93 protein-coding genes, 1 tRNA gene and 1 rRNA gene are annotated in these 93,438 nt (G+C 62.3%); 68 read left to right on the plus strand and 27 right to left on the minus strand.

Annotated elements, in window-relative coordinates; genetic code table 11:
• From HMPREF1022_RS15790 to HMPREF1022_RS15795, 3 genes are all read right to left on the minus strand, one after another.
• Positions 1 to 156 (minus strand): 16S ribosomal RNA (locus tag HMPREF1022_RS15790); the annotation flags it as partial.
• A 116-nt stretch (positions 157 to 272) separates the two neighbouring features.
• On the minus strand, positions 273 to 410 hold the full coding sequence (locus HMPREF1022_RS19000; RefSeq protein ID WP_156803007.1) for a hypothetical protein: 138 nt from the start codon (positions 408 to 410) through the stop codon (positions 273 to 275).
• Between the two features lie 100 nt (positions 411 to 510).
• Positions 511 to 2,172: a lytic transglycosylase domain-containing protein gene (locus tag HMPREF1022_RS15795; RefSeq protein ID WP_009303928.1), complete on the minus strand. Its 1,662-nt coding sequence runs from the start codon at positions 2,170 to 2,172 to the stop codon at positions 511 to 513.
• Positions 2,173 to 2,315: 143 nt separating this feature from the next.
• Here HMPREF1022_RS15795 and HMPREF1022_RS15800 point away from each other — a divergent pair, with 143 nt between their 5' ends.
• Together HMPREF1022_RS15800 and HMPREF1022_RS15805 are read left to right on the plus strand one after the other, a co-directional pair.
• Positions 2,316 to 3,110 carry a TrmH family RNA methyltransferase gene (locus HMPREF1022_RS15800; protein WP_009303929.1) on the plus strand — a complete coding sequence of 265 codons (795 nt, stop codon included), beginning with the start codon at positions 2,316 to 2,318 and terminating at the stop codon, positions 3,108 to 3,110.
• A 289-nt stretch (positions 3,111 to 3,399) separates the two neighbouring features.
• A complete protein-coding gene (locus HMPREF1022_RS15805) occupies positions 3,400 to 3,969 on the plus strand; it encodes a GNAT family N-acetyltransferase (protein ID WP_009303930.1) in 570 nt (189 codons plus the stop codon).
• A gap of 37 nt (positions 3,970 to 4,006) precedes the next feature.
• Here the strand turns inward: HMPREF1022_RS15805 and fliQ are convergent, their stop codons facing one another.
• The 8 genes from fliQ to HMPREF1022_RS15845 all read right to left on the minus strand — a co-directional run bounded on the left by fliQ (position 4,007) and on the right by HMPREF1022_RS15845 (position 10,754).
• A complete protein-coding gene (gene fliQ / locus HMPREF1022_RS15810) occupies positions 4,007 to 4,276 on the minus strand; it encodes a flagellar biosynthesis protein FliQ (RefSeq protein ID WP_008683600.1) in 270 nt (89 codons plus the stop codon).
• A 151-nt stretch (positions 4,277 to 4,427) separates the two neighbouring features.
• Positions 4,428 to 5,225 carry a flagellar type III secretion system pore protein FliP gene (gene fliP / locus HMPREF1022_RS15815; protein ID WP_009303931.1) on the minus strand — a complete coding sequence of 266 codons (798 nt, stop codon included), beginning with the start codon at positions 5,223 to 5,225 and terminating at the stop codon, positions 4,428 to 4,430.
• A complete protein-coding gene (gene fliO, locus HMPREF1022_RS16780) occupies positions 5,134 to 5,757 on the minus strand; it encodes a flagellar biosynthetic protein FliO (protein WP_008683596.1) in 624 nt (207 codons plus the stop codon). The genes fliP and fliO overlap by 92 nt, the downstream gene beginning before the upstream one ends.
• A complete protein-coding gene (gene fliN, locus HMPREF1022_RS15825; protein WP_008683593.1) occupies positions 5,750 to 6,334 on the minus strand; it encodes a flagellar motor switch protein FliN in 585 nt (194 codons plus the stop codon). The genes fliO and fliN overlap by 8 nt, the downstream gene beginning before the upstream one ends.
• A gap of 213 nt (positions 6,335 to 6,547) precedes the next feature.
• Positions 6,548 to 7,201, minus strand: a complete 654-nt coding sequence (locus HMPREF1022_RS15830; RefSeq protein WP_009303933.1) for a flagellar basal body-associated FliL family protein — start codon at positions 7,199 to 7,201, stop codon at positions 6,548 to 6,550.
• Between the two features lie 84 nt (positions 7,202 to 7,285).
• Positions 7,286 to 8,005 (minus strand): YggS family pyridoxal phosphate-dependent enzyme, encoded by a 720-nt coding sequence (locus HMPREF1022_RS15835; RefSeq protein ID WP_009303934.1) that lies wholly within the window; start codon positions 8,003 to 8,005, stop codon positions 7,286 to 7,288.
• 5 nt (positions 8,006 to 8,010) lie between these two features.
• On the minus strand, positions 8,011 to 8,934 hold the full coding sequence (era, locus tag HMPREF1022_RS15840; RefSeq protein ID WP_008683585.1) for a GTPase Era: 924 nt from the start codon (positions 8,932 to 8,934) through the stop codon (positions 8,011 to 8,013).
• 224 nt (positions 8,935 to 9,158) lie between these two features.
• On the minus strand, positions 9,159 to 10,754 hold the full coding sequence (locus HMPREF1022_RS15845; RefSeq protein ID WP_009303935.1) for a GGDEF domain-containing protein: 1,596 nt from the start codon (positions 10,752 to 10,754) through the stop codon (positions 9,159 to 9,161).
• A 601-nt stretch (positions 10,755 to 11,355) separates the two neighbouring features.
• Here HMPREF1022_RS15845 and HMPREF1022_RS15850 point away from each other — a divergent pair.
• On the plus strand, positions 11,356 to 11,850 hold the full coding sequence (locus HMPREF1022_RS15850) for a VUT family protein (RefSeq protein ID WP_009303936.1): 495 nt from the start codon (positions 11,356 to 11,358) through the stop codon (positions 11,848 to 11,850).
• Between the two features lie 38 nt (positions 11,851 to 11,888).
• Here HMPREF1022_RS15850 and HMPREF1022_RS15855 read toward each other — a convergent pair whose 3' ends face one another.
• Both HMPREF1022_RS15855 and HMPREF1022_RS15860 read right to left on the minus strand, forming a co-directional pair.
• Positions 11,889 to 13,250: a sigma-54-dependent transcriptional regulator gene (locus HMPREF1022_RS15855; RefSeq protein ID WP_009303937.1), complete on the minus strand. Its 1,362-nt coding sequence runs from the start codon at positions 13,248 to 13,250 to the stop codon at positions 11,889 to 11,891.
• A gap of 2 nt (positions 13,251 to 13,252) precedes the next feature.
• A complete protein-coding gene (locus HMPREF1022_RS15860; protein WP_009303938.1) occupies positions 13,253 to 14,710 on the minus strand; it encodes a sensor histidine kinase in 1,458 nt (485 codons plus the stop codon).
• A gap of 458 nt (positions 14,711 to 15,168) precedes the next feature.
• Between HMPREF1022_RS15860 and HMPREF1022_RS15865 the strand changes: the two genes are divergently transcribed.
• The 3 genes from HMPREF1022_RS15865 to HMPREF1022_RS15875 are packed head-to-tail and all read left to right on the plus strand — an operon-like array spanning position 15,169 to position 17,081.
• Positions 15,169 to 15,666: a universal stress protein gene (locus HMPREF1022_RS15865; RefSeq protein ID WP_009303939.1), complete on the plus strand. Its 498-nt coding sequence runs from the start codon at positions 15,169 to 15,171 to the stop codon at positions 15,664 to 15,666.
• A gap of 38 nt (positions 15,667 to 15,704) precedes the next feature.
• Positions 15,705 to 16,007, plus strand: coding sequence for a hypothetical protein (locus tag HMPREF1022_RS15870; RefSeq protein ID WP_009303940.1), 303 nt, complete (start codon positions 15,705 to 15,707; stop codon positions 16,005 to 16,007).
• 21 nt (positions 16,008 to 16,028) lie between these two features.
• Positions 16,029 to 17,081, plus strand: a complete 1,053-nt coding sequence (locus HMPREF1022_RS15875) for a sulfite exporter TauE/SafE family protein (RefSeq protein ID WP_009303941.1) — start codon at positions 16,029 to 16,031, stop codon at positions 17,079 to 17,081.
• 109 nt (positions 17,082 to 17,190) lie between these two features.
• Here the strand turns inward: HMPREF1022_RS15875 and tgt are convergent, their stop codons facing one another.
• Complete coding sequence (gene tgt, locus HMPREF1022_RS15880; RefSeq protein WP_009303942.1) at positions 17,191 to 18,327, minus strand: tRNA guanosine(34) transglycosylase Tgt; 1,137 nt, start codon at positions 18,325 to 18,327, stop codon at positions 17,191 to 17,193.
• A 597-nt stretch (positions 18,328 to 18,924) separates the two neighbouring features.
• On the opposite strand from tgt, the gene alr reads away from it, so the two are divergent.
• From alr to hemL, 11 genes are all read left to right on the plus strand, one after another.
• Positions 18,925 to 20,055 (plus strand): alanine racemase, encoded by a 1,131-nt coding sequence (alr, locus tag HMPREF1022_RS15885; RefSeq protein WP_009303943.1) that lies wholly within the window; start codon positions 18,925 to 18,927, stop codon positions 20,053 to 20,055.
• A gap of 152 nt (positions 20,056 to 20,207) precedes the next feature.
• A complete protein-coding gene (locus HMPREF1022_RS15890) occupies positions 20,208 to 21,116 on the plus strand; it encodes a hypothetical protein (protein ID WP_009303944.1) in 909 nt (302 codons plus the stop codon).
• 139 nt (positions 21,117 to 21,255) lie between these two features.
• Positions 21,256 to 21,564 (plus strand): 30S ribosomal protein S6, encoded by a 309-nt coding sequence (rpsF, locus tag HMPREF1022_RS15895; RefSeq protein WP_008683562.1) that lies wholly within the window; start codon positions 21,256 to 21,258, stop codon positions 21,562 to 21,564.
• Positions 21,565 to 21,828 carry a 30S ribosomal protein S18 gene (gene rpsR / locus HMPREF1022_RS15900; protein ID WP_008683560.1) on the plus strand — a complete coding sequence of 88 codons (264 nt, stop codon included), beginning with the start codon at positions 21,565 to 21,567 and terminating at the stop codon, positions 21,826 to 21,828.
• An 11-nt stretch (positions 21,829 to 21,839) separates the two neighbouring features.
• A complete protein-coding gene (rplI, locus tag HMPREF1022_RS15905; RefSeq protein WP_009303945.1) occupies positions 21,840 to 22,364 on the plus strand; it encodes a 50S ribosomal protein L9 in 525 nt (174 codons plus the stop codon).
• Positions 22,365 to 22,371: 7 nt separating this feature from the next.
• On the plus strand, positions 22,372 to 23,886 hold the full coding sequence (gene dnaB, locus HMPREF1022_RS15910) for a replicative DNA helicase (protein ID WP_009303946.1): 1,515 nt from the start codon (positions 22,372 to 22,374) through the stop codon (positions 23,884 to 23,886).
• Positions 23,887 to 24,424: 538 nt separating this feature from the next.
• Positions 24,425 to 24,691, plus strand: coding sequence for an RNA recognition motif domain-containing protein (locus HMPREF1022_RS15915; RefSeq protein ID WP_008683552.1), 267 nt, complete (start codon positions 24,425 to 24,427; stop codon positions 24,689 to 24,691).
• Between the two features lie 382 nt (positions 24,692 to 25,073).
• Positions 25,074 to 26,231 (plus strand): iron-containing alcohol dehydrogenase, encoded by a 1,158-nt coding sequence (locus HMPREF1022_RS15920; RefSeq protein WP_009303947.1) that lies wholly within the window; start codon positions 25,074 to 25,076, stop codon positions 26,229 to 26,231.
• A 186-nt stretch (positions 26,232 to 26,417) separates the two neighbouring features.
• Positions 26,418 to 26,972 (plus strand): hypothetical protein, encoded by a 555-nt coding sequence (locus HMPREF1022_RS15925; protein WP_009303948.1) that lies wholly within the window; start codon positions 26,418 to 26,420, stop codon positions 26,970 to 26,972.
• Between the two features lie 99 nt (positions 26,973 to 27,071).
• Complete coding sequence (gene ahbB / locus HMPREF1022_RS15930) at positions 27,072 to 27,551, plus strand: siroheme decarboxylase subunit beta (RefSeq protein WP_009303949.1); 480 nt, start codon at positions 27,072 to 27,074, stop codon at positions 27,549 to 27,551.
• A 34-nt stretch (positions 27,552 to 27,585) separates the two neighbouring features.
• Positions 27,586 to 28,857, plus strand: a complete 1,272-nt coding sequence (gene hemL, locus HMPREF1022_RS15935; RefSeq protein WP_009303950.1) for a glutamate-1-semialdehyde 2,1-aminomutase — start codon at positions 27,586 to 27,588, stop codon at positions 28,855 to 28,857.
• On the opposite strand, the gene HMPREF1022_RS18720 is transcribed toward hemL, so the two are convergent.
• Entirely contained in the window at positions 28,841 to 29,119 is a 279-nt protein-coding gene (locus tag HMPREF1022_RS18720; protein ID WP_035062112.1) for a hypothetical protein, read from the minus strand. The two genes, hemL and HMPREF1022_RS18720, sit on opposite strands and share 17 nt — an antisense overlap.
• Positions 29,120 to 29,134: 15 nt before the next feature.
• Here HMPREF1022_RS18720 and HMPREF1022_RS15945 point away from each other — a divergent pair, with 15 nt between their 5' ends.
• The 7 genes from HMPREF1022_RS15945 to HMPREF1022_RS15970 all read left to right on the plus strand — a co-directional run bounded on the left by HMPREF1022_RS15945 (position 29,135) and on the right by HMPREF1022_RS15970 (position 36,184).
• Positions 29,135 to 30,064 carry a cobalamin biosynthesis protein gene (locus HMPREF1022_RS15945; RefSeq protein ID WP_009303951.1) on the plus strand — a complete coding sequence of 310 codons (930 nt, stop codon included), beginning with the start codon at positions 29,135 to 29,137 and terminating at the stop codon, positions 30,062 to 30,064.
• Entirely contained in the window at positions 30,061 to 30,819 is a 759-nt protein-coding gene (gene cobJ / locus HMPREF1022_RS15950) for a precorrin-3B C(17)-methyltransferase (RefSeq protein WP_009303952.1), read from the plus strand. The genes HMPREF1022_RS15945 and cobJ overlap by 4 nt, the downstream gene beginning before the upstream one ends.
• 115 nt (positions 30,820 to 30,934) lie before the next feature.
• Positions 30,935 to 31,324, plus strand: a complete 390-nt coding sequence (locus HMPREF1022_RS15955) for a cytochrome c3 family protein (RefSeq protein WP_009303953.1) — start codon at positions 30,935 to 30,937, stop codon at positions 31,322 to 31,324.
• Between the two features lie 419 nt (positions 31,325 to 31,743).
• On the plus strand, positions 31,744 to 32,196 hold the full coding sequence (tnpA, locus tag HMPREF1022_RS15960; RefSeq protein ID WP_008686590.1) for an IS200/IS605 family transposase: 453 nt from the start codon (positions 31,744 to 31,746) through the stop codon (positions 32,194 to 32,196).
• Positions 32,197 to 32,725: 529 nt separating this feature from the next.
• Positions 32,726 to 34,816 (plus strand): hypothetical protein, encoded by a 2,091-nt coding sequence (locus HMPREF1022_RS15965; protein WP_009303954.1) that lies wholly within the window; start codon positions 32,726 to 32,728, stop codon positions 34,814 to 34,816.
• 454 nt (positions 34,817 to 35,270) lie between these two features.
• Entirely contained in the window at positions 35,271 to 35,444 is a 174-nt protein-coding gene (locus HMPREF1022_RS18725; RefSeq protein ID WP_008683532.1) for a hypothetical protein, read from the plus strand.
• Entirely contained in the window at positions 35,441 to 36,184 is a 744-nt protein-coding gene (locus tag HMPREF1022_RS15970; RefSeq protein WP_009303955.1) for a ubiquinone/menaquinone biosynthesis methyltransferase, read from the plus strand. The genes HMPREF1022_RS18725 and HMPREF1022_RS15970 overlap by 4 nt, the downstream gene beginning before the upstream one ends.
• 513 nt (positions 36,185 to 36,697) lie before the next feature.
• On the opposite strand, the gene HMPREF1022_RS15975 is transcribed toward HMPREF1022_RS15970, so the two are convergent.
• A complete protein-coding gene (locus tag HMPREF1022_RS15975) occupies positions 36,698 to 36,895 on the minus strand; it encodes a DUF2065 domain-containing protein (protein ID WP_008683528.1) in 198 nt (65 codons plus the stop codon).
• Between the two features lie 44 nt (positions 36,896 to 36,939).
• Between HMPREF1022_RS15975 and HMPREF1022_RS15980 the strand changes: the two genes are divergently transcribed.
• The 6 genes from HMPREF1022_RS15980 to HMPREF1022_RS16005 all read left to right on the plus strand — a co-directional run bounded on the left by HMPREF1022_RS15980 (position 36,940) and on the right by HMPREF1022_RS16005 (position 45,480).
• Positions 36,940 to 38,253 carry a nucleotide sugar dehydrogenase gene (locus tag HMPREF1022_RS15980; protein ID WP_009303956.1) on the plus strand — a complete coding sequence of 438 codons (1,314 nt, stop codon included), beginning with the start codon at positions 36,940 to 36,942 and terminating at the stop codon, positions 38,251 to 38,253.
• A 5-nt stretch (positions 38,254 to 38,258) separates the two neighbouring features.
• On the plus strand, positions 38,259 to 38,996 hold the full coding sequence (gene mqnB / locus HMPREF1022_RS15985; protein ID WP_009303957.1) for a futalosine hydrolase: 738 nt from the start codon (positions 38,259 to 38,261) through the stop codon (positions 38,994 to 38,996).
• 3 nt (positions 38,997 to 38,999) lie between these two features.
• A complete protein-coding gene (locus tag HMPREF1022_RS15990; protein WP_008683523.1) occupies positions 39,000 to 39,971 on the plus strand; it encodes a polyprenyl synthetase family protein in 972 nt (323 codons plus the stop codon).
• 144 nt (positions 39,972 to 40,115) lie between these two features.
• On the plus strand, positions 40,116 to 43,115 hold the full coding sequence (locus HMPREF1022_RS15995) for an AIR synthase-related protein (RefSeq protein ID WP_009303958.1): 3,000 nt from the start codon (positions 40,116 to 40,118) through the stop codon (positions 43,113 to 43,115).
• Positions 43,116 to 43,503: 388 nt separating this feature from the next.
• Positions 43,504 to 44,289, plus strand: a complete 786-nt coding sequence (locus HMPREF1022_RS16000) for a septal ring lytic transglycosylase RlpA family protein (protein WP_009303959.1) — start codon at positions 43,504 to 43,506, stop codon at positions 44,287 to 44,289.
• A gap of 300 nt (positions 44,290 to 44,589) precedes the next feature.
• Positions 44,590 to 45,480, plus strand: coding sequence for an EamA family transporter (locus tag HMPREF1022_RS16005; protein ID WP_009303960.1), 891 nt, complete (start codon positions 44,590 to 44,592; stop codon positions 45,478 to 45,480).
• 336 nt (positions 45,481 to 45,816) lie between these two features.
• Here the strand turns inward: HMPREF1022_RS16005 and leuB are convergent, their stop codons facing one another.
• From leuB to HMPREF1022_RS16050, 9 genes are all read right to left on the minus strand, one after another.
• Positions 45,817 to 46,890, minus strand: coding sequence for a 3-isopropylmalate dehydrogenase (gene leuB, locus HMPREF1022_RS16010; RefSeq protein ID WP_008683516.1), 1,074 nt, complete (start codon positions 46,888 to 46,890; stop codon positions 45,817 to 45,819).
• A 187-nt stretch (positions 46,891 to 47,077) separates the two neighbouring features.
• Positions 47,078 to 47,575, minus strand: coding sequence for a 3-isopropylmalate dehydratase small subunit (locus HMPREF1022_RS16015; RefSeq protein WP_008683515.1), 498 nt, complete (start codon positions 47,573 to 47,575; stop codon positions 47,078 to 47,080).
• A gap of 124 nt (positions 47,576 to 47,699) precedes the next feature.
• Positions 47,700 to 48,962, minus strand: a complete 1,263-nt coding sequence (locus HMPREF1022_RS16020; protein ID WP_008683513.1) for a 3-isopropylmalate dehydratase large subunit — start codon at positions 48,960 to 48,962, stop codon at positions 47,700 to 47,702.
• 154 nt (positions 48,963 to 49,116) lie between these two features.
• Positions 49,117 to 50,664, minus strand: a complete 1,548-nt coding sequence (locus HMPREF1022_RS16025) for a 2-isopropylmalate synthase (protein ID WP_009303961.1) — start codon at positions 50,662 to 50,664, stop codon at positions 49,117 to 49,119.
• Between the two features lie 114 nt (positions 50,665 to 50,778).
• Positions 50,779 to 51,543, minus strand: coding sequence for a CDP-diacylglycerol--serine O-phosphatidyltransferase (gene pssA / locus HMPREF1022_RS16030; RefSeq protein WP_009303962.1), 765 nt, complete (start codon positions 51,541 to 51,543; stop codon positions 50,779 to 50,781).
• Positions 51,544 to 51,569: 26 nt separating this feature from the next.
• Complete coding sequence (locus HMPREF1022_RS16035; protein ID WP_009303963.1) at positions 51,570 to 52,211, minus strand: phosphatidylserine decarboxylase family protein; 642 nt, start codon at positions 52,209 to 52,211, stop codon at positions 51,570 to 51,572.
• Between the two features lie 401 nt (positions 52,212 to 52,612).
• Positions 52,613 to 53,464, minus strand: a complete 852-nt coding sequence (locus tag HMPREF1022_RS16040) for a carbon-nitrogen hydrolase family protein (protein WP_009303964.1) — start codon at positions 53,462 to 53,464, stop codon at positions 52,613 to 52,615.
• A 392-nt stretch (positions 53,465 to 53,856) separates the two neighbouring features.
• Complete coding sequence (locus tag HMPREF1022_RS16045) at positions 53,857 to 55,467, minus strand: GGDEF domain-containing protein (RefSeq protein ID WP_008683508.1); 1,611 nt, start codon at positions 55,465 to 55,467, stop codon at positions 53,857 to 53,859.
• Between the two features lie 12 nt (positions 55,468 to 55,479).
• Entirely contained in the window at positions 55,480 to 56,253 is a 774-nt protein-coding gene (locus HMPREF1022_RS16050; RefSeq protein ID WP_009303965.1) for a substrate-binding periplasmic protein, read from the minus strand.
• A gap of 468 nt (positions 56,254 to 56,721) precedes the next feature.
• On the opposite strand from HMPREF1022_RS16050, the gene HMPREF1022_RS16055 reads away from it, so the two are divergent.
• The 5 genes from HMPREF1022_RS16055 to infA all read left to right on the plus strand — a co-directional run bounded on the left by HMPREF1022_RS16055 (position 56,722) and on the right by infA (position 60,110).
• Complete coding sequence (locus HMPREF1022_RS16055; RefSeq protein ID WP_009303966.1) at positions 56,722 to 57,099, plus strand: hypothetical protein; 378 nt, start codon at positions 56,722 to 56,724, stop codon at positions 57,097 to 57,099.
• Between the two features lie 7 nt (positions 57,100 to 57,106).
• On the plus strand, positions 57,107 to 58,231 hold the full coding sequence (locus tag HMPREF1022_RS16060; protein ID WP_009303967.1) for a metal-dependent hydrolase: 1,125 nt from the start codon (positions 57,107 to 57,109) through the stop codon (positions 58,229 to 58,231).
• Between the two features lie 114 nt (positions 58,232 to 58,345).
• Positions 58,346 to 58,837 carry a cyclic pyranopterin monophosphate synthase MoaC gene (moaC, locus tag HMPREF1022_RS16065; RefSeq protein WP_008683504.1) on the plus strand — a complete coding sequence of 164 codons (492 nt, stop codon included), beginning with the start codon at positions 58,346 to 58,348 and terminating at the stop codon, positions 58,835 to 58,837.
• On the plus strand, positions 58,834 to 59,628 hold the full coding sequence (gene lgt / locus HMPREF1022_RS16070) for a prolipoprotein diacylglyceryl transferase (RefSeq protein ID WP_008683503.1): 795 nt from the start codon (positions 58,834 to 58,836) through the stop codon (positions 59,626 to 59,628). Before moaC ends, lgt begins: the two co-directional genes overlap by 4 nt.
• A 263-nt stretch (positions 59,629 to 59,891) precedes the next feature.
• Entirely contained in the window at positions 59,892 to 60,110 is a 219-nt protein-coding gene (gene infA / locus HMPREF1022_RS16075; protein ID WP_006008898.1) for a translation initiation factor IF-1, read from the plus strand.
• Positions 60,111 to 60,498: 388 nt separating this feature from the next.
• Here infA and HMPREF1022_RS16080 read toward each other — a convergent pair whose 3' ends face one another.
• Positions 60,499 to 60,969, minus strand: coding sequence for a phosphatidylglycerophosphatase A family protein (locus HMPREF1022_RS16080; RefSeq protein WP_008683501.1), 471 nt, complete (start codon positions 60,967 to 60,969; stop codon positions 60,499 to 60,501).
• A gap of 139 nt (positions 60,970 to 61,108) precedes the next feature.
• Between HMPREF1022_RS16080 and HMPREF1022_RS16785 the strand changes: the two genes are divergently transcribed.
• Positions 61,109 to 61,564 (plus strand): hypothetical protein, encoded by a 456-nt coding sequence (locus tag HMPREF1022_RS16785; RefSeq protein WP_009303968.1) that lies wholly within the window; start codon positions 61,109 to 61,111, stop codon positions 61,562 to 61,564.
• Positions 61,565 to 61,572: 8 nt separating this feature from the next.
• A tRNA-Leu gene (locus HMPREF1022_RS16090) sits at positions 61,573 to 61,658 on the plus strand.
• A gap of 228 nt (positions 61,659 to 61,886) precedes the next feature.
• On the opposite strand, the gene HMPREF1022_RS17730 is transcribed toward HMPREF1022_RS16090, so the two are convergent.
• A complete protein-coding gene (locus HMPREF1022_RS17730) occupies positions 61,887 to 62,723 on the minus strand; it encodes a LexA family transcriptional regulator (protein ID WP_009303969.1) in 837 nt (278 codons plus the stop codon).
• 318 nt (positions 62,724 to 63,041) lie between these two features.
• On the opposite strand from HMPREF1022_RS17730, the gene HMPREF1022_RS16100 reads away from it, so the two are divergent.
• From HMPREF1022_RS16100 to HMPREF1022_RS19105, 31 genes are all read left to right on the plus strand, one after another.
• The gene (locus HMPREF1022_RS16100; protein ID WP_009303970.1) at positions 63,042 to 65,738 is read left to right on the plus strand and encodes a DNA-directed RNA polymerase; all 2,697 of its coding nucleotides are present in this window, start codon (positions 63,042 to 63,044) and stop codon (positions 65,736 to 65,738) included.
• Between the two features lie 113 nt (positions 65,739 to 65,851).
• Positions 65,852 to 66,175, plus strand: coding sequence for a hypothetical protein (locus tag HMPREF1022_RS16105; protein WP_009303971.1), 324 nt, complete (start codon positions 65,852 to 65,854; stop codon positions 66,173 to 66,175).
• On the plus strand, positions 66,168 to 66,872 hold the full coding sequence (locus tag HMPREF1022_RS16110; protein ID WP_009303972.1) for a hypothetical protein: 705 nt from the start codon (positions 66,168 to 66,170) through the stop codon (positions 66,870 to 66,872). Before HMPREF1022_RS16105 ends, HMPREF1022_RS16110 begins: the two co-directional genes overlap by 8 nt.
• Positions 66,873 to 66,875: 3 nt before the next feature.
• Complete coding sequence (locus HMPREF1022_RS16115) at positions 66,876 to 67,337, plus strand: endonuclease (RefSeq protein ID WP_009303973.1); 462 nt, start codon at positions 66,876 to 66,878, stop codon at positions 67,335 to 67,337.
• Positions 67,321 to 69,012, plus strand: a complete 1,692-nt coding sequence (locus HMPREF1022_RS16120) for a DnaB-like helicase C-terminal domain-containing protein (protein ID WP_009303974.1) — start codon at positions 67,321 to 67,323, stop codon at positions 69,010 to 69,012. Before HMPREF1022_RS16115 ends, HMPREF1022_RS16120 begins: the two co-directional genes overlap by 17 nt.
• Complete coding sequence (locus HMPREF1022_RS16125) at positions 68,999 to 70,729, plus strand: DNA polymerase (RefSeq protein WP_009303975.1); 1,731 nt, start codon at positions 68,999 to 69,001, stop codon at positions 70,727 to 70,729. Before HMPREF1022_RS16120 ends, HMPREF1022_RS16125 begins: the two co-directional genes overlap by 14 nt.
• A gap of 178 nt (positions 70,730 to 70,907) precedes the next feature.
• Entirely contained in the window at positions 70,908 to 71,189 is a 282-nt protein-coding gene (locus HMPREF1022_RS19215) for an HNH endonuclease (RefSeq protein ID WP_442852273.1), read from the plus strand.
• Positions 71,190 to 71,308: 119 nt separating this feature from the next.
• Positions 71,309 to 71,464 carry a hypothetical protein gene (locus tag HMPREF1022_RS18340; protein ID WP_009303976.1) on the plus strand — a complete coding sequence of 52 codons (156 nt, stop codon included), beginning with the start codon at positions 71,309 to 71,311 and terminating at the stop codon, positions 71,462 to 71,464.
• Between the two features lie 302 nt (positions 71,465 to 71,766).
• Entirely contained in the window at positions 71,767 to 72,081 is a 315-nt protein-coding gene (locus HMPREF1022_RS17740; RefSeq protein WP_009303978.1) for a DUF3310 domain-containing protein, read from the plus strand.
• Entirely contained in the window at positions 72,020 to 72,475 is a 456-nt protein-coding gene (locus HMPREF1022_RS16140) for a hypothetical protein (protein WP_009303979.1), read from the plus strand. The genes HMPREF1022_RS17740 and HMPREF1022_RS16140 overlap by 62 nt, the downstream gene beginning before the upstream one ends.
• Positions 72,468 to 72,674 (plus strand): hypothetical protein, encoded by a 207-nt coding sequence (locus HMPREF1022_RS16145; RefSeq protein ID WP_009303980.1) that lies wholly within the window; start codon positions 72,468 to 72,470, stop codon positions 72,672 to 72,674. The genes HMPREF1022_RS16140 and HMPREF1022_RS16145 overlap by 8 nt, the downstream gene beginning before the upstream one ends.
• Positions 72,667 to 73,458 carry a hypothetical protein gene (locus HMPREF1022_RS16150; protein ID WP_009303981.1) on the plus strand — a complete coding sequence of 264 codons (792 nt, stop codon included), beginning with the start codon at positions 72,667 to 72,669 and terminating at the stop codon, positions 73,456 to 73,458. Before HMPREF1022_RS16145 ends, HMPREF1022_RS16150 begins: the two co-directional genes overlap by 8 nt.
• Complete coding sequence (locus tag HMPREF1022_RS16155) at positions 73,437 to 73,952, plus strand: ATP-binding protein (protein ID WP_009303982.1); 516 nt, start codon at positions 73,437 to 73,439, stop codon at positions 73,950 to 73,952. Before HMPREF1022_RS16150 ends, HMPREF1022_RS16155 begins: the two co-directional genes overlap by 22 nt.
• Positions 73,937 to 75,946: an anaerobic ribonucleoside-triphosphate reductase gene (gene nrdD / locus HMPREF1022_RS16160; protein WP_009303983.1), complete on the plus strand. Its 2,010-nt coding sequence runs from the start codon at positions 73,937 to 73,939 to the stop codon at positions 75,944 to 75,946. The genes HMPREF1022_RS16155 and nrdD overlap by 16 nt, the downstream gene beginning before the upstream one ends.
• Entirely contained in the window at positions 75,943 to 76,461 is a 519-nt protein-coding gene (locus HMPREF1022_RS16165; protein ID WP_009303984.1) for a 4Fe-4S cluster-binding domain-containing protein, read from the plus strand. Before nrdD ends, HMPREF1022_RS16165 begins: the two co-directional genes overlap by 4 nt.
• Positions 76,428 to 76,682 (plus strand): hypothetical protein, encoded by a 255-nt coding sequence (locus tag HMPREF1022_RS16170; protein WP_009303985.1) that lies wholly within the window; start codon positions 76,428 to 76,430, stop codon positions 76,680 to 76,682. Before HMPREF1022_RS16165 ends, HMPREF1022_RS16170 begins: the two co-directional genes overlap by 34 nt.
• Before the next feature lie 30 nt (positions 76,683 to 76,712).
• Complete coding sequence (locus HMPREF1022_RS16175; RefSeq protein ID WP_009303986.1) at positions 76,713 to 76,967, plus strand: hypothetical protein; 255 nt, start codon at positions 76,713 to 76,715, stop codon at positions 76,965 to 76,967.
• Entirely contained in the window at positions 76,933 to 78,651 is a 1,719-nt protein-coding gene (locus HMPREF1022_RS16180) for a portal protein (RefSeq protein WP_009303987.1), read from the plus strand. The genes HMPREF1022_RS16175 and HMPREF1022_RS16180 overlap by 35 nt, the downstream gene beginning before the upstream one ends.
• Positions 78,626 to 78,784 carry a hypothetical protein gene (locus tag HMPREF1022_RS18345; protein ID WP_009303988.1) on the plus strand — a complete coding sequence of 53 codons (159 nt, stop codon included), beginning with the start codon at positions 78,626 to 78,628 and terminating at the stop codon, positions 78,782 to 78,784. Before HMPREF1022_RS16180 ends, HMPREF1022_RS18345 begins: the two co-directional genes overlap by 26 nt.
• Before the next feature lie 27 nt (positions 78,785 to 78,811).
• On the plus strand, positions 78,812 to 79,558 hold the full coding sequence (locus tag HMPREF1022_RS16185) for a capsid assembly protein (RefSeq protein ID WP_009303989.1): 747 nt from the start codon (positions 78,812 to 78,814) through the stop codon (positions 79,556 to 79,558).
• Entirely contained in the window at positions 79,558 to 80,091 is a 534-nt protein-coding gene (locus HMPREF1022_RS16190) for a lysozyme (RefSeq protein ID WP_009303990.1), read from the plus strand. The genes HMPREF1022_RS16185 and HMPREF1022_RS16190 overlap by 1 nt, the downstream gene beginning before the upstream one ends.
• A gap of 114 nt (positions 80,092 to 80,205) precedes the next feature.
• Positions 80,206 to 80,397 carry a hypothetical protein gene (locus HMPREF1022_RS16195; RefSeq protein ID WP_009303991.1) on the plus strand — a complete coding sequence of 64 codons (192 nt, stop codon included), beginning with the start codon at positions 80,206 to 80,208 and terminating at the stop codon, positions 80,395 to 80,397.
• A 27-nt stretch (positions 80,398 to 80,424) separates the two neighbouring features.
• Positions 80,425 to 81,390, plus strand: coding sequence for a phage capsid protein (locus HMPREF1022_RS16200; protein ID WP_009303992.1), 966 nt, complete (start codon positions 80,425 to 80,427; stop codon positions 81,388 to 81,390).
• 72 nt (positions 81,391 to 81,462) lie between these two features.
• Complete coding sequence (locus HMPREF1022_RS16205; protein WP_009303993.1) at positions 81,463 to 82,098, plus strand: hypothetical protein; 636 nt, start codon at positions 81,463 to 81,465, stop codon at positions 82,096 to 82,098.
• Positions 82,098 to 84,509 carry a hypothetical protein gene (locus HMPREF1022_RS16210; RefSeq protein ID WP_009303994.1) on the plus strand — a complete coding sequence of 804 codons (2,412 nt, stop codon included), beginning with the start codon at positions 82,098 to 82,100 and terminating at the stop codon, positions 84,507 to 84,509. The genes HMPREF1022_RS16205 and HMPREF1022_RS16210 overlap by 1 nt, the downstream gene beginning before the upstream one ends.
• The gene (locus tag HMPREF1022_RS16215; protein ID WP_035062125.1) at positions 84,509 to 85,036 is read left to right on the plus strand and encodes a hypothetical protein; all 528 of its coding nucleotides are present in this window, start codon (positions 84,509 to 84,511) and stop codon (positions 85,034 to 85,036) included. The genes HMPREF1022_RS16210 and HMPREF1022_RS16215 overlap by 1 nt, the downstream gene beginning before the upstream one ends.
• Positions 85,029 to 85,625 (plus strand): virion core protein, T7 gp14 family, encoded by a 597-nt coding sequence (locus HMPREF1022_RS16220; RefSeq protein WP_009303996.1) that lies wholly within the window; start codon positions 85,029 to 85,031, stop codon positions 85,623 to 85,625. Before HMPREF1022_RS16215 ends, HMPREF1022_RS16220 begins: the two co-directional genes overlap by 8 nt.
• Before the next feature lie 173 nt (positions 85,626 to 85,798).
• The gene (locus HMPREF1022_RS16225) at positions 85,799 to 87,739 is read left to right on the plus strand and encodes a hypothetical protein (RefSeq protein WP_156803037.1); all 1,941 of its coding nucleotides are present in this window, start codon (positions 85,799 to 85,801) and stop codon (positions 87,737 to 87,739) included.
• 16 nt (positions 87,740 to 87,755) lie between these two features.
• Positions 87,756 to 91,430, plus strand: a complete 3,675-nt coding sequence (locus tag HMPREF1022_RS16230; RefSeq protein ID WP_009303998.1) for a hypothetical protein — start codon at positions 87,756 to 87,758, stop codon at positions 91,428 to 91,430.
• A 2-nt stretch (positions 91,431 to 91,432) separates the two neighbouring features.
• Positions 91,433 to 92,371 (plus strand): phage tail fiber domain-containing protein, encoded by a 939-nt coding sequence (locus HMPREF1022_RS19100; RefSeq protein WP_009303999.1) that lies wholly within the window; start codon positions 91,433 to 91,435, stop codon positions 92,369 to 92,371.
• Positions 92,358 to 93,438, plus strand: a 1,081-nt coding sequence (locus HMPREF1022_RS19105) for a tail fiber protein (RefSeq protein ID WP_009304000.1), incomplete at its 3' end; no start/stop codon positions are given. The genes HMPREF1022_RS19100 and HMPREF1022_RS19105, both read left to right, overlap by 14 nt.

Consider the following 93,438-nt stretch of genomic DNA (forward strand, 5'->3'; position numbering starts at 1 on the left):
TTTCCAACTGTTATCCCGATTATGAGGGCAGATTATCCACGCGTTACTCACCCGTGCGCCACTCTACTCGAGACCGAAGCCTCTTTCGCGTTCGACTTGCATGTGTTAAGCACGCCGCCAGCGTTCAATCTGAGCCAGAATCAAACTCTCCAGTTCAAATCTGTATCAAGATTCCTGCTTGGCAGAAATCAGAATCTCAAAGACTCTTTCTTCCCACTCGCTATTCACTTGTCAATGAACCACCCGAGGGCCTCCGCCCCCTGCCGCTCTTCTCAGCGGCGCGGTGCAGATTTATGCACCATCCCCTTGGCTGTGTCAACAACTTTTTTCGTTCCGGCAAAGTTTTTTTCGCCGTGCCTCGAAAGGCCCAAAAACGTGTTGTTCAGTCGCGGGAAGTGGAAGATATCCATCCGCCCCTCATCTGTCAACGCTTTTTTGTAAAAAAGTTGCCAGGCTACCCGGAATATCACCGCAAAGCCACGCACGGCAACGGCTTGCGGAAAACTATACTTAGTCCAGGTTCACTACCAGTTTGGCTCCGGCGCGCAGGCTTTTCTCGTCCACATTGTTCCAGCGTTTGAGATCGTCCACGCTGACATTGTGTTTGCGCGCGATATTCCAGAGGCTGTCCTTGGCCTGCACCGTATAGGTAGTTTTGCGACCGGGCTTGCCCACGCGACCGCTGGAGCCGCCGGAAGACGGCGCGGCCTCGGCTACGGCCTTGCCCGGAATGCGCAGAACGCAGCCCGCCCGGACCTTGTTGGGATTGTCGATCTGGTTGCAGTCCTGCAAATCCTTGAGGCTCACATTGTATTTGCGGGCCACGCCATAAAGGGTTTCGTCCGCTTGCAGCTTATGGCTGCCGCCGACGGCCACTTCCGTGGCGCGCGCCGGGGCGCGGCGGTCGCCGCCGGGTTTCAGGCGTTCCTTTTTACCCTGCCGCGCGTCGCCGGACCCCCTGGCGTCTCTCGAGTCCAAGGCGGCCACAGCCGTGGCCGACATGTTCACCGAACGGGGCACCAGCACCATTTCTCCGGCCCGCAGCAGGTCATTGCCGGGATTGGCCGCTTTCAAACGGGCCACGGGCACATTGCAGCGACGGCTGATCTTGTCCCAGGAGTCCGCCGAGGTGGCCACCTTGACCGGACGCCAGTCCGCGTAGGCGTTGGCCTGGGGCGAACGCAGAAAAGCCGTGGCCTCCCGTTCGTATCGCGCCGGAACGTAGACAAAAGAAGCGCGCTCCGTGGAAGTGATGGGCCGCTTGTGGTGCGGGTTATAATCGCGAAACTCTTCCCAGCTCAAACGGCAGGCGCTGGAAAAGGCCATCAGATCCGTACCGGGCCGGGCCGTGAAGCGCAGCACGCCGGGGGCCTTGTCCGGATGAATGGGGTCAAAGCCCAGTAGCGGCAGGTTGCGCATAATTTTTGCCACGGCCAAAAAGCGGGGCACATATTGTTTGGTTTCTTCCCGCAGCTGGGCCTTGTCGTCCAGCTTGTGATTGCGTGCCTTGACCTCAAAGAAGTCACGGCCGCCGGTGCCCTGTTTGGCGCGGCTCATCTTGCCTTCACCGGCATTGTAAGCCGCAATGGCCGTGGGCCAGTCCCCGAAATCGCCGTAGAGTTTCTGCAGATAATCGGCGGCGGCCTCCGTAGCCTTATAGGGGTCCAGACGCTCGTCCATCCACCAGTCCTGATTCAGACCGTATTTCATGCCGGTATAGGGCATGAATTGCCAGGCCCCGGCGGCGCCAGCCGGAGATTTGGCGTCAACCCTGTAGCCGCTTTCCACAATAGCCAGATAGGCCAGCTCGTCGGGCATGCCGCGCGAGCGGAAAACCTTGCGGGCATAGGCCAGGTACTGTTCGGAGCGCTTGGAAAACACGCTCATGGTATTGCGGCCTTTGCGCAGGAAATACTTATATTGGCGGGCCACGTCCGGCATGGCGTCGGCGGGCACGTTCTTGTCGATCTGTCCGGTGGACTTGAGGGCCGCCAGTTCAGTCCGGGTTAAAGGAGAAGCGCTTTCGTCGTCGGGCAGCATGAGGGACGGGGTGGAAACCTCCGGCCCTTTGCCCTGGCGCGTGGCGCAGCCGCCCGCCAACAGCAGGCAGAAAGCCGCAACCAGCAGCCAGAACGCCCCCGGCGCGCGAAAACTTGTTGTATGTTGTGCCATATATTCACTCCCGTTTACCGCCCGGCTTGCCTTCAACCGGGAAGATGCGTACACAGGCCGGAATGCGCGCCGCGCCTTGCGGCGTCCCTTCCAACCCTGGCCGCCCGTCAGCGGCCGTCAAAATTCTCCAGCCGGAGACGCCCATGAATGATCACTCTGACGACGCCCCGCTCTTGCCGGGGCTGAAACCCGTGCTGGAACTGCTCGCCTCCGAGCCCCAGCGCGTTGATCTTGTTTTCTGCAAAAAGGGCCTGCACGGCCCTGAAGCGCGGGAGGTGCAGAACCTCTGCCGTCAAAACGGCGTACGCTTCAGCCTGGTGGACGGCGCGGCACTGGACCGCCTTTGCCGGGGCCCGCGCCAGGGGCGCGACGCCGTGGCCCACCAGGGGGTGGTAGCCCGCTTGGCCGTTACCGGCTTCTGCGGACTGGAAGAATTGCTGGCCGCCGTGCCCGACGCGCCCCTGCCCCTGCTGCTGGCCCTGGACCAGGTGCAGGATCCCGGCAATGTGGGCACGCTCTGCCGCACGCTCTACGCCTTGGGCGGAGCGGGCCTGCTGCTGCCCCGGCACAACAGCGCCTACCTGGGCCCCGCCGCCCGGCGGGCCGCCGCCGGGGCTTTGGAGCATCTGCCCGTGGCCCAGGTGACCAACTTGGCCCACGCCCTGGACAGCGCCGAGGAAGCGGGCCTGACCATTTACGGCGCGGGCGGCGCGCCCGGCCCCAACAGCCTGGACGCCTTTGCGGACAGCATGCGCCTCCCCGCAGTGCTGGTGCTCGGCAATGAGGACAAGGGTCTGCGGCCCGGCGTGGCCAAGCGCTGCGCGCATATGCTGCGCATTCCGCTGGCCCGGCCTTTTGATTCCCTCAACGTGGCCCAGGCCGGAGCCGTGCTGCTGGGCCTGGCCGCGGCGGCACGCTCTCGGGGCTCTGTAGTGTAGTTCGGTGGGGAGACAAAAAACTATAGAGCTGAGGTAAAATCAGTTCAAAATCCCTTTTTCAAACAAACACCAGCGCTAATAAACACCAAAAAAGGAGGCCTGTACAGTGGCCTCCTTTTATTTTTTACTCAATATAAATTGTATATTCTTTCTAAACTTTATCTAAATATTATTTATACATCCTTCTTTGTGCATTGTACAATAACAAAACAACTGTTAGAGCATGTTGCATTGCCACGGCGACATAACCCATGCGGGCTGAGGACACCACAACGCACGGGGAGGAAAGATGAATATCAGATTGGCCCGGTCTGGGGACAGCGCGGCGCTGCTGCGCATTTACGCGCAATACATCGACACTCCGGTGACCTTTGAGTACACCCTGCCTTCGGAGAACGAATTCGCCGCGCGTATCGGCACCATTTCAGCGGAGTATCCGTATCTGGTCTGTGAGGAAGACGGCGAAACGCTCGGCTACGCTTACGCCCACCGACAGGCCGAGCGCGAGGCGTATCAGTGGAACGCGGAATTATCCGTGTATCTCGATCCCGCCTCGACCTCGCGGGGCATCGGCGCACGGCTGTACCGCATGCTGCTGGACATTCTGCTTTTGCAGGGCGTCAGAACGGCATATGCCCTGGTCACGCTTCCCAACCGCAAAAGTGAGCGGCTGCACGCCTCTCTGGGCTTCCAGACGCTCACAATCCAGCGCAAGGCCGGTTTCAAAGGCGGCAGATGGCACGACGTTGCCTGGTATACAAAAGCCCTCGCTCCCCATGACGCCGATCCGCAGCCGATTTTGCCTGTGGACCGGATCAGTGCGGAGCGGCTGCAACAGATCCTGAACACGCGTCCGTAAGCCTGGCCGGATAGACGCCGCCGCGCACCCGCCCGGATTATCTCACATAGGTGGGGATGTTGATGAACACGTCGCGGGTGAAGGTGATCATCCGCTCCATGAGCCAGGGCAGAGCCAGCAGCAGGGCAATGAACATGCAGACGATTTTGGGGATGAAGGTCAGGGTCATTTCCTGAATCTGGGTGGCCGCCTGGATCACGCTGACCACCACGCCCACGCCCAGGCCCACGCCCAGCATGGGCAGGGCCATCATCAGACAGAGTTCAATGGCCTGGCGGCCGAAACCGATGACGAAATCAGGAGACATCTGGCTGCCCTCCTCGGGAGCGGAAGTTAGAGCATTTTCACAATGAAATTACTCTGTACTGTCAAAATGCCCGGTCTTGTGAAACAAGGACCGCGAGATTTCCATAGGCGGGCTTTGCCCGCCGTAAAGCGCAAATCTCAAGCGTAATACTCTAAAGCAGAAAACTGTTGACCAGAGAGCCCACCAACAGATTCCAGCCGTCCACCATCACAAAGAGCAGGAGCTTGAAGGGCATGGAAACCATCATGGGCGGCAACATCATCATGCCCATGGCCAGCAGCACGCTGGAAATGACCATATCCAGCACAAGAAAGGGAATGTAGATCAGAAAGCCGATGGTGAAGGCCGTCTTGAGCTCGCTGATCACATAGGCGGCGGCCAGCAGCATGGTGGGCACTTCTTCCTTGTTCTTGGGAAGTTCCATCTGGGTGATGGCATAGAAGACCGAGAGGTCCTTCTCGCGGGTGTGCTTGAACATGAAGGTGCGCAACGGGGCCTGGGCCCGGTCCAGCGCCACCTTGTAGTCGATCTGTTCGTTGAGATAGGGTTGCAGGGCCTGATCGTTGATCTGCTTGCCCACCGGAAACATGATGACCACCGTCATAAAAATGGCGAGGCTGGCAAGGATCTGGGTGGGCGGCAGCTGCTGCACGCCCATGGCCTGACGCAGAAAGCTGAAGACGATGATGATGCGGGTGAAGCTGGTGACCGTGAGCATGATGGCCGGGGCCACGGAAAGCACGGTGAGCAGAAAGAGGATTTCCAGCAGCACCGAGACTTTCGTCGGTTCCGGCGCGCCGCCGGACAGCGTGAGGGACATGGCGGGCAGGCTGAGATCCTGCGCCGCGAAAGCCAGGTCAGGCAGCAGGATCAGCAGGCTTGCCGCCAGCAGGCCCGCCGCGCCGGGCTTCCTCCATGATCTCGTGAAAATCTGCGTCGTGCGGCTCATGGTACGCGTCTTCCTCCGTCAGAAGGGTGATCTGCTGGTCAGTAACCCCCAGCAGCAACCTTCTATTCAAGAAACGTACCACCATAAGTCCTTTGCGCGGTCCCAGCGGCATCTGGGCCTCCATGACCAGCGCGCCGCGCGGCAGGGCTCCCGGACGCGGCAGAAAATTGAACCGCCCGTAGCGCCGCACCAGCCAGACCAGCAGCCAGAGCACGGCCAGCAACAAAAAAAGGATGCCCACGGCCTGCATATAGCCGCCCCAACTGAACGAGCTCTGGCCGAGGCTGGAGACGTGGCCGCCCGCAACGGCCTGATTCGCGGCATGATCCGTCGCGCGCTCCACAGCCTGGCCCATGATCCGGCCCGCCTGCTCCAGACCGCGCGCCACATGCTCACCGGCTGCCCGGACCGCGTCCTCCAGGCCCATGGGCCGCGGAACCGCCGCGGCACCGTCCACCACGCCGCGCACCGCCTGGCCCGAAAGGCCGGGGGCAGTCGCGGCGGCCGCCACTGAAACGTACCGGCTAGCCAAGCTGCTTCACCCGCTCAATGGGACTGATGATGTCGGTGAGGCGCACGCCGAATTTCTCGTTGATGACCACAGCCTCGCCGCGCGCCACCAGTTTGCCGTTGACATAGACTTCCAGCGGCTCACCGGCCAGCTTGTTCAACTCCACCACCGAGCCCTGGCCCAGCTGGAGCAGTTCATTGATCAGCAGGCGGGTACGGCCCAACTCCGCCGAGACGTCCAGCGGGATGTCCAGGATGAAATCCAGCTCGCGTTTGAGCTTGTTGTCCCTGGGCTGGCGGGACATCTCGGTCATATCCTTGAAGTGGGCGTCCGTGGTCTGGCCGCCGCCTCCCGCGCCCGCGCCGCCGAAAGTGGACGGGCCGCTTTTGTCCTCCTCATCCTCGGCCAGGGCTTCGGCCCACTGCGCGGCCAGAGTCTCGTCGTCCACGGGCGAACGCTCCTGGTCCCCGGCGGCGGCTCCGGCGTCCCCGGCCTCAGCCTCCGGCGCTCCGGTATCCCCGCCGGGCTGGCCGGCTTCTTCTTCCTCAAGCTGTGCCGCCCACTGCGCGGCCAAGGCTTCCTGATCGTCCTGCGACATGACGTACCTCGTTATCAGCTCCGTCGCGAGGGTCCGCGTTTGCGGCCCCGCCGGAGCGGCTTAGAGCGCTCTGACATTGAAAATATCCAAACGCTCTGTGCGGATTCTCGCGAAAAATCCGCGCCGCGAACGTATCGCAAGGCAAATTCATTTCGCCGTTACGCGAGACGTCCAAGCGCAAAATACGCTCGCGGAACAAGCACCGGCGCGGGCTTATTCCACCACAAAATCCGTAAAATAGACTCGGATCACGCGTTGCGCGCCCAGAATCTGATTGAGCCGCGCCGCCACTTCGGCCTTGAGCAGCACCTTGCCGTCGGGCGTGGCAATGTCCGTGAAACTCTTGCCCGCCAGCAACATGATGACGGCATCGCGGATGCGCGCATTCTGGGCTTTGAGCGCTTCCGACACGTCGGCATTGACTTCCACTTCCATGCCCAGCTTGAGATAACGCCGCCCGCCGGGGTCCGACAAGTTGACCGTGATGGGCGGCAGAGGCAGAACCAGGCCCGCGCTGCGGGGCAGATCGCTCTGGCGCTCGATGCGCGGCGCGTCGGCCGCGTTTCCGGCTGAGCCGGAGACCGGGGCTCCGGACGCGGGCGCGGACGGGACCGGTGTCGAGGCGCCGCCCGCTGCCGCCGAAGGGGCGGGGGCTTCCGTCTTGGCCGGAGCCGGCGCGTGGGCCGCGCCGCTGCCGGGCGTGCGCAGATACAGCCACCAGTACGCGCCAAGGCCCGCGCCGCTGAGCGTCATCAGCAGAATCGCCAAAAGAATGACGAGGCGCTTGGCTTTGGATTTCTTCTTGGGCTTTTCGGCCTGCCCTTCCGGCAGGGCCGGGGCTTCCCTGGCGCTGTCCTTGGCTGCCATATATACTTACTCCGGACGGGTTGAAACCGGCCTGACGGCTCAAGACCGGGCCGGTCTGAATCATGCAGGCTTTATGCCAAACAGTTATGTTCTGGGCGGGCGCGGCCCGAAAATATCCGTGCCGATGCGCACCAGGGTGGCGCCTTCGGCCACCGCCGCCTCAAAATCCCCGCTCATGCCCATGGAAAGCTCGGGCAGGGGCAGGCCCAGTCGCGCGCGCAACTCCTCACACAGGACGCGCAGACGCGCGAAGTGCGGCCGTGCCGCTTCGCCCGCGTCGAAGACCGGCGGCAGGCACATCAGGCCGCGCAGTCCCAGATGCGGGCAGTTCTCCACTATATAATCGGCCAGAACAGGCAGATCTTCAGCCATGATGCCGGATTTCTGCGGCTCGGCGGCCACGTTGACTTCCATGAGCACCGGCTGGCGCGCTTCCAGGACGGCCAGACGCCGTTCCAGGCCGTCAGCCAGCTTGCGTGAATCCAAGGTATGGATCAGGGCGAAGGCCCCGGCCACCTGGGCGGCCTTGCGGCTCTGGACGTGCCCGATCATATGCCAGCGCACGTTCCGGCAGGCGGGCTCGCCCGCCAGTTCCTCGCGCTTCTGCAGGGCCTCCTGCACGTAATTCTCGCCGAAATCTACCTGCCCGGCGCGGGCCACGGCGGCCACGTCAGCGGCCGGATGCAGCTTGGACACCGCGATCAGGGCCACGTCCTCCCGCCCGCGGCCCGCGGCCGCGCAGGCCGCGTCCAGCCGCTCCAGAACACGCGTATAACGCTCGCGCAATACGTCTTCGGTACTCATGCCCGCTACTCCGCCATAAGGCCCAGGTCGCGCAGAAAGGCCGGATCTTCCGTCCAGTGCTCGCGCACCTTGACCCAGAGTTCCAGATGCACCTTGCCGCCCACCAGCTCCTGGATGTCCTTGCGGGCCTCGCTGCCGATCTGTTTGATGGAAGCGCCCGCCCGCCCGATGACCATGGCCTTGTGCATGGGCCGGGCCACGTAAATCACGGCGTGGATCACGGTCTGGCCGCGCTCCTCGTCCTCTTCCCAACTTTCCACGTCCACGGCCACGGCATAGGGCACCTCCTGGCGCAGATGCAGAAAGAGCTTTTCGCGGATGATCTCGGCGGCCATGAAACGCAGGGAAGCGGTGGAAATCTGGTCCTCGGGGAACTGCGCGGGCCCTTCGGGCAGTTTGGAGCGGATCAGGGCTTTGAGCTCCGGCAGGCCGTCCCGACGCAGGGCCGAGGTCGGAAAGATGTCGGCCCTGGGCCACATTTCGTTCAGGCGGGTCAGCAGGGGCAGCATCCGGCTTTTATCGCTGAACAGGTCCACTTTGTTGACCACCACGATCATGGGCCGCTCGTCGCTGGCCAGGGCTTCGGCCACCGGGGCCAGATCCCGGTCCAGAAATTCCGGGTGCCGGATGTAAAGATGGGAATCCAGAATGGGCATGATCACGTCCGCCTGACCGAGGCTCTGCCAGACCGCCTGGATCATGGTTTTGCTCAAACGGCCGCGCACCTGGGTCAGGCCCGGCGTATCCATAAAGATGACCTGGGCCTCCTCGTCGGTGAGAATGCCCACGATCTGATTGCGCGTGGTCTGGGGTTTGGGCGTGACAATGGTCACTTTCTGGCCCAGCAGGGCGTTCAACAGCGTGGATTTTCCGGCATTGGGCGGGCCCATGAGCGCCACCCAGCCGCAACGATAGGTATGATCCGTCATTATCTTCTCCCCGGCGGATCGCGGGCTGTGCGGGGCCGCCGTTAGATATCGTGACCGCGCCGACGCGAAGCGGCGCGAAAACAGACTGCAAAAGGCGCCGCCCGGCATATGACCGGCACGGCAGGAAGACGGGCGCGGACAAGCCCGGCACGCCTTCCATACGCGCTTCATCTCCCATATCCCACGGCCGGGGTCAAGGCCGGGAGCGCGCGGCAAGGGGAGATTCAGGCCCCGGCGTGAACGCTGAAGCCGTCCTTGCCCCGTTTCTTGGCCTGGTACAAAGCGGCATCGGCGTTTCTGTACAACGTGGCGAAGTCCTTGCCGTCCCTCGGCGCCAGGGCGATGCCGATACTGGCGGTAATACCGAAGGCGTAGGTCTCCGACATAAAGCTCTTGCGCAGGGCCGCGCCCAGCTTAGATGCCTTCCGCTCCACCCAGGCCCTGCCGGGCACCGGCAGAAAGGCCGCAAACTCGTCGCCGCCGATACGGCCCGCGACATCCGTGTCTCTGAACTGCCGCTTTAATTCCAGGGCAAATTCGCGGATGACCATATCGCCCACGGCGTGTCCGAAATCGTCATTGACCCGTTTGAAGTCGTCAATATCCAGAATAAAAAAGGCGAAGCGGCGGTCTTCGGCCTTGCATGCGGCCAGAGTCTCGCTGATGTGCTGTTCCGTGGCCGCCTTGTTGCACAGGCCGGTCAGCGGGTCCAGCCGGGCCTGGGCGGAGAGCCTGCATTCCCGCTTTTTTTCCTCGTCGATGTTCTGGCGGAAAGAAAAAATCCGTACGGATTTGTCTTCATCCCAGAAAAAGATGCGGGCCGTGATGCGCAGCCAGTAATACGCCTCGCCGCCATCAGTGGAAAGCATGACTTCGCAGACCCGCCGATCCGTGCCGCTGGCGTGGGCCGCAAGCACATTGTCCGACAAGAAGGCGTCCAGATACCGCTGCCGGTGCTCGGCCTTGATCTGCTTTTCAGCCACATGATGCAAAAAACGGTCGTAGGCGGCATCGCCCGGCAATCCCAGACTTTCGAAATAGGCGCGGGTTTCCTCGTTGGCGGCGCAATTGTGGGTCATATCCATCTCATAGATGTTTTCATACAGACCCTTGGCGGCCTCCATAAGTATCTCCTGATACTGGTATGCCTTCCAGTGATGCTTTTCCTCGTCGATATTCTGCCGGTAGACGATCATTCGCACGGACTGGTCGAAGGGCAGAACAAAAATGCGCGCTATGATGCGCAGCCAGTAATAATTCTTGCCGTCCTCGGAGATCATGAATTCATAGCGCAGGCTGCGCACGCCCTCGCGGTAGGCCCGCAGAACCCTGTCCGGAGAAAAGGTGGCCAGATAGCCCCGGCGGTCCTCCTCCCGGAGCTGCGTGGCCGCGATATGCCGCAGGGCCTCGCCGAAAGGCGTGTCGCCGGAGATGCCCAGCCGTTCGAAATAATGACGGGTTTCCTCGCTGTCCGCCCTGTCGCGGGTGACGTCCACCTCATAGATGCTTTCGTACAGGCCCTTGGTGGCCTCAGTGATCAGCTTTTGGTATTCCAGGCTCCGTTCCATGCTTTCCTGGCGGAGCCTGGCGTTCCGGTTCCGGCTGTACGCCAGAAGAAGAAAGCCCATCAGCAGCAGTCCACAGCCCCCGGTCACAAATAAGACGAGCTGGTCTTCGTCGCTCATGGCGACCGGCGGCGTTTTGCCGGAACTGAGCAAGGAATGCGCGAAAGGGAAAAGGGCCATGCCCGCAAGAGGCAGAAACAGCAGAATAAGCAGCGTCCAACCGTGTGCCCTCAACCATGCGCTGAATCTGTCCAAGACGACGCCCTCTTTATGATGCCCTGCGGCGATCCCGGCGACCATGTCTCGCGGAAAGAGCGGCGACAGCGCCGGATACGGAAAACGGCCCCACGGAGCGTACCGCAGCAACGCCCAAAAGCCCGCTGCCGGCCGGGGCGAAATGCGCAGCTCCTTTTCCGGTCCGGGAAGGCCGCATCCGCCTCTGCAGTGTGGGACTAGAGCAGATTCCCTTTGAAAGGCTACACGTTTCAAAGGGATCCTTCCGGCAAAAACGCGGTTATCGCTGCTGTCGATCCCCGTATGGCTCCGTTGTCGCCAACGGGGACAGCCACGGGCCGCCCGTCGGGCCGGTCTTCGCGGCGTGCCTCACCGTGTTCGGCGTTAGAGCATTTCAAAGTTAAAATGCTCTAAACACCTATTCCCTATATCAGTCAGGCATATTCCTTGCCCTGTCCCTTGTCCATATGCCGCGCCGTGAACATTCGCCTCCACCAGGCTGCTGAGAAAAAAATTTCCAGCTATTCCATCTAATTGGAAAATAGATTTCATTAAATAATGTTACAGTCTTCCGCGCCGTCCGCTCTTGACGACGCGCGGCGCTCCGCATAGGCTGCGCACCATGTTCTCGCTGTTTACCTACATAGCTCTGATTGTGGGCGTTAATTACGCTTTTGCCGTGACCCCGCTCGTTCAGCTGCCCAACGGCGACCTCTGGCCGCCGGCGTCGCTGATCGTGGGTTTTGTCTTTGTAGTGCGCGATTTCGCCCAGCGCCGCGTGGGGCACCATATTCTCTGGGCCATGCTGGCGGGCTGCGTGGTGAGCTGGTATATGGCCACGCCCCAACTGGCCGTGGCCAGCGCGGTGGCCTTCGCCGTGGGCGAACTGGGCGACTGGGCCCTGTTCACCTTCACGCGCAAGCCCTTTTCCCAGCGCATCCTGATTTCAAGCCTGCTGGGCGCGCCCCTGGACAGCCTGGTCTTTCTGCTGTTCCTTGGCTTGGCGACCCCCTGGTCCATCGGCATCATGAGCCTGTCCAAGCTGGCCGGCTCCTTTCTGGTCTTTTTCCTGGTGCGCCGCCGCGAACGCCGCGAGGCCGGGGCCGAAGCCGCCTGATCCCGCCACGGCCTTTCCCGCGCCTCCCTTCCCGGAGGCTACAGTCCGTAACGGCTGAGCTTGCGCCAGAGCGAAACCCGGTTGATGCCGAGAATCTGCGCGGCTCTGGTCCGGTTGCCGTCCGCGTAGTCCAGAACCCGGAGGATATGCCGCTTTTCGTTTTCCTCCAGACTTTCCGGCTGTTCTCCCGCTTCCGGCCCGGCTCCGGCAGCGGGCAGCAATTCCCCGCCGAGTTCCTCCGGCAGATGCGCCGGGGTGATCCGCTGCCCGTCGCTGAGCACCGCCGCCCGCTCCATGAGATTGCACAGCTCCCGCACATTGCCGGGAAAGAGATAGCCTTCCAGAACGCGCAGGGCCTGGGGCGAAAGCTCCGGTACGGGCAGGCCCGCGCGCCGCGCGCCCGTCTCCAGAAAAAAATGCGCCAGCAGGGGGATGTCCTCCCGCCGTTCCGCCAGGGCGGGCATGCGCAGGGTGATCACCGCCAGCCGATAGTAAAGATCCTCGCGGAAATTTCCCCTGGACACTTCCAGCCGCAGATTGCGGTTGGTGGCGGCCAGCACGCGCACGTCCACCTCAATGTCCCGCGTGCCGCCCACCCGGCGGATGACGCGTTCCTGCAGGGCGCGCAACAGCTTGACCTGCATGGCGGGCGACATTTCCCCCAGTTCGTCCAGAAAGAGCGTGCCGCCGCAGGCCGCCTCGAAAAGCCCCGGTTTACGGCGCACCGCCCCGGAAAAGGCCCCCTGCTCGTGGCCGAAGAGCTCGCTTTCCAGCAGTTCTTCCTGCAAGGCCCCGCAGTTCACGGCCAGAAAACGTCCCCCGGCCCGGCGGCTCAGGGCGTGAATGGAACGGGCGGCCAGCTCCTTGCCCGTGCCCGTGTCGCCCAGGATGAGTACCGAGGCGTCCGAGGGGGCCACCCGGGCGATGGTCCGCTTGAGCTCGCGCATGACCGGAGCATCGCCCAGCAGCAGCGGCCCTTCGCGCGTTTCCAGCAGGGAGCGCATCCGGGCCACTTCCAGATACAGACGGCGTTTTTCCAGCGCCCTGGCCACGAGCAGGCGCGCCTCGTCCAGTTGGTAGGGCTTGGCCAGATAATGGTACGCGCCCTTGCGCATGGCCTCCACGGCGGTTTCCACCATGGGATAGCCGGTGACCACGATCACTTCAGTGCCAGGAAAACGCGCGTGGACACGCTCCAGCAGTTCCAGCCCGCCCATGTCCGGCATGATCAGGTCCGTGAGGACCAGATCATATTCCCCGTGCTGCAGCATCTCCAGCGCAATGCTCCCGCCCCCGGCCTGGACCGTCTCGTGCCCGTCATGGGCCAGAACACGGGCAAGATTGGCGCGGGCAATGGCCTCGTCGTCCACCACCAGAATTTTCGCCGCGGCTCCGTTCATCTTTATTCCCCCTTGTGCGCGTCCAGCGGCAGTCGGACGGTGAAACAGCTGCCTTCGCCTTCCCCGCTTTCCACGCTGATCGTGCCGCCGTGCCTGCGGATGATCCCGAAAGCCACGGAAAGCCCCAGGCCCGTGCCTTTGCCCACGCCCTTGAGCGTGAAGAAGGGATCGAAAATGCGTCCCAGGCTGGCCTCGGGGATGCCGTCACCGCTGTCTCGCACGCGCAGCACGGCCTGGGCGGCGGCCTCGTCACGCCGGGCCGTTACGGAAATCCGTCCGGGCAGGCGGCTGACGGCCTGGACGGCATTGAGCAGCAGATTGATGCAGACCTCCTGCAAACGGCGGCCGTCGGCGGGCAGCACGAGATCGGGCGGCACGTCGATGTCGATGCGCAGGCCGGGCGGGGTTTCACCGGCCACCAGGGACACGGCCCGCCCCACCACGTCCGCCAGGGCCACGGGCTTCAGGCTGAAGTCGGACTGGCGCGCGAAATCCAGCAGGCCGCGCACGATGTCGCGGGCGCGGAGCACCTCCTGATGGATGTTGCGCAGCATTTCCGCCGGGAATCCGGCGTCGCCGCCGTGCGCGCCGCTCTCGCGCAGCAACTGGCAGGACGTGAAAATATTGTTCAGCGGATTGTTCAGCTGGTGGGCGATGCCCGCGGTGAGCACCCCCAGGGAAGCCAGCTTTTTTTCCTGCACGAGCTGGTTCTGGCTGCTCTCCAGTTCACAAATCATATGATTGAGCGCCTCCAGCACATGGCGGCTTTCCGCCTCGGCCCCCTCCAGAGGCAGAGGGGAAAAATCGCCCTTCACGACCCTGGTGGTGGCCTTCTCGATCAGCCCCAGGGCGTGCAGAATGCGCCGCCCCATCAGCCAGGCCAGGAAAAGCCCCACACCCAGCAGCGCGGCTGTGGAGAAGACCAGTTGCCGCCGCAGCGCGGAAACGATCTCAAGAATATGACCGCGCAGCCGTCCCACGAGCAACTGGGTGTCGGCAACCAGCTCCTTGCCCAGCATGCGCACATTCTCCGCCTGCGGATCATGGGGAGAGCCGAGCGCCCGGAAACCGTCGCGGTAGGCCTCCATCCGGACGAGCAGCCCGGTCAGCCGCGCCCGGCCGGAGCCCAGAGTGCCGCCGGGCAGATCCGCCCCCGGCTTCCTGTGCAGAAGTCCACGGGCCCGGCTGATGGCCTGGTCCACATAGCGCAGACTTTCCTCCCTGTCCGCGCCGAGGCCGTACAGCAGGTAGTTCTTTTCACTGCGCCGGATTTCCAGCACGTCGCTCTGCAGGTCGTCCACGCCTTCGGCCAGGGCCAGGGTTTCCTCCAACTGCCGCAGATAATAATAGGAAACCGTCCCCAGCGTCCCCACGCCCACCAGAGAAAGCACGATGCCCAGCAGCACCTTGTGCCGTATGCTTCTGCCGAATGAGCGCAAGCGCCGCTTCATGCCCTTCATGACGTATCCCCCTGCGAGCCGGTGCGGTCCGGGTCGTCGGGCGACGCGCCCGGCCGGATGCCGTGCCCCACCGGATGCAACTTGCAACGTTCCTGCCAAAACCGCCGGGATGCCCGGTCGGGATGCCCGGCCCCCAAGCCCCGAAATCCGGCGTTTCCGAAAACCGGGGCGCCGGGCTCCACTCCCCGGCCGCCGCCACGGCGTTACACTCCGGAACAGCCGTTGCAATATTCAACATATAAAATATGTTAATATTTTCACATTATTACCTGAAGCAAATCCGCCCGCTGCGTTACATTCCGCAACGCCGCCACCGGGCCGTCCGCCCGGCGCTAAAAAATTTCTCATGGAATAACAGCTTGATACAAAAAATCCGGACTGGCACGCTCTTTGATATACCGGAAACAGACGCGCGGCGACACAACGGCCCGCCACACCGCAAACCCGGAATGACTGTCATGAGCGTGAAAAACATCCCTTCCCCCCTGAGTCTGAAAGGCATGGCCCGGCTGCGGGAACGCATGGACGACCTGAGCGAGGCGCTGGCCTATGCGGACGCCGGGGAAACGGATCTGGCCCGCGAGGCGTACACGCGCGGCAGCGGTCATCCCAGAGTGGTGCTGGCCGTTTCCCGGCATGAGCACTGGAGCCGGGAACTGGCCGCCAGCGCCCTGGGGCTGGCGCAGCGTCTCGGGGATGCCCTCGTGCTGCTGAACCTCACCCCCCGGCCCGACCGGGCCTTCATTTCGCGGGCGGATTCCGCCGCCGAGCCGTGGCTGCGCCGGGCTTCCGCCGAAGGCGTTCCGGCCCGGCACCACATCCAGCCGGGCGGCATGGACGCCGTCAGCGACGTTGTGCGGGACATGGGCCGGGTGGACATGGTCATCTGCGCCCTGCGGGACGGCGTCCGCCTGCGCGGGCAGCTTTCCATACCCGTGTATTGCGTCAGGGTCTGAACAGCTCCGCTTTCATCCATACCTCAAAGGAAGACATCATGCATACCACCGGACACGCCTCAACCATCGGCAAAACCCTGCTCTTCGGCGCCGCCAGCGCGACCCTGTACGTTCTGCTTTACTTCTATGCGGACGCCCTGGCCGCCTTCTGTTCCCAGGGCGGCGTCAGCGCCTCGGTCCCCATCGGCATCGCCCTGCTCTTTTCCTATGTGCACGGCAGCTTCGCGGCCAACCTCTGGCGGCTGCTCGGCGTGACGGCCCACACGGCCCCGGCTCCGGCCCCGACCTGTCCCGAGGAGGAAGAACCCGTTCTGTCCCTGCGCACTCCCGCGCACGCCTGACATCGGACCGGGGAGAAGATTATGGACCTGTTCGCGCTTGATTCCGCCAAATTCATCGACCTGAATCTGGTTACCGTGGGCTTTCTTTTCATTGTCGGCTTTATCGGCGGCCTGGTCAGCGGCTTCATCGGCTCGGGCGGAGCCTTCATTCTCACTCCCGGCATGATGGGCCTGGGTGTGCCGGGCACCGTGGCCGTGGCCAGCAATATGTGCCACAAATTTCCCAAGGCCCTGGTGGGCGCGCTGAAGCGCTTCCGCTACGGGCAGGTGGACGTCAAGATGGGGCTGGTCATCGCCGCCTCGGCCGGGGTGGGCGTGCAGTGCGGCATCGCCATCCAGCGGCATATCCTGGAACGCTGGGGGCAGGCCGGTTCGGACCTCTACGTGAGCCTGGCCTTTGTGGCGGTGCTGTTCAGTGTGGGCGGCTATGTGCTGTATGACGCCCTGCGCTGCAACCGGCGCAACGGCGACTGCGGCGGAACGCCCGCTCTGGCCCGCCGTCTCCAGGCCGTCAATCTGCCGCCCATGCTTACCTTCCGGCGCTCGGGTCTGCGCATCTCCCTCTGGTTCACCCTGCCCGTGGGCTTTGCCACCGGCATGCTGGCGGCCACCATCGCCGTGGGCGGTTTCATCGGCGTGCCCGGCCTGATCTATGTGCTCGGCGTGCCCGGCCTGATAGCCTCCGGCACGGAACTGGTGACCGCCTTTGTCATGGGTCTTTGCGGTTCCGTCAACTGGGCCCTGCACGGCATGATCGACATCCGTCTGGTGCTGATCATCCTGGGCGGCTCGCTGCTGGGCGTGCAGCTGGGGGCCATCGGCACCACCTATGTGCGGGAAAACATGATCAAACTTGTCATGGGCACCATCATGCTGATCGTGGCGGTCAGCCGGGTCATAGCCATCCCGTGCTATCTGGAGCGCCTGGATGTTCTGACCATGGCCCCCGGCCTCCAGACCGGGCTGAAGACCGCCAGCTTCATCTGCATGTGCCTGGGATTGCTCAGCGGCGCGGCCCTGATCCTTGCCGCCATGTGGCGGGGACGCGGAACGGTCGCGGCTCCGGCCGCCTGAGTGCGCCGCCCCTCAGCCTCGTGAGGGGAGCCTCCGCGCGCGAAACCGCCGGAATTTTCACTGCCTGTCGTGAGGATTCCGGCGGTTTTCCGTCTTCCGCAAAACGGGTTCAGACTCCGGCGGCCTGGGCCGCCTCCTCGGGATAGAGGGCTTCCATTCCGGCCAGGAAGGCTCCGAAACGATTTTCCAGCACGGCCTGCCGGGCCTCACGAGCCAGACGCAGAAAATAGGTCAGGTTGTGCAGGGAATTGAGCCGGAAGGAGAGCAGCTCCTTGCTCACATAGAGATGGCGCAGATAGGCCCGCGAAAATGTCCGGCAGGTGTAGCAGCCGCAGGCCGGGTCCAGGGGGCCGTCGTCCTCGGCATATTCCTTGCGCTTGATGTTCACCTTGCCCAGCGAGGTATACAGCGTGCCGTTGCGGGCGTTGCGCGTGGGCAGCACGCAGTCGAACATGTCCACGCCCGCATGGATGCCGTGGGCGATGTCCAGGGGCGTGCCCACGCCCATCAGGTAGCGGGGCTTGTGCGACGGCAGCAGGGGGGCCGTATGGTAGAGCAGGTCGTACATTTCCGCCTTGCCCTCGCCCACGGACAGGCCGCCGATGGCGAAGCCGTCGAAATCCAGGGCGCAGATTTCCTCCACCGAGCGACAACGCAGATCCTTGAAAAAACCGCCCTGGGTGATGCCGAAAAGCAGATTGGAGCCCGTGCCCGCCGGATAGGCGGCGCGCGCCCGCGCGGCCCAGCGGGTGGTCAGGGCCAGGGAGGTTTCCGTATAGGCGTAGTCCGCGCCGTAGGGCACGCACTCGTCCAGCACCATCATGATGTCGGAATTGAGATTGCGCTGGATGGAAATGACTTTTTCCGGGGTGAACAAATGGCGCGAGCCGTCCAGATGCGAACGGAACTCCACGCCCTCCTCGCGGATTTTGCGCAGGGAGCTCAGGCTGAAGACCTGAAAGCCGCCGCTGTCCGTGAGCACGGCTCCGGGCCAGGAGGCGAAGCCGTGCAGGCCGCCGTGCCGGGCCACCAGCTCGTCGCCGGGCCGCAGATAAAGGTGATAGGTATTGCCCAGAATGATGGGCGCGCCGATGGCCGCCAGATCGTCGGGCGCAATGGCCTTGACCGAGCCCACCGTGCCCACGGGCATGAAGATGGGCGTGGGGATGACGCCGTGGGCCGTGCGCAGCAGCCCGGCGCGGGCCGCGCCGTCCGTGTGTTGCAGTGTAAAAACGGGTTCAGACATGGCGCGCAGCCTATCCGCAAGCGCGCCGCGTTGCAAGGCCCGCCGGACTCCGGCGCGGACGGCCCCCTTAGAAGCCGCCAACGTGTACACATAACTATTGTAACGGGCTGATACGAATCATGGAGTCTCCCAGCAGCATTGAGCGGAGCCTCCTTTACTCCGCCGAAGCTCAGCGCAGGCGGATGGCTGGTGTCGTGAGAATCCGGTAAAAATAAGATTTCCGCGCGCTGCCAAGGAAGACTGTTTCTGCCGGATCATCACGACATGCAACGATGGCAGGACTCTGCCCCGCCCTCCCGCCGCAAGGCCGCGAGGCGACACGCTTTTCCTTGTGCCGCGCGGGCAATGTTGCTATGTTGCCTTTCTAAAAGTTGTCTAGTGTCTGATTGGAAAAATCAGACCCGTAAAACTCTACGGGTTTTGCGGCGGCTTGGCCGCCGTGAGCAAGCCGAAAACCCCGTTTTCGGCGAAACGATCTTACCACTTGAGACAGCGTCTTAAGTGGTACATGGTACCAGAGGTTTTCCCGAGTCGGGCGGCTTCTCCCGGTCCTGACGGACCGCCGCCTTCGCAGAGTTGTCTGTTCCGGAGCATTTCATGAGCTGCTGTGCCTTTACGCCGTCCCGCTGCCACATTGATCTCGCCGCTCTGCGGCGCAACTTCGCGCGTCTGGGCGAACCCGGTTCCATCATGCCGGTCGTCAAGTCCGACGCCTACGGCCACGGCCTGCTGCCCGTGGCCCGCGCCCTGGACGGGGCCGGGGCCCGGCGCTTCGCCGTGGGCACCGTATGCGAAGGCGTGGCTTTGCGTGAGGCCGGGCTGGGCCAGACCATTGTGCCGCTGATGGGCGCCATCAGCCGCGAGGACTGGCAAGCCGCCGCCGCCCATGATCTGACGCCCCTGCTCACGGATTTTGAGGACATCGAAAAAGCGGCGGCCTGCTGCCCGGCGGACAGGCCGTTCCGGGTGGCCCTCAAATGTGAGACCGGCATGAACCGCCTGGGCTTTTCCGCCGAGGAACTGCCCGCGGCCCTGGAAAGCCTGCGCCGCTTCCCGCGCCTCGCGCCCGTGCTGGCGCTCTCGCACCTGGCCTGCGCCGACATGCCCGGCGAAACGGCCTATACCCAGGCCCAGGCCGAGCGCTTCGCGAGCATGTGCGCCGTCCTGCGCGAAGCCTTTCCGGATATCGCGCGTTCCCTGGGCAATTCCGCAGGGGCTCTGGGCCTGCCTGAAAGCCGCTATGAGGCCTGCCGTCCCGGCTTGGCCCTCTACGGCGGCAACCCCTTTGCCGGCACCGCCTGGGAAACGCGCGGCACGGGCCTGGAGTGGGTCATGAGCGTCAGCTCGCCCGTCCTGCAGGTACGGCAGCTCAAAGCCGGGCAAAGCGTCTCCTACGGGCGCATTTTCACCGCGCCCCAGGCCATGACCGTGGCCGTGGTGGCCGCCGGTTACGCCACGGGCTTCGCCCGCGCCCTTTCCAACCGCATCGACCTGCTGATCAACGGCCGCCGCGTTCCGCAGGTGGGGCGGGTCTGCATGAGCATGCTGATGGCGGACGTCTCCTCCCTGCCGGACGTGCGGACCGGCGACACGGCCTGGATTCTGGGCGGCCCCGCCGCGCCGGGCCAGCGCCCGGTCAGCGCCCAGGAAATGGCCGACGAGCTGGGCACTATTCCTTATGAGATCCTCTGTCTGATGGGCAGCACCAACCCCCGCGTCTACAGCTGAACATTACCCGCATTGACGGCAAAGTGTAAGTATTTCCTCCGATATTTGACAAGTGGGCAGCCTGCCCATATTGTCTCTTTGATGGCGGCCCACCTCCACTGAGGAGCGTCGGCCGTTCGGGCACGGACGCCGCATCCAAGAGGAAGAACAAAATGCCCACATGGGACTCAATAAAAAATCTCTTCAAAACAGCCGCAACCCATCAGCCGCGCCCATATGCCGTTATCCACGCCGCGTTCAAGCACGATGCGGGAGTCAGCCTGTTTTTCGTGGACCGCCAACGACAATTGGAAAATGTGATCTGCTACATCAAGTCCGTCAAAAAAAACCGCATTCTTCTCAGATCCCGTAAAAATTTCCTTCCCGATATTCTTAACAATGAAAAATGCAGCATCTATTTCAAGCTGCCCTATGATGTGATCGTCAACGATCTCAAGCTGCCCTCGGCCACGGCCCGTTACGGTTTTTTGTGCAAAAGCCGGATCATCAGCAACGGCATTAATAAGGAAACCAGGGCCTGCGAGATCTCCATCTGCATGCCCGACCAGTACATTCAGCGGGAGTTACGCAAATACGAACGGGTCTATCCCAGTCTCGGCATGGTCAAGGCGGCCGGACTCTGGCTGCCCTTCAGCCGCCTGCCTGAAAACCAGCTTCAGTTCGGCACTCCGGACTTCATGTACCGTGAAGGCTGCCCCTCCCAGCTGCGCCTGGTCAATATCTCCGCCGGCGGTGCCAGAGTGCAGCTGGACAAAGTAGAATTCCTTGAAGAATTCAACAACATGGACGGCAAGCAGGTCATGCTGCTGGTCTCTCTGTGCAAAGCGGGCAACAAGCACTTCAGCGTGCTGGCGGTCTGCAAGTGCGTGGAAAGCACCTACAGCATCATTCTGCGACGCCTGACCCTGCGCCTCCAGTTCAGACAGCTCTGGGAATGCTCCGAGGAAGACCCGAACCAGCGTTGGCGGCCCGTGGACAAAGAGGGCGTGCCCGCCATTCTGGACTGGATCAATAACGATTTCTGCATCCTGATGGAGAAAAGCGGCGAGCAGATGATCTGACGCCGCACCCCTTTCCCGCCCCCCCCTCCTCCGCCTCCCGTTACCCTGCCGGGCTTGACAGCCCGCCTTGCCGCCTGTATACAGCGTGTTCCTTGCTCGCGCCGGGCGCGCGGGCTGCTAATCCAAAAGGAGAACAACCATGCGGAAATTCGAAACCCTGCTGCTCCTGTCACCGGAGCTTTCCGCCGAAAACCGCGAGGGCATTCTGAACGCTCTTGTGGCGATTATCGAGCGCGAAGGGGGCGTCATGACGGAAGTGGATCACTGGGGCATGCGTGATCTGGCCTATCCGGTGCACAAGCTGATGCGCGGCTACTACGTGCGTCTGGTCTATGACGCTCCGGCCGCGCTGGTGGCCGAACTGGAGCGCAATATCCGGATCACCGACGGCATCTTCAAATTCGTGACCGTCAAGCTGGCCGACGAAGTGGCCGGGGAGGTTGCCTAAATGGCCTTTAAAAAGAAATTTGCCCCGCGCCGCAAGTTCTGCCGCTTCTGCGCCGACAAAGAACTGCCCCTGAACTACAAGCGTCCCGACATCCTGCGCGACTTCATCACTGAGCGCGGCAAGATCATTGCCCGGCGCATCACGGGCACTTGCGCCCATCACCAGCGCCTGCTGACCCGCGAAATCAAACGCGCCCGCCAGATGGCCCTGCTCATCTACACCGCCACGCACGACTCCGTCGTCAAGAAAAAGAGCATGATCTAAGGGGGGCGCACATGAAACTGATACTTCGCGCCGATGTGGAAAATCTCGGCAATCTCGGCGATGTGGTCAACGTCAAGCCCGGTTACGGCCGCAACTTCCTGTTGCCGCAAGGCTTGGCCATGGTGGCCAGTGAAGCCAATCTGAAAGTCTTTGAACAGGAGCGTAAAAAGCTCCAGGCACGCATGGATGCCCTGCGCGCCGACGCCCAGGGCGTGCAGGCCCGCCTGGAAGCCCTGGAAGTGGTTATTCCCATGCATGTGGGCGAAAACGACAAGCTTTACGGCTCGGTGACCTCCACCATCATCGGCGACGCCCTTGCCGCTCTGGGTGTGGATGTGGACCGCCGCCGCATCCTGATGGACGCCCCGATCCGCACCCTGGGCGAACACCCGGTGCGCATCCGTTTGCACGCCAGCGTCATCGCCGTTGTGCCGGTGAAGGTGATTTCCGACCATCAGCCCGAGGAAGAGGAAGTCGTTGTGGAAACGGCCTCCGAACCCCTGGTTGAAGAAGCCCAGGCCGAGGCCGCCCAGTAGGCGCAGCGTGGCTTCTCCCCATGACAGCATGACCGCCCCCGGCCGCGAGGCCGGGGGCGGCTCGTCTTACGCAAAAGGCACAAATGGCGGAAGCGGCAGAGGCGGGCACGGCGGCCAGTCCTCGCCCGGCGCTGCCGCCCGCGCGGCGGAAGCCGATCTGCTGCGCCGCGTGCCCCCGCACAGCGCCGAGGCCGAACAGGCCGTGCTGGGCGGCGTGCTGCTGCGCCCCCAACTCATGCACAGCATTGTGGACATGCTGACCGCGGAAGACTTTTATCTGCCCGCCCACACCATCATTTTCCGCGCCTTTCTGGAGCTTTACCGCAAATCCGCGCCCATTGATCTCATTTCCACGGCCGAATATCTCAAAGGCCGCAATGAGATGGAGGACGCCGGGGGCGCGGTCTATCTCGCCGATCTGGCCCAGGCCGTGGTTTCCGGGGCCAATGCCGAATATTACGCCACCATCGTGCGCGACAAGGCCTTGCAACGCGGGCTCATCGAAGTTTGTTCCGGCATCATCAGCAACTGCTACGACGCCTCGCGCGAAGTCGCTTCCCTGCTGGACGAGTCCGAGCAGGCGGTTTTTTCCATCTCCCAGCGCACCACGGGCCGCGACTTCACGCCCACCAAGGACCTGCTGGACAAGGTCTTTGAAAATCTCTCCAAACTGGCCGACTCCAAGGACGTGATTACCGGCGTGACCACGGGCTATACCCGTCTGGACAAACTCACCGCCGGGCTGCAACCTTCGGATCTGATCATCGTGGCCGCGCGCCCGAGTATGGGCAAGACGGCATTTTCGCTGTGCATGGCACTTAACGCCGCCGTGCGACAGAATGTGCCGGTGGCCGTCTTTTCCCTGGAAATGAGCAAGGAACAGCTCATGCAGCGCATGCTGGCGGTTTGGGGCAAAGTGGACCTGTCCAAGCTGCGGCGGCCCTCCCTGCTCAGCGACGACGACTGGCAACGCCTGTACACCGCCGCCGACGTGGTGGCCCGCGCGCCCATCTTCATTGACGACACCCCCGCCCTGACCACTCTGGAGCTGCGCGCCCGCGCCCGCCGCCTCAAGGCTGAAAAAGGCCTGGGTCTGGTGGTGGTGGACTATCTCCAGCTCATGCGAACCAGCCGTCGCACGGACTCGCGCGAACTGGAAATTTCGGATATTTCCCGTTCTCTCAAAGGCCTTGCCAAGGAGATGTATGTGCCGGTGGTGGCGCTCTCCCAGCTCAACCGCAAGGTGGAGGAACGCGGCGACAAGCGCCCCATGCTCTCTGACCTGCGCGAATCCGGGGCCATCGAGCAGGACGCGGACGTGATCATGTTCGTCTATCGCGACGACGTCTATAAATTCCAGAAGCCCTCCGAACGCCCGCCCCAGGGCGTGGCGGAAATCATCATCGGCAAACAGCGCAACGGCCCGGTGGGCGCGGCGGAACTCATGTACATCTCGCCCTACACCTCGTTTGAGGACATCGCGCCGGACTGGTCGCCGCCCCCCTCGGAAAGCCAAAGCTGATCCTCTACAGTATGTAACACTTGAAATACTCTACCGCGCGATGAGCGCAGAGTCGCTTTGAAATTGTGCTGATTTCAAAGCTGACGCTGCCCTCAGCCCATCGTTGACGTCGTCATCCATAAGCCGACCAGCGGCAAAGCTGACGCGCGACGCAACCGTGGTTGCCAGAACGGGAAAGAGTGCGCCGGAACACGTAAGTTGATCACTCAAACACTACAGCAAAACTGTGATACCAGCCCGCGTTTGTCTTGCTGCTCTGTACTATAGTCCCATGCGGGCCTTTCCCCTCTCTTCTAGACTTTTCCTCAATTTTTCCGCCCGGCTTCGGCGAATTCCGCGCGAAGTCTTGCCCTATCGGCCTTTACGGACAAAATCCCGCGCGCGCGAAACGCGCAAAAACGCGCAATACCAACTTTTTCATGCCCTTTCGTTGACAAGCAGCGCAAAGCATGTTTCTGTCTCCACAAGGGCCGCGTACCGGTAATACGTTTTGCCGGATGGATGCGCGGGAAGATTGTTTTTTTTGAGAGGGTGTTTCATGTCCAAGTCCATTTATGTCGGAAACCTTCCCTGGTCGGCCAATGAAGAACAGGTTCAGGATCTTTTTGCCGAATACGGCAACGTCCTGTCCGTGAAACTCGTCAGCGACAGGGAAACCGGCCGCGCCCGCGGTTTCGGTTTTGTGGAGATGGAGGACGGCGAAGCCGATGCCGCCATCGAAGCTCTGGATAACTTCAGCTTTGGCGGCCGCACCTTGCGCGTCAACGAAGCCAAACCCAGAGCGCCGCGTCAGCCCCGTTACTAGGGCTTTCCGACGGGTCTCCAGCAAACGCCCCGGCCAGGTTCGTCCGCCGGGGCGTTTTTTATTTCCCGGCCCTGCCGAGATGTCACCCCGCACCTGTCGGTTCAGCGTGAAGACCGCACAGCAAAAACGCGATTTTTACTGTGCTTACGCCGCCTGTGGCGGCGCGCACCCACTTACGGGTTTGCGACATGCGCCGCTTGACGCGACACCACGGCCTTTCCAAGACACAGAGTCGCAAAAGTCCGCCATGCGCGTCTTGCTGTTTGCCGTTCCGGCCCCGGCTCTGCCGCCCGCCGGGCAGGCTTTGCCTTGGAACGGCAAGGTTCCGGGCAGGTCCGCGCTGACCGCCCGCCACGGCAGGTAATTCCGGAGGAAAAAGCAAATGCACTCTTGGGATTTTCAATCACCCGGCCTGATCGCCTTCGGCGAAGGCAAGGCCGCATGCGTCGGCCCCTTGGTCAAAAGCCGGATTTCCGGCAAAATTCTGCTGGTCACCGGGCCGGTTCTGCTGCGCACGGGCGCGGTGGAACCCGTGCTGCAATCGCTGCGCGAGGCGGACGTGCCCTTTGCCCTCCATGCCGAAACCAGCGGCGAACCCACCAGCCGGCATGTGGAAGACGCCCTGGCCCTGTTCCGCCGCGAGAACTGCACGGTCCTGGTGGCCTGCGGGGGCGGCGGCCCCATGGACCTGGCAAAGGCCGTGAGCCTGCTGCACGCCAACGGCGGCAGCCCGGCGGATTACGCCCGCAAGGGCGCATCCCCCAAAGCCGGACCGCCGGTATTCGCCCTGCCCACCACCGCCGGTTCAGGCAGCGAGGTTTCCGGCAATACGGTGATCATTGATGCCGCCACGCAAGAAAAACTGCTCATCGGTTCTCCTGCCCTGGTGCCGGTGGCCGCGATTCTTGACCCCCTGCTGACCCGCAGCATGCCGCCCTCGCTCACGGCGGCCACAGGCATGGACGCCCTGACCCACGCCATTGAATCATATGTATCCCGCAAGGCCACGGATATGACCATGCCGCTCTCCCTGCAGGCCGCCGCGCGCCTGGTCCGCTTCCTGCCCCGGGCCTGGAAACGGCCCGACGACGCCGAGGCCAGGCGCGAATGCCTGCTGGCCTCGCTGGAGGCGGGTCTGGCCTTTGCCAACAGCTCCGTGGCCCTGGTGCACGGCATGGCCCGGCCCCTGGGCGCGAAATTCGGGGTTCCGCACGGCTTGAGCAACGCCATGTTGCTGGAGACGGTCACCGCCTTTTCCCTTTCCGGCAATCCGCAACGCTACGCCCGGCTGGCCCAGGCCATGGGCGCGGCGACAACGGGCCTTGACGATGCGGCCGCCGCCAGGCTGCTGCCGCCCCTGCTGCGCGATCTGGCGGCGACGCTGGGCATCCCGCGCCTGCGCGAACGCGTCAGTGAGGACGAACTGGCCGCGCAGTGCGGGATCATGGTGCGGGAGGCCCTTGCCAGCGGCAGCCCGGCCAACAATCCGCGCGAGGCCACGCCCGGGGACATCGCCCGGCTGTATAAGGAAGCCCTGTAAGGGACACGGGCGAAACGCAAACAGGTCGCGACCGCCCGCGGGCTTTTCTCCGGCGAGCCGCCTTGCCGAGCGGCGCAAATTCTGCCATGATGCCCGCATTGACGCTGCCGCCTCATTGGGAGCGAATCTCCCCAATGAGAATCCGCGCTTGTGTCCGGCGTCAGATATCTTTTTGAGGAGGCAAGCATGCTTAACCCCAATCAATGTGTTCTCTACAGCGGCGGCGCTGCCGGAACGGAACAGTTTTTCGGCGCCCTGGCGGAAAGCTGGGGCATCGAGGAAGTGAACTACAGCTTTGAAGGCCATCAGATCGAGCGCAGCCGCGGCGTGCGCGTGCTCACCTCCGAGGAACTGGCCCTCAAGGACGTCAGCCTGACCTATGTTTCCAAGCTGATGAACCGCGAGTACACCCGCGCGCCCATTTTCCGCAAAGTGCTGCAATCCATCTGCTGGCAGGTCAGCAGCGGCGACCAGATCATCGTGGTGGGCGCCATCCAGCCCGACAACACGGTCAAGGGCGGCACGGGCTGGGGCGCGGAATTCGCCAAGATCTGCAATAAACCCCTGCTGGTTTTCGACCAGCCCCGCGGCACCTGGTTTATCTGGCAGAAAGACGCCTGGAGCGAAGTGGAACAGCCGGCCATCGAGCACGCCCACTTTGCCGCCACGGGCACGCGCTTCCTGGAAGACAACGGCCGCATCGCCATTCAGGATCTGTTCGCCCGCTCCTTCAAGCGCTGACGGCCGTCGGCCTTTATAAGTACGAAGTGTTTTCCGGCCGCGCCTGCCGCTTTGTCCGGCGGCGCGGCCTTTCCTTATTACCCGGACCGGAGGCCGCCCATGAGCCACCAATTCAGTGAAGCGGAACGCGCCGTCCTGCGCATCGTCCAGGCCGATCTGCCGGACACGCTTGCCCCGTATGCCGACATCGCCCGCGAGGCGGGCGTCAGTGAAGCCGAAGTGCTGGAACTGCTGGCCCGCCTGAAGGCCTCCGGCGCCATCCGCCGTTTCGGGGCCAGCATCAAGCATCAGAAAACCGGCTGGGCCCACAACGCCATGGTGGCCTGGAAGGTGAACGAGGCGGAAGTGGACGAATGCGGGCGCATCGCCTCGCTTCACGACCATATCTCCCACGTCTATTACCGTCCCTGTTCCGTGCCTGACTGGCCGTATACCCTGTACACAATGGTGCACGGCCGCAGTGAGGAGGAATGCCTCAAGGTGGTGGATGAACTGCTGCATACCAGCCCGCTCAGGGAATACGCCATCCTCCGCAGCCTCAGGGAACTGAAAAAAATATCCATGACGTATTTCGCCTGACGGCCATGCCGCCGGGCACAAAGGAGAACCGCAGATGGACGATCTTTCCCGCCAGTTGTTTGAAAAAGCCTGCGCGCTGATCCCCGGCGGCGTCAACAGCCCGGTGCGTGCCTGCCACAATGTGGACAGCCTGCCCCTGTTCATCGCCGAGGCCCACGGCTGCCGCCTCACGGACGTGGACGGCCGGGAATACATCGACTTTGTGCTGTCTTGGGGCCCCATGATTCTGGGCCATGACGAGCCCTCGGTGACGGCGGCCCTGCGCGAGGCCGTGGGACGCGGCACCAGCTACGGCGCGCCATGCCCGGACGAAGTGACCCTGGCCGCCGAAGTGGTGGCCGCCATGCCCGGCCTGGAAATGGTGCGCATGGTCAATTCCGGCACCGAAGCCACCATGAGCGCCCTGCGCTTGGCGCGCGGCGTGACCAAACGCCACAAGGTGCTCAAATTCATCGGCTGCTACCACGGCCATGCCGATCCCTTTCTGGCCGCCGCCGGTTCCGGCGTGGCGACCTTCTCCATTCCCGGCACGCCCGGCGTGCCTCCGGCCGTGGTGGCCGACACCCTGCTGGCCCCCTACAACGACCTGGACGCGGTCAAGGAATACTTCGCCCGGCACGGCGCGGACATCGCCGCGATCATCGTGGAACCCGTGGCCGCCAACATGGGCCTTGTCCCGCCCCTGCCCGGCTTTCTGGAAGGCCTGCGCCTCCTGGCAGACCAGTACGGCAGCCTGCTGATCTTCGACGAAGTGATCACCGGCTTCCGCGCGGCCTTCGGCGGGGCCCAGGCCCGCTTCAACATTGATCCGGACCTGACCACCTTCGGCAAAATCATCGGCGGCGGCCTGCCGGTGGGCGCGTTCGGCGGCAAGCGCCGCTTCATGGAACACGTGGCCCCGCAGGGCGAGGTCTATCAGGCTGGCACCCTGTCCGGCAATCCGCTGGCCATGGCCGCCGGTCTGGCGACCCTGCGCAAGCTCAAAACCCTGGATTACGCCGCCCTGGAAGCCCGTACCCGCGCCTTTGCCGAAGCCCTGCGGGATATCCTGCGGGCCAAGGGCGTGCCGGTGCAGATGCCCACCCTGGCTTCCATGTTCTGCCCCTTCTTCAGCGAGGCCCCGGTCACCAACTTTGTCCAGGCCCAGGCCTGCGACCAGAAGCTCTTTACCAGCTTTTACAAGCAGATGCGGGCCCAGGGCATTTATCTGGCCCCCTCGGGCTTCGAAACGGGCATGGTTTCCTTCGTCCATAGCGACGACGACTTCAACCGCGCGCTGGACGCGGCCCTCAAGGTGCTTTTTTGAACCAGATGCCGCCGGTGTCGGCAGCCTCAGGGGCCGCTTCCCGAAAGGAAGCGGCCCCTTCTCTGGCCTGCCACGTCCTGAGCAAGGGCGGGCTGCCCCTGGCCCGACGGCTGGCCGCGCGGCTGGCCGCCGATCCCTGGCGCGCGCCCGACGGCCGGATTGTGGCGGCCTGCCCGCTCAGCGCCCCGGCCCGACTGGCCGGGACGGCATCCGGCCCGTTCACGACCTGGCCGCTTTTCTGGCCGAAGAATACCGCCGCCATGCGGCGCACGTCTTTGTGGGGGCCGCGGGCATTGCCGTGCGCGTGCTGGCCCCCCTGCTGCGGCACAAAAGCCAGGACCCGCCCGTCGTGGTGCTGGACCCGGCCGGGCGCTTCGTCATCAGCCTGCTCTCCGGCCACTGGGGCGGCGGCAATGACCTGGCCCGGCATCTGGCCCGCCTGCTCCGGGCCATGCCGGTGATCACCACGGCCTCGGATCATGCGGCAGGCCAGGCGACAGCATCCCCGGCCCTGGATCTGCTGATCCGGGACGCGGGCCTGCGCATTCTGGACTGGGATCTGCTGCCCAGGGCCCAGGCCGCCCTGCTGGAGGGCCGGAGTCTGCGCCTCTGGGATCCCTGCCAAGCCCTGCCCGCCGTCCTGCCTCACGTTTTCAAACTCCTTTCCGGCGGGGAAGGCGACGCGCCGCCCGTCCACGCTCTTCCGGATGCGAACAGCCCGCCCCTGCTGGCCGCCCATTGGCGATACCTGCCTCCGTCTCCCGGCCTGCTGCGCCTGGCCGTGCCCCGGCTCTACGTGGGCCTGGGCTGCCGTCGGGACATCCCGGAGGACGCGGCCCTGGCCGCGCTGACGGAAATTTTCATTGCCCGGAAGCTGGAAACGCGCGCCGTGGCAGCCTTGGGCACGGTGACGGAAAAAGCGGACGAACCCGCCCTGCGCGCGGCGGCCGCCCGGCTGGACATTCCCCTGCGCGCTTTTCCGGCCGACGAGCTGGCCCGCTGCGTCACGCCCACTCCCTCCGAGGCCGCCGGGCGGCGTTTCCACCAGCCGCCGTTCAGCGTCTGCGAAGCCGCAGCCCTGCTGGCCGCGCGGGCGGACGGCCACAGCGGCCGCCTGCTTCTTCCCAAAATCGTTGTCCAGGAGCGCCTGACCCTGGCCGTGGCCCTGGCTTCACCCCCGGCAACCTCAACCCCAAACCAATCATGACCAACGCGCCTCTTTACGTGGTGGGCCTGGGTCCGGGCGACGCCCGCTGTCTCACGCCCCAGGCCCGTACGGCTCTGGATCAGGCCGCCTGCATCGCCGGTTACCAGCTTTACCTGGACCTGGTGCCGCCGGAACTGCTGCGCGGCAAGACCATCATCAGCACCGGCATGCGCCATGAGGAAGAACGCTGCGCCGCCGCCGTGGACGCGGCTCTGAGCGGCCGGCCCACGGCCCTGGTCTGCTCCGGCGATCCCGGCGTCTACGCACTGGCCGGGCTGACCCTGGAAACCCTGGCGGCGCGCGGCCTGCTGGAGCGCGTGCCCCTGACCGTGGTACCCGGCGTGCCGGCTGTCTGCGCGGCGGCGGCCCTGCTGGGCGCGCCCCTGACCCACGATTTCGCCTGCATCAGCCTGAGCGATCTGCTCACTCCCTGGGAAACCATCCAGCGGCGGCTCACCGCGGCGCTGGAAGCGGATTTTGTCTGCGTCATCTACAACCCGCGTTCCAAAGGACGGCCGCATCAGCTGGACCAGGCTCTGGCCGAAGCCAGGCGCGTCCGGCGGCCCGACTGCCCCGTGGGTCTGGTGCGCAAGGCCTTCCGGCCCGGCCAGGAAGTTTCCGTGCATGCCCTGGCCGACTTTGACGCGCGTCTGGCGGACATGCTCTCTCTGCTGATCATCGGCAACAACGAAAGCCGCCTTCTCGGCCCCTATATGCTGACCCCGCGCGGCTACGCCCGCAAACATCGGCAATAACCAGTCCCCGGCCACGTTGAAAACTGTTTTCAGCGCGCCCCATTGACACAGTATGCCCGGCAACGTAAGCTCGCTCCAATTCTCATGTGCCGCTTTGTCAAGGAGGAAGTCTGCCATGAAGAAATTTATGTTTCTGGCCTGTATCCTGACTCTGGCCCTGGCTCTGCCCGCTCTGGCGGCCCAGCCGCCCGTGCCCGACAAGCCGTTGGAGTTCAAGGGCTCCAAAAAAACGGTGATGTTCCCCCACGCGCCGCACCAGAAGGTGGAGTGCGTGACCTGTCACCACAAGGTGCAGGACAAGGAAAACTTCCAGAAGTGCGCCACTGCGGGCTGTCATGACGATCTGACCGCCAAGAAGGGCGAAAAGAGTCTCTTCTATGTGGTCCACACCAAGACCGGCCTCAAGCATCAGACCTGTCTGGAATGCCACACCAAGGTCGTGGCCGAAAAGCCCGAGCTGAAGAAGGATCTCACCGGCTGCGCCAAGTCCAAGTGCCATCCGTAGACCGGCCCTCTTTCAATGCTGAAGGCGCGACCCCACGGGGTCGCGCCAGAATGATGACAAACCCCGCGTACGCGGGGTTTGCGCCGCTATCGGCTCGTTTGCAAGAAAACTTGCCGGGCGGAAAGGCACAAAAATCAGCCGCTACGCTGCTGTCTGTTTCCCCAAGTCGCATTGCGGCTAAGCCCTTCGGGCAGCTAACGGCACGGCAAAGCCGTGACCTGCTCCTGATTTTTGGTCGCGTTGACGTTGTCAACGCTCTGTGGCGCGGCCCCTTGGGGCCGCGCCTTTTTATTTATGATCGAAAACTCCCCGCTAAGCGGGGAGTTCCAAAAAGGCGAAGCCTATAGCTGTCAAAAAAGAAGCTCTCCTTTGCTACAAAAAAGTTGTCCTGACTTCTGTAGTAGCAAAGGAGAGCGACAATGGATGATCAAAGTTTAGAGCACACGCGTTGGAATTGCAAATATCATATCGTGTTTGCACCGAAATTCAGGCGCAAAATTATTTATGGCAAATACAAGAAAGAAATTGGCCTGATATTAAGGAGGTTGTGTGAGTATAAAAAGATTGAAATATTAGAAGCGCATGCATGTATTGATCACGTCCACATGTGCATAAAAATACCTCCCAAGTATAGCGTGGCACAAATCATGGGATACTTGAAGGGAAAAAGCGCGTTAATGATATTCGAGCAGTTTTCGAACTTGAAATATAAGTTTGGGAACCGTCATTTCTGGTGCAAAGGCTATTTTGTCAGCACGGTAGGGGTGAATGAAGCCACTCTTTTGAAGTATATTCGTGAGCAAGAGATACGAGACAAAATAGCCGATCAGCATAGTTTGTTTGAACATAAAGACCCATTTATGGGTCGCTAGGAATAGCGGCGGAAGTCAGGTCTGGCCTCCTTCAGGGGGCGGACGAGTAACAGGCCCTTATAGGGCCAAATCAAACCGCCCCTTGAAGGGGCGGTGCTGATTCCCGCACTTCTCCCCCGCGCTCCTGTTCCGGCTCGGTGGTCAGTGTCTAATTTTTCAAATTAGACACACAAAACCCATAGGGCGTTGCGGCGGCGTAGCCGCCGTGGCTCAGCGGAAAACCACGTTTTTTCGCTGACGATCCTGCGAAAATTGAGAGCATGACTATGCTCGAAGTTTTTGCAATCAGACATTAGACGGTTTTCTCCGCGAATTTGCGTCTTTGCCTATAAACTGATATATTTTTTTGCCGTTTCTGTATTAGAGCGGGCCAGAGTTTCGTTTCAGCCCGCGCAGTACGGATAACGACAATAACGCCGCGTCGCCGCTGCCCGTTTTTCCAGGCGTCAATGCCGGCGGGAACGCTGTGGAGCGGTGGTCCGCCCGCTCCGGCGCACGCGCGCCGCTCCGTCAACCCCATGAGGTTCGCATGGTTGCCGAGAAAATTGCTGAGACTGATGAAGAAATCATCGACCTCACCGAACTGATAGAAAAAGGCGAGGCCCCGGCGGCTGTTGTCCCCCCGGCCGAAAGCGTCAAAGAAGACATCAGCGTGCACATGCAGAGTCTCAACGACGGCCAGGCCCGGCAGGGCGACGCGGAAATCGACGCCCTTCTGGCCCAGATGGAAGCCGGCGACGAGCAGCCCGTGCCCCCGCCTCCCGCCGCGCGGGCTGCCGCGCCGGAACACAAAGTCGATCCCCACGAAGAGCTCGACATGTCGGGCATGGTCGAGGTGGACAAGCTGCTCGACACTCTGGACATTCCGCCGCAGCCCCATGAGCGCGGGCCGGATGCCGCGCAAGACGCCGATCCCGGGGATCTGGACAATGCCGTGGATGATCTGCTCAACGCCATGAGCGGCTCCGCGCCACAGAAACCCGCTCCAGCGTCCGCGCAGGAACCAGATGTGCATGATCTCCTGGCCGCGGCCTCGCCGCAGCCGGAAGAACCGAATTTCGCCGACGACCTGGACGCCCTGCTGGCTTCAGCCGAGGCTCCCGCTCCGGCCGAAGCATCCGCTCCCGCACCGCAAGCCCGGGAGAATCCGGATCTGGCCGCGGACCTGGACAGCCTGCTGGCCGGTCTGGATGCGGAGCAGGCTCAGCCCGCAACGGCGGAATCCGCGCCGGACAAACCCGCCGCATCCTCGGCAGCGTCCGAGCCCGCGCCGGAAAAAGAGCCTGATCTTGAAATGGACCTGGACGCCCTGCTGGCCTCGGTCGACGCGCCCGCGTCACCCCAGCCGACGAAACGGTCCGGTTCCGGAGAGTGCGATGCATGCATAGATCTGGACAAGCTGCTGGCACCCGCCGGAGCGGAGGCGACGCCCGCCCCCGCGCCGGAAGCCCCGGCATCTCAGACCCCGTCTCCTGATCCGGCCCCGGAGCCGAGCGCGGACCAGAGCAATCCGCCGACCGGCCTGGACGCGGAACAGGATGCCGCCGCAACAGCGGAGCCCGAGCAAGCCCGGCCCTCCACGCCCTCGACAGCGGCGGATCACATGCCGGAGGACGTTGCGCCGGAAGCGGCTCCTGATCTTGAGACAGATCTGGACGCCCTGCTGGCGGTCATGTCTCCGGATCAGGACATGTCGCCCGCCCCCGCTGCGGGTGACGCCGAAGAGGCGGGGAAAACCGACGCCGCCCGGCCGCCCCTGGAAGCCGAGGCACTGGAGCCGGAACCGGCATTGCCCGCCGACAGCATGGAAAATCTGCCGCAAGCCGAGGAGGCGCCGGATCTCCCCGCCGTGGAAGAGAACCCGGCGGCAGAGGAACGTCCGGAATCCGAACCGGAACTGGATCTGGACGAACTGCTGCGCAGCGCCATGCAGGAAGAAGCCGATGCATCCGCGACGCCTTTTGCCGCCTCCGAGGGAACGGAACGGCCCGAGACCGAACCCGCTGTGGTGGCTGACGTCCCGGCTGTGGAAGATCTTTTGCTCATGCCCGCCTCGGAAGAAGACTTGCGAATGGAACAGGTCGCCACTCCGGCGGAGGAAGTCCAGGCCGAATTTGCGCAAAGCGAAGCCACGGCACGGGCCGGGGAGCAGGTCGCCCGGACGGCGGACATCCCGGCAGATCCGGCGGCGCTGCGGGAACTGACGGAGTTGACGGAGCAGGCCGCCCGCCTGGACGAACGCCTCCAGCGTTGTGAAAGCGAACTGGCCGAGGCCCGGGCTCGCGTCGCGGCATTGGAAAAGGCCGCCGCCGCGCCCTCGGCCTCTCTGGAAGATCTTCTGCGCGAGGGTAATCCCCTGCACGACCGTTTCGCGGCCCTGATCGCCTCCTCGGTAAGCCAAGCCCTGAAGGCCATGCCCTCGGGCGTCACGGACGCGGCCCTGGAGGAACGCCTGCAAAGCGTCAGCCTCCTGGGCAAAAGCGTGTCGGTGCGCATGGACGCGCTGGAAAGCCGCCTGGATACCTTGGAACCCCGCTTCAACCAGCAGGTGGAAAAGGCCGCCGCCGGTGCGGCGGCGCGCATTCTGCGCGAGGAAATCGCCAAACTGATACAGGGCTGATCAAGTCCCGGCACAGCCCAAAGCGGATTAACTTTGAAATTTTACAAAATTCAAAGTTAATCCGCTCTAACTGCAAGCCCCTCAAAATTCCCGTCCGGACGCCGCCGACGCGGCGTCCGCATTTTTTACATACCGGCGAGCCGCCTCATGCCCCGCCCGGCACGCGCTCTTGCCAAGGCCCGGCGGAACGCATATGCTGTTGCCCTGTTTTGCGACGCTGTCGCTTCCTGTCGAAAAAATAGAATTATCGCTGCCGCCGATGCGGCGGCCAGGCGTTTCAGCATTGAAATGCTCTCATGACGAACAAAAGGGGCGGGGGCTTGTGTTTCCGTTCTTTTACCCGTCCAGGCGACGAACCCGCTGTGGGTCATCCGGCCATTCCCCAAGGGACGGGTTTTTTATTTTCGCCGGAGCAACTCACTGATCCCGGCGGATACGGACTTTTGAGGCAGACATGGATAAGGATCGCAAGGAAGCCTTGCAGGTGGCCAAGGAACTGACCGCCAAATTCATTGAGACACGCACGGTTTCGCCGGGCAACTTCGCGGAAATCTTTCCCGCCGTCTACCGGGTGGTCTACGAAGCCATTCGCAACAGCGCGGATGAAACCGACGGGCCGCGGGCGTGAGCGCCTCTCCCACTTCCCCATCCGGCCCGGCTTCCGGTCAGTCCCGCGCCCATGACGCGGCCGTGGCCGGTATGTTCGGCCGCATCGCGCGTTTTTACGATTTGCTCAACCGGCTGTTAAGCCTGGGCGTGGACCAGTACTGGCGTAAGGTGCTGGCCCGCAACGTGCGCCTTGGCCAGGGGGGCGTTGTGCTGGACCTGGCCGCCGGAACCTTGGACGTGGCCCTGGCCGTACGCCGCCGCTACCCCACAGCCCTGGTGCCCGCGCTGGATTTCTGCCCGCCCATGCTGGCTCTGGGCCGTCGCAAGCTCAAAGACGAAAACGCCCGGCGCATCCTGCCTGTGGCCGCGGACGCCAAGCAGCTGCCCCTGCCCGACGCCTCGGTGGACTGCATCACCATGGCCTTCGGCATCCGCAACATTCTGCCGCGCGAGGCCGCGTTCGCGGAAATGCTGCGCGTGTTGCGGCCCGGCGGCCGGGCCTGCATCCTGGAATTCGGTTCCGGCCAGGAACGGATCTGGGGCGGGCTGTACAATTTTTATCTGAACCAGATCCTGCCGCGCGTGGGCCGGATGTTTTCCAAAGACCCGGCGGCCTATGGCTACCTGGCGGATACCATCCGCGCTTTTCCCACGGCCCGGAAACTGGAGGAGGAAATGCTGCGCGCCGGATTCGCCCGCGCCTGGCACCTCAAACTGACCTCGGGCATTGTCTGCCTGCATGTGGGGGAAAAGGCATAACAAACCTTGCAGGAAAAATATCAGCCCGGAACTGTCCGCAATTATGGCAACGGTTCCAGGGCTGTCTTTAGAGCATAGAATGCTTGAGATTTCAGTTTAACGGCGGGCAAAGTCGCCCACGAAAATCTCGCGGGCCCTGTTTCACAAGGCCGGGCATTTTAATAGTACAGAGTACTTGCATTGCGAAAATGCTCTAGAGCGGATTTACTTTGAAGTTGTGCCGATTTCAAAGCTGACGTTGCCTTCAGCCTGCGGCGGGAACATGGTCCATCATTGCTCTCTTTATCCGTAGCGCTGCAGTCCTTGTCTGTACGGCTCCTGCGTCGCCTACAGCTAAAGCAACGCTCGTTTTGCTCGCGAACGGCTAAAGGCTCCTTGGCTTCAGGCGTGGGCGTCCGCTCTCGCGGCCGCCAAGGCATTTCAACATTTTCAAAGTTGAACTACGCCAAAAAAATGGATTTTTCCCCCGGCAGGGAAGCGGCGATCGCGGGCCAGGGGGCAAAAAAACTTTTTTTACAGGCAGGCCAGCGCGACGACCAGCAGCCCCGCCGCCACCGCCGCCAGACCGGCCAGGCGCAACTGGCTCTCCGGGCGGGGCAGCAGGCTGGCCATGGCCCGGCGCATGCCGCCGGGAAACAGCGCCCAGCACAGGCCTTCCAGCACAAAGGCCAGGCCCAGGGCGCGCAGAAACAGGGCAAGATCAAATTGCATATTTTCTGGTGACGGAAAATCAGGCTTTTGTAAAGGAAAGAACCATGATCACATTTGAAGCGCTGCAGAAACGCCGTCAGCCTCTGGCCGTGGTGGGCCTGGGGTATGTGGGCCTGCCCCTGGCCGTGGCCCTGTCGCGGCATATGGACGTGCTGGGTTTCGACATCAATGCCGGACGCATTGCGGAACTGGCCCAGGGCCACGACCGCACTCGTGAAGTCAGCGACGAGGGGCTCAGGGCCGCTACGGTGCGCTACACCAGCGACCCGGCGGATCTGGCGCAAGCCGCGGTGATCATCGTGGCCGTGCCAACGCCCATCGACGACCACCGCTCCCCGGACCTTACGCCCGTGGTGGGGGCCACCACCACCGTGGGCCGCCATATGTCCAAAGGTTGCGTGGTGGTCTATGAATCCACGGTCTATCCCGGCCTGACGGAAGAAATCTGCGTGCCCATCCTGGAAAAGGAATCGGGCCTGCGCTTCGGCAGCGACTTCACGGTGGGCTATTCGCCGGAGCGCATCAATCCCGGCGACAAGGTTCACACCCTGGAAACCATCACCAAAATCGTTTCCGGCTCGGATCAGGCCACGGCGGACCTGCTGGCGCAAATCTACGGTTCGGTGGTCCGGGCGGGCATCCACCGCGCCTCCAGCATCAAGGTGGCCGAGGCGGCCAAGGTCATCGAGAACACCCAGCGCGACCTGAACATCGCCCTGATGAACGAACTGGCCGTCATTTTCGAGCGCCTGGGCATCGATACCCTGGAGGTGCTGGAAGCGGCGGGCAGCAAATGGAACTTCCTGCCCTTCCGGCCCGGCCTGGTGGGCGGCCACTGCATCGGCGTGGATCCCTATTACCTGACCTTCAAGGCCGAGGAACTGGGCTTTCATCCGGAAGTGATCCTGGCAGGGCGCCGGATCAACGACAATATGGGCAAATACGTGGCCGAATGCGCGGTCAAGCGGATGATCAAATGCGGACGGGTCGTCAGCGGCGCGCGGGTGGGCATTCTGGGCTTTACCTTTAAGGAAAACGTGCCGGACCTGCGCAATACCCGCGTGGTGGATGTGGTGCGCGAGCTCAGGGATTACGGCGTGGACGTGCTGGTCAGCGACGCCCAGGCCGATCCGGCGGAAGCCCTGCACGAATACGGGCAGGAGCTGGTGCCCCTGGACGAACTGCGCAATCTGGACGCCCTGATTCTGGCCGTGTCCCACCGGGAATACACGGCCCTGACGCCCGACGAGCTCAAGCGTCGCTTCGCGGATCCGGACAAAGCCGTGCTGCTGGACGTGAAGGCCTTTTTCGATCCCTCGGCCATGCGCGCGGCGGGCATCGACTACTGGAGGCTGTAGAGCCGGTGTGCCTGCTGATCTGCGCGGCCACGGGCCGGGAGCTGGCCGCCCTGGCCCCGGCGCTCTTTCCCGAAGCGGACGCTCTGGAGGAAATGCGCCTCATTCCCATGCGCCTCAAAGGTCGGGAGGCGCTGGCCTGCGTCACCGGCGTGGGTCCGCTCAACGCGGCGCTGGCCTTGGGCCATTGCCTGGGCCGGGCGGCGGCGGAGAACCGGCCCGTCACAGCGGTGCTCAACGCGGGTCTGGCGGGCGCGTTTGATCTGGACGCGCTGCCCCTGCGCACGCTCTGTCTGGTGCGCGAGGAAATCTGGCCGGAATACGGCCTGCACGACGGGCGGCATGTGACGGCCAGGGCGTTCAGTTTTCCGCTCTGGCGGCGCGGCGCGGAAGGCGCGGGGGGTACTGAGGTCTATGACCGCCTGCCCCTGCCCGGCCCGGAGGCCCTGCCGGAAGTCGCTCTCAAATCCGACGACATGGATGCGTTTACGGAATGCCGCTCGCTGACCGTGGCCGGAGTCAGCGCCAGCTTTGACCGGGCCCGCGAGCTCTGGAGCCGCTATCACGCGGAGTTGGAAAACATGGAGGGCTTTGCCGTGGCCTACGCCTGCGCCAGAGCCGGGATTCCCTGCGTGGAGATCCGTTGCGTATCCAACAAGGTGGGTCCGCGCAGAAAAGAGGAAAAGGATTTTCCGGGCGCGCTGCAATCCCTCGGCGCGGCGCTGCCCTCACTCAACCTGTTGTGAGCCATGGCAAACATTCTTCTCAAAGCACGCCTCGCCCTGGAACTGCCGCCCGTCAACGCGGCCCTGGAACGCGCCGCCCACGGCCTGCCCGAACCCGTGCGGCCGGTGGCCCTGCACATTTTTGAAGCGGGCGGTAAACGCCTGCGGCCCTTGCTGGTGGTGCTCACGGCCCGCCTGCTGGGCTATGAGCGCGCGGACATCTACGATCTGGCCGTGACCATGGAAATGCTGCACGCGGCCACCCTGCTGCATGACGACGTGCTGGACAATGCCGCGAGCCGTCGGGGCAAACCCGCCGCGCACACCATTTTCGACGTGACGCCCACCATCCTGGCGGGTGACGCCCTGCTGGCCCAGGCCAACGCCCTGGTGGCGGGCTTCGGCGATCCGCGCCTCTCCCTTTGTTTTTCCGAGGCTACCAGCCGTACCGCGGCCGGTGAGATTCTGGAAATCGCGGCCCAGCGCCGGGTGGACACCAGCGCCGAGGAATACGCGGAAATCGTGCGCGGCAAAACCGCCTGGCTGATCCGCGCCTCCTGCCAGCTGGGCGCGCTGCGGGCGGGCGGCACGGACGCGCAGGTGGAGGCGGCGGCCGCTTACGGCGAGAATCTGGGCATGGCCTTCCAGATGGTGGACGACGCCTTGGATTTCGCGCCTGAAAGCCTCACCGGCAAACCCACGGGCGGCGACGTGCGCGAAGGCAAGCTCACTCCGCCCCTGCGCCTTTACCGCCTGGGTCTGGCCGACGGCGAACGCGCGGCCTTTGACGCGGCCTTCGGCTGCGGCCTGATGACCGACAACGACGCCGCCGCCATTGCCGGACGCATCCGCGACGCCGGGCACGACCGGCAGACCCGCCTGGACGCCGACGCTTACCTGGCCACGGCCCGCTCCGCTCTGGACGCCCTGCCGGACAGGCCGGAACGCGAGCTCATGCGCCAGATGGCGGATTATGTGCGCGACAGGAAAAAATAAGGAAGTGCTGATTAATGGTCATTAATCAGCACTTCCGTTAAATTTAAAGATCATGTCCGTTCTTTTTGCGGGGCTCCGCCCCAAACCCCGCCGGGGAGAATGATTCCCCCCGCATACATAAAAGCCGCTGCGAGGAAGCCTACTATGCTCTATCGTGTGGAAACAGGCCTGCATGCCGGGCTGGACGATACCCAGGGCCGCAAGACGGCCCAGCATCTGCGCAAGGCCCTGGGCCTCAGCGTGGCGCAGGTGCGCCAGATCAAGGTTTTCACCGTGGACGGTCTGGGCGAGGCCCAGGTCCGCCGCCTGCTGGATGAAGGTGTCTGGCACGATCCCATCCTGCAACGGGCCTCGCTGGAGCCCCTGCCCCTGCTGACGCCCGAACCGGACTGGTTCGTGGAAGTGGGCTTCCGCCCCGGCGTCACGGACAACGAGGCCCGCACGGCCCGCGACACCGCCGCCCTGGTGCTGGACATCCCGCGCGACAGCCTGCGCGTCTACACGGCGGTGCAGTACCGCATCTGCAATGATCCGGCGGCCCCTCTCAGCCGCGAGCAGATGGAAGCCCTCAGCCGCGACCTGCTCTGCAATACGCTGATTCAGCGCTTCCGGGTCAAGAGCCTGGAGGAATGGCGGGCCGAACCCGGCTTTGCGCCGCAGGCCGCCAAGGTCACCGGCGAAGCCAACGACACGGTGGAAACCGTGCCGCTTTCCCGCATGGACGACGCGGCCTTGCAACAGGCCAGCCGTGAAAATACCTGGGCTCTGAATCTCAACGAGCTGCACCGCATCCGCGACCACTTCACCGAAGCGGGCGAAGCGGCCCGGCGCAAGGCCCTGGATCTGCCCGCCGACCCCACGGACGTGGAAATGGAAGTGCTGGCCCAGACCTGGTCCGAGCACTGCAAACACAAGATTTTCGCCTCGCGCATTGATTACACCAATGAAGAGACCGGCCGTCGCGAGGATGTGGACAATCTGTACAAGACCTGCATCCGCGACGCCACGGCCCTGCTGCGCGCGCGCATGGGCGACAACGACTACTGCAAGTCCGTGTTCAAGGACAACGCCGGGGTCATCGCCTTTATCAACGGCTACGACGCCTGCATCAAGGTGGAAACGCACAACAGCCCCTCGGCGCTGGACCCCTACGGCGGCGCGCTGACCGGCATCGTGGGCGTGAACCGCGACCCCATGGGCACAGGCCTGGGCGCGGAACTTGTCTGCAATACGGACGTGTTCTGTTTTGCTTCGCCTTTCTACGACAAGGCCATTCCCCCGCGTCTGCTGCACCCGCGCCGGGTGCTGGAAGGCGTGCGCGAAGGCGTGGAACACGGCGGCAACAAATCCGGCATTCCCACAGTCAACGGCTCCCTGGTCTTTGACGAGCGCTATCTGGGCAAGCCCCTGGTCTATTGCGGCACCGTGGGCATCATTCCCACGGAAATCAACGGCCGCCCCGGCTGGCAGAAAAAAGCCAATGTGGGCGACATCATCGTGATGACCGGCGGCCGTATCGGCAAGGACGGCATCCACGGGGCCACCTTCTCCTCCGAGGAACTGCACGAGGGTTCCCCGGCCACGGCCGTGCAGATCGGCGACCCCATCACCCAGCGCAAGATGTACGATTTCATCCTGCGCGCGCGCGACCTGGGCCTGTACACGGCCATTACGGACAACGGCGCGGGCGGCCTGTCCTCCTCGGTGGGCGAAATGGCGGAAGATACGGACGGCTGCGTGCTGGACATCGCCAAGGCCCCGCTGAAATACGACGGCCTGCGGCCCTGGGAAATCCTGCTCTCCGAAGCCCAGGAGCGCATGACCCTGGCCGTGCCGCCGGACAAGCTGGCGGAATTCATGAATCTCGCCGCGCGCATGGACGTGGAGGCCACGGCCCTGGGCCACTTCACGGATTCCGGCTTTTTCGAGGCTCGCTACAAGGAAAAGGTGGTGGCCTCCCTGCCCATGGAATTCATGCACGACGGCGTGCCCCAGCTGACGCTGGAAGCCGTATGGAAGGCCCCGGACATGCCGGACATCCGCGTGAACGTCGAGGGGGCGGACGAGGGCGAATTTTTGCGGCGCATGCTGGGTCGCCTGAATATCTGCTCCAAGGAATACATCATTCGCCAGTACGACCATGAAGTGCGCGGCGGCAGCGTCATCAAGCCCCTGGTGGGCGTGCTGCGCGACGGCCCGGCGGACGCGGGTGTGCTGCGCCCCCTGCTGGAGTCGGACGCGGGCTTGGTCATCAGCCACGGCATTTGCCCCAAGTTCAGCGATTACGACACCTACTGGATGATGGCCAACGCCATGGACGAGGCCGTGCGCAATGCCGTGGCCGTGGGCGGCGACCCCGACGCCCTGGCCGGGGTGGACAACTTCTGCTGGTGCGACCCGGTCTGGAGCGAGAAGAATCCCGACGGCCGCTACAAACTGGCCCAACTGGTGCGGGCCTGCAAGGCCCTGCGGCAATTCTCCCTGGCGTTCGGCCTGCCCTGCATTTCGGGCAAGGATTCCATGAAAAACGACTACACCGGCGGCGGAGAACGCATTTCCATTCCGCCCACGGTGCTCTTCTCGGTGCTGGGCGTGATCCGCAACGTGACCTGCACCCAGACCTCGGACTTCAAGCGCGAGGGCGAGCATATCTACCTGCTGGGCGGCACCTGGCGTGAAATGGCGGGCAGCGAAGCCGCCGACGAATTGGGCCTCAGAGGCGGCCGCATGCCGCAGGTGGACGCCGCAGCAGCCCTGGCGCGCTACCGCGCGCTGCACGCGCTCATGGGCCAGCGGGCCATTGCCGCCTGCCACGACTGCTCGGACGGCGGCCTGGCCGTAGCCCTGGCCGAAATGTGCATCGGCGGCCGCCTGGGCGCGGAAGTGGACCTGGACGCTGTGCCCGCCCTGGAGGAAATGAGCCGCACGGAACTGCTCTACAGCGAGTCGGCCAGCCGCCTGCTGGTCAGCGTCAAGCCGGACCTGGCCATGCTGCTGGACGCCCTGGGCCTGTGGCAGATCTGCCGCCGCATCGGCACGGTCACCGGCGACGGGAACCTGACCCTGAAAAGCGGCGACAGTACGGTGCTGCGCGAAAACGTGGAGGATCTGGCCCGCGCATTTAAGCGGACCCTGGACTGGTAACCTCCCCCGCATTTCTCTTTTATCGTTGATGCCGCCCCAGCATTGTTTATGTTGGGGCGGCATTTTTTTGGCTGCCGCAGCGGTCGGCACTTGACCGAATTTCTTTCTAAACTTTTTATAACCGATTGATAATAAAAATTTTTCACTGATTTGACAGAGGCGTTTTTTTTGCGGTATAGTCTGTGCAATAAGAAAAGGCATTCCCCTTGCAGGCGGGCGGCACACGACGCGCGGACGCGTTTCCAGGCCGCCGGGAAAAGCCCTTGGGGTCAGAGTCGCGGGCGCGACCCGTCCGGCTTTTTCAAGACGTCCAACGCGGTCGGCGGGCAAAAGGCCCGCACGCTGAATGTCTTGGCGGACAGCCTCGAACACCAACCAAGGAGTAACCATGAAGTATTCACGCTGGCTTTCCATAGGGGCGGCCCTGGCCCTTTGCCTGGCCCTGGCCGCCCCCATGAACGCCGACGCGGCTTCACAAAGCGCTCCCCAAGCCAAAAGCCGGAAATCCGGCACGGAAGCCCACACTCCCTCCGCTGGAAAAAGCAAGAAAAATGTCTCTTCAGCGCGTAAAAGCCAGGCTGTCAGCAGCAAGGACAAAAGCACGCGCAAAAAACACCGCAGCAGCGCCAAAAACAAAAAGCAGCGCAAGGCCGAGGAAGTCCGCAAGAGCGCGGACAGCCGCGAAATCTGGCTCAAGCGCGCCCAGGGCAGCGAAATGCTCACGGGCAAGGCCTCCTGGTACGGCCGCGACTTTCACGGCGGCTCCACGGCCAGCGGTGTCGATTACGACATGTACACCTTTACCGCGGCCCACCGCACCCTGCCCATCGGCACGGTGGTCAAGGTCACGGATCAGGACAACGGCAAGAGCGTCATGGTCTGTGTGACTGATCGCGGCCCCTATGTGCGCGGCCGGATCATCGACCTCTCCTATGCCGCGGCCAAGCAGCTTGACTTGAGCAAGCGCGGCGTGGGCAAGGTGGACCTGGAAGTGGTCAGCGACGAGAGCGGCACCCCGCTCAAGGCCGATCAGGCGTATTACGTGCGTTACAGCGCCGGCAAGGGCGACGAGAAGGTGGGGCCGTTCCGCGCCTTCGCCGATGCGGCCGCCATGCATGAGGCATTGCGCCAGGCCCATCCCGAGGCCGAAGTGGTGCTGGACAGCTCGCACTAGAGCAGATTCGCTTTGAAATTGCTCTACGTCCGCACACGGTGCGGCGCGCCGCGAAGACCGGCCCGACGGGCGGCCCGCAGGGCTGTGTCTGTAGCCCAAAGGGCGTACAGGCATCGAGAGCAACGCTTTGTAAAATTCCAAAGTTAATCTGTTCTAAGTCCGCCTCCGACATATTTCTGACGAACAGGCCTCCCGGACATACGCCGGGAGGCCTGTTCCATTTAGAGTCCAAAACGCCGCAATCCCGGCCCGCCCTTGCGTGGCGGCCCGATCTCCGGTATGGACGGGCCGGAGGCAGTGATGGGCTTTTTCCTGGGTTTGTTTTCGTCCGCCACGTTCGGGCTGATCCCGCTGTTTACCCTCCCGCTGCTGCACGCGGGCGTGACGGCGGAAACCGCGCTTTTTTACCGCTTTCTGATCGCCACCCTCACTCTGGGCGGCCTGCTGGCCGCACGTGGCGAGCGCTTCCGCACACGCGGGGTGGACCTCTGCAAACTGGCGGGCATGAGCGTCATGTACATGCTCGCCGCGCTGCTTTTTTTCTGGGCCTTCAACTACCTGCCCAGCGGCGTGGCCGCCACCCTCCAGTTTCTCTATCCGGTCATGGTCATGCTGATCATGATCGTTTTTTTCCATGAACGCTTTTCCTGGACCATCGCCCTGTCCATCATCCTGGCCGTGTCCGGCGTGGCCCTGCTCAGCAGCGGCCCCGGCGACGGCGGCACGAGCATCAGCCTGCTGGGCGTGGGCATGATGCTGCTGTCCGCGCTGTGCAATTCCCTGTATATCGTCGGCATCCAGACGGCGCGCATCCCGAATATGAGCGGCCTGGTGATGACCTTTTACGTGATGCTGTTCAGCGCCCTGCTCTCCCTGATCAACGCCCTGGGCACCGGCACGTTCCAGATCCTGACCTCCTGGCGGGAGCTGGGCATCGCCGCCCTGCTGGCGGTGGTCACCGCCGTGCTCTCCAACCTCACCCTGATTCTGGCCATCCAGCGCATCGGCTCCACCATGACCTCCGTGCTGGGCGTCATGGAGCCGCTCACCGCCGTCATGGTGGGCATACTGGTGTTCGGGGAACCCTTCAGCCCGGCCCTAGCGGGCGGCGTGGCGCTTATCGCCGCCTCGGTGCTGCTGGTCATGCTGGGCGGCCATATCCGGGATTTGCTGTGCCGCGCCCGGACGTAGAGGCTGTCGTCACGAGCGTCTTTTCGGTTATCTCCGCGTCGAAATTCACCTTTTATTCCGGTCGCGTTAGCCGTTCACAGCTCTGCTGTATTGCCTTAGCTGTAGCCGCAAGAAACACGGCTTCGCCGTGAACGGCTCAAGCAAGACGTTGACGCGGCAACGGCTGGCGCCCTTGGCGGAGAACAAAAATCTTCATTCCTCAACGCGTCCTTAGAACGTTTTCAAAATAAAAGAGCCCTCAACGCCCTTCCCCAGCGGGCGGCGCAAAAAAAGAGGAAGGCGCGCTGCCTCCCTCCTTTCACGTTCTCAATGCCATACGTCCACGGCGTATGCGGACTACAGGCGCTCGATGACCTTGCGGCCCATTTCCTCGCAACCCACCAGGGTTTTACCCGGCTCCATGATGTCGCCGGTGCGGTAGCCGTCGCGCAGGGTCCGGCGCACGGCGTTTTCAATGCAGTCCGCTTCGGCGGCGAGGTGCAGCCCCAGGCGCAAAAGCATGGCCCCGGAAAGAATGGTCGCCAGGGGATTGGCCTTGTCCTGGCCCGCGATGTCCGGCGCTGAGCCGTGGGCGGGCTCGAACAGGCCCGGCCCGGACGCGCCCAGGGAAGCCGAGGGCAGCATGCCCAGGGAACCGGTAATCACCGAGGCCTCGTCGGAAAGGATGTCGCCGAAAATATTGCCGGTGAGAATCACGTCGAACTGGGACGGGTCGCGCACCAGCTGCATGGCCGCATTGTCCACATACATGTGGGAGAGCTCCACGTCGGCATAGTCCTTGTGGACTTCCAGCACCACTTCTTTCCAGAGACGCGAGGTTTCCAGCACGTTGCTCTTTTCCACGGAGCAGACCTTGCCACGGCGCCGACGGGCGGTCTCAAAGGCCACCCTGGCGATGCGGCGGATCTCTTCCTCGTCATAGATCATGGTATTGAAGCCCGTGCGGCGACCGCCGCGCAGTTCCACGCCGCGCGGCTCGCCGAAATAGACATCGCCCGTGAGCTCGCGCACCACAATGAGATCAAGACCCTTGGCCGCCACATCCGGCCGCAGCAGGCAGGCCCCGGCCAATTCCGGCAGCAGCAGGGCCGGGCGCAGATTGGCGAACAGGCCCAGAGCCTTGCGGATGCCCAAGAGGCCTTTTTCCGGGCGCTTTTCCGGCGGCATACTGTCCCATTTGGGACCGCCCACAGCGGCCAGATACACGGCGTCGGCCTTGCGGCAGGCCTCCACGGTCGCCTCGGGCAGGGGCGAACCCGTGGCGTCCACGGCGGCCCCGCCAATGAGGGCCTCTTCAGAATCAAAGGTATGGCCGAATTTCTGGGCCGTGGCCGCCAGCACCGCAGCCCCCTGGGCCAGAATTTCCGGGCCGATGCCGTCGCCGGGCAGCAGGCAAATGGTTTTGTTCATGAAAAATATCCTTTTGTAAGACGATGTTGCGCCGTGGGGGAAGGAATCCCATGTAAAAAAGAGCTTCCTTTCCTCACGCCCATCCTCCCGAAAACGTTTATTCAGGTCAGCCTCCCTGGATAAACGTTTTCGGAAGAGGGGGCGGGGGAGAAATCTTTTTTCAAAAAGATTTCTCCCCCGCAAAAAATTACCCTCGCGCCAAGCGTTCCTTCACATAGCCAACCAAACCACCCTTGGACAGAATGGCGGCCATGGATTGGGGCAGGGGCGGGCAGGTGATTTCCGCGCCGTTGCTCAGGTCGCGGATGCGGCCCGTGGCGGCGTCGATTTCCAGCGCGTCGCCGTCGTTGATCTTGTCCACCTCATCGCCTACTTCCATGAGCAGCAGACCCATATTGAAGGCGTTGCGGTAAAAGATGCGCGCGAAGCTGTGACCGATGACCACAGGCATGCCCGCGCCCAGAATGGCGATGGGCGCGTGCTCACGCGAGGAACCGCAGCCGAAGTTGCGCCCGGCCACCAGGATGTCGCCCGGCGCCACGCGTTTGACCCAGTCCGGTTCCAGGCCGGACATGCAGTTCTCGCCCAGCTTTTTCGCGTCGGTGGTCACCAGGAAACGCGCCGGAATGATGGCGTCCGTATCAATATGTTCGCCCACTTTGTGGGCCTTGCCCTTGTAATTCATGCTTTGACCCTCTGGAGAGACTCTCCGGAAAGGGAAACCCCTTGGGAAAAGGCTTCTCCCTTCCCCGGCCCCCTGTCTTTCCCAAAACTTTTATGACAGTCGCGCGCTTCCATCCGTGACGGTTTTACAACGTCCCGGGGGAAGCGATTTTACCCGCCACGGCGCTGGCCGCCGCCACCACCGGGCTCGCCAGATAGACCTCGGAGGAGAGACTGCCCATGCGGCCCTTGAAGTTGCGGTTGGTGGTCGCCACCGCGCGCTCGCCGTCGCCCAGAATCCCCGTATGGCCGCCCAGGCAGGGGCCGCAGGTGCAGGGCCCAACAATGCAGCCCGCATCCATGAAGACCTCCATGAGACCTTCCTTCAGGCACTGCTTCCAGACCGTGGGTGTGGAGGGCAGCACGATGCAGCGCACCTTTTTGTCCACCTTGCGGCCGCGCAGCACTTCCGCCGCGTCACGCATATCGCTGATGCGGCCGTTGGTGCAGGAGCCGATGACCACCTGCTGGATGGGCGTATCCCCGACTTCGGACACGGGCTTCACATTGGACGGCAGATGCGGACAGGCCACCACGGGCTCCCGGCCCGTGACGTCGATCTCCACCACGCGCTCGTAGACCGCATCCGGGTCGGCGGCCAGTTCCAGACTCAGACCGGGGCGGCCGTGCTCCGCGCAATAAGCCCTGGTCTGGGCGTCCACGGCGAAGAGCCCGGCCTTGCCGCCGGCCTCGATAGCCATGTTGGCCATGGTCAGGCGGCCTTCCACGTCCAGGGCGTCAATGACAGGGCCGCCGAATTCCAAGGCCTTGTACAGGGCGCCGTCCACGCCGATGGCGCCGATGAGCAGCAGCATGAGGTCTTTGGCGCGCAGCCAGCGGGGCATCTCGCCCCTGATCTCGACCCGGATGGTGGGCGGCACCTTGAGCCAGGTCTCGCCCAGGGCCATGGCCGCCGCGATGTCCGTGGAGCCCATGCCCGTGGCAAAGGCCCCGATGCCGCCGTAAGTGCAGGTGTGGCTGTCCGCGCCAATAACCAGGTCGCCGGGGGCCACCAGCCCCTGCTCGGGCAGGAGGGTGTGCTCCACCCCGCAGTCGCCGCCCTCGTAATAATGGGTGATGCCCTGCTCTTCCGCGAAGTTGCGGCTGATCAACACCTGATTGGCCGAATCAATGTCCTTCTGGGGCGTGAAGTGGTCCATGACCAGGGCGATCCTGTCCTTGTCGAAAACCTTTTCCGCGCCCATGCCGCGAAATGACTTGATGGCCAGCGGGCCGGTAATATCGTTGGCAAGCACCATGGATACCCGGCACTGGATGATCTGGCCGTCGCACCGCACGGCCTCGTCGGTATGGGCTTGCAAAATTTTCTGCGCAAGCGTCTGAGGCATGTTCAAACTCCTTCCTGACAAATATGTATCTGATTAGCGGGCGCATTTTGCCTTCCGGCAAGAAAGGCAAGTCGCCCACGACAGGCGCGTAGCCGTCTACGTAACTGGAGTGGGCGGCGTAGCCTGACGCAGCCCGGAAGGCAAAAGACGCCTGCTAATCATGCTGGCAGTGGAGGCGTGTGCCTTCTTCCTCCCTCTTGGCCAGATGATTCAGGGCATCCACATAGGCCTTGGCGCTGGCCACAAAAATATCCGGATGCGTGCCGCGTCCCACGGCGGAATGCCCGTTCTCCTTGATGCGCACAGTCACTTCGCCCAAGGCGTCGGTGCCGCCGGTGATGGCGTTGATGGCGTACTGCTCCAGCTCCGGCTCGCGCCCCACCATATCGGCGATGACGTTGAACAGGGCGTCCACCGGCCCCACGCCGAAGCCCGCGCCGCTCTTTTCCATGCCGTCCACATCCATGAGCACCGCGGCCGTGGGCGGCACGCCCCCGGCATCCGAGCTCTGCACGCTGACGTGCCGCAGGCGCAGGCGGTCCGGGATCCGGTAGATTTCCTGCTGGACCAGGGCCATGAGGTCGTCGTCGTGCAAAGTTTTTTTGCGGTCGGCCAACTGTTTCACGGCCTCAAAGACCAGGTTGAGCTGCTCGTCGTCCAGCTTGTAGCCCATGCTCTCGAACTTATTGCGCACGGCGTTGCGGCCCGAATGCTTGCCGATGACCAGATTGCTCTCGGTGCGGCCCACAGACTGCGGGGTCATGATTTCATACGTCTCGCGGTTCTTGAGCATGCCGTCCTGATGAATGCCCGACTCGTGCGCAAAGGCATTGGCCCCGACCACAGCCTTGTTGTTGGGGATGGGCTGGCCGATGGTCATGGCGAGCAGGCGGCAGGAAGGATAGAGCTGTTCGGTTTTGATGCCGTGCTCCAACCCGTAATAATCCCGGCGCACATGCAGGGCCATGACCACTTCTTCCAGCGACGTATTGCCCGCGCGCTCGCCGATGCCGCTGAGCGTCACTTCGGCCTGGCGCACGCCCACTCTGAGCGCGCCCAGCGTATTGGCCACGGCAAGCCCCAGATCATCGTGGCAATGCACGCTGAACACAGCCTTGTCGCTGTTGGGCGTGTTTTCAATGACATAACGGATCAGGTCCGCGTATTCTTCGGGCTGGGCATAGCCCACGGTGTCCGGCAGATTGATGGTGGTGGCTCCGGCCTTGATCGCCGCCTCGGTCACACGGCAGAGAAAATCCCGTTCCGAGCGCGAAGCGTCTTCGGCGGAAAATTCCACGTTGTCCGTGTAGGAGGCACAGCGTTTGACCCCGGCCACGGCCATCTTGAGCACGTCCTCGGGGTCCTTGCGCAATTTGTGCTTCATATGCAGGGGCGAGGTGGACAGGAAGGTGTGGATGCGCGGATTCTTGGCGCACTTCACGGCTTCCCAGCAGCAGTCGATATCGCTGTCCACGCAACGGGCGAGCCCGGCCACCTGAATGTCTCCGGCCTGCGCGGCGATGGTGCGCACGGATTCAAAATCGCCGGGACTGGAGGCGGGAAAGCCCGCTTCCATGATGTCCACGCCCAGCACTTCCAGCTGATGGGCAAGGCGCAGTTTTTCCTGGAGATTCATGGTGGCGCCGGGCGACTGCTCGCCGTCGCGCAAGGTGGTGTCGAAAAAATAAACGCGGTTTTGCATGTTCGTACTCCTCTGGGTTGACAAGATATATCTGCTTGCATAACGGCCGCCGTAAAGGGCGGCTGTCCAGGGAGCGCGTCTTCCGCCCGACGGGCGGCGAACCGTTACGCAGCCTTAATCGCTCTGGGGCGATAGGGCGCGTAGTAGCTGACGGTTGCGGCGGGGAAGAATCACAAAGGTGTAGGCGAGCCCGCCCGCGATATAGATAGCGCAGAGCAGAAAGCCGAACAGGCGGGGCAGGGAAACCACCAGGGCGAGAAGGAAAAGAAAAGTCACCATGGTGCGGACCGGATGGGCGCGCAGGAAATCATATTCTTTGAAGGAGAAATAGCGCACCCGGCTGACCATCAGCACGCCCACGCCCACGCTCAGAAGCAGGGCGAAGTAAGGCGTGACGGAAGCCAGGAAATCCGGAAACAGAGAGGCGAAAAAGACAAAGGTCACCACAGTGCAGCCGCCCGCCGGAATGGGCAGGCCGATGAAAAAGCGTTTGCCCACGGCGGCGGTGCTGACGTTGAAGCGCGCCAGGCGCAAAGCCCCGCAGGCCGCGTAGATGAACGCCGCGGCCACGCCCAGGCGGCCGAAAGCCTGCAGCTGCCATTGCCAGAGCAACATGGCCGGGGCAAGGCCGAAGGCCACCAGATCGGCCAGGGAGTCGTACTGCACCCCGAATTCACTGGCGGTGTTGGTCAGGCGGGCCACCTTTCCGTCCAGGCCGTCCATGAGGGCCGAGACCAGGATAGCCATGCCCGCTTCTTCAAAGCGGCCCTGCACTGCCCAGACCATCGACAAAAAGCCGAGAAACATGCTCAGCGTCGTGATCATGTTGGGCAGGAGATAGATCCCTTTATGCGGCTTTTTCTTTTCCATAACATCCATACTGTGGCCTGATCGGCGTATCCGGCTCAATGGACCCGGGCGATCACGCTTTGTCCGGCGAAAACCTGTTCGCCGATGCGTACAGCCGCAACATAGCCCCGGGGCAGATAAAGGTCAACTCGCGAGCCGAACCGGATCATGCCGTAACGCTGGCCGCGCGCCAGGGGATCGCCGGGCTCCGTGCGGCAGACGATGCGCCGGGCCACCAGGCCCGCGATCTGGACCATGCTCCAGACCTGGCCGTCGTCGCCGCGCAGGCGGTAGGCGCAACGCTCATTGTCCGTGGAGGCCTTGTCAAAGGCGGCGTTGAGAAATTTGCCGGGCCAGTAGCGGACATCCTCCACCACGCAGTCCACGGGCGCGCGGTTGACGTGCACGCTGAAGACATTCATGAAAATGCTGACGCAGCAGCAGGTTTCGTCACTGAAAGGATCGGCCCTGTCTTCGACACGGATGATTCTGCCGTCCGCCGGGCTGACGGCCAGGCCTTCGCCCTGGGGCACGACCCGCTCCGGGTCGCGGAAAAAATGCAGGCTGAACCAGCAGAGCGCCAGCAGCGCCAGCGCCGGAAACCACCAGTCCAGAAGCGCGAAAACCAGAGCCGAAAGCCCGGTCAGGCCGATGCAGGGCCATCCTTCGGGCGTTATGCCGCAATGTGCTGGGCGCATGGCAACTCCAAGGGAAACGTCGCGCTGTCCCGCGCGGCGGTATAATTGCAGATGAAGCCAAGATTATAGTCTGAGCCGGAGCGCAAGGCAAGGACGGCGCGGACCCGCGTCGCGGGCGGACGCCTCCCAGCCAGCTTTTGCCGGCTTCTTATTTGCCGCATTATCCGTCAAAACCACGCTTATTCCTTGCCAACGCTGAAAAATCTTATTTTTATTGTGTGAACAATAACAGCAACGGCCATAAGGCGGCAAAGCGCAACTTGCCGGGGAATTGGGGAGACCCCTCAACAAGCGGATTTTGCAGGTTTGGGCCGGAGGCGCAACACAAGGAAGATCGCAAAATAAAAATTACAACTACACGCCAAAAAGGAGAATAAAATACGTTCAATTTATACTAATGATTATGACAACAAATGTTTATAAGCGCTTACTTTTCTAAATTTGCCCAAATCTTCTGTATCGCGGTATTTTCTTATCGATTCCATATCAAATACAGCATACACCAAGCCTTCAAATTCTTCGTCAGCGACGATTATGCTGTTTTCTTGATGTCCCCAAACCATAGGATGAAATGCGCAGGAACAGCCTGAATTCTCTCCTGGTGGGTTTGCCATTGCAATGCCCACCATATTCTGCATGGCCTCCACTGACAATTCTCTTAATCTGAACGGTCTGACACAATCACAATCATTTGGCACCAGTATCAGCTCTGCGCCCTGCATCATTAGCTCTCTTGCACTTTCAGGGTATTCCCGGTCATAGCAAATCATAACTCCAATACATATCCCGTCAAAGTGACATACCTTAAATTCTTTACCGCTTTCAAGATAGCGTTCCAAATCAAAATCACAAGTATGAACTTTGCTGTATTTCAAAATGATTGAACCATCTCTGTCAATTATAAATGCAGTATTTTGAGGATATTTCTTCCCTTTGGTGAGACAAGTGATCTCAACACCGATGCTTAGTTCTTTCGCGACCCGTCTTATCTTTTCAAGATAAGTGCAGTCATCGTCTAAGGCATCTTCACACCACTTGGCAAATTCATCATTAGTTTCAATCTCTTCAACGGGCTGTAATGTTTCACAGATTTTCGGAAATTGATAAGCCGAAAGGAAGCATTCGGGAAAAAGAACAAAATCAGCGCCTTCCGCTTTCGCTTCTGTGATATATCGTATCGCTAGTTCCGTGTTCTCTCCGACATTTGACGTAGGTACTTTGTGCTGTACCATTGCGACCTTAAATTTTCTCATAGCTTATTTTCCCTTTTCAAATAGGGGGCTATCAAAAGCGCCTTACCCGCCGACTGCGAACAAATGGCTCTTTGCAGATGAAGCGACTCATATGAAAAGGCAGTATTAGGGGATTGGTTCAACGTGCTGGAAAGGCCAGTACAAACAGCAATAAATCAGATACGTTAATCAGGCATTCGCTGGCAGCGGTTTTCAAGCAGCTCTGTCCTGCCGAACCCGCGTCGCGGGAACACAGGGCCGCCCCGAAAAAAGCTGGGGAAGCACAGAGTAATGAGGATTTTTGTTCTCTGCCGAACGGCGAGTTGCGGGTGGAGGAAGTATATTCAAAGCCGACCTTTGCACGGAGTGAACCGGGCGCGGGCAGAGGGCAAAAAGGCCATCAACCCGCGTTCCTATGCGTCCTCGTCCCCGTACAGACAGATCCGGTCGCGGCCCCCGGCCTTGGCCCGGTACAGGGCCTTGTCCGCGCGGGCCACCAGTTCCGCCCCGGAGCAGCCCTCCCCCCGCCGGGCCACCGCCACCCCGATGCTCACCGTCACATACGGGGCCACCGCCGAATCGGGATGCGGCAGGCGCAACGAGCGGATTCTGTCCATGATCCGCTCGGCCACGGCCAGGGCCTGCTGCGCGACGACATCTTCCAGAATCACGGCGAATTCCTCGCCGCCGTAGCGGAACAAGGTGTCGTCATGCCGGTAGAGCGTGGCCTGCATGGCCCTGGCCACGGCGACCAGACATTTGTCGCCAGCCAGATGCCCCAGAGAATCATTGTAGTTTTTGAACAAATCCACATCAATCATCAGCATGCCCACCGAAGCGCAACAGGCGCTTTGCGCCAGACGCGCGTCAAAGCTGCGCCGATTGGCCACGCCGGTCAGGGCATCCACCAGACTGAGGTTCTCGTATTTGTTCTTCTCCTGCTCCAGTGCGCCGGAACGCGCGGCCAGATCTTTCAGGTAGCCGCGCAGGCTGGGCACAAGATCCAGCAATTGCTGCAGCTCACGGATGCGCACGGGCGGCAGCGCCTTGGCCGGGCTGCCGAAGCGGATCTGGCGCAATTCCTGGGCGGCCAGGGAAATGGGCGAGAGGATATGCCGGTGCAGCACCGCCACGGTCCCCAGCACCATGGCGGCCAGCAGGGCGATGGAAATGTAAAAGCCGTTCCGCATGCTGCGGGCTTCGGCCCGCAGGCCTTCCATACCGGTATAGGCCCGCTGAAATTCCTCGCTGGAAGCGGCGTTGCTCAGGTCCTGGAGGGAGGCGTCCAGACTTCTCCAGAGCATCAACGCCTCCTGATCGGCCTCGCCCTTTTCGTTCCAGGCCTGCCCCACCACACGCAGATCACGCTGGAAGGCCGCGCAGTCCTCGCTCAAGGCGGGGGTGAGGTCCATACGGCGGCAGAGAGCCAGCACCGGCTCAAAGCTCTTCCGGGCCCGTTCATACTGGGCTTTGTCTTTCTCCCGAGCGGGCGAAGTGACGTGGCGCGAGCTGTGCGTGGGTTCAAGGGTGTGCACGTCGCCGGCGGCATGGCGCAGGAGCGCCAGCACTCCGGACAGACGCAGTTCGTTCAGATGCAGCGCGTCCGAGGCCTCGTCGCTGCGCTTGCGGGCATTGTCCAGCTTTTGCGTCAGTTCCTGCACGGTCTTGGCGAAGCCGGTGATCTCCGGAGAGCGCTCGAATACGGATTCGGCCACCAAGGCCTGGACCTTGAGCCGGGCCGCGCGCCGTTGGTCGGGATCCTCGGCCATAAAGACCACGGCGGCTTCGCTGCGCAGCACATTGATATTGTCCACCGTGCGCTGGCTGTCCAGGATGCCGGGCAAGTGCTCTTCTTCCAGGGAATCCGTGATCTGACGGATAGTGTCCAGACTGAGAAAGACCGCCAGTCCGGCCACGCCCAGCAGGAGCGCCGCGGGCAATATGAGCAGCGCCAGGAAGCGGTAGGCGCTGATGCGCCTGATTTTCCGGGATGGGGCTTCGGGCCGCCCCTGCTCTGCATCCATGCCGTGGCTCCGTCAATACAAGGTGTACGGGAAATAGTTGCGATTGATCCGCCCGAACACGCCGCTGAAACGGATGCTCCGGATGGCGCGGTTCAGTTCCTCGCGCAGCCCCTCCTCCCCCTTGCGCACGCCGATGTTCACCAGGCTGGGAAAGGAGTCCAGCGGCAGAGGATCGCCCAGCACTTCGAAATCCCGGCCCCGCTCGGAAAGCAGAAAACTGTAGCCCGCCAGGTCATTGGCCAGAACCAGATCCAGCTCCCCGGCGCAGAGCATGTCCAGCAGGCGGCCGAATTCGGCCTGGACAACCTCCGCCCGTTCAGCCCGGCGGTTTCGAAGATGGCCTATCTGCACGCTGCCCCCGCGCGCGCCGATCCTGACCACGCCGTCCTTCCCGGCCCCCACGTCGCCGGGCCTGCCGATATAGCCGGAACGCGCGCGAAAATAGGGCTTGGAGAAATCCATGAATTCCCGCCGCCCGTCAGTCTCACTGACCCCCAGCAAAAGGTCGAGCCCGCCGTTGCGCATGCTCTCGAGCAGTCCGTCCAGCGGCAGGAAGACGAATTCGCATTGGCGGCCCATGGCGCGGCACAGTTCCTCGGCCACCTCCAGGTCAAAGCCCGAGGCGTGACCGCGCCTGTCCACCAGGGAAAACGGAGGATAATTGCTGTCCAGGCCCACCCGCAACGGGGCGGCCCACGCCGGGGCCGACACGCCGAAGAACAGCAGCGACAGCGCAAGAACACCCGCAAGGCGCAGCAGATCCGGCGCTCCCCACACCCTTTCCATGGCAATCCTCACCCGGATAATTCAGATAATCTGCAATGCCGCACTGCCGGCGGCGCATATATTTCAGGGATATAGGCCCTCTTGACTTCAAATGCAACGAGCCTTTCTCCGCCACTCAGGGCAGACGCATCTAATTTCAGCTTTTGCTGACCTCTTGTTTGACGAGATTATCCGTCAAAACCAGCCTTTTCGGCGCTGGCGGCGTCATCTGGCGCTTTTTGCTGCTCATGTACTTGAGTACATTCCGCGCAAAAAGCACCATTTTCCTTGCCAGCGCCGAAAAATCTTAGTTTTTAGGATTCTCCCGGCATCAGCCATCCGCCTACGCTTCGCTCCGGCGGAGCAAAGGTGGCTTTACCCAACTCCGTAGTGTGTATTAACTATTTTAAATAATTAAATTAGAAATACACTGGCCGCGTTTTTTTAGATGCGTCTGCCCTGCTCCGCCACTTGCCGGATGGGCCGCGCATGTCTATACTGAGAACCATGAAGGTCCTGGTAAAAAAAATCCGCGCCGCCCTTTCGGCGAAGCTCGTTCCCCTGGTTCTGGCGGCCCTGCTCTTGCCGGTTCTGGCGGGTTGCGGCCCCAAGGACATCGGGGCGGGCTCCTCCTCGGACGGCGAGCGCGGCGCTCCGGCCCCGTCAACGGCGGAACAGCTGCGCTATCCCATGACCGGAGCCGGCAATACCCAGCGCATGCTCTACTATTACAACCGCCCGGACGTCATGAGCCGGATGCAGGACTGGCAGATCAGCCGCTTCAACCGCCTGACCGGCGCCCAGCCCTCACCCGAAGACCCGGCCTATCGCGCCGTGCCCAAGCAGCGCAGCCCCTTCCGGCAATAAAGGCCTTATGGATCCCATCACCCATGCCGCCAGCGGCGCCGTGGCCATGCTGGCCCTGTCGCGCCGCCCCCTCACCCGCTGGGCCGTGCCCCTGGCCGCCCTGGCCGCGGCCTCGCCCGACCTGGACCTTGTTTTTGTCTCCACGCCGCTGCAGTTCCTGCTGCTGCACCGGGGCATTACCCACTCCCTGGCCGCCATGCCCATACTGGGCCTGCTGCTGGCTCTCTGCTGTTACCCGCTCTGGCGTTCCACCACGCCGGGACGCTGGAATTTCGGCAAGGTCTGGCTGCTGACCTGCGCCATGGTATTGCTGCACATCTGGCTGGATGTGGTGACCACCTACGGCACCATGATTTTTCTGCCCTTCTCGCACGAGCGGGTGCGACTCAACGGCGTTTTCATCATTGACCTGCTGCTCACCCTGCCCCTGCTCTGGGCCGTGTGGCGCTGGCGGCGCAAACGCGGCCTCATGCTCCTAGCCCTGGCCTGGGTTTTCGTCTATCCGGCGACGGGCGTGGGGCTCAACGCCTGGCACGCGGCCCAGGCGGAAGCCCGACTGCGGGCCGAAAACCGCCAGGTCAGCCATCTGACCGTGCTGCCCGACGCCTTTTCGCCCTTTTTCTGGCGGGTATTATTTGAGGAACAGGGGCCGGACGGCATGCTGGTGCGTGAGCAGAGCCTCAACGCCCTAGGCCGACCGCGCGCGCCCGAAACCACGCATCAGGCCGCGCCCTCAAGGCTGACAGAGGAACTTTCGCGCCAGTCCGTGACGTGCGAGACATTTTTTCAGTTCACGCTTCTGCCGGTCATGACGCCGCTGCGCCCCGAGGATGCCCCAAAGGCGCCCTCCGGCGTTCAGGACGCGCAAAATCTCCTGTTTTACGATCTGCGTTTCGGCAGCGGTCTGGCCTTTGTCCGCAAAATCATGGCCCTGCGCCCCCACGCGGACATTCCCTTCCAGTTGATGGTTGAAGTCGCCCCGGCACAGGCGCAATCCGGCGCGGAAACTGCGGATATGCTCCTGCTGCGCCAACGTCTGCGCTTTTCCGACAGTCGGCGCGACTCGCATTGGCAGCTGCCGCGCGTTCCCCGGCCGCCGTCACTGGCGGAATGGCTGGTGGGCCTGCGCTGAGGATTCCGGCGACTGCCCGGCGGCTTGCACCGCGCCCCTACTTGCAGTATGTGGCGTATATCAGCACATGGCTGGTTGTAACAAAAGCATAGGTTCTCGATAAGGATTCGCAGTATGGAACATACATTTTCACATCTGGACGCCCAGGGCAACGTAACCATGGTGGATGTGGGCGACAAGGCCCCCAGCAAGCGCGTGGCCATTGCCGAGGCCGTGGTGGAGCTGGCCCCGGCCACCTTGGAACTGCTGAAAAAATCCGCCCTGCCCAAGGGCGACGTGCTGGCCTGCGCCAAAATCGGCGGCATTATGGCGGCCAAACGCACCAGCCAGCTGATTCCGCTCTGCCACAGCCTGAATCTGACCTTTGCGGACGTCCGTTTTGAAGTGCGCGACATGCCGCCCCAGGTGCGTATTGAGGCCGAGGCCCGCACCGTGGGCAGCACCGGCGTGGAAATGGAAGCCATTGTGGCGGCCCAGAGCGCCGCGGCCGTTATTTACGACATGTGCAAGGCCGTGCAGCGCGACATCGTCATCAGCCGGGTGCGCCTGCTGCACAAGAGCGGCGGCAAAAGCGGCGAATTCAACGCTCCGGAATTGCCCGCATGACCATGCCGCATATTGATCCCGTAGCCATTTCCATCGGCAGCCTCCAGTTGCGCTGGTACGGCCTCATGTACCTCATCGGTTTTGCCGTGGGCTGGGGCCTGGGCCGCTGGCGGGCGTCGCGCCCCGGTTCGGGCTGGCGTCCCGCCGATGTGGACGACCTGCTGACCTGCGTCATGCTGGGCATCATTCTGGGCGGCCGCCTGGGCTATGTGCTCTTTTACGATCTGCCGGTCTACATCCATGATCCCGTGGAAATCCTGCGCATCTGGAACGGCGGCATGTCCTTCCACGGCGGGCTGCTGGGTGTGCTCGGGGCCTTCTGGTACTTCGCGCGCAGCCGCAAAAAGTCCTTCCTGGAAGTCTCGGACTTTGTGGCCCCATTGGTGCCGCAGGGCCTCTTTTTCGGACGCCTGGGCAACTTCATCAACGGCGAGCTTTGGGGCAAAGTCAGCGACGCGCCCTGGGCGATGGTCTTTCCCGGCGGCGGCCCGTATGCGCGTCATCCTTCCCAGCTCTACGAAGCCCTGCTGGAAGGCCTGCTGCTGTTCATCGTGGTCTGGGTATACTCCGGCAAGCCGCGCAAGCCCGGCGCGGTGTCCGGGCTGTTTGCCGTGGGTTACGGCCTGTCCCGTTTTATGGTGGAATTCGTGCGCGTGCCCGACGCCCAGCTGGGCTACCTGGCCTTCGGCTGGCTCACCATGGGGCAGGCGCTCTGCCTGCCGTTGATTCTGGTGGGCTTGTGGCTGCTCTTCCGCAAGGACGACAGCCCGCACGGTTCCGCACGGACCTGAACAGGCTCTGAACGCGCCCGGAAGCGCCACGGGGCCAGGCCCGCCGCGCGATACGCCGGGCTTGCGGATGCCGTGCGCCGCTCCGGTTGACAGGTGCGGGCTTTTTTGTGAAGCTGTCCGCCGTTCAGAGCGGCTTAATTTCGGGAAGCCGGGCCGTCTGTGGGATTTCAAAAAAATCCCCACCGCGAGGGCGGCAGCGCCGCTTTGCCGTCACACAACACGTTCACGCGCACATTGCCAAATACGTTTTTTACGGAGGCCCCATGGCTAAGGAAGGTTCCATTGAAGTTGACGGCGTGGTGCAGGAAGCACTGCCCAACGCCATGTTCCGCGTGGAGCTGGAAAACGGCCACGAAGTGCTGGCCCATATTTCCGGTAAAATGCGCAAATTCTATATCCGCATTCTGCCCGGCGACCGCGTCAAGGTGGAACTCTCCCCCTATGATCTCACGCGCGGCCGCATCACCTATCGCATGAAGTAGCGCCGGGCACGGCGATTTCTTTTTTCCGCTTTTCCCTGCATATTCCGCCGGAATCCGTCGGTGCGCCCGCTTTGCGCGGCGCTCCGGCGTCATGCCGCGTGTCTTCGGAAAAATCCCGGCTGGGGCCTGTTGACGCTATAGAATTTTTGTTCGCCCGCAAGGAAGATAAGCCTGCTTTGAGGGAGTGTACTCTTTGCAACGCAGGAGCTTTAGCCGTAGGCGAACTTGTGAGCCGTACGGATAAAGACAGCAACGCCCAACTACGGATGAAGACAGCATGCGTAACGACACAGCCTTTTCCATGCAATTACTGTCGCCATCCGTAAGTCCTTCGGACAACGGCTGCCGCGCATAGTGAGCGGGCAAAAAGGCATAGTGTCAGCAGGCCCTAAACCAGCCCGACCCAGTGCAACACCCCCACGCACAGCAGGGCCCAGAGCCCGGCCAGCACGTCGTCCAGCATGACCCCGAAACCGTCGGGCAGCCAGTTTTCCGAGGCGCGCACCGGCCAGGGCTTGGCGATGTCGAAAATGCGGAAGAACACAAAGGCCGCGACCACCAGCGAGACCCCCGGTGTGGCAAACGGCAGCAGCACCAGCCAGACGCCCACCAGTTCGTCAATGACCACTTCGCCGGGGTCTTTGCGGCCCAGCAGCTTTTCCGCGCGCGTGGCGGCCAGCGCGCCCAGCACAAAGAGCAGCAGCAGCGCCAGCACGCGCCAGCCCATGCCGAGCGGCAGAAAGACAAAGGGCGCCAGCAGGCAGGCCAAGGCCGTGCCCCAGGTGCCCGGAGCCTTGGGAGCCAGCCCGGCCACGCCCAAGCGACAGAACGCCAGTACGCAGGTATCCCGGAAACGCATAGTTCCTCCTGTTCGGAATTGCCGCGCGGCGGCCTGTTCCGTGTATATTTCGTGTATAGCGGCTTTTCACTCCCAAGACCAGCCGCGTGTTGCCTAATGCCGGGCTTTGACATATAAAAATCGGCAGATTGAGGCCGCCATGGACAAAAATCGCAGTGAGGTTTTCGGGCAGTTCAGCTACGACGAAAGCCTGACCTACGAAGAACTGCTGGATGTGGAAAGCACGCTGATCGCCGACCTGGAAGCCCTGCTGCTACGGGCCGGAGCGACACACCTGGATTTCACGCCGCTGGGCGACGCGCTGATGTGCCAGTGCGCCTTTGAAGCGCACAAGCTCTACGTCTACCGCAAAATCGCCCAGGAAGCGGCGGCCCTGCTGCCGCGCGGCGTCACGGGGCGGCTGCTCTGCCTGGACAAAAGCCTGGCCGCCCTGCATGTCTACTGGATTCAGGCCGGTCAGTGGCAGGAAGAGGAGCGTCCCGTGCCCGAGGCCCCCCCCCCAGGGGCTGAAAACCTGGCGCGTGCCGCCCGCCCCGGCGGCAACGGAAGGAGAAGAGTGACGGCGGCGCGCCCTCGCGGCAGCGGCCTGATGTGACGCACTATGCCCGGATGGTGGAATTGGTAGACACAAGGGACTTAAAATCCCTCACGCACAGCGTATGTCGGTTCGAGTCCGACTCCGGGTACCAAACAAAAACACAATAAAACAAGCCTGATACTCTCCCCCTCAAAGCCTCTTCCTCAGACTTTCAAGCTCACACTTTCCACATCGAGGTTGCATTATATAACTCTCTTCCCGCAACCCCATCGGCAACCCCGTTTTCCATGACTCAGATCAGCAAAAAGACGCCCCAAACGGAGCGTCTTTTTTATTTGCCTGAAAAGCGTCTAGATTAACTTTAGACTATCATCATTAGTTAATGATACTCCCTTCCGACCCAGAGAACCTGACCAACTACCCTGAACTGCGTCGCCAAGTCCTCGCGCACATCCAACTCCACAGGCGGATAGGTGGTATTAAGACTGCGCAGCACCACTTTTCCGGGCAGCATATCAATCTGCTTGATGTAAATAGCATCCTCAAAACCGACCGCGTAAAAGCGCCCGGCCATGATACGCTGCTTGCTCTGGTCCAGCAGAACCACATCGCCGTTCTTGATTTCCGGTTCCATGCTATCGCCCGACACCCGCATGAGCACCATTGCATCGGGATTGCCCTTGCGGTGCAGAAAGTCCGAACGAAATGCATAGCGGCGCTCACTGTCCGCGCTGGTTTCCAGGCTGCCGGAGCCTGCGGACAGGCAGGCTTCCACCAGCGGAATGAAGATCATGTCCACATCCGACTGCGGGGCCTTCTCTTTTCTGGGGGGCGCATCTTCAAAGCTGTACGGCACGGATGAAGGCTTTGTGACCACCTTCCAGTCTGGAAAACCTTCCTGTCGCATCCTGCTGCGGACATAATCCGGCTGCCCCGGCATTTCCTCAGAAATCTCCGCAGCCCGGCGCTCCATAGCTTTAGCCAGCGCCACTAAGGGTTGGGAACCCTTTCCTGTCATCAGCCAGTCCAGCGACGCGCCGTAAACCTCCGCAACCGTTTTCAACCACGTGAGCGGGATGCTGCGCCGCTGCTTGGCCCCGGTCACGGAAGGCGGCGAAATGCCCAGCTTGCGCGCCAGTTCCGCATCGGAGGAACTGCCGGTGGCTTTCAGTATGCGCTCAAACTGCACGTCAAAATTGTTCGCTTTCTCTACCATGCCGACCCCTGAAAATTAGTCTGTCGTGAAGCTGACTTAGCAAAAGCGCCCATAGATCATTCACTTTTTTCTCTAAAAATTACCTTGAAACTAACAACCTCCTTGCGTATTTCTTTTCGCAGGAGGTTAATCATGCACGACACAAGCTAACCACAGCCAGGCCTTTCGTCAACCGCGAAACGGCTCCGGCGGCCTGAAAATCCGCCCGCATAGAGGCTTTTCGCCCCCTTGACTGACCTTGAGTTTCGCCAAGGGGGCTTTTTTACGCCCTTTATATAAGCATAACATATTGAAATTATTAAACTAGGAGTAAAAAGCATGATCCACAGCCCTGAAACGCGCCCCTCCGGCCCCCACTTCCCCGCCTGCCAGCAAAAGGAGGAAGCTAACGGCCAAGCCTCCGGGGATTTTTGCGCCCATTGCATTAGCCCTGAATTAATAAACCGCCAGCTCGCCCTGGAGGAAGAAATGCTGACCCAAGGCCGGGCGCGCTGGCTGCACACTATCCAGGCCGCCAAGGAACGCCGGAACGAAGCCGCCACCAGCTACGGCCACATGCTGCTCAAGCGCGGCGTGGAACCACTGGCCGCCGCCATCCGGGCTTTTCAGGAGCAGGCCGCCACGGGCCGGGCGGGCCGCCGTCACGCCTCGGTGGGGCTGCTGGCGGGCATTGAACCGGAAGTGGCCGCCTTTATATCCCTGCGCAAGGCCCTGGACCGCATGACCACCCCCGACATCACCATGCAGGCCGTGTCCGTGGACATTGCCCGCGCCCTGGAGCTGGAGAAGAAGGTTCTGGCCCTGCGCGACCAGGACACCCCCCGCTACAAGATGACCAAACGGCATATCCAGGGGCACAGCTCCCAGAAGTATCGGCGTACGGTATTGTCGTATGCTTTCGGCAAATCCGGCACCGTAGCCTTCCGCCCCTGGTCAAGGCCGGACTGCCTGCACCTGGGGCAGAAAATGCTTGAACTCATCATGGAATCCACGGGAATTTTCCATCTGGTGCGACGCCCCCTGCCTGGGAGGCGGATTTCCAGCGCCGCTGATTCCTCCGGATGGGTTTATACGCTGGAGCTGTCCCCTTCCTGCCGGGACTGGCTCCAGCGCCACCGGGAAACCGCCGGTCTGATGTACCCGGACTATCTGCCCACTATCGTTCCCCCCAAACCCTGGCGCGGGGCCGGGGGCGGCGGTTATTATTCCCTGGACGACACGCGCCCGCTCTCTCTGGTCAAGCTGGGGGACATGGATTACCAGCGCGATCTGGACCGGCGCATCCAGAACGGCGAGCTGAAAGACGTGCTTATGGCGGTCAACGCCATGCAGAACACGGCCTGGAGCATCAACGCCCCCGTGCTGGAGGTGGCCCGGCGGCTCTGGGACGTGACCGGCGGCGACGTGGCGGGCCTGCCCAAACGCGACGGTTGGCGTCTGCCGCTCTGCCCGGTCTGCGGCGCGGACATTACGGACTCGGCCACGGCTTACGTCAAGCACGATTGCCTGGACACTCTGGCCCCGGAGGAACTGGCGGACTGGAAGCGCGCCGCCCTGCGCATCCATGAAAAGAACGTCGCCAACAATTCCCGGCGGCTGACCGTGGCGAAAATTCTGACTCTGGCCGAACGCTTCCAACGCGAGCACCACTTCTACTATCCCTACCAACTGGACTTCCGGGGCCGGATTTACGCCGTGCCCACCTACCTGAACCCGCAGGGCACGGACCTCGCCAAGGGCCTGTTACGCTTTTCCGAAGGCAAGCCGTTGGGCGATATGAAGGCCGTGCGCTGGCTGGCGATCCACGGCAGCAACACCTGGGGCAACGACAAGGTCAGCCTGGACGAGCGTCATTCCTGGGTGCTGGAACATCAGGAGCACATTCTGGCCCAGGCCGCCGATCCCCTGGCGGACGGCTGGTGGATGGAAGCGGACGCGCCCTTCTGTTTCCTGGCCTTCTGCTTCGAGTGGGCGGGTTATGTGCGCGAGGGCCTGGGCTTTCTCTCCCGTCTGCCTATTGCCCTGGACGGCACCTGCAACGGCCTGCAAATCTACTCCCTGATGCTGCGGGACGCGGTGGGCGGCCACGCCGTCAATCTCACGCCCACGGAAAAGCCGCAGGACATTTACGGCATCGTGGCGGAAAAGGTGCGGGCGGTCCTGAAACACGACGCGGACCACGGCGGCCCGGCACAGGGCAGAAAGAAGGATGAGGGGCCACTCTACGACAGCGCTCTCTGCGCCCGCTTCCTGCTCGGGCTGGGCATTGACCGCAAGACCACCAAGCGCCAGGTCATGGTCCTGCCCTACGGCGGCACCAACGAATCCTGCCGGAAATATACAAAGGAGTGGCTTACCGGCAAACTTGACGGTCGCGCCCTGCCGGACGGCCTTTCCCTCCATCACCTCAACCTCTATCTCTCGGGCCTGATCTGGGAGGCCATCGGGGCCACGGTCATCAAAGCCCGCGAGGCCATGTCCTTTCTCCAGGACACGGCGCTGATCCTTGCCAAACTCAAGCACCCCCTGCGCTGGACCAGCCCCACGGGTCTGCCCGTGCTCCAACGCTATATGGATATGGAAAAGCGCCGGGTCAAAACCCAACTTGGCGACAACCTGATTTACCTGACCTTGCATGAGGAAAAACAGGACAGCCTCAACGTCGCCAAGCAACGCTCCGCTGTCGCCCCCAACTTCGTGCATTCCCTGGACGCGGCGGCCCTGATGTTCACGGTGCGGGACTGTCTGCGCCGGGGCATCGGCTCCTTCGCCATGATCCACGACAGCTACGGCACCCACGCCGCCGACACGGAAACTCTGGCCGCCACACTGCGGGAGGTCTTCGTGCGCCTGTTCGGCGGCGACAACAATATGCTCACGCTCTGGCTGCGGGAAGTTTCCGCCGTGCTCACGCCCCGACAGCGGGCGACGCTGCAAACGCCCTTCCCGCCGGTTCCGGGCATGGGCTCCCTGCGTGTGGAAGATGTACGCAACTCCCTGTTCTTCTTCGCATAACCCCTGAAATCAAAGCATTAGGTTGCACTCTATGAAGGCCCCCATGCGCCCCAACGGCGTGTGGGGCTCTTTTTGTTTGCGGCCTTTCGCACACCACAACAAGGAGAATACTCGTGTCCGAAACATTTCCCCGTCACCCCCAGGCCATCCGCTGTCCGCCCTCAACTTCCGCCCTGCGCGACCTGACCGGCAACGCCCCCCTGCGGCAATGCGCCCAAGCGGCCATGAGCGTGGCCGACGCGGCGCAGTCCATCCCGCACCGGGGCGCGCAAATCCTGGGCGCGGCCTGCGCCGCCCTGCTCCTGGCCGAAGCGTCGGGCATCCGGCCTGACGAGCTCTTCGGCATGGCCCGCAACTGCATGAACCACGCTGACGGACGCCGCCCCGAGTTCGCGGCTGTCAGCGACTACATCCATAATGAGGTCTTTCATGGCTAAAAACGATAAGCCCAAACGCAACCGCTACACCTCCCCCAAGGGCGAGGCCCTGTTCGCGTCTGTGGTGAACGTGGATTACGGCACCGAGCAGTACCCCAACCCCAAGGGCGGCTACAAGCTCACCCTGGCCCTGGAATCCGCCGCAGCCGACAAACTGCGGGGCATGCTGGCCGAGGAAATCGATATGGCCCGCAACATAGCCGAGGACAAATTCCGGGAACTCAAGCCCGCCACCCGCAAGAAGCTGGGCAACATGACCTTCAATGAGCTCGGCGTCGAGGAATACGACAAGGACGATCAGCCCACGGGCCGCATTCTCTTTCGCTTCAAGACCTCGGCCTTCTATGAAAAGCGCGACGGCACGAAAATGCAGCGCAAGGTGCCGCTGTTCGACTCCATGATGCAGCCCGTGCTGCTTAAGGAGGAACCGGGCAACGGCTCCCTGGTGCGCGTGGCCTTCACCTGTGCCCCCTACTTTGTGGAGGGCCAGGGCGCGGGCGGCCTTTCCCTGTACCTGGACGCCGTGCAGATCATCAAACTGAACCTGTTCGGCGGGCGTTCGGCCTCGGACTATGGCTTTGGGGAAGAAGATGTGGATGGCGGCTTCAATGCGGCGGACGTGAAGGGCGACGAGGCGGCCCAGGCCACGCCTTCCGAGGACAGCGCCGACGACGATGACGGCGACGTGCCCTTTTAGGCCATGAACCGCTACGCCCAATACGCCCGGTGGAACGCCGTGCGCAAGGCCACGGGCTACCGCTCCGGCTTCGAGGCCGAGGTAGGGGCGGCCCTTGACCCGCACGGCGCTCTCTACGAACCCGTCCGCATCCAATATGATCTGCATCTGACCGCCGTGTACAAGCCGGACTGGCTGCTGCCCGCGCAGTGCATCGTGCTGGAGGCCAAGGGCCGCTTTCCCAAAGAGGACCGGGACAAGCTGCTGCTCATCAAACAGCAGTATCCCCATCTGGATATTCGGCTCATCTTCCAGAGCCTCACGGCCAGAACCAGCCCCAAGATCGGGCAGACCTACGCCCAATGGGCCTCGGCCCACGGGTTCCCCTGCTGCAAAGGCCCGGCTGTGCCGGAGGACTGGCTCAGTCACAAGCCTTCGGCCCGCAGCCGCAAGGCATTCGAGGCCATCCATGCTCCCCGCCGGTGAGAGCGTTTTCCTCCGGCATGAGCCCTGCCCGGCCTGCCGGGAGCGGGGCCTGGACCTGGATGGGGACAACCTGGCCCGCTACTCGGACGGGCACGGCTACTGCCACGCCTGCGGGCACTATGAAAAAACGGAAGGAGGCGAAGCCCATGCATCCCCATCGCGGGCACGGCGTATGAGCGCCAAGCCCTTCACGCCCCTGGAGACCAGCATCAAAGCCCTGAAAGTCCGGGGCCTCACTGCGGAAACATGCGCCCATTTCGGTTACGGCATCGGCAACCACAGGGGCAAACCCTGCCATGTGGCTCCCCTGTACGACAAGGAAGGCCGCTTGTGCGCCCAGCATCTCCGCCTGGAAGGCAAGGATTTCAAATGGCTGGGCGATACCGAGGCTGTGGGCCTGTTCGGCTGGAACGTCTGGCGTAATTCAGGCCGCCGGGTGGTGGTCACGGAAGGGGAAATCGACTGCATGTCCGTTTCCCAACTCCAGGGCAACAAGTGGCCGGTGGTCTCCCTGCCTAACGGGGCGCAGTCGGCGGTCAAGTTCATCCGCCGCGCCCTGGAATGGCTGGAAGGCTTTGACGAGGTGGTGCTGGCTTTTGACATGGACGAGCCCGGCCAGGCCGCCGCCAGGGAATGCGCCCTGCTGTTCAGCCCCGGCAAATGCAAGATCGCCAGACTGCCGGACAAGGATGCCAACGCCTGCTTGCTGGCTGGCAAGGGCAAGGAACTCCTGGATTCTCTCTGGGGTGCCGTGCCCTACCGGCCTGACGGCATCCGCAGCGGCGCGGACCTCTGGGATGATCTGCTCAAGCCGCCGCAGCCCGGCTACGACATTCCCTATCCGGGGCTCAACGCCAAGCTGCGCGGCCTGCGGCTCCGCGAACTCTACCTCTTCACGGCGGGGTCCGGCATCGGCAAGTCCACCCTGGTCAATGAAATCGCCTACCACCTCAAGATGGTCCACCATCTGCCGCTGGGCGTCATGGCCCTGGAGGAAAGCCCGGCCCGCAACGCCCGCCGTTACCTGGGCATTCACCTGAACAAACCCCTGCATCTTCCCGAAGCCCATGCCGCCGTGCCGGAAGCCGACCTCAAGTCCGCCTTTGAGGCGGTGATGGGCAAGGATTGGTGGATCTATGACCACTTCGGCAGCTCGGACATCGACACCCTGCTGGCGAAAATCCGCTACATGGCTGTGGGCCTGGGCTGCAAAGTCCTGGTCCTGGATCATATCAGTATCGTGGTGTCCGGCCTGGACGAAAGCGCGGGCGAGTCGGAACGCAAGGTCATCGACAAGCTGATGACCAAACTCCGGCAATTGGTCGAGGAAACCAACGTCATGCTTCTGGCCGTGGTCCACCTCAAACGCCCGGACAAGGGCAAATCCTACAATGAAGGGCGACAGGTGTCGCTCACGGATATGCGCGGCTCCGGCGGCCTGGAGCAGATGAGCGATGCGGTGATCTCCCTGGAGCGCGATCAGCAGGGCGATGACCCCAACGCGGCCCTGGTGCGGGTGCTCAAAAACCGTCCCATCGGGGACTGCGGCGAAGCCGGGTACGTGCGTTACGTTCCGGAAACCGGGCGTCTGCTGGCTGGAGACGGCGGGGAGTACGGCTTTGGGAAAGAGCGTCCGGAAAAGGAAAAAACGGAGGGACAACGTGAAGACTTCTGACCCATTCGCCAGCCCTTCGGTGCCCCCCAACCTCCACGATCCCGGCCTGCCGGTCCTGCTCTTCGACATTGAAACCAACGGACTGCTGGAAGACTGCTCCGTCATTCACTGCATCTGCGCCCTGTCCCTGCCGGACGGCAAGCGCTACTCCTTCGGGCCGGGCCGGATCAGCGAAGGCCTGGGCCTGCTGGCCGCCGCTCCCCTGCTGGTTGCGCACAACGGCCTGTGCTTCGACATTCCGGCCATTACCAAACTCCATCCGGACGCGCCGCTGCCGCCACTCTTCGACACCCTGACGGCATCCAGGTTGATCTGGACCAACCTCAAGGAACTGGACTTCAAACGCCTGCGCAAGAAATCCAACCGTTTTCCGGCCAAGCTCTGCGGCTCCCATTCCCTGGAAGCCTGGGGTCATCGGCTGGGCGCGCTCAAGGGCGAGTACGGCAAACAGGACAACGCCTGGGAAGCCTGGACTCCGGCAATGCAGCGGTACTGCGAACAGGACGTGGAAGCGCTGTACGCCCTCTGGAAGCATATTCTGTCGCGGAATTACAGCCTGCGGGCGCTGGCCCTGGAGCACGAGTTCCAGAAGGTCATCTTCCAACAGGAACAGGCGGGCGCACCCTTTGACGAGGGGGCCGCCGTGGGGCTGTACGGCGATCTGGCCGCCAGACGGGAAGAACTGAATGCCGTCTTGCAGGCGGCCTTTCCGCCCGTCCGGCATGAGGAAACCTTCATCCCCAAGGTCAACAATAAGACGCGGGGCTATGTGAAGGGCGTTCCGGTCATCCGGGAACATTTTGAAACCTTCAACCCCAACAGCCGGGAACAGATCGCCCGCCGTTTGCGGGAGCAGTTCGGCTGGCAGCCCGGCGCATTCACGGACACCGGCCAGCCACAGGTGGACGAGGACGTGCTCAAGGGCCTGCCCTACCCGCCCTGCAAGCCCCTGGTGGAATACCTGGAACTGGCAAAGATCATCGGCATGCTGGCCGAGGGCACGAACGGCTGGCTCAAGCTGGTCAGAAAGGGACGCATCCACGGGCGGGTGATCACCAACGGGGCCGTCACCGGGCGCTGCACGCACAGCAGGCCCAACCTGGCCCAGATTCCCGCGCACGGCACCTACGGCAAGGACTGCCGCGCCCTGTTCGCCGCGCCGCAAGGCACGGTCATGGTGGGCGCGGACGCCTCGGGCCTGGAGCTGCGCATGCTGGCCCATTACATGGCCCGCTACGACCACGGGGCCTACGGCAGGATCATTCTGGAAGGCGACATCCATACCGAAAACCAGAAGGCCGCCGGGCTGGAAACCAGAGATAACGCCAAGACCTTCATCTATGCTTTCATGTACGGCGCGGGCGACGCCAAGCTGGGCTCCATCGTCGCGCCTCTGGCGACCCCGGCGGCCCAGGCCCGCAGAGGCACGGCCCTGCGCGCAAAATTCCTGTGGGCCATCCCGGCCCTGAAACGCCTGACCGACGCCGTACAGGCGGCCCTTGCCCAGCGCCCCTATCTCAAGGGCCTGGACGGGCGGCTGCTGCACGTCCGCTCCAAGCACGCGGCCCTGAACACCCTGCTGCAATCCGCCGGGGCCGTGCTGATGAAAGCGGCCACGGTCCGATTTCATCAGATAATTCTGGAGGAACGCCCGGAATGGTTAGGGAAGTATCAGCAGATACTGCACGTCCATAAACCTCTTCATTGTGGACGTTAAACCTCGTTAATTCGGTGAAACCCTAATGGGGCAATACCGAGCCAAGCCACCAGGGGGCAATATGGCAAAGAAAGCTCTTGTTCTGATGAAGGATGAGAAGACAGGCTGCATTGTTCCCGTTTCTCATCGCCTTAATCATGATGGTTACTTCCGTAAGCGTATAAACGGTTCCTTTGTCATGTATCATCGTCATATTTGGGAACAGACCCACGGGCCTGTCCCGGAAGGATATGAGGTACATCATAGCTGCGGAAATAGAGCATGCTGCAATCCTACGCACTTGGAATGTTTGGAAGGAACGGAGCATGTCATTCAAACCAATCGGGAACGCTACGCGGCACGAAAGCATCAGGCAAAAGAACTTTGGCGCAGCCACCATTACACCGGGACAGAGCTAGCTTCTATCTTTGGTGTCAGCATCAGCCAAGCCTGTAGATGGGTGAGAGGGTGGAAGGTGTAGAGACTAGGCGAAAGCCGTAGGGCCTGCGGTGAGATTCCGTAGTCACCCGAAACACGAGGCACAAGGTAGCATCCTTGTGAAGATATAGTCCGACACCCCCAGTAATGGGGGAATACAGAATGGATGAGGCCCAATGCCTCAGTGATCCTGAGATTGCCGAGGAGCTGGGTCAAATGTTCGTGCGGGCCATTGAGGAGACGGGAAGCCTGCTGGGCCTGCGCTGCCCGGTCACCGGAGAATATAAGGTGGGGCGAACGTGGGCTGAGACTCACTAAGGGGAGGGGGTGATAAGATTGATTTATCACCCCCAAACCCCTAGCTGAGTAGAATTTTGATAGTTGCTGCCAGTTGGAGAACCAGGTTGATGGTCTTCAAAGTGCCGCGCCACTCCCGCCAGCATTGGCGCATCATAACCCACCTCCACAACTATCTCGATAAACCCACCTCGCTTTCAATGAAGCGGACATTCCCAGTTTCGCGGGGGCTACAGCACATGCTGACTCCTCTTCTGGGGGTTTGTTTTGAGTATACCTGACTTGCAAAAATTTTCAAGCAAAACCTAACAGGTTGTAAGGAAATGAATCAAAGGGAAATACATCCCACCTCCCCATCCCACTACACCCGCTGGGACATCCAACCCCTGGACTTCATTGCCCGAAACAATCTGGATTTCCTGCGGGGCAACATCATCAAGTACATCCTGCGCTTCGACGCCAAGGACGGCCTGCAAGACCTGGAAAAGGCCCGCACCTACCTGGAGCGCCTGATCGAGCGGGAAAAATCCAAACCCGACAAGGGCGACAACCTTAACAATATGGAGAATGAAAATCATGGCAAAAGCAAAGGCTGCTACCTCCACCTCCAAGACGCCCGCCCCTTCCCCCGATACTGACAACGGCCCTGACGGTTTCACCGCCGTGCCCATCCGCCGCGCCGGTCCGTCCCGCGCCATGCCGCCGGTCAGTGCGGCCCTGAACGTCAAAGGCGATCTGGTGCTGGTGTTCAGCCCGGCCTTCATGGCCGAGCACGTTTCCCAGGCGGAAGTCCAGGTGTCTTGGTCCCCGGCGCGGCTGTTGCGCCTGGCTGCCGCTACCGGCTCCGGCGCGCGTAAAATCCGCTCCCGGCCCTCGTGCCCCGGCGCGGGGGAGCTGCGCCTTTCGGCCCTGTCCCTGGCGGACCTGGAAAACTTCCCGGCCCTGGACAGGAAGCGCCGCGCCTTGGGCATGAGCGCGGCGGACGGAACCGTCCTCATCGACTTCGCAGCGGAGGCGGATGGTCATGCATAGGCACATTATCGAACTCACCCCGCAGAGCACCGACCCCCGCGACCCGCGAGGCAACATTGTCACCTTCATCCGCCGACGCCGCAACACATTCGGCATCTGGGTGGAAGAGCATAAACGGTCGCTGAGCTTCCCGACCCTTGTGGAAGCCCGAGCCGCCTGCATGGCTCTGATCCTCGCCCACACAGATGCCGATGCGTGACCGCCGCCCGATATTGGCCCTGGTGGACGCGGACGTGCTGGCCTATCAGGCTGCCGCCGGAGCGGAGAAGACCATCAGCCTGGACGGAGAGGTGGCGGCCCCGGTCTGTCGCCTCTCGGACGCTTTCGAGGTCTTTGAGAACAAGCTGTATGCGTTGCTCATGCACGTGGACGCCTCGGATTTCCTGCTCTGTTTCAGCGACAGCACAAAGAACAACTTCCGCCGCGCGGTCTGGCCGGGCTACAAGGCCAACCGTGAAGGCAAACCCAGGCCCATCATTCTCTCCCGCCTCAAACAGTTCTGCATGGAAGAATATCCGGACCGGCACATTCTTCGCCCCGGCCTGGAGGCCGACGACTGCCTGGGCATCCTGTCCACGCGGGCCTCGTTCCGTCCGGACCGGCGCAAGGTGATCTGCTCCATCGACAAGGACCTGCGTGGCGTGCCTGGAAACTTCTTCGACCTCGGACACCCGGAAGGCGGCATCCTGCGCATTACCCCGGAAGCGGCCAATCTCTGGTTCATCACCCAGACCCTGACCGGCGACCCCACGGACAACTATCCCGGCTGCCCAGGCATCGGCCCGGCCACGGCCCGCAAGCTGCTCAAGGACGCCGGGCCGGTCATGACGACGCTCTGGGCCGTGGTCCTGGCGGCTTACGAAAAGGCCGGGCTCACCGAAAGCGACGCCCTGGCCCAGGCCCGCGTGGCCCGTATTCTCCGATCTGTGGACTATGACTTCAAACAAAAGAAGGTGAAATTGTGGAATCCCCCAAAATCCTGACCGGCACCCAGGCCACGCTGCACGTCATGCTGGGCCTGCCCGGCTCCGGAAAATCCACCTGGATCGACCGCCATCTTGTGCCCCAAGGCTGCCAGGTGGTCTGTCAGGACGATATCCGCCGGGCGCTGGGCCACGGTTTCTACGGCCCCCTGGAATCCCTGGTGCATGCCATGGCCTGCCTCCAGGCCCGGCAGCACATAGCGCGCGGCCTGGACCTGGTCATTGACGAGTCCTGCTTCGACATGAATGTGCTGCGGCGTTGGCGCAGGCTGGCCGAAGAATCCGGCTACACGCCGCAGTTCATTTATATGGACACTCCTTTCGCGGTCTGCCTGGAACGCCGCCTTGCCACGGACTTTCCCCGCGAGGTGCTGGGACATAAGGAATTCTCCCGCCAGCACAACTGGCCTTTCATCCTGGAGGAATGCGCCCCGCTTCGCGTCATCTCCTATACCGAAAAGAATCAAGAGAGCGAAACATGCCCGAACAACTGATCCTTCCCGACACATACGATCCCCGCTTCAAGGCCCTGATGGAAAGGCTCTGGCAGAAATATCCGCCGGAGCTTTTTTCTTTGTCCGGCATCCACCCGGACCAGCTCAACATCGACCTGATGAGCAAGGCCTTCTTCAAAAGCCGTTCCGAGAACAGCGCCACGGCTGACGTGTCCATCGACCCCAATGCCAACGTCACCGGGCGGGACTGCATCACCTATAACTACGAGCTGCCCAAGGCGGCCCTGCGCCTGAACAGCCTCTACAACCTCTGGAAGCAACTGGAGGCCGAGGTGGGTGAACGTCTTGCCGACACGGCCATTGAAGGCGATCTCGCCGGGTACATCTACATCAACGACAGTTGGGATTTAGGCCGTCCCTACTGCTTCAATTACTCCGCTCTGGACGTGGCCCTGGAGGGCCTGAAAATGGGCGGACGGCTGCGTATCGACCCGCCCAAGTCCCTGGATTCCTTCTTGCGCCAGATGGAGCAGTTCACGGTCTACGCCGCCAACTCCACGTTGGGGGCCTGCGGTTTCGCGGACATGCTGCTGGTGGCCGCATGGTATGTGGAGCAAATCAAGCTCACCGGCATGGACCACAAGGTCAAGGTCTTTGACCACGACTACACCTTCGGGGACGGCGATCTGGAATGGCGGCGGCTGAAAACCTATGTGAAGGAAAAGCTGATCTCCTTCATCTACACCCTGAATTGGGAATTCCGGGGCAACCAAAGCCCCTTCACCAATATCTCGGTCTATGACCGCCCCTTCCTGGACAAACTGCTTCCCGCCTATGCCATCCAGGGCAAAGCCCCGAACGTGCATGTGGTGGAGATGGTGCAGAGCTGGTTCCTGGAGGCTTTCAACGAAACCCTGGCCCGCACGCCGGTGACGTTTCCGGTGGTCACGGCCTGCTTCTCCGTGACGCAGGATGAGGAGGGCCGCCGCAAGCTGTCGGACCAGGCTTTCCTGATCAAGATAGCCGAGGCCAACAAGGCGTTCGGCTTCATCAACATCTACTGCGGGGAATCCTCCACCCTGTCCTCCTGCTGCCGTCTGCGCTCCCGCATCTCGGACCTGGGCTACTCCAACACCTTCGGTTCCGGTTCCACCAAGATCGGCAGCCTGGGTGTGGTCACCCTCAACTTGCCCCGCGCGGCCAGACAGGCCAACACGGACCACCCCGGTTCCCGCGAGGCGGCCTTTGAAGCCTTTCTGGAAAACGTGGGGGCAGCGACCCAACTGGCCGGGTACACCAACCACGCCAAGCGCCGGTTCATCAAGGACCGCATCCGGCGCGGCTCTCTGCCGTTGTACAGCCTGGGCGTTATGGACCTGGACCGCCAGTACAGCACCTGTGGTTTTACCGGCCTGTATGAGGCTCTGGAAATCCTGGGCCAGGACATGCGCACGGACAAGGGCCTGGAGCTGGCGGCGGATGTGCTGCGCCGGATCAATGACGTTAACTCCATGCTTTCCAAACTGCTGGGCGAACCCTTTAACATGGAACAGGTGCCCGGCGAGTCCTCGGCGGTGAAGCTGGCCCGCAAGGACGCCATCCTGGGGCTCAACCCCGAAGGGTACGAGCTCTACTCCAACCAGTTCATTCCGCTCTGGGAGGAAGGCACGGACATGCTGGACCGCATCAGGGCACAAGGCCGCCTGGACAAGTTCTGTACCGGCGGGGCCATCCTGCACCTGAATGTGGGCAATCCCATTGAGGACGACAAGACCATGCGGGCGCTCATCGCCCACGCCTGCGCCGCCGGGGTGGTGTACTTCGCGGTGAACTACGCCATCAACCGCTGTGAAAACGGCCATATGAGCGTGGGCCGCGATCCCGCCGAATGCCCGCAGTGCGGCGGGGAAATCACGGATACCTTCACCCGCGTGGTGGGCTTCCTGACCAACGTCAAGGGCTGGCACAAAACCCGGCGGGAACACGACTGGCCCAAGCGCGTGTTCGCCGCGCCGAAAGGGGCCGCGTCGTGATCCACATCATCGGCTCCGAGCCGAACCTGGCCCACGCCGCGCTGGAGATCTACGTCTCCGGCTGCACGCGGGCCTGCCCCGGCTGCCACAATCCCGAGGCCCAGGGCTACGGCAAGGGTCTGAAATGGCCGCGCTGGCTGGCTCAGAACGCCTGGAAAATACGGCAGGGCCTGGATGAAAAACTCTTTCGGCGGCTCTGGATTCTGGGCGGCGACCCGCTCTGCCAGCCGGAGCACGAGATCGTGGAGCTGCTGCATTCCCTGCGGCGCATCGGCGGAAAGGGTATGGAACTCTGGCTCTGGACCGGCGCGGGGACTTTGAGCGATGTGCCCGGCTCCATCCGGTCCCTGGCGGACTTCATCAAGACCGGGGCCTACCGGCGGGAGTTGCCCGTCAGGGAAGTGGACATCTACGGCGACGGGCGGGAGTTCCTGACCCTGGCGACCGACAACCAGCGGCTTTGGAGAGTGGAGGAAAAATCATGCCTGACCATAACGCCCGCAAGAACGCTGTAACCCTGTTGGCCGTGCGCGGCCTTTCCCCGGAGCTGCTGGACGATCTGGAAACGCTCTTCCCGGAACGCTGCCCGGAGATGGACAGTGCCGACCGGGATATCTGGTTTTACGCCGGTAAACGCGCCCTGGTGCGTGATCTTCGGCAGGCGTTGCAACAGCAGCAACGACAGGCAAACGGGGGCAGGCACAATGCCCCCATCCCCCTGGCCCAGCTGCAATAACCACAAGAAGCAAGCAACCAAGGAGGTTTTATGTGCGGAAGCAGCATTTTCGGCGGGGGCGGCGGTTCACCCTCAGTGACGGAAGCGCCCACCCCCACTGTGGCGGCCACGGCCCCGCCGCCGGAGAGTACGGCGGAGGCCCCGGTGGTCAATGAAGGCACGAAACGCCAGAACCAGGCGCAGGCCCAGCGCAAGGGCACCAGTTCCCTGCGCATCGGCCTGACCCTGGGCGGCGGCATGGGAGGGGCCAATGGCGGAAGCCAGGGCGTATCCATCCCGCGCTGACGACGATTCCGGAAACGACAACAACACAAACGACACTCCCCACGGCCCGGCGGAAGCCCGCTATCGACGGCTCTCCCAAGAGCGTGAGCCCTGGCTCCAACGCGCCCGGCAATGCGCGGCCCTGACCATCCCCCTGCTGATCCCCCCTGACGACGCGGCCAAAGGCGCTGATCTGCCCTCTCTCTACCAGAGCGTGGGCGCGGGCGGCGTCACCAATCTGGCCTCTAAACTGCTCCTGACCATGCTCCCGCCCAACGAGCCCTGCTTCCGGCTGCGGCTGAACAACCTCATGCTGGAGAAGGAACAGGAGGATGTGGACAAGGAATTCCGCACCCGCATTGAAAAGGCCCTTTCCCGCGTGGAGCGGGCCGTGCTGGCCGACATCGAGGACAAGGGCGACCGCTCGGTGGTCTATGAGGGCAACGAACATCTCATCGTGGGCGGCAACGTGCTCTACTACGATGATCCCCAAAAAGGCCTGCGCCTCTTTCCGCTCTCCCGCTTCGTGGTGCGGCGCGATCCTTCCGGCAATGCCGTGGAGATCATCACCGAGGAAGAGGTGGACCTGGACGCCCTGCCCCCAAAAACCGCCGAGGCCATTCGCGCGGCGGACAGCGGGGAGAGCCCCACGCCCGAGGGCCGGTCCCGCGTGGGCGAGGAAGCGCGCCGGGATCACCGGGAACGCCAGGTCCGCATCTACACCCATCTGCGGCGCAAGGACCGCTTGTGGAAAATCAAGCAGGAATGCCGGGGCATCACCTTGCCCGGCTCGGAGGGTTCTTACCCTGTGGACGCCTGCCCCTGGTTTCCGGCGCGCATGTATTCCGTGGCCGGAGAAGCCTATGGGCGTTCCTTCGTGGAGCTCCAACTAGGCGATCTCGCCAGCCTGGAATCCCTGAACCAATCCCTGGTGGAGGGCAGCGCCGTGTCGGCCAAAGCCGTGGGCCTGGTCAATCCCAATGGGGTCACCTCGGCCAAAGCCGTGGCCGAAGCCGCCAATGGGGACTTTGTGGAAGGCAACCCCAATGACGTGGCCTTCCTCCAAGTCCAGAAGGGCGCGGACTTTCAGGTGGTGGCGGCCCAGATTCAGGTTCTGGAACAACGCCTGAAAACCGCCTTCCTGATGATGGACGGCGTGCGGCGGCAGGCGGAACGGGTCACAGCCGAGGAAATCCGCGTGCTGGCCCAGGAGCTGGAAACCGGACTGGGCGGCGTCTACACGGTCATCTCCCAGGAATTCCAGATGCCCTTTATCCGCTCCCGCATGGCCCGCATGACCAAGGAAAAACGCCTGCCGCCCCTGCCCGGCGACAGTGTGCGGCCCTCGGTGGTCACAGGCTTCGACGCCCTGGGCCGGGGAAACGACAAGGCCAAGCTGGTGGAGTTCCTGCAATTCTGCGCCCAGACCCTGGGCGAGAACTTCCTGGCTATGGTCAATCCCCACAACGCGGTCATGCGTCTGGCTACCAGCATCGGCATCGACATGGAAGGCCTGATCAAGGACGAACAGACGCTTCAAGCCGAGCAGGCCCAAGCCCAACAGCAGGCGCAGCAGCAACAGATGCTGGAGCGCTTGGGGCCGGAAGCCCTGCGCCAGTTCGGCGGCATGGTCCAGAACGCCCAACAGCAACCCCAACCCGACAATAAGGAGGCCGCCAATGGCGGACAGGAACAGCAAGGCTGACACGCAGCAACAGGAGCACCAGGACAAGAACCTGACCCTCTCCAAGCCCGGCGAACCCACTCCCAGGAAGAGCACCGCCGGAGAACCGCAGTCCATCGGCTTTTCCGGCAAACTGACCCGCATCGACCATTAATCACAGTACGCCAAAGGAGCGCAAAAGATGAGCCAGATTGAAATTCCCAGCCGGGAAACCGGCCCCGAAGCCCCGGAACAGGCCGCCATCCATCCCGATGCGGAAAATCCCGCTGTCGTCGCCGATGGCAGCATCAACCCGGCGGAGTCCCAGGAAAAACCCCAGGAAAGGGAAACTCCGCCCCAGCAGCCTGAACAGCCGGAAAAGAAGGCTGACGTTCCCCCGGCTCCGGCGGACCAGGAGCAAGCCGCCGATCTGCTCAAGGGCAAGAGCCTGGACATAGCCGACTTTGAGCGGGAGTTCATGGCCCAGGGCACGCTGTCCGAAGAATCCTACAAAAAGCTCACCGAGGCAGGCATCCCCAAAAGCGTGGTCGATTCCTACATCGACGGGCGTATGGCTGTGGTCCAAACCTTCATCAGTGAAATCCAGGGCCTTGCGGGCGGCCCGGAACAGTACGCGGACATGGTGCAGTGGGCCGGGCAGAATCTTCCGCCCGAGGAAATCCGGGCCTTCGACTCCCTGTGCTGCTCCGGCAAGAAAGACATGATCACCCTGGCCGTCAACGGCCTGGTCGCCAAGTGGCGCGGGGCCGAGGGCGCTGAACCGGCGCATCTGGCGGGCGGCTCGGTGTCCGGCGGCGGTTCCCGCGACGTGTTTGAATCCGCCGCCCAGGTGGTGGAGGCCATGCGCGACGGGCGCTACGGCTCCGACCCGGCCTACACCCGCGCCGTGGAGGCCAAGATGGCCCGCTCCCCGCACGTCTTCGGATAGTGCTGTGGGCGCTGATTCTGTTCATCCTGCTCACTTCCCACCAAGGAGGCTCTGCCATCACCCGCTTCGAGGACATTTTCAACCACCCCATGACTGAGGCCGTCAAACACTACGAAGGCCTGCGGCTCGTCCCCTACAAGTGCCCGGCTGGCAAATGGACCATCGGCTACGGCCATCTCTGCCCGCCGGATCAGCGGCCTATCAGCAAAGAAGAGGCCGAACGCCTGTTGCGGTGGGACATGCTCGACGCCTTTGGGGCCATGCTGCGGCAGTGGCCCGAGGGGGCGGACGCGCCCGCGCACCAACTGGCCGCCCTGACCTCCTTCGTCTTCAACCTGGGCGAGGGCAACTTCGCTTCCTCCACCTTGCTCCAGCGGCTCAGAGCGCGGAAATTCTCGGACGTTCCGGCTCAGATACGGCGCTGGAACAAGGCCACGGTGGACGGCGTGAAAAAGCGCCTGCCCGGCCTGGTCAAACGCAGGCAGTGCGAGGCGCTCTGTTTCGAAGCCGGGGAGGTCGTCATCATTAAATAACAGGAGGCTGACATCTTCTCCTTTCTCTCGGAAATCTTCGGCAAGGTCACGGACCGCCTGCTGCCGGACAAAAAAGAAGCCCGCGCGGCCCAGAGCAGGATCAACGAGGCCGAAGTGTCCGGCGCTCCGCCCAGCCGTCTGCGGCTCTGGCGCTCCTTTCTGGGCTGGGCGCTGACCCTGGCCTTTCTCTGGGAAGTCATGGTCCGCCCCGTCATTCTCACCTATTGGCCCGATACCCCGCTGCCCCCCTCGGTGCTCAAGGAAATCACCAGCCTGCTGCTGGGCATGCTGGGCCTCGGGTTTTAAACCGCAACCCTCATCAAGGAGTCTTCATTGGCTGACCAGAATCTCATTCTTTCGCGCCCCGCCCAGGTCAACAAAACCGGCGACGCCGACGCTCTTTTTCTCAAGCTCTTCGCTGGCGAGGTGCTGACCGCCTTCAAGGAGGTCAACATCATGGAGGGCCTGCACAAGACGCGCACCATCTCCCACGGCAAGTCCGCCTCCTTCCCGGTGCTGGGCAAGGCGTCGGCGCGCTACCACGTGCCCGGCACCCCCATCCTGGGCTCCAACCAGATCGCCACCCATGAGCGGGTCATCAACATTGACGATCTGCTCATCGCGGATGTGGCGATCTACGACCTGGAAGACGCCAAGAATCACTATGACGTGCGCGGCGAATACTCCAAGCAGCTCGGCTGGGCGCTGGCCCGCGAGTTCGACCAGAAGACCATGCGCGTGGCCGTGCTGGCCGCCCGAACCGCCGGACTCATTGACGACGAGCCGGGCGGCTCGGTGATCAAGGGCGGCCCCACGGTCGCCACGGACGGCGAAGTGCTGGCCGAGGCCATCTTCTCCTGCGCCCAAATTTGGGACGAGAAGGATGTTCTGGATTGGGAGCGCTTTCTGATCCTGAAGCCCAGCCAGTACTACCTGTTGAACCAGACCACCAAGGTGCTGAACAAGGACTGGAACGGCGGCGGTTCCTACAAGGACGGCCAGATTGAGGCTATCGGCGGCGTGAAAATCCGCAAGTCCAACAATGTGCCCTCCACCAATATCGCCGCAGCCACCTCGGGCGAAAAGAACACCTATCACGGCGACTTCACCAATACCGTGGGCATCGGCTTCCAGCGCGAGGCCATCGGCACCGTGAAGCTCAAAGACCTGGTGGTCCAGCAGTCCGGCGCGGATTTCAACGTCATGTACCAGTCCACCCTGATGGTGGGCAAATACGCCATGGGGCACGGCATCCTGCGCCCGGCCTGCGCCATTGAGATCAGCAAGGAGACCGCGTAGCCGTCACAACCGAAGCATAAGCGCACAACAGGGAGGGGCTGCGGCCTCTCCCTTTTCTTTTTATGGAGGCTCATGAACAGCACCGTACTCAGCGGCATCCGGCCCACCACGGAACTGGAGGCCGTCAACATCATCCTTTCCGGCATTGGCGAGGCTCCCATTTCCTCCTTCGCGGAAGTCACGGCGGACGTCTCCCTGGCCCGAAACATCCTGGCGGAAATCTCCCGCGAAACCCAGACCGAGGGCTGGCAGTGGAATACCGAGGACGACTTTCCCCTGACGCCCGACGCGGCCAAAGGGGAAATCAAGCTGCCCCCCACAGCCATCCGGGTTCACTTCCGGGAGCCCGACGACCGGGAGCTGACCATCCGGGGCCAGCGCGTTTATGACCGGGTGAACCACAGCTTCATCTTTTCCCCCGGCGTTCGCATCCTGGTCACCCTGACCCTGCTCCTGCCCTTTGAAGACCTTCCCGAAGCCGCCAGGCGTTACATCACGCTCAAGGCCGCGCGTGTCTTCCAGGAGCGCACGGTGGGTTCCGGCACCCTCTACGACTTCCAGCAGGCCGACGAGGCCCGAGCCCGCGCCCTGATGCTGGCCGATGAACGCCGCCAGGACCGCCCCAACATTCTCAAGGGCACTTTGCCGCCTACCGGCACCTGGAGACCCTGGCTGACCCTGCTGCACCGCAACCGGAGGCTCATCTGATGGGCCGCCTGGTCACCACCACCATCGCCAACCTCATCTCAGGCGTGTCCCAGCAGCCCTGGAACGTGCGCCTGCCCACCCAGGCCGAGGAACAGATCAACTGCTATTCCTCGGTGACGGACTTTCTCAAGCGCCGACCGGCCACCCGCCATCTGGCCGAGCTGCCCGCGCCCGAAGGCGACGCGGCGGCGGGCGTGGCGGCTCACGTCATCAACAGGGACGAGGATGAAAAGTATATCGCCCTGTTCTCCACAGGCGGCATCATTGTCCGTGATCTGGACGGCAACCCGAAAAGCGTAACCATCCAGGACGGCGCGGCGGCCTATCTGGCCCAGGCCGCCAATGCTGAACGTGATCTGCGATTCCTGACCATCAACGACTATACCTTTGTGCTCAACCGCCGGGTCACTGTGCGCAAAAAGGAGGACAGCCTTTCCCCCAAGCGCCAGCCGGAAGCCTTGGTTTTCATCAAGCAGGCCAGCTACAACACCACCTACAACGTCACGGTGGACGGCAAGGCCGCCTCCTTCACCACCCTGGACGGCGTGGCCCCGGCGGACCAACCGGCGGACAAGCTCTCATCCTCGGAAATCGCCCAAAGCCTGGGGGATCAGATCACGGCGTTCGGTGGCTACACTGTCGGCTATTCCAACGCCACGCTCTGGATTCGCAAGGCTGACGGCACGGACTTCAAGGTCAAGGTGGAAGACACCCGCTCCAACACCCATATGGTGGTCTGCAAGGGCCAGAGCCAGCGTTTTTCTGATCTGCCCACCGTGGCCCCGCGCGGCTACGTGGTGGAGGTCATAGGCGACCAGTCCTCCAGCTTCGACAACTACTACTGCGTCTTTGAACCCACGGACGAGCAGGACGACTTCGGGGAAGGCTACTGGAAGGAAACCGTGGCCCCCGGCATTCCCTGCGAGCTGGACCCGGCCAGCATGCCGCACGCCCTGATCCGGCAGGCGGACGGCACGTTCAGCTTCAGGCCCCTGGAGTGGGCCAAGCGCGAATGCGGCGACGAGGATTCCGCGCCCTTCCCCTCCTTTCTGGACCGGACGCTGGGCGGCATCTTCTTCTATCGCAACCGCCTGGCCTTCCTGGCCGGAGAAAACGTGATCATGAGCGAGGTGGGGGAATTCTTCAACTTCTTCCTGACCACCGTGACCACCCTGGTGGACAGCGATGTGATTGATGTGGCGGCCAGCCATGTGAAATCCAACATCCTGGAGCACGCGGCGGTCTTTTCCGGCGGCCTGCTGCTTTTCTCGGAACAGAGCCAGTTCGTGCTGGAACATGACACCGTGCTCTCCAATGCCACGGTATCAGTCAAGCCCGTAACCGAGTTCGAGGCCAGCATGACGGCCCAGCCGGTCAGCGCAGGCAAGACGGTCTTCTTCGCTTCCGGCAGCGGGGAATGGGCCGGGGTGCGCGAATACTTCACCATGCCCGATTCCACGGACCAGAACGACGCGGCTGACGTGACCGCGCATGTGCCGCAGTACATCCCCGGCGCAATCCGCCGACTCTCCTGCTCCACCAATGAGGACATTTTACTGGTTCTCTCGGATATGAAGCGTGACTCCATCTGGATTTACAAATACTTCTGGAACGGCAACGAAAAAGTGCAGTCCGCCTGGTCCCGCTGGGACATGGCCGGGGAAGTGCTGGCCGCCGTCTTTGTCAATGCCGACTGCTATCTGGTCATGCGCTACGCAACGGACGGCCCGCTTTTTCTGGAAACGCTCTCCGTGGCTCCGGGACACCGGGACGCAGGCGAAGAATTCGAATATGCCCTGGACCGCAAGATTACCGAAACGGCCTGTGCCGTGGAAGTTTCCCAGGGCGCGCGGCCCAGCGAACGAACCACCAGCGTCACCCTGCCCTATGCCCTACCCCAAAACATGGAACCGCTTTTCGTCACCCGCACGGCTCAGGGACAAAGCGCCGGGCGAGTGCTGGACGTGCTTTCCCACGGGTCTGACGGCAGAACCTTCACCCTGCGCGGCGACCTCTCCGGCGTGAGTTTCTTCGCCGGGCTCTCCTACACGTCCTCCTACATTTTCACCACCTTTGCCCTGCGCGAAGACAACGGCAAGGGCAATGCCGTCATGGAAGGCCGCCTGCAACTGCGCTCCCTGACGCTGAACTGCGCCCGCACCGGCTACCTGGAAATCCACGTCAGGCCGCAGTTCCGTAACGAAAGCACCTATACCTTCACCGGCTGGGAGCTGGGCCACGGCTCCAATATCATCGGGGCCATCCCTCTCTACACCGGCAGCATCAAGGCCCCGCTGCTCTCGCACAACACCTGGATACAGGTTGAGGCACGCAGCGCGTCCTTCCTGCCCTTCTCCCTGGTCAACGCCAGCGTGGAAGGCTTTTACAACAGCAGAAGCCAAAGGATGTAATGACCATGCACGAAATCCCCAAACACTATGATGATCATATCAGGCCCATGCGGCTTGACGACATCCCCTTGCTGGCCGCCCGGCTGGCCCTGGTGGAACAGCGGGAAATGGACGTCCTGCACGGCTTTCGGGTCAGCCCTTTAGCGGCCCTGCGCTACTCGCTGCAGGCCTCCGAAGGCCGGGCGTTCACCCTCTGGGACAACGGCAATCCCTTGGTGGCTGGCGGGGTCTGCGGTCGCGGCCCGCTGCAAACCGCCTGGATACTGCGCACGGAGGACGCCCTCCAGGAATCCCGCTTCTGCCGCTGGTTGTTCACAGGCGGATCGCGGGACTTCATGGCCTGGTGGTTCCGGCTCTCCGGCGCGCTGGCCTTCATAAATTACGTGGCCGAGTTCAACGCGCTCTCCCTGCGCTGGCTGCAACGTCTGGGTGCGCGCTTTCAACCCGCGCCGGAAGTGCGGCCCGGCATCCTGCGCTTCACCCTGCCCAACCCTGAATACATCCAAAAGGAGGAACAGCTTGTGTAACGCTCTGACGATGGGCATCGGCTCCCTGGTGATCGGCGCGGCTCAATCCGTGGCCTCCGGCATCCAGGCGAGTCAGCAGGCCCAGGCCCAGAAGGAATACGTGGAAGCGCAGTCGGCGGAATATGCCCGAGCCGCCACGCTCAACAATCAGGCCGCCGTGACCGAGTACACGGAACAGTCGGCGGCGGAACGCATCTCCCAGATGCAGGAAAAAGAAGCGGCGGCTGAATCCGCCCAGGCCGTCCAGCGTGAGGCCCTGCAAAAGAAAGGCACCATGCTGGCCTCCACCAACGCATCGGGCATGGCCCTGGACTATCTGCTGGCCGACTATGAACGGGAAGAGGCCAACCGCCGCGACGACATCCGCCATCAGTACGAGATGCGCTCCGTGAACTCCGAGCTGAACCTCGGGGCTTTCAGGGAACGCGCCCAGAACCGGATCAACAGCCAGCAGCGCTATGTCGCTCCGGGAAGTACCTATTCCTCGGGCATGAATATCCTCGGCACGGCGCTGGGCATCGGCGGGGCGGCGGTGAATGCGTGGGGTAACTATGAAAAATGGAAAAATAAGGAGAAGAGTATCGCCTAATGAGCACTACACGCGAACGAGAAGCCCGCACCATCCGGGAACGCCTGGACAAAGGCGCTAATCTTTCCTCCCCGGTCAATAGTCAACGCCTGGACAGCTTTGCTAAATTCTTTCCCGGCACGGTAGGCCGGGATTACAGCGCCGGGGGCGCTCTGGGCCGCGTGGCGCATGCCTTGGGGATGTTTGAACCCGGTTTTGAAAAGGCCGCCAACGCCCTTATCGACCGGAACGTCGCTGAGAGCGGTGCGGAAGGCATTCAGTGGGCCAGAGAAAACCCGGAAGCCTCCAAAACAATGGAAGCTCTGCGGCAATACAGCCTGGCACACCCTGAATTTCAGAATAAAAGTCCTATGGTAAAACGCGCTATTGAAGCCGCTATTCTGGAAAATCAGGCTCTCCAGCTCAAAGCCGGAGCCATTGACTACTACAATACCTCCGGCCTGCGTAACGAGCGAGATGCATCCAAGGTTCAGAGTGCCCTGGCCGAGTGGACCAAAAACGAAATTGAACGCTCCGGCTTGAAAAACTACGAAGACAAGCTGCTTTTGGCCCAACACTTCATGGCCCCGGTGCGCCAGATGGAGTCAGCCCTGCTGGCCCAGCACAACCAGGATGTGGAAAGCCAGAACGTCAATCTGCTCTTTGAACAGTACAGCCAGAAGTTAGACAACACCCTTCTCAGCCAGACCAACATTCTGAACGGCGGCAAGAACGTCAACATCCCACGGGACCGGGCCACGGTCAACGATGTGGCAGTCCGGACCTTTCAGGCCTTTAATAAGGAGCTGACCAACCTCGGCGTCCGCGATGATCAGATCATGCCCTTCTTCCAGGCCCAGCTTCTGAGCGGCAAGTTCACAGCCTCCCAGGCCGAGGCCATCGGCAAAGCCGTCACCTTCGACCGCAACGGGGAGAAGGTCAGCCTGGCGTCTCAGCCGGGATTCGCCAAAGCTCTTTCCAGGCTCAAGGACGACGAAATGGATCGGGCTTGGAAAGGTGAGGTCAGAGGCCGTCAGCGCGCGGCCTGGGCGCGTGAGGATGCCGCCAGAAATTCTGCCAATTGGGGAATAAAGGACGCTTTCAACGGCAAACCCCTGATGCTTAATCTTAAGGAGCGTGGGCTTACCAACGCAATGGACATCAAAGCCTACCAGGATGCTTTCAACCTCGCCAGCTCCGTTCAGTTCACTTCGGCTTACAGCACTCCCGGAAGGGCCGCCGACGCCTTACAGTTTCAGTATGATCTGCTTACCGGCGCTGCCGGACCAGCGGAAGTCATTGCAAAGGCTTCATCAGGCGGAATGTCCCCCACCGAGGCGCAGTCGTTTATCTCCATTGCCGCCAAGAACAACTCAGATGAAGGGCGGATGCTTTCCGCCGCCATGCAGGACGTTGCGGAAGTCACCCTGGCTGACACCCTGAACATCACGCGCTCCGAGGCGTCAAGGCTGATGCAACAGGGGATCAAAGACCTTCCTGAACATATCTCCGCAGCACGAGAAAAGGCGCAGGCGGAAGCAATGAACTTCTACGCTGCCTACGAGAAAGAGAAAGCGGCTTCCGGAAAAGACAGCTATACAGCTCTTGATATAACACAACTCAAACAGAAGCACATTGCCAGCAGCTCCAGTACACGCGGCAATAAAGTGGTTGAGGAACGCGCCGCCAAGAAGTCCGGCGATCTCACGAGGGGCATCATCATGGGCGTGGGGAAGAAGATTTCTCCCAACTTCATGCAGCCCGCCGGTGCCGGTGTGGATGTGCAATTTCCCGGTGTGTCTCCTCTCACTGAACGTGATCAGAAGATCACTCATGTCTATCAGAGTGCGCTCAATACGCTCAACACCTTGTTCCCGGATTGGAAGACCAGGGAACCGGACGACCCGGATGCGCTTGAAAAGCTGCACAAGGACTCTTCCGGGAATTACCGGATTGACGACCTTGCGGACATGCTGATGCTCGGACAAGGCCTTTACGGCAAAGCCTTCACCGCAGATAAGGCCGCATCCATCATTCTGGGCCGGGTCATTCCCGAAGATTCCATGACCAAAGTGCAACTGCAACAGGCTATGGAAGCGCGCATCACGGAACTGAACAAGTTGTTTCGGAAATAAAGGGTAAGGAGGTTTTATGTCACAAAGCGTTCCGGGAAGTCTGTCAACCCCGGAGAATACAACCACACTGAACATAGTCCCGGACACCCCACAGGACGATGAACACCTTAACCAGCTCTTTCAGGCCGGTCTCAACGGACAGGCCGCCGGAGAACTTCCCACCAATATAGATGTCGATGTCAGCACTGATCAGGGAGCCGGGAATCCCTATGCCGCCTCACCTTCCCCGGACGGTTCGGACGATGACGTGGGGATTCTGGGCACGATATGGGATGGGATTAAAGGTATTGGTAACGGCATAGGCAACGCGGCGGGAGAAACCATCGACTTTGCCGAAGAGCTTATCACTGGCAAAGATAATGATCGCCTGCATAATCTTTTTGGCGACCAGAAAACCGCCGCCGGACAATTCACCAGTGATATTACCACCTTTATCGCCGGGTTCTGGACCGGCGGAAAAATCCTCAAGGGCATGAAGCTCCTTCAAGGGGCTGGCAAGGCTGCCGCTTTCGCACGTGGGACGGCCCAGGGGGCTTTCTCCGACTTCTTTACGGAGGACGGACAGGCTGAAAACCTTTCGGCGCTGATCCAGAAAAACGACACGCTTAAGAATATCATCACGGAAACCTTCGCTACCAGCAAAGACAGCAATGAGTTCACCGGGCGGCTCAAGCACGCCTTTGAAGGCGTGGCATTGGGCGCTCTTACTGAGCCACTGGCCATTATCCTGGGCACCGTCAGCAAGCGTATCTATCGCGCGTTCCGTAAAGGGGATGCCGCCGTCCTGGAAAATGGCGTTGAGGAAGGGGTGCTCAAAATCACCTCCGAGGACATGCGGGAGGCTTATGAGCAGCTGGAAAAGCTGCCCCAGGAAACCAAAGCCGCCTTCATGGACAGCCTGGATCAATCTGACGGCCTGATGGACAGCGCGGGGAAGAACATTGCCGGTGAACCGAAGAACGCGGCCCCATTCGCCGTTGATCCCGATAACGCCTTCCTGGCCCGCAATGCCGATGACGGCACGGACCCGGCCATGCGCGGCATTCCCAAGCGCCTGGCCCCCAATGTCGAAGGCTACGAGCCACCTACGGTCATGCTCCATGAGGAAAAAGGTCTGGATACCCTGCGGAAGATTACGGAGACGATCAACAAAGCTCCGGACAGGGAGAGCGCCATCAGGGCCTTGCAGGAGGATGTGACACTCTCTGATAAAATACTCAATGATCCTGACGCGCTGAGGCTTCTGGAAAAAACCCATCGTGATCTGGAAGCGAAGACAATCAAGGCCCGTGGTCCGGAAACCCTTGAGATGCTCAAGGAAGAGACAGACCGCATGGCTTCCGAGTACGGCATGCTTCCCATGCAAGACCTGTTCAAGAAGGCCGTCTCCGGCGAGATTCCGCTCAAGGACGTTCGTTACGCGGCTCGCTTCATCCAGATGAGCACGGACTTTGTTGCGAGCGCCCTTGCCCGCATCGCCCGACAGTACAAGTTAAACGGCGGGGAAATGCTGCTCCAGGATTGGGCGCGGGTGGATGTGCTCAAGACCAACCTTGACAACCTCTATCTGGCCCAGCGCAACCTCAAGACCCTGTCCGGGCGAAATCTGAACGCCTTCAAATGGCTGGCAAGCGTGGATTCAGCCGGAAATGTGCGGACTGCGGAATGGGTGACCCTTCCTGTCGGGCGTCACAAAGAAGACATTGCGACTGATCTCGCCGCCCGTGGCTGGACCACACAGAAGCGAGAGCGCCTGATGGCGGACATCCTTGCCAATGCCAACAATCCGGCCAAGATCGCCAAGCTGACGAATCGCTTCGATACAGCCAGCAAGCTCGGCATCCTGAACGAATTCCGGATCAACAACATGCTCTCCGGACCCTTCACTATCGGAGCCAATGTCATTGGCAACGCACTGAAAGCAGCCGTCATGCCAGCCGAGCGTTACCTAGCCGGGGCCATCTCCGGCAATGCGGCCATGCGTCAGGAAGCCTTCGATATGTTCTCCGGGCTTGTCCAGTACACCGGCGAAGCCTGGCGGTTGGGCAAGAAAGCGGCCAAGATCGGAAACAACATCCTGGACAACGCCTCCGGAAAACTGGAGGCCAACGCCACAGCCCAGATGACCTATGAGAACGTCCGCAAACTCTTTCTTAAAGGCCAGGAGCGGGAACTGACGGATGTTGAAGAAATGCTGGCGCGCGGGATGGGCTGGTTTGGCCCCTACGCCCGCATCCCCTCCCGCCTAATGGTGGGCACGGACGAGTTCTTCAAACAGCTCAACTTCCGGGCCTCCTATTCAGCACGCCTGAAACGCTTGGCCGGGGAGCGGGGAATCGTTGATCCGGCTGAAATCGACGCCTATGTCCGGAAGGAAATGGATCGGGCCTTTGATCCGAAAACGGAAGGCAAGCTGATGGGCGATGCCCTTTCCGATGATTTGCTACAGGAACACATCCAGTACGCCCGTGAATCCACATGGACCCAGAGTCTGGGCCACGACACTATGGGCGGCTGGATGCAGCAGGGCGTCAATCAGCACCCGATGCTGCGGATTGTCGTGCCTTTTGTCAAAACCCCCGTGAACCTTTTTCGGGACTTCACGGACCATACCCCGCTGCTCTGTCTGACGTCGCGCAGGACCAGGGAGGCTCTGGCCGCCGGGGGAGAACAGGCGGCGATGGCTAAAGCGCGCGTCGCAGTCGGCAGCCTGACCATGATTACGGTCGGCACCCTGGCCGGAGCCGGATGCGTCACCGGCAGCCCACCGGTTGACGAAAAACAGCGCAAGGCCCTGGAAGCCACCGGCTGGCAACCCTACAGCATCCGCGTGGGAGACCACTATTTCTCCTACCGACGCCTGGACCCGGTGGGGATGTTCTTCGGCATCATGGCTGACCTGAACGTCGCCCGGCAGTATGTCGCACAGGCGTCCTATGAAAAGGCCCTCAAGGCCGTAACGGCGGCTTTCGTCAATAATATCACCTCCAAAACCTACATGCAGGGCGTCTCCGAGTTCATTGATCTGATGAATGATCCGGATCGCACCGCAATCCAGTACCTGGGACGGTTCGGCAGCACTTTCGTTCCCTTTGCCTCCGCCGCCCGCTTCATGCGCCAGCAGATGGACGATCCCATGCGGGAGGCCCGCAGCATCACGGACTATCTGATGAATACCGTACCGGGATTTTCACAGGCCCTTCCGGCCCGGCGCAGTTGGGTCACAGGCGATGTGGTGACCTATGACCTTTTTCCGAGGAACAAGAAAGACATGGTGCTGGATGAGCTGAACAACATGGCTGAATCCATCCAGGGTCCTCCAGCGAAACGGCTCAAAGGGATTGAATTGTCCTCCGCGCAGTTAAGCCGCTTGCAGGAACTGCATGGAACCATCCGCGTAGGTGGGAAAACCATGTACGAAACTCTGGAAGAATTGTTCAACAGCTCTGACTACGATCTGCACAGACGCCTCCTTGCAGACCCCCCGGACAAGGAAAACGGCCCGCGCTCCCTGGCGATCCGCAGGATCATCAACACCTACCGGCAGGCGGCCCAGGACGCACTGATAGATGAAGATGCGGAGCTGGAAGCCCTGATACGCCAATCCGACTTTCAGCGCGTGGCCTCCAGACGTGGGAAAATGACAACACTCAACCAGCAGCAATTGCTGGACGCCTTGAAGGACTATTAATAATGCCCCTCACCTACATCAACTACACCGGGGACGGCACGACGCGCGACTATCTCGTGCCCTTCCCCTATCTGGACACGGCGCATGTCCATGTCTCCCTCACACCGGAGGGTGCGGATCAGGATGCTGCGGACCTGATGGAAGGCACGGACTACATCTTCCAAAGCGAGAATATGATCCGCTTTACCGAGCCGCCTCCCACGGGGGCCAACATAAACCTACGTCGCCTGACCGCACGGGAAGACCCACTGGTTGATTTCCGCGACGGCAGCACCCTTACAGAAGCTGACCTGGACACCGAAGTCCGTCAGCTTCTTTTCATTTGTCAGGAAGCCTTTGACGCCCTGGACGGCGAAACGGCAGTTGAAGCCGCCAACCGGGCCTGGGAAACCTTGAAGAAGTGCCTGGAAGCCCTTGCCGAACTTCTGGAGAACAAGGCTGACTTTGACAAAACCGTGGCGCTGTTCCGCAGCATGGGCTGCACAGTAGTTCGCAGCAGGGACAGTCCCGGTTACGCGGAATACGATTTCGATACCGGCATGCTGTACATCGGCGTTCCCGAAGGCCCCACCGGGCCGCAGGGGCCGGAAGGCATTCAGGGTCCGCGCGGGCAGGATGGTCTGCAAGGGCCCCAGGGTATCCAAGGCGTTCCCGGCCCGCAGGGAGAACCAGGCCGGAAAGGCGACACGGGGGAGCGCGGAGAAAAGGGCGAACAGGGACCGCAGGGCGATCCCGGTCCCCAAGGCCCGCAAGGTCCGCAAGGCCCCAAAGGCGAACCTGGCGACATTACCAGCACAGTGGTCAATGCGGCATTCCTGCGTTTTCACGTCTCCGATGACGGCTACCTGACGCTCTCCCACACAGGTGATCTTTCCACTGTTGGAGATTTCAGCATCAACAAAACAACCGGCGAACTGGAGGTTAGCTTTGGCGACAGTTAAGTTAGGCCGGGTCCGGACTGTATTCAAAGGCGATTATGATCCGGATCTCTCCTATGAGGCGATGGATTGTGTGCGCCGCAACGGCAACGCCTATCAGGCCGTCCGGGAAGTTCCGGCTGGTGCGCTGCCGGAAGCGCCGGACAGCATTTACTGGATATGCATCGGCATGAAAGGCGCTGACGGCCAGGACGGCAAGGATGGCGCTGACGGAGCGCCTGGCCCGCAGGGGGAGCCGGGTCCACAGGGGATTCAGGGTGAACAGGGGCCGCAAGGCCCGTCTGGCGCTGACGGAGCGCCCGGCCCGCAGGGACCATCTGGACCGCAAGGCCCCAAGGGCGATACCCCGCCGCTGTATTCCGGCGTGGACAGCACGGCAAAGGACGTGGCGGCCACCGCCTACGCAGTGAAGGCGGCCTATGACAAGGCGGTGGAAGCAACGAATGCAGCCGCGCTAGTAGGTAACACCCCGGCCACCCCGGACAAGCTGGGCATGGTGCAGATCGGCCAGGGCATCAGCGTTGACGAAAACGGCGTCATCTCGACTGAGCCTGTCACTTTGGCTACGCCCGACGCGCCCGGCATCGTCCAGGTGGGCGAGGGCCTGGAAGTTACCCTTCCTACCGAAGCCGCCGAGGGCGAGGAAGCGCCGACGCCAGGCATTCTCTCCCTTGGTGTGCATGCCTCGGAAAATCCCGATGCCTACGGCAAAGGCAATTTTCAGTTTTACGGGCATGTGAAGCTCACGGATGATTTTGAGGAAGGGACGGCGGCCAAGGACGGCGTGGCGATTTCTGCCAAGGGCGTGAAAGATGCCTGGGACAGACTGCTTAACTTGCAGTCGGAAGTGGTGATCACCTCGTCCGGAAATTGGATAGTACCTGAAACCGCTACCTACGCCGTTACTTGTATTGCCGGAGGTGGAAAAGGTGGTAATGGCTCGACGGGCGTCGCAACTGAGTGGACGGCATATCAGGATAATAATTCCGGAGGGTACTCTTACGGCAAATATCAGAATCATGGAGGCAACGGAGGCGGCGGCGGAGGCGCTGGCCAGACGATAACGCAAA

It is taken from the genome of Desulfovibrio sp. 6_1_46AFAA, from assembly GCF_000224635.1.
GTDB classification, from domain to species: Bacteria; Desulfobacterota; Desulfovibrionia; order Desulfovibrionales; family Desulfovibrionaceae; genus Desulfovibrio; species Desulfovibrio fairfieldensis.

Excerpts from the sequence above, each read along its gene's own strand:
- lgt (WP_008683503.1), top strand. The coding sequence starts at position 58,834 with ATGACCATGCCGCATATTGATCCCGTAGCCATTTCCATCGGCAGCCTC.
- HMPREF1022_RS16050 (WP_009303965.1), bottom strand. The coding sequence starts at position 56,253 with ATGGAAAGGGTGTGGGGAGCGCCGGATCTGCTGCGCCTTGCGGGTGTT.
- HMPREF1022_RS15890 (WP_009303944.1), top strand. The coding sequence starts at position 20,208 with ATGCCCACATGGGACTCAATAAAAAATCTCTTCAAAACAGCCGCAACC.
- HMPREF1022_RS15860 (WP_009303938.1), bottom strand. The coding sequence starts at position 14,710 with ATGAAGGGCATGAAGCGGCGCTTGCGCTCATTCGGCAGAAGCATACGG.
- HMPREF1022_RS15865 (WP_009303939.1), top strand. The coding sequence starts at position 15,169 with ATGAGCGTGAAAAACATCCCTTCCCCCCTGAGTCTGAAAGGCATGGCC.
- infA (WP_006008898.1), top strand. The coding sequence starts at position 59,892 with ATGGCTAAGGAAGGTTCCATTGAAGTTGACGGCGTGGTGCAGGAAGCA.
- HMPREF1022_RS16100 (WP_009303970.1), top strand. The coding sequence starts at position 63,042 with ATGATCCACAGCCCTGAAACGCGCCCCTCCGGCCCCCACTTCCCCGCC.
- fliN (WP_008683593.1), bottom strand. The coding sequence starts at position 6,334 with ATGTCGCAGGACGATCAGGAAGCCTTGGCCGCGCAGTGGGCGGCACAG.
- HMPREF1022_RS16785 (WP_009303968.1), top strand. The coding sequence starts at position 61,109 with ATGGACAAAAATCGCAGTGAGGTTTTCGGGCAGTTCAGCTACGACGAA.
- nrdD (WP_009303983.1), top strand. The coding sequence starts at position 73,937 with ATGCCCGAACAACTGATCCTTCCCGACACATACGATCCCCGCTTCAAG.
- HMPREF1022_RS16175 (WP_009303986.1), top strand. The coding sequence starts at position 76,713 with ATGTGCGGAAGCAGCATTTTCGGCGGGGGCGGCGGTTCACCCTCAGTG.
- HMPREF1022_RS15915 (WP_008683552.1), top strand. The coding sequence starts at position 24,425 with ATGTCCAAGTCCATTTATGTCGGAAACCTTCCCTGGTCGGCCAATGAA.
- HMPREF1022_RS16060 (WP_009303967.1), top strand. The coding sequence starts at position 57,107 with ATGGATCCCATCACCCATGCCGCCAGCGGCGCCGTGGCCATGCTGGCC.
- pssA (WP_009303962.1), bottom strand. The coding sequence starts at position 51,543 with ATGGATGTTATGGAAAAGAAAAAGCCGCATAAAGGGATCTATCTCCTG.
- HMPREF1022_RS16020 (WP_008683513.1), bottom strand. The coding sequence starts at position 48,962 with ATGCCTCAGACGCTTGCGCAGAAAATTTTGCAAGCCCATACCGACGAG.
- HMPREF1022_RS15795 (WP_009303928.1), bottom strand. The coding sequence starts at position 2,172 with ATGGCACAACATACAACAAGTTTTCGCGCGCCGGGGGCGTTCTGGCTG.
- rpsF (WP_008683562.1), top strand. The coding sequence starts at position 21,256 with ATGCGGAAATTCGAAACCCTGCTGCTCCTGTCACCGGAGCTTTCCGCC.
- tgt (WP_009303942.1), bottom strand. The coding sequence starts at position 18,327 with ATGTCTGAACCCGTTTTTACACTGCAACACACGGACGGCGCGGCCCGC.
- HMPREF1022_RS15980 (WP_009303956.1), top strand. The coding sequence starts at position 36,940 with ATGATCACATTTGAAGCGCTGCAGAAACGCCGTCAGCCTCTGGCCGTG.
- HMPREF1022_RS16215 (WP_035062125.1), top strand. The coding sequence starts at position 84,509 with ATGACCATGCACGAAATCCCCAAACACTATGATGATCATATCAGGCCC.
- HMPREF1022_RS16005 (WP_009303960.1), top strand. The coding sequence starts at position 44,590 with ATGGGCTTTTTCCTGGGTTTGTTTTCGTCCGCCACGTTCGGGCTGATC.
- HMPREF1022_RS16230 (WP_009303998.1), top strand. The coding sequence starts at position 87,756 with ATGTCACAAAGCGTTCCGGGAAGTCTGTCAACCCCGGAGAATACAACC.
- HMPREF1022_RS18725 (WP_008683532.1), top strand. The coding sequence starts at position 35,271 with ATGGATAAGGATCGCAAGGAAGCCTTGCAGGTGGCCAAGGAACTGACC.
- HMPREF1022_RS16035 (WP_009303963.1), bottom strand. The coding sequence starts at position 52,211 with ATGCGCCCAGCACATTGCGGCATAACGCCCGAAGGATGGCCCTGCATC.
- HMPREF1022_RS16110 (WP_009303972.1), top strand. The coding sequence starts at position 66,168 with ATGGCTAAAAACGATAAGCCCAAACGCAACCGCTACACCTCCCCCAAG.
- HMPREF1022_RS19000 (WP_156803007.1), bottom strand. The coding sequence starts at position 410 with ATGGATATCTTCCACTTCCCGCGACTGAACAACACGTTTTTGGGCCTT.
- HMPREF1022_RS16040 (WP_009303964.1), bottom strand. The coding sequence starts at position 53,464 with ATGAGAAAATTTAAGGTCGCAATGGTACAGCACAAAGTACCTACGTCA.
- leuB (WP_008683516.1), bottom strand. The coding sequence starts at position 46,890 with ATGAACAAAACCATTTGCCTGCTGCCCGGCGACGGCATCGGCCCGGAA.
- HMPREF1022_RS15995 (WP_009303958.1), top strand. The coding sequence starts at position 40,116 with ATGCTCTATCGTGTGGAAACAGGCCTGCATGCCGGGCTGGACGATACC.
- HMPREF1022_RS15975 (WP_008683528.1), bottom strand. The coding sequence starts at position 36,895 with ATGCAATTTGATCTTGCCCTGTTTCTGCGCGCCCTGGGCCTGGCCTTT.
- HMPREF1022_RS16185 (WP_009303989.1), top strand. The coding sequence starts at position 78,812 with ATGAGCCAGATTGAAATTCCCAGCCGGGAAACCGGCCCCGAAGCCCCG.
- HMPREF1022_RS15965 (WP_009303954.1), top strand. The coding sequence starts at position 32,726 with ATGGTTGCCGAGAAAATTGCTGAGACTGATGAAGAAATCATCGACCTC.
- HMPREF1022_RS19215 (WP_442852273.1), top strand. The coding sequence starts at position 70,908 with ATGTATCATCGTCATATTTGGGAACAGACCCACGGGCCTGTCCCGGAA.
- HMPREF1022_RS15830 (WP_009303933.1), bottom strand. The coding sequence starts at position 7,201 with ATGGCAGCCAAGGACAGCGCCAGGGAAGCCCCGGCCCTGCCGGAAGGG.
- HMPREF1022_RS16140 (WP_009303979.1), top strand. The coding sequence starts at position 72,020 with ATGGCAAAAGCAAAGGCTGCTACCTCCACCTCCAAGACGCCCGCCCCT.
- rpsR (WP_008683560.1), top strand. The coding sequence starts at position 21,565 with ATGGCCTTTAAAAAGAAATTTGCCCCGCGCCGCAAGTTCTGCCGCTTC.
- HMPREF1022_RS15855 (WP_009303937.1), bottom strand. The coding sequence starts at position 13,250 with ATGAACGGAGCCGCGGCGAAAATTCTGGTGGTGGACGACGAGGCCATT.
- HMPREF1022_RS17740 (WP_009303978.1), top strand. The coding sequence starts at position 71,767 with ATGAATCAAAGGGAAATACATCCCACCTCCCCATCCCACTACACCCGC.
- rplI (WP_009303945.1), top strand. The coding sequence starts at position 21,840 with ATGAAACTGATACTTCGCGCCGATGTGGAAAATCTCGGCAATCTCGGC.
- cobJ (WP_009303952.1), top strand. The coding sequence starts at position 30,061 with ATGACCAACGCGCCTCTTTACGTGGTGGGCCTGGGTCCGGGCGACGCC.
- HMPREF1022_RS18720 (WP_035062112.1), bottom strand. The coding sequence starts at position 29,119 with ATGGCGGCGGTATTCTTCGGCCAGAAAAGCGGCCAGGTCGTGAACGGG.
- HMPREF1022_RS15805 (WP_009303930.1), top strand. The coding sequence starts at position 3,400 with ATGAATATCAGATTGGCCCGGTCTGGGGACAGCGCGGCGCTGCTGCGC.
- HMPREF1022_RS16115 (WP_009303973.1), top strand. The coding sequence starts at position 66,876 with ATGAACCGCTACGCCCAATACGCCCGGTGGAACGCCGTGCGCAAGGCC.
- hemL (WP_009303950.1), top strand. The coding sequence starts at position 27,586 with ATGGACGATCTTTCCCGCCAGTTGTTTGAAAAAGCCTGCGCGCTGATC.
- HMPREF1022_RS15920 (WP_009303947.1), top strand. The coding sequence starts at position 25,074 with ATGCACTCTTGGGATTTTCAATCACCCGGCCTGATCGCCTTCGGCGAA.
- HMPREF1022_RS15870 (WP_009303940.1), top strand. The coding sequence starts at position 15,705 with ATGCATACCACCGGACACGCCTCAACCATCGGCAAAACCCTGCTCTTC.
- HMPREF1022_RS16170 (WP_009303985.1), top strand. The coding sequence starts at position 76,428 with ATGCCTGACCATAACGCCCGCAAGAACGCTGTAACCCTGTTGGCCGTG.
- HMPREF1022_RS16120 (WP_009303974.1), top strand. The coding sequence starts at position 67,321 with ATGCTCCCCGCCGGTGAGAGCGTTTTCCTCCGGCATGAGCCCTGCCCG.
- HMPREF1022_RS16150 (WP_009303981.1), top strand. The coding sequence starts at position 72,667 with ATGCGTGACCGCCGCCCGATATTGGCCCTGGTGGACGCGGACGTGCTG.
- HMPREF1022_RS15835 (WP_009303934.1), bottom strand. The coding sequence starts at position 8,005 with ATGAGTACCGAAGACGTATTGCGCGAGCGTTATACGCGTGTTCTGGAG.
- tnpA (WP_008686590.1), top strand. The coding sequence starts at position 31,744 with ATGGATGATCAAAGTTTAGAGCACACGCGTTGGAATTGCAAATATCAT.
- HMPREF1022_RS15875 (WP_009303941.1), top strand. The coding sequence starts at position 16,029 with ATGGACCTGTTCGCGCTTGATTCCGCCAAATTCATCGACCTGAATCTG.
- moaC (WP_008683504.1), top strand. The coding sequence starts at position 58,346 with ATGGAACATACATTTTCACATCTGGACGCCCAGGGCAACGTAACCATG.
- ahbB (WP_009303949.1), top strand. The coding sequence starts at position 27,072 with ATGAGCCACCAATTCAGTGAAGCGGAACGCGCCGTCCTGCGCATCGTC.
- alr (WP_009303943.1), top strand. The coding sequence starts at position 18,925 with ATGAGCTGCTGTGCCTTTACGCCGTCCCGCTGCCACATTGATCTCGCC.
- HMPREF1022_RS18340 (WP_009303976.1), top strand. The coding sequence starts at position 71,309 with ATGGATGAGGCCCAATGCCTCAGTGATCCTGAGATTGCCGAGGAGCTG.
- HMPREF1022_RS16055 (WP_009303966.1), top strand. The coding sequence starts at position 56,722 with ATGTCTATACTGAGAACCATGAAGGTCCTGGTAAAAAAAATCCGCGCC.
- fliP (WP_009303931.1), bottom strand. The coding sequence starts at position 5,225 with ATGAGCCGCACGACGCAGATTTTCACGAGATCATGGAGGAAGCCCGGC.
- HMPREF1022_RS19100 (WP_009303999.1), top strand. The coding sequence starts at position 91,433 with ATGCCCCTCACCTACATCAACTACACCGGGGACGGCACGACGCGCGAC.
- HMPREF1022_RS18345 (WP_009303988.1), top strand. The coding sequence starts at position 78,626 with ATGGCGGACAGGAACAGCAAGGCTGACACGCAGCAACAGGAGCACCAG.
- HMPREF1022_RS16205 (WP_009303993.1), top strand. The coding sequence starts at position 81,463 with ATGAACAGCACCGTACTCAGCGGCATCCGGCCCACCACGGAACTGGAG.
- HMPREF1022_RS15955 (WP_009303953.1), top strand. The coding sequence starts at position 30,935 with ATGAAGAAATTTATGTTTCTGGCCTGTATCCTGACTCTGGCCCTGGCT.
- HMPREF1022_RS16025 (WP_009303961.1), bottom strand. The coding sequence starts at position 50,664 with ATGCAAAACCGCGTTTATTTTTTCGACACCACCTTGCGCGACGGCGAG.
- HMPREF1022_RS15990 (WP_008683523.1), top strand. The coding sequence starts at position 39,000 with ATGGCAAACATTCTTCTCAAAGCACGCCTCGCCCTGGAACTGCCGCCC.
- fliQ (WP_008683600.1), bottom strand. The coding sequence starts at position 4,276 with ATGTCTCCTGATTTCGTCATCGGTTTCGGCCGCCAGGCCATTGAACTC.
- HMPREF1022_RS16145 (WP_009303980.1), top strand. The coding sequence starts at position 72,468 with ATGCATAGGCACATTATCGAACTCACCCCGCAGAGCACCGACCCCCGC.
- HMPREF1022_RS16045 (WP_008683508.1), bottom strand. The coding sequence starts at position 55,467 with ATGGATGCAGAGCAGGGGCGGCCCGAAGCCCCATCCCGGAAAATCAGG.
- HMPREF1022_RS16210 (WP_009303994.1), top strand. The coding sequence starts at position 82,098 with ATGGGCCGCCTGGTCACCACCACCATCGCCAACCTCATCTCAGGCGTG.
- HMPREF1022_RS17730 (WP_009303969.1), bottom strand. The coding sequence starts at position 62,723 with ATGGTAGAGAAAGCGAACAATTTTGACGTGCAGTTTGAGCGCATACTG.
- HMPREF1022_RS16015 (WP_008683515.1), bottom strand. The coding sequence starts at position 47,575 with ATGAATTACAAGGGCAAGGCCCACAAAGTGGGCGAACATATTGATACG.
- era (WP_008683585.1), bottom strand. The coding sequence starts at position 8,934 with ATGACGGATCATACCTATCGTTGCGGCTGGGTGGCGCTCATGGGCCCG.
- HMPREF1022_RS16000 (WP_009303959.1), top strand. The coding sequence starts at position 43,504 with ATGAAGTATTCACGCTGGCTTTCCATAGGGGCGGCCCTGGCCCTTTGC.
- HMPREF1022_RS15925 (WP_009303948.1), top strand. The coding sequence starts at position 26,418 with ATGCTTAACCCCAATCAATGTGTTCTCTACAGCGGCGGCGCTGCCGGA.
- HMPREF1022_RS15800 (WP_009303929.1), top strand. The coding sequence starts at position 2,316 with ATGAATGATCACTCTGACGACGCCCCGCTCTTGCCGGGGCTGAAACCC.
- HMPREF1022_RS16080 (WP_008683501.1), bottom strand. The coding sequence starts at position 60,969 with ATGCGTTTCCGGGATACCTGCGTACTGGCGTTCTGTCGCTTGGGCGTG.
- HMPREF1022_RS15850 (WP_009303936.1), top strand. The coding sequence starts at position 11,356 with ATGTTCTCGCTGTTTACCTACATAGCTCTGATTGTGGGCGTTAATTAC.
- HMPREF1022_RS16180 (WP_009303987.1), top strand. The coding sequence starts at position 76,933 with ATGGCGGAAGCCAGGGCGTATCCATCCCGCGCTGACGACGATTCCGGA.